The 113,979-nt window shown below is 59.0% G+C and carries 105 protein-coding genes and 1 other RNA gene (2 of these 106 cut by a window edge); 25 read left to right on the top strand and 81 right to left on the bottom strand.

Annotated features, from left to right (window positions below; all coding sequences use genetic code 11):
- On the bottom strand, window positions 1–215 hold the start of the coding sequence (locus AC22G1_RS17410) for a transporter substrate-binding domain-containing protein (RefSeq protein WP_487314484.1). It extends 604 nt beyond the left edge of the window; the window shows 215 of its 819 coding nt (coding positions 1–215); its start codon is at window positions 213–215; its stop codon lies off the left edge, out of view.
- A 69-nt stretch (window positions 216–284) separates the two neighbouring features.
- On the opposite strand from AC22G1_RS17410, the gene argR reads away from it, so the two are divergent.
- Complete coding sequence (argR, locus tag AC22G1_RS17415; protein WP_050659181.1) at window positions 285–743, top strand: transcriptional regulator ArgR; 459 nt, start codon at window positions 285–287, stop codon at window positions 741–743.
- Window positions 744–787: 44 nt separating this feature from the next.
- Here the strand turns inward: argR and amtB are convergent, their stop codons facing one another.
- From amtB to AC22G1_RS17465, 10 genes are all read right to left on the bottom strand, one after another.
- Window positions 788–2,041 (bottom strand): ammonium transporter AmtB, encoded by a 1,254-nt coding sequence (amtB, locus tag AC22G1_RS17420; RefSeq protein WP_487314485.1) that lies wholly within the window; start codon window positions 2,039–2,041, stop codon window positions 788–790.
- Window positions 2,042–2,080: 39 nt separating this feature from the next.
- On the bottom strand, window positions 2,081–2,419 hold the full coding sequence (locus AC22G1_RS17425) for a P-II family nitrogen regulator (RefSeq protein WP_050659136.1): 339 nt from the start codon (window positions 2,417–2,419) through the stop codon (window positions 2,081–2,083).
- Window positions 2,420–2,555: 136 nt separating this feature from the next.
- Window positions 2,556–2,909: a YacL family protein gene (locus AC22G1_RS17430; protein ID WP_487314486.1), complete on the bottom strand. Its 354-nt coding sequence runs from the start codon at window positions 2,907–2,909 to the stop codon at window positions 2,556–2,558.
- 32 nt (window positions 2,910–2,941) lie between these two features.
- Window positions 2,942–3,244 carry a PepSY-associated transmembrane domain-containing protein gene (locus AC22G1_RS17435; protein ID WP_050659134.1) on the bottom strand — a complete coding sequence of 101 codons (303 nt, stop codon included), beginning with the start codon at window positions 3,242–3,244 and terminating at the stop codon, window positions 2,942–2,944.
- Window positions 3,245–3,401: 157 nt separating this feature from the next.
- Window positions 3,402–5,999 (bottom strand): bifunctional aconitate hydratase 2/2-methylisocitrate dehydratase, encoded by a 2,598-nt coding sequence (gene acnB / locus AC22G1_RS17440; RefSeq protein WP_487314487.1) that lies wholly within the window; start codon window positions 5,997–5,999, stop codon window positions 3,402–3,404.
- 166 nt (window positions 6,000–6,165) lie between these two features.
- A complete protein-coding gene (locus AC22G1_RS17445) occupies window positions 6,166–8,607 on the bottom strand; it encodes a S9 family peptidase (protein WP_487314488.1) in 2,442 nt (813 codons plus the stop codon).
- A gap of 84 nt (window positions 8,608–8,691) precedes the next feature.
- A complete protein-coding gene (locus AC22G1_RS17450) occupies window positions 8,692–10,764 on the bottom strand; it encodes a M13 family metallopeptidase (protein WP_487314489.1) in 2,073 nt (690 codons plus the stop codon).
- 87 nt (window positions 10,765–10,851) lie between these two features.
- The gene (locus tag AC22G1_RS17455) at window positions 10,852–15,195 is read right to left on the bottom strand and encodes an EAL domain-containing protein (RefSeq protein ID WP_487314490.1); all 4,344 of its coding nucleotides are present in this window, start codon (window positions 15,193–15,195) and stop codon (window positions 10,852–10,854) included.
- A 106-nt stretch (window positions 15,196–15,301) separates the two neighbouring features.
- Complete coding sequence (locus tag AC22G1_RS17460; RefSeq protein WP_487314491.1) at window positions 15,302–17,545, bottom strand: patatin-like phospholipase family protein; 2,244 nt, start codon at window positions 17,543–17,545, stop codon at window positions 15,302–15,304.
- A 31-nt stretch (window positions 17,546–17,576) separates the two neighbouring features.
- The gene (locus tag AC22G1_RS17465) at window positions 17,577–18,521 is read right to left on the bottom strand and encodes a VirK/YbjX family protein (protein ID WP_487314492.1); all 945 of its coding nucleotides are present in this window, start codon (window positions 18,519–18,521) and stop codon (window positions 17,577–17,579) included.
- Window positions 18,522–18,663: 142 nt separating this feature from the next.
- On the opposite strand from AC22G1_RS17465, the gene purE reads away from it, so the two are divergent.
- Window positions 18,664–19,200 carry a 5-(carboxyamino)imidazole ribonucleotide mutase gene (gene purE / locus AC22G1_RS17470; RefSeq protein WP_487314493.1) on the top strand — a complete coding sequence of 179 codons (537 nt, stop codon included), beginning with the start codon at window positions 18,664–18,666 and terminating at the stop codon, window positions 19,198–19,200.
- Window positions 19,197–20,159, top strand: a complete 963-nt coding sequence (locus AC22G1_RS17475; protein ID WP_487314494.1) for an ATP-grasp domain-containing protein — start codon at window positions 19,197–19,199, stop codon at window positions 20,157–20,159. The genes purE and AC22G1_RS17475 overlap by 4 nt, the downstream gene beginning before the upstream one ends.
- A gap of 152 nt (window positions 20,160–20,311) precedes the next feature.
- On the opposite strand, the gene lpdA is transcribed toward AC22G1_RS17475, so the two are convergent.
- From lpdA to AC22G1_RS17540, 13 genes are all read right to left on the bottom strand, one after another.
- A complete protein-coding gene (lpdA, locus tag AC22G1_RS17480) occupies window positions 20,312–21,736 on the bottom strand; it encodes a dihydrolipoyl dehydrogenase (RefSeq protein ID WP_008485190.1) in 1,425 nt (474 codons plus the stop codon).
- A 92-nt stretch (window positions 21,737–21,828) separates the two neighbouring features.
- A complete protein-coding gene (gene aceF / locus AC22G1_RS17485) occupies window positions 21,829–23,778 on the bottom strand; it encodes a pyruvate dehydrogenase complex dihydrolipoyllysine-residue acetyltransferase (RefSeq protein WP_487314495.1) in 1,950 nt (649 codons plus the stop codon).
- An 11-nt stretch (window positions 23,779–23,789) separates the two neighbouring features.
- Complete coding sequence (gene aceE / locus AC22G1_RS17490) at window positions 23,790–26,456, bottom strand: pyruvate dehydrogenase (acetyl-transferring), homodimeric type (protein WP_487314496.1); 2,667 nt, start codon at window positions 26,454–26,456, stop codon at window positions 23,790–23,792.
- Between the two features lie 61 nt (window positions 26,457–26,517).
- The gene (pdhR, locus tag AC22G1_RS17495; RefSeq protein WP_487314497.1) at window positions 26,518–27,297 is read right to left on the bottom strand and encodes a pyruvate dehydrogenase complex transcriptional repressor PdhR; all 780 of its coding nucleotides are present in this window, start codon (window positions 27,295–27,297) and stop codon (window positions 26,518–26,520) included.
- Window positions 27,298–27,427: 130 nt separating this feature from the next.
- Window positions 27,428–28,228: a regulatory signaling modulator protein AmpE gene (ampE, locus tag AC22G1_RS17500; RefSeq protein WP_487314498.1), complete on the bottom strand. Its 801-nt coding sequence runs from the start codon at window positions 28,226–28,228 to the stop codon at window positions 27,428–27,430.
- The gene (ampD, locus tag AC22G1_RS17505) at window positions 28,225–28,779 is read right to left on the bottom strand and encodes a 1,6-anhydro-N-acetylmuramyl-L-alanine amidase AmpD (protein ID WP_487314499.1); all 555 of its coding nucleotides are present in this window, start codon (window positions 28,777–28,779) and stop codon (window positions 28,225–28,227) included. The genes ampE and ampD overlap by 4 nt, the downstream gene beginning before the upstream one ends.
- A gap of 53 nt (window positions 28,780–28,832) precedes the next feature.
- On the bottom strand, window positions 28,833–29,006 hold the full coding sequence (yacG, locus tag AC22G1_RS17510; protein WP_123420589.1) for a DNA gyrase inhibitor YacG: 174 nt from the start codon (window positions 29,004–29,006) through the stop codon (window positions 28,833–28,835).
- A gap of 10 nt (window positions 29,007–29,016) precedes the next feature.
- Window positions 29,017–29,754, bottom strand: a complete 738-nt coding sequence (gene zapD / locus AC22G1_RS17515; protein ID WP_123420512.1) for a cell division protein ZapD — start codon at window positions 29,752–29,754, stop codon at window positions 29,017–29,019.
- A gap of 31 nt (window positions 29,755–29,785) precedes the next feature.
- Window positions 29,786–30,388, bottom strand: a complete 603-nt coding sequence (gene coaE, locus AC22G1_RS17520) for a dephospho-CoA kinase (protein WP_487316747.1) — start codon at window positions 30,386–30,388, stop codon at window positions 29,786–29,788.
- Window positions 30,385–31,248, bottom strand: a complete 864-nt coding sequence (locus AC22G1_RS17525) for a prepilin peptidase (RefSeq protein WP_487314500.1) — start codon at window positions 31,246–31,248, stop codon at window positions 30,385–30,387. Before AC22G1_RS17525 ends, coaE begins: the two co-directional genes overlap by 4 nt.
- 6 nt (window positions 31,249–31,254) lie before the next feature.
- Complete coding sequence (locus tag AC22G1_RS17530; RefSeq protein WP_487314501.1) at window positions 31,255–32,499, bottom strand: type II secretion system F family protein; 1,245 nt, start codon at window positions 32,497–32,499, stop codon at window positions 31,255–31,257.
- A 9-nt stretch (window positions 32,500–32,508) separates the two neighbouring features.
- Window positions 32,509–34,218, bottom strand: a complete 1,710-nt coding sequence (gene pilB / locus AC22G1_RS17535) for a type IV-A pilus assembly ATPase PilB (protein WP_487314502.1) — start codon at window positions 34,216–34,218, stop codon at window positions 32,509–32,511.
- A gap of 66 nt (window positions 34,219–34,284) precedes the next feature.
- Window positions 34,285–34,692, bottom strand: a complete 408-nt coding sequence (locus AC22G1_RS17540) for a pilin (protein ID WP_487314503.1) — start codon at window positions 34,690–34,692, stop codon at window positions 34,285–34,287.
- Between the two features lie 330 nt (window positions 34,693–35,022).
- On the opposite strand from AC22G1_RS17540, the gene nadC reads away from it, so the two are divergent.
- Entirely contained in the window at window positions 35,023–35,874 is an 852-nt protein-coding gene (gene nadC / locus AC22G1_RS17545; protein WP_487314504.1) for a carboxylating nicotinate-nucleotide diphosphorylase, read from the top strand.
- 45 nt (window positions 35,875–35,919) lie between these two features.
- Here nadC and AC22G1_RS17550 read toward each other — a convergent pair whose 3' ends face one another.
- The 5 genes from AC22G1_RS17550 to secA all read right to left on the bottom strand — a co-directional run bounded on the left by AC22G1_RS17550 (window position 35,920) and on the right by secA (window position 41,931).
- Entirely contained in the window at window positions 35,920–36,771 is an 852-nt protein-coding gene (locus AC22G1_RS17550) for a universal stress protein (RefSeq protein WP_487314505.1), read from the bottom strand.
- Between the two features lie 11 nt (window positions 36,772–36,782).
- Window positions 36,783–38,249, bottom strand: a complete 1,467-nt coding sequence (locus AC22G1_RS17555) for a SulP family inorganic anion transporter (RefSeq protein WP_487314506.1) — start codon at window positions 38,247–38,249, stop codon at window positions 36,783–36,785.
- Between the two features lie 87 nt (window positions 38,250–38,336).
- On the bottom strand, window positions 38,337–38,762 hold the full coding sequence (gene trxC / locus AC22G1_RS17560) for a thioredoxin TrxC (protein WP_487314507.1): 426 nt from the start codon (window positions 38,760–38,762) through the stop codon (window positions 38,337–38,339).
- A 15-nt stretch (window positions 38,763–38,777) separates the two neighbouring features.
- Complete coding sequence (gene mutT, locus AC22G1_RS17565) at window positions 38,778–39,173, bottom strand: 8-oxo-dGTP diphosphatase MutT (RefSeq protein WP_050659112.1); 396 nt, start codon at window positions 39,171–39,173, stop codon at window positions 38,778–38,780.
- A 46-nt stretch (window positions 39,174–39,219) separates the two neighbouring features.
- Window positions 39,220–41,931: a preprotein translocase subunit SecA gene (secA, locus tag AC22G1_RS17570; RefSeq protein ID WP_487314508.1), complete on the bottom strand. Its 2,712-nt coding sequence runs from the start codon at window positions 41,929–41,931 to the stop codon at window positions 39,220–39,222.
- 322 nt (window positions 41,932–42,253) lie between these two features.
- Between secA and AC22G1_RS17575 the strand changes: the two genes are divergently transcribed.
- The gene (locus AC22G1_RS17575; RefSeq protein ID WP_487314509.1) at window positions 42,254–42,718 is read left to right on the top strand and encodes a DUF721 domain-containing protein; all 465 of its coding nucleotides are present in this window, start codon (window positions 42,254–42,256) and stop codon (window positions 42,716–42,718) included.
- Between the two features lie 12 nt (window positions 42,719–42,730).
- Here AC22G1_RS17575 and lpxC read toward each other — a convergent pair whose 3' ends face one another.
- From lpxC to rsmI, 18 genes are all read right to left on the bottom strand, one after another.
- The gene (gene lpxC / locus AC22G1_RS17580) at window positions 42,731–43,651 is read right to left on the bottom strand and encodes a UDP-3-O-acyl-N-acetylglucosamine deacetylase (protein WP_487314510.1); all 921 of its coding nucleotides are present in this window, start codon (window positions 43,649–43,651) and stop codon (window positions 42,731–42,733) included.
- A 175-nt stretch (window positions 43,652–43,826) separates the two neighbouring features.
- Entirely contained in the window at window positions 43,827–45,023 is a 1,197-nt protein-coding gene (gene ftsZ / locus AC22G1_RS17585) for a cell division protein FtsZ (RefSeq protein WP_487314511.1), read from the bottom strand.
- Window positions 45,024–45,055: 32 nt separating this feature from the next.
- Window positions 45,056–46,294, bottom strand: a complete 1,239-nt coding sequence (ftsA, locus tag AC22G1_RS17590) for a cell division protein FtsA (protein WP_487314512.1) — start codon at window positions 46,292–46,294, stop codon at window positions 45,056–45,058.
- Window positions 46,291–47,016, bottom strand: coding sequence for a cell division protein FtsQ/DivIB (locus AC22G1_RS17595; RefSeq protein ID WP_487314513.1), 726 nt, complete (start codon window positions 47,014–47,016; stop codon window positions 46,291–46,293). Before AC22G1_RS17595 ends, ftsA begins: the two co-directional genes overlap by 4 nt.
- A 9-nt stretch (window positions 47,017–47,025) precedes the next feature.
- The gene (locus AC22G1_RS17600; protein WP_487314514.1) at window positions 47,026–47,925 is read right to left on the bottom strand and encodes a D-alanine--D-alanine ligase; all 900 of its coding nucleotides are present in this window, start codon (window positions 47,923–47,925) and stop codon (window positions 47,026–47,028) included.
- Window positions 47,922–49,319 (bottom strand): UDP-N-acetylmuramate--L-alanine ligase, encoded by a 1,398-nt coding sequence (gene murC, locus AC22G1_RS17605; RefSeq protein WP_487314515.1) that lies wholly within the window; start codon window positions 49,317–49,319, stop codon window positions 47,922–47,924. The genes AC22G1_RS17600 and murC overlap by 4 nt, the downstream gene beginning before the upstream one ends.
- Before the next feature lie 14 nt (window positions 49,320–49,333).
- A complete protein-coding gene (murG, locus tag AC22G1_RS17610) occupies window positions 49,334–50,398 on the bottom strand; it encodes an undecaprenyldiphospho-muramoylpentapeptide beta-N-acetylglucosaminyltransferase (protein ID WP_487314516.1) in 1,065 nt (354 codons plus the stop codon).
- Window positions 50,395–51,567, bottom strand: coding sequence for a cell division protein FtsW (gene ftsW, locus AC22G1_RS17615; RefSeq protein WP_487314517.1), 1,173 nt, complete (start codon window positions 51,565–51,567; stop codon window positions 50,395–50,397). Before ftsW ends, murG begins: the two co-directional genes overlap by 4 nt.
- Entirely contained in the window at window positions 51,564–52,811 is a 1,248-nt protein-coding gene (gene murD / locus AC22G1_RS17620) for a UDP-N-acetylmuramoyl-L-alanine--D-glutamate ligase (RefSeq protein ID WP_487314518.1), read from the bottom strand. The genes ftsW and murD overlap by 4 nt, the downstream gene beginning before the upstream one ends.
- Window positions 52,811–53,890 (bottom strand): phospho-N-acetylmuramoyl-pentapeptide-transferase, encoded by a 1,080-nt coding sequence (mraY, locus tag AC22G1_RS17625; protein ID WP_123420526.1) that lies wholly within the window; start codon window positions 53,888–53,890, stop codon window positions 52,811–52,813. Before mraY ends, murD begins: the two co-directional genes overlap by 1 nt.
- The gene (locus AC22G1_RS17630) at window positions 53,884–55,263 is read right to left on the bottom strand and encodes a UDP-N-acetylmuramoyl-tripeptide--D-alanyl-D-alanine ligase (RefSeq protein WP_487314519.1); all 1,380 of its coding nucleotides are present in this window, start codon (window positions 55,261–55,263) and stop codon (window positions 53,884–53,886) included. Before AC22G1_RS17630 ends, mraY begins: the two co-directional genes overlap by 7 nt.
- Entirely contained in the window at window positions 55,257–56,738 is a 1,482-nt protein-coding gene (gene murE, locus AC22G1_RS17635; protein WP_487314520.1) for a UDP-N-acetylmuramoyl-L-alanyl-D-glutamate--2,6-diaminopimelate ligase, read from the bottom strand. Before murE ends, AC22G1_RS17630 begins: the two co-directional genes overlap by 7 nt.
- Window positions 56,731–58,476 carry a penicillin-binding transpeptidase domain-containing protein gene (locus AC22G1_RS17640; RefSeq protein WP_487314521.1) on the bottom strand — a complete coding sequence of 582 codons (1,746 nt, stop codon included), beginning with the start codon at window positions 58,474–58,476 and terminating at the stop codon, window positions 56,731–56,733. The genes murE and AC22G1_RS17640 overlap by 8 nt, the downstream gene beginning before the upstream one ends.
- A complete protein-coding gene (gene ftsL / locus AC22G1_RS17645; protein WP_487314522.1) occupies window positions 58,473–58,787 on the bottom strand; it encodes a cell division protein FtsL in 315 nt (104 codons plus the stop codon). The genes AC22G1_RS17640 and ftsL overlap by 4 nt, the downstream gene beginning before the upstream one ends.
- Window positions 58,780–59,718, bottom strand: a complete 939-nt coding sequence (gene rsmH / locus AC22G1_RS17650; protein ID WP_487314523.1) for a 16S rRNA (cytosine(1402)-N(4))-methyltransferase RsmH — start codon at window positions 59,716–59,718, stop codon at window positions 58,780–58,782. Before rsmH ends, ftsL begins: the two co-directional genes overlap by 8 nt.
- Complete coding sequence (gene mraZ, locus AC22G1_RS17655; protein ID WP_050659095.1) at window positions 59,715–60,170, bottom strand: division/cell wall cluster transcriptional repressor MraZ; 456 nt, start codon at window positions 60,168–60,170, stop codon at window positions 59,715–59,717. The genes rsmH and mraZ overlap by 4 nt, the downstream gene beginning before the upstream one ends.
- An 825-nt stretch (window positions 60,171–60,995) precedes the next feature.
- Window positions 60,996–61,345, bottom strand: an RNA gene (rnpB, locus tag AC22G1_RS17660) — RNase P RNA component class A.
- A gap of 28 nt (window positions 61,346–61,373) precedes the next feature.
- On the bottom strand, window positions 61,374–62,207 hold the full coding sequence (gene rsmI / locus AC22G1_RS17665) for a 16S rRNA (cytidine(1402)-2'-O)-methyltransferase (protein ID WP_487314524.1): 834 nt from the start codon (window positions 62,205–62,207) through the stop codon (window positions 61,374–61,376).
- A 128-nt stretch (window positions 62,208–62,335) separates the two neighbouring features.
- On the opposite strand from rsmI, the gene AC22G1_RS17670 reads away from it, so the two are divergent.
- The 4 genes from AC22G1_RS17670 to dolP are packed head-to-tail and all read left to right on the top strand — an operon-like array spanning window position 62,336 to window position 65,597.
- Window positions 62,336–64,105 (top strand): penicillin-binding protein activator, encoded by a 1,770-nt coding sequence (locus AC22G1_RS17670; protein WP_487314525.1) that lies wholly within the window; start codon window positions 62,336–62,338, stop codon window positions 64,103–64,105.
- On the top strand, window positions 64,056–64,427 hold the full coding sequence (locus AC22G1_RS17675; RefSeq protein WP_487314526.1) for a YraN family protein: 372 nt from the start codon (window positions 64,056–64,058) through the stop codon (window positions 64,425–64,427). The genes AC22G1_RS17670 and AC22G1_RS17675 overlap by 50 nt, the downstream gene beginning before the upstream one ends.
- A 10-nt stretch (window positions 64,428–64,437) precedes the next feature.
- Window positions 64,438–65,025 carry a D-sedoheptulose-7-phosphate isomerase gene (locus AC22G1_RS17680; RefSeq protein WP_487314527.1) on the top strand — a complete coding sequence of 196 codons (588 nt, stop codon included), beginning with the start codon at window positions 64,438–64,440 and terminating at the stop codon, window positions 65,023–65,025.
- Window positions 65,026–65,027: 2 nt separating this feature from the next.
- Window positions 65,028–65,597 carry a division/outer membrane stress-associated lipid-binding lipoprotein gene (gene dolP / locus AC22G1_RS17685; protein ID WP_050659090.1) on the top strand — a complete coding sequence of 190 codons (570 nt, stop codon included), beginning with the start codon at window positions 65,028–65,030 and terminating at the stop codon, window positions 65,595–65,597.
- A gap of 42 nt (window positions 65,598–65,639) precedes the next feature.
- Here dolP and AC22G1_RS17690 read toward each other — a convergent pair whose 3' ends face one another.
- The 8 genes from AC22G1_RS17690 to zapE all read right to left on the bottom strand — a co-directional run bounded on the left by AC22G1_RS17690 (window position 65,640) and on the right by zapE (window position 71,693).
- Entirely contained in the window at window positions 65,640–66,080 is a 441-nt protein-coding gene (locus AC22G1_RS17690; protein ID WP_050659089.1) for a ClpXP protease specificity-enhancing factor, read from the bottom strand.
- Window positions 66,070–66,699, bottom strand: a complete 630-nt coding sequence (gene sspA / locus AC22G1_RS17695; protein ID WP_487314528.1) for a stringent starvation protein SspA — start codon at window positions 66,697–66,699, stop codon at window positions 66,070–66,072. Before sspA ends, AC22G1_RS17690 begins: the two co-directional genes overlap by 11 nt.
- Before the next feature lie 69 nt (window positions 66,700–66,768).
- Entirely contained in the window at window positions 66,769–67,509 is a 741-nt protein-coding gene (locus AC22G1_RS17700) for a cytochrome c1 (RefSeq protein WP_487314529.1), read from the bottom strand.
- The gene (locus AC22G1_RS17705; protein WP_487314530.1) at window positions 67,506–68,717 is read right to left on the bottom strand and encodes a cytochrome b; all 1,212 of its coding nucleotides are present in this window, start codon (window positions 68,715–68,717) and stop codon (window positions 67,506–67,508) included. The genes AC22G1_RS17700 and AC22G1_RS17705 overlap by 4 nt, the downstream gene beginning before the upstream one ends.
- Window positions 68,714–69,343 (bottom strand): ubiquinol-cytochrome c reductase iron-sulfur subunit, encoded by a 630-nt coding sequence (gene petA, locus AC22G1_RS17710; protein WP_487314531.1) that lies wholly within the window; start codon window positions 69,341–69,343, stop codon window positions 68,714–68,716. Before petA ends, AC22G1_RS17705 begins: the two co-directional genes overlap by 4 nt.
- A gap of 215 nt (window positions 69,344–69,558) precedes the next feature.
- Complete coding sequence (gene rpsI, locus AC22G1_RS17715; RefSeq protein ID WP_050659085.1) at window positions 69,559–69,951, bottom strand: 30S ribosomal protein S9; 393 nt, start codon at window positions 69,949–69,951, stop codon at window positions 69,559–69,561.
- Between the two features lie 15 nt (window positions 69,952–69,966).
- Complete coding sequence (gene rplM, locus AC22G1_RS17720) at window positions 69,967–70,395, bottom strand: 50S ribosomal protein L13 (protein ID WP_050659176.1); 429 nt, start codon at window positions 70,393–70,395, stop codon at window positions 69,967–69,969.
- Window positions 70,396–70,592: 197 nt separating this feature from the next.
- Entirely contained in the window at window positions 70,593–71,693 is a 1,101-nt protein-coding gene (zapE, locus tag AC22G1_RS17725; RefSeq protein WP_487314532.1) for a cell division protein ZapE, read from the bottom strand.
- A 107-nt stretch (window positions 71,694–71,800) separates the two neighbouring features.
- Here zapE and AC22G1_RS17730 point away from each other — a divergent pair, with 107 nt between their 5' ends.
- The 3 genes from AC22G1_RS17730 (at window position 71,801) to degS (ending at window position 74,788) form a co-directional block, all read left to right on the top strand.
- Complete coding sequence (locus tag AC22G1_RS17730; protein WP_487314533.1) at window positions 71,801–72,181, top strand: Z-ring associated ZapG family protein; 381 nt, start codon at window positions 71,801–71,803, stop codon at window positions 72,179–72,181.
- Window positions 72,182–72,265: 84 nt separating this feature from the next.
- Window positions 72,266–73,618, top strand: coding sequence for a Do family serine endopeptidase (locus tag AC22G1_RS17735; RefSeq protein ID WP_487314534.1), 1,353 nt, complete (start codon window positions 72,266–72,268; stop codon window positions 73,616–73,618).
- Between the two features lie 102 nt (window positions 73,619–73,720).
- Complete coding sequence (gene degS / locus AC22G1_RS17740; protein WP_487314535.1) at window positions 73,721–74,788, top strand: outer membrane-stress sensor serine endopeptidase DegS; 1,068 nt, start codon at window positions 73,721–73,723, stop codon at window positions 74,786–74,788.
- 70 nt (window positions 74,789–74,858) lie between these two features.
- Here degS and murA read toward each other — a convergent pair whose 3' ends face one another.
- Genes murA through mlaF form a run of 7 tightly spaced genes read right to left on the bottom strand, consistent with a single transcriptional unit; the run spans window position 74,859 to window position 79,388 of the window.
- Window positions 74,859–76,121 carry a UDP-N-acetylglucosamine 1-carboxyvinyltransferase gene (gene murA, locus AC22G1_RS17745; protein ID WP_050659080.1) on the bottom strand — a complete coding sequence of 421 codons (1,263 nt, stop codon included), beginning with the start codon at window positions 76,119–76,121 and terminating at the stop codon, window positions 74,859–74,861.
- A 10-nt stretch (window positions 76,122–76,131) separates the two neighbouring features.
- Window positions 76,132–76,392: a BolA family protein gene (locus tag AC22G1_RS17750; protein WP_050659079.1), complete on the bottom strand. Its 261-nt coding sequence runs from the start codon at window positions 76,390–76,392 to the stop codon at window positions 76,132–76,134.
- Window positions 76,389–76,667 (bottom strand): STAS domain-containing protein, encoded by a 279-nt coding sequence (locus AC22G1_RS17755; protein ID WP_050659078.1) that lies wholly within the window; start codon window positions 76,665–76,667, stop codon window positions 76,389–76,391. The genes AC22G1_RS17750 and AC22G1_RS17755 overlap by 4 nt, the downstream gene beginning before the upstream one ends.
- Complete coding sequence (locus AC22G1_RS17760) at window positions 76,664–77,314, bottom strand: MlaC/ttg2D family ABC transporter substrate-binding protein (protein ID WP_487314536.1); 651 nt, start codon at window positions 77,312–77,314, stop codon at window positions 76,664–76,666. The genes AC22G1_RS17755 and AC22G1_RS17760 overlap by 4 nt, the downstream gene beginning before the upstream one ends.
- 10 nt (window positions 77,315–77,324) lie before the next feature.
- Complete coding sequence (gene mlaD / locus AC22G1_RS17765; RefSeq protein ID WP_050659076.1) at window positions 77,325–77,801, bottom strand: outer membrane lipid asymmetry maintenance protein MlaD; 477 nt, start codon at window positions 77,799–77,801, stop codon at window positions 77,325–77,327.
- A 2-nt stretch (window positions 77,802–77,803) separates the two neighbouring features.
- A complete protein-coding gene (mlaE, locus tag AC22G1_RS17770) occupies window positions 77,804–78,580 on the bottom strand; it encodes a lipid asymmetry maintenance ABC transporter permease subunit MlaE (RefSeq protein ID WP_487314537.1) in 777 nt (258 codons plus the stop codon).
- Window positions 78,573–79,388: a phospholipid ABC transporter ATP-binding protein MlaF gene (mlaF, locus tag AC22G1_RS17775; RefSeq protein WP_050659074.1), complete on the bottom strand. Its 816-nt coding sequence runs from the start codon at window positions 79,386–79,388 to the stop codon at window positions 78,573–78,575. The genes mlaE and mlaF overlap by 8 nt, the downstream gene beginning before the upstream one ends.
- Window positions 79,389–79,691: 303 nt before the next feature.
- Here mlaF and AC22G1_RS17780 point away from each other — a divergent pair, with 303 nt between their 5' ends.
- The 11 genes from AC22G1_RS17780 to mgtE all read left to right on the top strand — a co-directional run bounded on the left by AC22G1_RS17780 (window position 79,692) and on the right by mgtE (window position 87,928).
- Window positions 79,692–80,660 (top strand): KpsF/GutQ family sugar-phosphate isomerase, encoded by a 969-nt coding sequence (locus AC22G1_RS17780; protein WP_487314538.1) that lies wholly within the window; start codon window positions 79,692–79,694, stop codon window positions 80,658–80,660.
- A gap of 3 nt (window positions 80,661–80,663) precedes the next feature.
- Window positions 80,664–81,212 (top strand): 3-deoxy-manno-octulosonate-8-phosphatase KdsC, encoded by a 549-nt coding sequence (gene kdsC, locus AC22G1_RS17785; RefSeq protein ID WP_487314539.1) that lies wholly within the window; start codon window positions 80,664–80,666, stop codon window positions 81,210–81,212.
- Complete coding sequence (lptC, locus tag AC22G1_RS17790) at window positions 81,209–81,778, top strand: LPS export ABC transporter periplasmic protein LptC (RefSeq protein ID WP_487314540.1); 570 nt, start codon at window positions 81,209–81,211, stop codon at window positions 81,776–81,778. Before kdsC ends, lptC begins: the two co-directional genes overlap by 4 nt.
- Window positions 81,753–82,340, top strand: coding sequence for a lipopolysaccharide transport periplasmic protein LptA (gene lptA / locus AC22G1_RS17795; RefSeq protein WP_487314541.1), 588 nt, complete (start codon window positions 81,753–81,755; stop codon window positions 82,338–82,340). Before lptC ends, lptA begins: the two co-directional genes overlap by 26 nt.
- Window positions 82,340–83,065 carry an LPS export ABC transporter ATP-binding protein gene (gene lptB, locus AC22G1_RS17800; RefSeq protein ID WP_487314542.1) on the top strand — a complete coding sequence of 242 codons (726 nt, stop codon included), beginning with the start codon at window positions 82,340–82,342 and terminating at the stop codon, window positions 83,063–83,065. The genes lptA and lptB overlap by 1 nt, the downstream gene beginning before the upstream one ends.
- 52 nt (window positions 83,066–83,117) lie before the next feature.
- Window positions 83,118–84,602, top strand: coding sequence for an RNA polymerase factor sigma-54 (locus AC22G1_RS17805; RefSeq protein ID WP_487316748.1), 1,485 nt, complete (start codon window positions 83,118–83,120; stop codon window positions 84,600–84,602).
- A gap of 23 nt (window positions 84,603–84,625) precedes the next feature.
- Window positions 84,626–84,913 carry a ribosome hibernation promoting factor gene (gene hpf, locus AC22G1_RS17810; protein ID WP_050659068.1) on the top strand — a complete coding sequence of 96 codons (288 nt, stop codon included), beginning with the start codon at window positions 84,626–84,628 and terminating at the stop codon, window positions 84,911–84,913.
- Window positions 84,914–85,378, top strand: coding sequence for a PTS IIA-like nitrogen regulatory protein PtsN (ptsN, locus tag AC22G1_RS17815; protein ID WP_050659067.1), 465 nt, complete (start codon window positions 84,914–84,916; stop codon window positions 85,376–85,378).
- Window positions 85,375–86,223: an RNase adapter RapZ gene (gene rapZ / locus AC22G1_RS17820; protein ID WP_487314543.1), complete on the top strand. Its 849-nt coding sequence runs from the start codon at window positions 85,375–85,377 to the stop codon at window positions 86,221–86,223. The genes ptsN and rapZ overlap by 4 nt, the downstream gene beginning before the upstream one ends.
- The gene (locus AC22G1_RS17825; RefSeq protein ID WP_050659065.1) at window positions 86,223–86,498 is read left to right on the top strand and encodes an HPr family phosphocarrier protein; all 276 of its coding nucleotides are present in this window, start codon (window positions 86,223–86,225) and stop codon (window positions 86,496–86,498) included. Before rapZ ends, AC22G1_RS17825 begins: the two co-directional genes overlap by 1 nt.
- An 83-nt stretch (window positions 86,499–86,581) precedes the next feature.
- Complete coding sequence (gene mgtE, locus AC22G1_RS17830) at window positions 86,582–87,928, top strand: magnesium transporter (protein ID WP_487314544.1); 1,347 nt, start codon at window positions 86,582–86,584, stop codon at window positions 87,926–87,928.
- Window positions 87,929–87,955: 27 nt separating this feature from the next.
- Here the strand turns inward: mgtE and pmbA are convergent, their stop codons facing one another.
- Window positions 87,956–89,269 carry a metalloprotease PmbA gene (gene pmbA / locus AC22G1_RS17835; protein ID WP_487316749.1) on the bottom strand — a complete coding sequence of 438 codons (1,314 nt, stop codon included), beginning with the start codon at window positions 89,267–89,269 and terminating at the stop codon, window positions 87,956–87,958.
- Between the two features lie 132 nt (window positions 89,270–89,401).
- Here pmbA and yjgA point away from each other — a divergent pair, with 132 nt between their 5' ends.
- Complete coding sequence (gene yjgA / locus AC22G1_RS17840) at window positions 89,402–89,914, top strand: ribosome biogenesis factor YjgA (protein WP_487314545.1); 513 nt, start codon at window positions 89,402–89,404, stop codon at window positions 89,912–89,914.
- 20 nt (window positions 89,915–89,934) lie between these two features.
- On the opposite strand, the gene AC22G1_RS17845 is transcribed toward yjgA, so the two are convergent.
- Entirely contained in the window at window positions 89,935–90,318 is a 384-nt protein-coding gene (locus AC22G1_RS17845; RefSeq protein WP_487314546.1) for a VOC family protein, read from the bottom strand.
- Between the two features lie 184 nt (window positions 90,319–90,502).
- Between AC22G1_RS17845 and AC22G1_RS17850 the strand changes: the two genes are divergently transcribed.
- Entirely contained in the window at window positions 90,503–91,504 is a 1,002-nt protein-coding gene (locus tag AC22G1_RS17850) for a right-handed parallel beta-helix repeat-containing protein (RefSeq protein WP_487314547.1), read from the top strand.
- A 34-nt stretch (window positions 91,505–91,538) separates the two neighbouring features.
- Here AC22G1_RS17850 and AC22G1_RS17855 read toward each other — a convergent pair whose 3' ends face one another.
- From AC22G1_RS17855 to AC22G1_RS17935, 17 genes are all read right to left on the bottom strand, one after another.
- Window positions 91,539–93,938, bottom strand: coding sequence for an ABC transporter permease (locus AC22G1_RS17855; protein WP_487314548.1), 2,400 nt, complete (start codon window positions 93,936–93,938; stop codon window positions 91,539–91,541).
- Between the two features lie 10 nt (window positions 93,939–93,948).
- Complete coding sequence (locus tag AC22G1_RS17860; RefSeq protein WP_487314549.1) at window positions 93,949–94,632, bottom strand: ABC transporter ATP-binding protein; 684 nt, start codon at window positions 94,630–94,632, stop codon at window positions 93,949–93,951.
- Between the two features lie 9 nt (window positions 94,633–94,641).
- Window positions 94,642–95,874, bottom strand: coding sequence for an efflux RND transporter periplasmic adaptor subunit (locus tag AC22G1_RS17865; RefSeq protein WP_487314550.1), 1,233 nt, complete (start codon window positions 95,872–95,874; stop codon window positions 94,642–94,644).
- Window positions 95,875–96,090: 216 nt separating this feature from the next.
- Window positions 96,091–96,258, bottom strand: coding sequence for a hypothetical protein (locus AC22G1_RS17870; protein ID WP_487314551.1), 168 nt, complete (start codon window positions 96,256–96,258; stop codon window positions 96,091–96,093).
- 180 nt (window positions 96,259–96,438) lie between these two features.
- On the bottom strand, window positions 96,439–96,627 hold the full coding sequence (locus AC22G1_RS17875) for a hypothetical protein (protein ID WP_487314552.1): 189 nt from the start codon (window positions 96,625–96,627) through the stop codon (window positions 96,439–96,441).
- Window positions 96,628–97,386: 759 nt separating this feature from the next.
- The gene (gene tldD, locus AC22G1_RS17880) at window positions 97,387–98,835 is read right to left on the bottom strand and encodes a metalloprotease TldD (protein WP_487314553.1); all 1,449 of its coding nucleotides are present in this window, start codon (window positions 98,833–98,835) and stop codon (window positions 97,387–97,389) included.
- Window positions 98,835–99,665 carry a carbon-nitrogen hydrolase family protein gene (locus AC22G1_RS17885; protein ID WP_487314554.1) on the bottom strand — a complete coding sequence of 277 codons (831 nt, stop codon included), beginning with the start codon at window positions 99,663–99,665 and terminating at the stop codon, window positions 98,835–98,837. Before AC22G1_RS17885 ends, tldD begins: the two co-directional genes overlap by 1 nt.
- Window positions 99,662–103,522, bottom strand: a complete 3,861-nt coding sequence (locus AC22G1_RS17890) for a YhdP family protein (protein ID WP_487314555.1) — start codon at window positions 103,520–103,522, stop codon at window positions 99,662–99,664. Before AC22G1_RS17890 ends, AC22G1_RS17885 begins: the two co-directional genes overlap by 4 nt.
- Window positions 103,522–104,991 (bottom strand): ribonuclease G, encoded by a 1,470-nt coding sequence (gene rng, locus AC22G1_RS17895; RefSeq protein ID WP_487314556.1) that lies wholly within the window; start codon window positions 104,989–104,991, stop codon window positions 103,522–103,524. Before rng ends, AC22G1_RS17890 begins: the two co-directional genes overlap by 1 nt.
- Window positions 104,988–105,569, bottom strand: a complete 582-nt coding sequence (locus AC22G1_RS17900; RefSeq protein WP_487314557.1) for a Maf family protein — start codon at window positions 105,567–105,569, stop codon at window positions 104,988–104,990. The genes rng and AC22G1_RS17900 overlap by 4 nt, the downstream gene beginning before the upstream one ends.
- Window positions 105,570–105,571: 2 nt before the next feature.
- A complete protein-coding gene (gene mreD / locus AC22G1_RS17905) occupies window positions 105,572–106,042 on the bottom strand; it encodes a rod shape-determining protein MreD (RefSeq protein ID WP_050659051.1) in 471 nt (156 codons plus the stop codon).
- Complete coding sequence (mreC, locus tag AC22G1_RS17910; protein WP_487314558.1) at window positions 106,039–106,935, bottom strand: rod shape-determining protein MreC; 897 nt, start codon at window positions 106,933–106,935, stop codon at window positions 106,039–106,041. Before mreC ends, mreD begins: the two co-directional genes overlap by 4 nt.
- A gap of 36 nt (window positions 106,936–106,971) precedes the next feature.
- Window positions 106,972–108,015 (bottom strand): rod shape-determining protein, encoded by a 1,044-nt coding sequence (locus AC22G1_RS17915; RefSeq protein WP_050659049.1) that lies wholly within the window; start codon window positions 108,013–108,015, stop codon window positions 106,972–106,974.
- 153 nt (window positions 108,016–108,168) lie between these two features.
- Window positions 108,169–112,680, bottom strand: a complete 4,512-nt coding sequence (locus tag AC22G1_RS17920; protein ID WP_487314559.1) for a DUF6701 domain-containing protein — start codon at window positions 112,678–112,680, stop codon at window positions 108,169–108,171.
- The gene (locus AC22G1_RS17925) at window positions 112,677–113,087 is read right to left on the bottom strand and encodes a pilus assembly PilX N-terminal domain-containing protein (protein WP_464949576.1); all 411 of its coding nucleotides are present in this window, start codon (window positions 113,085–113,087) and stop codon (window positions 112,677–112,679) included. The genes AC22G1_RS17920 and AC22G1_RS17925 overlap by 4 nt, the downstream gene beginning before the upstream one ends.
- Window positions 113,077–113,907 carry a prepilin-type N-terminal cleavage/methylation domain-containing protein gene (locus AC22G1_RS17930; RefSeq protein WP_487314560.1) on the bottom strand — a complete coding sequence of 277 codons (831 nt, stop codon included), beginning with the start codon at window positions 113,905–113,907 and terminating at the stop codon, window positions 113,077–113,079. Before AC22G1_RS17930 ends, AC22G1_RS17925 begins: the two co-directional genes overlap by 11 nt.
- Window positions 113,907–113,979: the end of a type IV pilus modification PilV family protein gene (locus tag AC22G1_RS17935; RefSeq protein WP_487314561.1), read on the bottom strand. The gene runs 428 nt beyond the window's last position; 73 of the gene's 501 nt are visible here — the last part of the coding sequence; the start codon falls outside the window, past its right edge — the gene reads right to left on this strand; its stop codon occupies window positions 113,907–113,909. Before AC22G1_RS17935 ends, AC22G1_RS17930 begins: the two co-directional genes overlap by 1 nt.

Genomic DNA, 113,979 nt, shown 5'->3' on the forward strand with positions numbered 1-113,979 from the left:
CCTACCAACTGGCCGGCATCGTCCCTGTATTCGAAGGGTGGATAGGTTGCCTCGGTACCGAATACCAGTGGTCTGCCAGCGCCGGAAACCTCATCGGCTGCGGCCAGGCCCCAGGTGCAGCAGTACAACAGGCCAAGCCAAACCGCCTTGCACATCACCTTAAACAACCGCTCCCTACCTAAATATTGCCACCAAGACTGACAGCGAACGCCCATGGATGCAAGCTGCCAAAGCAGGCGTCCCATGCTACCATGTCGTTTGTGCATGATTATGCAGACAAGACAATGACACAAAGCAACCAAGAAGCGCTGGTCAAATCCTTTAAACAACTTCTCAAGGAAGAACGTTGCGGCTCTCAAAGCGAGATAGTCTCTGCTTTGCAAGCCCAGGGATTCGACAACATCAGCCAATCCAAAGTATCCCGCATGTTGACCAAATTCGGCGCAGTGCGTACCCGCAATGCCCGCCAGGAAATGGTCTATTGCCTGCCCGCCGAATTGGGGGTCCCCACCGCCAGCAGCCAGCTGAAAAACCTGGTTGTCGACATCGACCACAACGAGTCGATGATCGTCATCCAAACCAGCCCCGGCTCGGCCCAGCTGATAGCCAGGTTGTTGGATTCATTTACCAAGGCCGACGGCATCATGGGCACCATAGCGGGTGATGACACCATCATGGTGATCCCCACCCGTATCAGCCACATTCGGGATACCCTGAAAATGATCAACGACCTGTTCAGGTAACCCTGACAGGTCGTAAGGAAAGGGCGCTCAGGCGCCCTTTTTGCTTATTTACTGATCTTGAACTCGGGGTAGGCTTCCATACCGCATTCGGCCATATCCACACCCTCGTATTCTTCCTCTTCGCTGACCCGCAGGCCAATGATTTTCTTGAGGACGAACCAGACGATAAAGGACGTGACGAATACCCACAGGAAGATGCTCACCGCACCGATCAGCTGCACCTTGAAGGTGGCTTCGGCGTTGCTCAGCGGCACCGCCAGCACACCCCAAATACCCACGGTACCGTGCACGGAGATTGCACCCACCGGGTCGTCGACGCGCAGCTTGTCCAGGCCGATAACAGAGAACACCACCAGCACACCGCCAATCACACCGATAATGGTGGCCAGCAGCGGGCTCGGGGCCAGAGGCTCGGCAGTAATGGCAACCAGGCCGGCCAGGGCGCCGTTGATGGCCATGGTCAGATCCGCTTTACCGAACAGCAGCTTGGCAGTGATAAGCGCGGCCAGAAGGCCACCGGCAGCCGCCATGTTGGTGTTCACGAATACCTTGGCCACGGCGTTGGCTTCTTCGATGTTGGAGACTTTCAGCTCCGAGCCACCGTTAAAGCCGAACCAGCCCAGCCATAGGATAAACATACCCAGGGTGGCCAGCGGCAGGTTGGAACCGGGAATGGCGTTGATCTCGCCGTTCTTGCCGTATTTGCCTTTGCGGGCACCCAGCAGCAGCACACCAGCCAGGGCCGCAGAAGCGCCGGTCAAGTGCACCACGCCGGAACCGGCGAAGTCGGCAAAGCCCATGGCATCGAGGAAGCCGCCGCCCCATTTCCAGAAACCTTCAATGGGGTAGATAAAGCCGGTCAGCACCACGGAAAAAGCCAGGAACACCCACAGCTTCATCCGTTCGGCCACGGCGCCGGACACCACCGACATGGCGGTAGCCACAAACACCACCTGGAAGAAGAAGTCGGCCATGTGGGAGTAAACCGGGGCATCGTCGCCGCCCTTGAGTACCAGCTCCGCACTGTGGTCGCCACCGATAAGGAAGCTGATACCAGGCCAGAAGCTGTTAACCGCTTCGCCCGGATACATGATGTTGTAACCGCAGATCATGTACATCACGCAGGCAACAGCAAACAGCACGGCGTTTTTGGTCAGGATCTCGGTGGTATTTTTGGCGCGCACCAGCCCCGCTTCGAGCATGGCGAAACCGGCTGCCATCCACATCACGAAAGCGCCCGATACCAACAGGTAAAAGGTGTCGAGCGCGTAGGCTATTTGTACTGATGGTTGATCCATTATCCTCTCCTAAAAATTATTCTCGTTTGGGGGACGAGCTTAGATGGCGTCTTCGTCACGCTCTTCTGTGCGGATACGAACCACGGTTTCCAGGTCTTGCACCCAGATCTTACCGTCGCCCACCTTGCCGGTTTGGGCCGCCTTGAGGATGGCATCAATCACCAGATCGACCTGACTGGCCGTCACTAGGATGTCCAACTGCACCTTAGGCAGGAAATCAATACGGTATTCGGCACCCCGGTACAGCTCGGTATGGCCGCGTTGGCGGCCGAAGCCGCGCACTTCGCTCACGGTGAGACCATGAACCCCGGCTTCAGTCAGGGCTTCACGGACGTCATCGAGTTTGAAGGGCTTGATAATGGCGGTGACCTTTTTCATCGCCTTTCCTCCTTGTTGACTTTGCTGGACTATTTCAAAGCCCGTGCCAACAGGAAAAGCGATTCAAGATCAATTAATTAGGAAAAAACGTACGGTGAGGGAGGAAATTAACGCACCAGCAGGGAACGCTAATGCACTAAAGTGGTGCAACAAAATCCAACCAAGCCTGTAACAACAGTAGGCCATCTTCGAGGCCACAATGGCTGCTGGCATCGGCGTCATCCAGGGTCAGGTCGGGGTCTAGGTCCACTTCGTTGTGGTCCAGGCGGTGATGCAGCACGCTCAGCTCGCCCTGCTCGACAACCAACGCCCACTCATGCCCTTCAAAACGCAGATCCCGGCCTTGCTGAAGGCGGGCGATAAGAGCGCTGATCTTGCTTTTGTCGGTACCCAGCTCGTCTTCAATAAAGCGGCCCATGGCCTCGAAGCCGTATTCCATTTGAATTTGATGGCGGCCATCAAAAGGGTTGAGTCTGAACTGGTATTCCATGGCGGCTCCCCGAATAAAGGAGGCACATTGTATTAGGCGCTCTGGCAGGCGCCAAGAATAATGCCGCTGGCGGCGTCCATCAGTACTTGATGGGTCTGCTCGGCATGGTCGCGAATATGCAGCCGATAATGGTAGTCATCTTCTACCTGCAGCAATTCTGCCGCTTTGATGCGGGCACCGGGAAAGGCGGCCAGCAGGTTGTCGTGCAATTCATCGAAGGGTTTGATGGTGCCGCTCGCCATAACGTCGAGTACATCTTCCGGTTGCATCTCGCGGGCAAAGAGGCTGGCCGAGGCCAAAATAAAGAGGGCGGGTAAGCTTTTGTACAGCTTCATTCAATCTCCTTTTTCTTACTAACGCTGCGCATTTTATCGTATTTCCCTATAAAAGTCCCGCCCGGCTCCTGAAACGGCCCGTTTCCGTTAAGCAAACAGTGGCGCCTGGCCATAAAAAAAGCCCCGCTTGAGCGGGGCTTTTTATCATCATCGGCGCTTAGACAGCGGCTTGGATGATCACTTCGTCAGCCTTCTTGGTGTACTGCGGCAGCTGGTCGAAGTTCAGGTAGCGGTAAGTGTCAGCCGCGGTGGCGTCCAGCTCACGGGCATACTGCAGGTACTCGGCCGGCGTCGGCAGTTTACCCAGGATGGCGGCAACAGCAGCCAGCTCGGCAGAGGCCAGGAACACGTTGGCCCCTTTACCCAGACGGTTCGGGAAGTTCCGGGTAGAGGTGGACACCACAGTGGTGTTGTCGCCTACCCGGGCCTGGTTACCCATACACAGGGAGCAACCGGGGATCTCGATGCGGGCACCGGAGCGGCCGAAGATACTGTAGTAGCCTTCTTCGGTCAGCTGGTCGCGGTCCATTTTAGTGGGCGGCGCGATCCACAGGCGAGTTTCCAGCTGGCCGCTGAAGTTGTTCAGCAGTTTACCGGCGGCGCGGAAGTGGCCGATGTTGGTCATACAGGAACCGATGAACACCTCGTCGATGCTCTCACCGGCAACGGTAGACAACAGACGGGCATCGTCCGGGTCGTTCGGCGCGCAGAGGATAGGCTCTTTGATGTCGGCCAGATCGATTTCGATGATCTCGGCGTATTCGGCGTCGGCATCGGCTTCCATCAGCTCAGGGTTGGCGATCCACTCTTCCATGGCGGTGATGCGGCGCTCGATGGTGCGGCGGTCGCCGTAACCTTCGCTGATCATCCACTTGAGCATGATGATGTTGGAGTTCAGGTACTCGATGATCGGCTCTTTATCCAGCTTGATGGTACAGCCAGCAGCGGAACGCTCGGCGGTGGCATCAGCCAGTTCGAAGGCTTGTTCAACCTTCAGAGTCGGCAGACCTTCGATCTCCAGAACGCGGCCGGAGAAGGCGTTTTTCTTGCCTTGCTTCTCAACGGTCAGCAGGCCTTTCTGGATGGCGGCGTAAGGGATGGCATGGACCAGGTCACGCAGGGTGATGCCGGGCTGCATTTCGCCTTTGAAGCGCACCAGCACAGACTCGGGCATATCCAGGGGCATAACGCCGGTAGCCGCGGCAAAGGCCACCAGGCCAGAGCCGGCCGGGAAGGAAATGCCGATGGGGAAACGGGTGTGGGAGTCACCGCCGGTGCCGACGGTGTCGGGCAGCAGCATGCGGTTCAGCCAGGAGTGGATAACACCGTCACCGGGGCGCAGGGACACGCCGCCACGGTTCATGATGAAGTCGGGCAGAGTGTGGTGAGTCTCAACGTCAACCGGCTTGGGATAAGCAGCGGTGTGGCAGAAGGACTGCATGGTGAGATCGGCACTAAAGCCCAGGCAAGCCAGGTCTTTGAGTTCATCACGGGTCATGGGACCAGTGGTGTCCTGGGAGCCAACGGTGGTCATCTTCGGCTCGCAGTACTGACCAGGGCGCACGCCCTTAACGCCACAGGCTTTACCGACCATTTTCTGAGCCAGGGTGTAACCCTTGTTGGACTCTTGCACGGCGGCAGCGCGGCGGAATTCGCTGGAGTGACCCAGACCCAGGGCTTCGCGGGCCTTGTCGGTCAGGCCACGGCCGATGATCAGCGGAATGCGGCCACCGGCGCGCACTTCGTCCAGCAGCACGTCGGTCTTCAGTTCGAACTGGGCCAGCACTTCGCCGCTGTCGTGGCGAACGATTTTGCCTTCATAGGGCAGGATGTCGATGACATCGCCCATCTCCAGTTTGGAGACGTCCACTTCGATGGGCAGAGCGCCGGCATCTTCCATGGTGTTGAAGAAAATCGGGGCAATTTTGCCGCCCAGGCAGACACCACCAGCGCGCTTGTTGGGCACGTTGGGGATGTCGTCGCCCATGAACCACAGCACGGAGTTGGTGGCAGACTTACGGGAAGAACCGGTACCCACAACGTCGCCCACGTAGGCCAGAGGGAAGCCTTTTTCTTTGAGCTTGTCGATGGTGGTGATGGGGCCGATTTCGCCGTCTTTATCCGGGTCGATGCCGGGGCGCGCCATTTTCAGCATGGCCAGGGCGTGCAGCGGGATATCAGGGCGTGACCAGGCGTCCTGGGCAGGAGACAGGTCGTCGGTGTTGGTTTCGCCAGGTACCTTGAATACGGTAACGGTGATCTTCTCGGCAACACCGTTGCGGGCTTTGAACCACTCGGCTTCAGCCCAGGACTCAACCACTTTTTTGGCAACGGCGTTGCCGGCTTTCATTTTCTCAACCACATCGTGGAAGGCGTCGAACATCAGCAGGGTGTGGGACAGGGCCTCACCGGCGATGGCAGCCAGGGCGCTGTCATCCAACAGGGCGATCAGCGGCTCGATGTTGTAGCCGCCCTGCATGGTGCCCAGCAGTTGGGTGGCTTTTTCTTTGGAGACAATAGGAGACTGAGCCTGGCCCTGAGCCACGGCAGCCAGGAAACCGGCTTTAACATAGGCGGCTTCGTCAACGCCCGGGGGAATGCGGTTTTCCAGCAGGTCCAGCAGGAAGGCTTCTTCGCCAGCCGGGGGATTTTTCAGGAGATCAACCAGTTGCGCGGTTTGCTCGGCGGAAAGGGGCTTGGGTACAACGCCTTGGGCGGCGCGTTCTTCAACATGCTTACGATAGGCTTCTAGCACGACTCGATCCTCTTGTGTAGCAGGCCAGACGAGGCCTACCGGTTTGTCTTTCGGGCCAGGCCCGTGGAGGTGCGGCGATTATAGCGATTTTGTGACCAGAATTGAATTTGCGAAAAATAAAAAACGCTGCCATTTGGCAGCGTTTTTCCACAACAAACTGTTGTGATCACTTCAAGTTCTGCTGCATCAGATTGTAGATGCGCTGGTACTCGTCCAGCCAGCTGGAGGGCTGACGGAAGCCGTGGTGCTCCACCGGATAGGGCGCCACGCTGAAATGATTGGTCTTATGCAGCTCAATCAGATGCTGAACCATGCGTACCGAATCCTGGAAGAACACGTTGTCATCAAGGATGCCGGACATGATCAGCAGTTGGCTCTGAAGGTTTTGGGCAAAATAGATGGGCGAGCTGCGGTGATAGGCAATGGGGTCATTGCCGGGCAGGTTGAGGATATTGGAGGTGTAGGGCGCATTGTAGTTGGCCCAATCCGCCACCGGGCGCAGCGCCGCACCGGCCTTGAACAAATCAGGCGCGGTATAGAGGCTCATGAAGGTCAAGAAGCCGCCATAAGAGCCGCCGTAGGTGCCTACCCGGCTCTTGTCCACGCCGTACTTGCTGGCCATGTAGTTGACGCCGTCCTTGAGATCCTGCACCTCGGGGGTACCCATCTGGCGATAGATGGCGGTACGCCAGTCGCGACCGTAGCCCTCGGAGGCGCGGTAATCCATGTCCATCACCACATAGCCCTGGCTGGCCAGCATGCTGTTGAACATAAACTCGCGGAAGTAATCGCTCCAGCCCATGTCCACTTCTTGCAGGTAGCCGGCACCGTGGTTAAACACTACCGCCGGGTAATGCTTGGCCGGGTCGAAGTTCTTGGGCAGGTAAATCTTGGCGTAGATAGGCTGCTGAGTGTGGCTGGAAGGAATGGCCACAATCTTGGGCGCAATCCAGGGGCTGTCCTCAAAGGCCTTGCTGACGGTGTGGGTCAGCTGCTTGGGAGTACCGCCGCTGGTATTGAGGCTGTATAGCTCCGGCGGGCTCAGCACCTTGGAGTGGGTCAGCACCAGCTCTTTGTTGTCCGGGCTCAGCACGAAGTCGGTCATGCCGTTAAGATCGGTCAGCGCGGTCTGGGTGTCGCTGGCCAAATCCAGTTTATACACCTCGTAGATGCCGGGATGCTTGACGTTAGCCTTGAAGTAGATGCTTTGCTCATCGTCACTCAGCACCGGGTCGTTCACTTCCCAGGCGCCGTGGGTCAGCTGCTTGGCCTTACCGCCCCAGGGTTTGAGGTAGAGGTGGCTGTAGCCGGACTCTTCAGACTGATACCAGAGGCTGTCGTTTTTCAGCCAGCCAAAATCGTTGAACTGGTAGTTGACCCAGGCATCGTCGTGCAGGTGGTGCTGGGTGGTAAGGCCGCCGGTTTTCAGGTCGGCAGTGACCAGCCAGCGGTCTTTGTTGTCTTCGGCTTCCAGCATCAGCGCCAGCTTGCCGTCGTCGCTCCACTGGATGGGCAGTTGGTGGCCGCTCCAGTCTTCAATCAGGTGTACGGCGCGGGGGCCCTTGAAGGGCTCGACCTGGTAACCGGCCTTGCGGTTTTCTTCACGCACCTTGGCCAGGGGATCTTTGTCGATGCCGGGCAGATCGCTCAGAGCCAGGTCTTTTTTGGCGCGGGTTTTGAGGTCGATAACGGTGAATACCTGCGGGTTCGGCTTCCACTCGGCCACCCGCTGGCGCACCTGGCGCACTTCGATTTCGCCGCTGCGGCCCAGGTAGTTGGGCATGATGTCTTTGTCGGCGCGCTCCGGGGTGTCGTTCTCGGTCACCACCACCAGTTTGCTGCCGTCCTTGGACAGGCTCAGCTCCACCAGGCGGCGGCCTTCACCCAGGTAAAAGGGCTCTGGGTTGGCGGTGGGGTCGGCGGCTTGCAGCTTGTCATCTTCCGCCAGCTGCGCTTTGGGATCCTGGTAGTACTTCTTGTCTACCCATTGCAGCAGTTTCTTCTGCTCGGTCTCCAGGTAGCCTTTGGCTTCCTTGAGTTTTTCCGGTTGTTTTTTCAGCTCGACGCTGGCCAGCATCCGCACCAGGCCGGAGGCCGGGTCGACGGTGTAGATGGCATTGCCGCGCTGAAAAGCGATGCGCCCATCACTCAAGAACTGGGGATCGCTGTCGCTGTCACTGGTGCCGGTCAGCTGGCGTACCTGGCCCTGCTGCTGCAGGTAAAGGTTGCCCTGGTAGCTGTAGGCATGGCGGCCGTTTTGCCAGACGCCACCATCGACGTGCTGGTAGCGGTCCTGGTCGGCAACCTTTGCCACCTTGCCGGCTTTGACCGTCATCAGGTCATAAAGCTCGCTGTTTTCACGCTGTTGCCAGAAATACACCTGGCCATCGGCGCCGATAAAGGGCTGCTGAGGGCTGCGGGCGATCCACTGGGGGTCGCTCATGATCTGTTCCAGGGTCGGGTGGCCGCTGGCATCACGCATGGTGGCCGGCGTCTGTACCTGGTAATCGGGCTTGGCCGCCGCGGCGGGGGTCTGGGTGCTGCTTTGGGTCGTGGCGCAGGCGCTCAGCACCACGGATAGCGCCAGGGGGATCAGGGCTTTTTTCATTTTTTACTCCCGGGAATGACAAGCAAACAGCCTCCCGAGGGAGGCTGTTTAACTTCAGCTGAAGGTACTTTGTACCACTTCTGCTTACCAGATCTTCACACGTTTATCGGGTGCGATGTACATCTTGTCGCCTTCTTTGACGTCAAACGCCTGGTAGAAGGCCGGCAGGTTAGCCACGATACCGTTGGCGCGGTACTGGCTCGGGCTGTGAGGGTCGGTGTTCAGACGCTTGCGCAGCTCCGCTTCGCGGTAGTTGCGGCGCCATACCTGGGCCCAACCGATAAAGAAGCGTTGGTCGCCGGTGAAGCCGTCCATGACAGGAGCTTCTTTGCCGTCCAGGCTCATGTGGTAAGCCTTGTAGGCCATGGTCAGGCCGCCCAGGTCACCGATGTTTTCACCCAGGGTGAAGCTGCCGTTAACGTGGGCATCGGGGTACGGGTAGTAGCTGGAGTACTGCGCCGCCAGCTGGCCGGTACGCTCTTTGAACTGCTTGAGATCTTCGGCAGTCCACCAGTTGCGCAGGTTGCCGTCGCCATCGAAGTTGGCACCGGAGTCGTCGAAGCCGTGGCCGATTTCATGGCCGATAACGGCACCGATACCACCGTAGTTAACGGCGTCGTCGGCGTTCATGTCGAAGAACGGCGGTTGCAGGATGGCGGCCGGGAACACGATTTCGTTGGCAACCGGGTTGTAGTAGGCGTTAACGGTTTGCGGGGTCATGCCCCACTCGCTGCGGTCAACCGGCTTGCTGAGCTTATCCAGCATGTCTTTGTATTCAAAGGCAGCATAACGGCGGTAGTTGCCGATCAGCTCGTCAGCCTTAATTTCCAGACCGTTGTAGGACTTCCACTTGTCGGGGTAGCCGATTTTGGGCGTGAACTTGGACAGTTTGACCAGGGCGGCCTTTTTGGTGTCTTCGCTCATCCAGTCCAGGTGCTTGATGGAGTCGCCATAGGCGGCCAGGATGTTGTTGACCAGCTTCTCCATGCGCACTTTGGCTTCGGGCTTGAAGTTGCGAGCCACGTATTCCTTGCCCACCATCATACCCAGCACGTTGTCGGTGGCGTCTACCGCTTGCTTCCAGCGGGGGGACTGCTCTTCGGTTCCGGACAGCAGTTTGCCGTGGAAATCGAAGTGGCGGTCGGCAATTTTCTTGGGCAGCAGGTTGCCGTAGTTGTCGACCAGGTGGAAGGCCATGTAGGACTTCCAGGTATCAACCGGTACCTTGCCAAACAGCTTGCCGAAATCTTCAAAGTAGGAAGGCTGGCCAACGATGAGGTCGTGGGCGGCATCTAGGCCGGAGGCCTCGGCATACTGGTCGAAGTAGAAGGTTTTCAAGGTCTTGGCCAGGGTAGCGGCCGCTTCCTTGTTGTAGGTGGCGTTCGGATCGCGGTTTTTCACCTTGTCCCACTGGGCCTTGGCCAGTTGGGTTTCCAGGGCCAGTACCGCCTTGGCACGCTTCTCGGTGTTGTCAAAACCGGCGTTGGCCAGTTGATCAGACACGTACTGCACGTAGGCGTCACGGATCTTCTGGTACTTGTCGGATTTATCCAGGTAGTAGTCGCGGTTGGGCAAGCCCAGGCCGGATTGGTCGACGTACGCGGCGTTTTTCAACGAATCCTTGGCGTCGGCATAGACATAAAAGCCAAATGGCAAGGTCACACCTTGCAGGGCAAGAGTACCCATTTCCTTGGACACGCCGGCGTGGCTGTCGAGATCGCGAATGGTGTTGAGGTCGCCCTGGATGGGGCTAAGGCCCAGCTGCTCAATCAGATCGGTATTCATGTAGGACTTGTAGAAGTCGCCGATCTTCTGGTCGTTGGAGTCTTTGGCCGCGTTGGTTTTGGCCGACGCTTCCTCGATGATGGTTTTCAGCGCCTGCTGGCTGTCGTCGTACAGCTTGGAGAAGGCGCCGTAGTTGGACTTGTCGGCAGGGATGGGGGTGTTTTTCAGCCAGGTGCCGTCGACGTAGTGGTAGAAGTCATCCTTAGGGGAAACACTTTTGTCGAAGTTGGCCAGCTCAATACCGGAGCTCAGGGCTTTTTGTTCTTTTACGGCAGGTGCCGGGGTAGCTGCAGTGTCGGTGGTCTGCTGGGCACAGGCAACCAGGCCCATGCCGAGGGCCACGGCCAGGGCCAGATGGCTCAGTTTGGTCATGTTCTAGTCCTTGTTTATTTTATTGACAACGGGCCATGTTACAAAGTGAAGACAGGTCCGCAAAGCCTCTCTTCTTTAGCAAATGTTTCAGCCCGCTTGCCGCTTGTTCCAGTCCAATAGCCAACGCTTCAGGTCAGACAGCTCCATGGGCTTGGCGTAGTAATAACCCTGTACCCGATAACAGCCCAGGGCCAGGCACAGATCCAACTGCTCTTCGGTTTCCACCCCCTCGGCCACCACTTTAAGGCCAAGGTTGCGGGCCAAATCCACCACCGAGCGGACAATGGCGGCGTCGGCTTCGCTTTCGGTAAGGTCGCGCACAAAGGACTTGTCCACTTTGAGCTCGTTCACCGCAAACTGCTTGAGATAAGCCAGGGAAGAATAGCCAGTACCGAAGTCGTCCACCGCCACCGACACCCCCAGCGCCCGCAAGGCCGACAGGTGCTCCTTGGCGGTGCCCACTTCGCGCATCAGGGTAGACTCGGTGATCTCAAGGCACAGAAGATGCGGAGCCAGGCCAGTTTCGGCCAGCATCAGCCGCACCTGGCTGACAAAATCGGGCTGGCGAAAATGCGCCGCCGAGATATTGGTATTGAGGGTCAGCGGTTTTTTCAGGCTGGCGTTGAGCTGGCTTATCCCCTGTAAGGATTTTCTCAGCACCTGCTCGTCCAGCGCGGCAATCAAGCCGCAGCTTTCAGCCACCTTGATGAAGGTGTCGGGGTTGACCAGCCCTTCCCGGGGGTGGTGCCAGCGCACCAGGGCTTCCACCGCCACCACCAGCTCTCCTTCCAGCACGTCCACCTGGGGCTGGTAAACCACAAAGAACTCGTCCCGCTCCAGGGCCAGGCGCAAATCGGACTCAAGCTGGATAAGCCGCATCGCCTCGATGTTACGGGCGTGGCTGTAGAACTGCATGTTGTTCCGGCCTTCGTCCTTGGCGTGGTACATGGCCATGTCGGCGTTACGCAGCAGCGCTTCGGGCTGGTTACCGTCATCGGGGAACAGGCTGACCCCAATACTGGTGGATAGGAAGAACTGGCGACCATAGATATTAAACGGCATGGCCAGGGCTTCGAGCAGCGATTCGCACAGCGGCACTATCTGCTCTGGGCCGCGGATGTCCTGGATGATCACCACGAACTCATCACCGCCCAGGCGCGCCACCGTGTCCTTCTCGCCTACCACTTCTTGCAGGCGGCTGGCCGCTTCGATAAGCAGGCCATCCCCTACCCTGTGGCCGTAGGTGTCGTTGACCATTTTGAAGCGGTCAAGATCCATAAACAGCAGCGCCAGGCTGGACTCATTGCCCTGGGCCTTTTCCAAGGCCTGGGTCAGGCGCTTCATAAAGAGGCCCCGGTTGGGAAGGCCGGTCAGCACGTCATAATTGGCCAGGCGCCGCAGCTCGAACTCGGCGGCCTTGCGCTCGGTCATGTCCGAGAACACCAACACGAAGTGGCTACGCGCCGAGGCGCTGTCATCCATGTGGGAGATGTTCAGCCACAGGGCGCAGAGGCTGCCGTCACGGCGGCGCAGGCTGCACTCGCCGGTCCAGGCGCCTTTTGCCAGCACCGCCTGCCACAGGTCAGTGTCTAAAAACTCCTCGGACAGCAGCACCCCCAGATCCTTGTCTTGCAGCTGTGCTCGGTCAAAGCCGGAGATGCGCTCCACCGCCGGGTTCACCGACAGAATGGCCTTGTCGCTGCTGAGAATAAGCACCCCTTCGGCGGTGTTCTCAAAAGCCTTGGCGTAGAGGTTTATCTCCCCTTCCAGTTGCTTGCGCTCGGTAATGTCCTGGTAGATACCGGACACCCTTAGCGCCCTGCCGCGACTGTCGATGTCCACCACCCGGCCAACGGCGTGGATCCAGCGCCAGTGCTCGCTCAGCTTCAGCCGGTGCTCCACGTCGTAACGCAGGGTTTTGCCCTCAAGGTGTTCTTGCCAGAGTTTGGTCACCCGTTCCCTGTCGTCGGTGTGGATGGGCATGTTGTCGAAGGGCACCACCAGCACGCCGGTTTCCGTTTCCGGCCGGGAGACCGAGAAAGCGTCCGCCGCTGCATCCCAGGTCCAGGTATTGACGTTGGCCCCCAGCATCGCCAGGCGCAGCTGATGTTCGGACTCAGCCACCAGGTTGTAGGCTTTTTGCAGGTGCAAGCGCTGGCGCCGACGTTGCTGGCCAAAGGCCAGGGCCAGCAGCATAACCAGCGCCGCCAACAGGGCAAAAAAGCCGTAGCTGCGATACCAGGGCGTGGCCACTTCCAGGGTCAGCACTTCCGGGTCGTCACGCCAGCGCCCTTGCTCGGCATGCCAGATGCTGAGCTGATGCAGGCCAAATTCGAGGTTGCCAAGCACGATGGGTGACTCGGAGGTGAGGTCGATGGCCCGGCTTTGCCCGGAGATTTGGTAGCGAAAACGCGGTAGCCGTTTAGAGGCATAGTTTTGCGAGCCCAGCTGAATGCTGAGCAAGCTTAAATCCGCCGGTAATTGCAGGGTCTTGGCGGTATTCCACAGCAAGGTGGAATTGCCACCTACTGTGCTGGCTTCCATGTACACCACACCGCTGCGCTCATCATTTTGCCGGTGCTTGAGGCTGTCCTTGGCAAAAGCGGCCACCCCAGAGGCGGTGCCTATCCATAAGGTGCCGTCTTCACTGATAAAACCGGCGCCTTCATTGAGCTCATCGTCAGGCAGACCGTCCTCTTCAAAAAAGGCATCCACCTGCTGTGGCTGGGTGTCGAGCTTAATCCTGGCCACCATATCCTGCAGCCCCACATAGAGGCGGTTTTTGTAGTGCAGCAAGAAGTACACCGCTTGGTTCGGCAACTCCCAAAGAGTGTTCATTTGGGTCCATTTAGGGGTGGCCTGCTGCCAGTCGTAACGCCAGATACCTTCCTTGCCGAACCCCACCAGCAAGGCGCCGTCATCCATGGCGTCAAGGGCGTTGACCCGCCGCCCGGGCAGGTCGTCCACCGGCTGCCATTGGCCATCTTTTTCATATAACAAGCCAGCGGCACCACCGGCCCAAGTCCGGGGACCTTGGTGCACGAAGACCTTTACCGAATCCAGGGGTTTGCCTTCAGCGTTGCGGTTCCAGCCCTGTACCTTGCCGTCTTGAACACTGAGCAGGCTGTCGGCGCCGCCGATCAGCAAACGGTTATCGGTAGCATCCATCCCCAGGCAGGTTCTGCCGTCCCAAGGCGTGCCTTGCAACGGTGAAGTGAACTGCTCGGTAGCCGGCTCAAACAAAAAAGTGCCGCCGAGGCCGCACACGGCTATCTGGCCTTGGTAGGAAGTGACATCGTAAAAGCCGTCGTTTACCCCCAGGCTTTGGGGGCGAAACGCCTGATGCAGCTGCCCATCAATACGTTCAAGGCCAGCATCGGTGGCCAGCCAAATGATGCCACCTGCTTGTCGATAGATACTCCAGACGATGTCAGAAGCCAGTGCAGGCTGTGTATAGCGGCTATAAAGCGCTAACGGCTTGGTGGCCTTGGGAATAAGCGCAATTATCCCTTCACCTAAAGCGCCAGCCCACACCAAGCCGTTGCGGTCGATAAGAATTTGGTCCAGCCCTTCAACGGCGGTCTGGTTACGAATGAGCTCACCAAAATCCTCCAGCTGTTCACCCTTACCTGACCAATGCTGAATGCCATAACGGCCAGTGAGGTAGTAACCGCCCTGGCCATCTTCAATCATTTTGCGCACAAAGCGCCCGCTAAGCCTTGGCTGCAACTGCCAGCCGTTATCCCCCAAGGCGGCGGTAAACAGGCCTTTATCCGAGCTCAGCCACAATTGTCCTTGGCGATCCACATAAAGCGCTTTGGGGGTGCCGTAGCTGCTTTTTGCCAGTGAAATGGCGTTGGTTGCCCCGCTTTGCGGGTCAAAGGCCACCAGTTGGCGCACTGATAGCAGGTAAATAAAGCGGCTATCGCTGGCCAAAGAGCGCCAGCGATCATGGAGAGTAAAGCGGGATTCAAGGGCAACATGGCCTTGCTGCAAATAGGCCAGTTTCTCAGAGCCCAGTTGCATCCAAAGGCGCCCTTGGCTGCGGGTGAAGGCATTAATGCCACCGGGATTAAGAAGCGGCTCGTCCTTGATGCGGGCAAGGGTAGTCAGGCCCTCTGTGTCGGACCAATGCACCAGGGCATTGCTGGTGCCGATATAGAAGCCATTTTCATCCGCTATCAGGCCATTGACCACCTGATCGACCCCATCGGGCATGGGGATCAGCAGGGCCTTGGTTTGGGTAAGCCGGAACAGGCCGTCCGAGGTGCCAGCCCACATGTCGCCCTGGGCATCTTCCAGCAACCCGTTAACCCAGGCGTTGGGTAACCCTTCCTGAGCCGTCCATTGGCGGATCAATACATCGTTGGTCGCGGCGGCAGCAAAACCATAGCTGCATGCCAACAGCAATCCGAACAGCCATCGCCACATATCAAGGCCTGTTGAGGGCAAAAACACGCCGCAAGTTTAACACTTATTGTTAATGTACAGCAGTGAGCAGTTAACACCACGGCGCCGCCAAGCTCACAAAAAAACATCAAAAATCGGTGCCTAGAGAAAGGTAAAAACTGGACTCGTCCTCGGAGTTTTGCCCATAGGCCAAAAACAGCGGCCCCAGTGGGCTGTCTACCCCGGCATAAATACTGCCCGCTTTGATAAGCGCGTTGCCGCGAAAACTTACCTCCTGCTTTTGCTCCCAGACATTCCCGGCTTCCAAGGTCATACCCAGGTACACCGGGCTTTTGAAAAAGCCGAAGTTGTTCTCAAAGAGGCGGTAGCTGTAATCCACCGAGGCAAAGCGCAGGTATTTGCCCGACACCGCCAGCCGCCCAAAGCCCGAGAGGTTACGAAAGCCCCCCAGCTCAAAGGTGGTGATGGGCTGGGCTTTGTCATTGAAATAAGAGCCGGTGCGAAGGTCAAAGGCCAGCGCGTGATTGCCGCTGGAAAAGGCCGGGTGCCAGCGCACCAGATAGTAGGAGTTGGTGCTGCCCTCCCCTAGCACATTGTCTTCGGTGCGGCGCAGCTCCACCTTCCAGCGCTGGCCGTGCCTTGGAAAAGTGCGGCTGTCGAGGGTGTCGTGCTCCCACAGCAAAAAAGGCCCCTGCTGCTGAAAGTGCAGGTGGTTGGCCCCCAGCAGCGGTTGTAAATACAGGCCCAGACTGTCCTCGATACTGCCATCCACATAGCGCCAGCCCAATTGCAGGCGAGACCAGCGGCTGAAGTTGCTGCCAAGGGCCGCCTTGTAGGTAGTGGTGGTACGGTCAAATTCCAGCAGGTAGTTGATGGCCCCGTCGCTCAGGTATTCCCGAAGGGGCATGCGCTGGTATTCGATATCGCCTTGGGCAAAGAAATGCTGCTCGGCGTCAAAAGGCCAATAGAGCTCGGTCAGGGCGCGCTGGGACTGGCCGATTTCCAACTCGTTATGCCACTCGGCGCCAAAACGCGACAACTTGGTGCGGGTATAAGACACCCCCAGTTGGTAGTCGGAGGCGTCGGTGAAGTTATCTTCCAGGGCCAGCCTGAAGTTCAGGTAGCCCGGGCCCCAGGAGCGCTCATGGGTGCGTACGTGCAGCACCCTTTTGCCCGCCTCGTCGGCCAGCTCAAAATCGATGCGCTCAAAAAGCTCGGTGGCATACAGGCGGTTGATGCCCTTTTCGATACGCTGCTCGTCGTAGCGCTGGCCGGCGCCAATGCCGAGCTGTTCGAGCAGCCAGCGCGAGTCCAGATCGCTGGCCCCCTCAATCACCACCGCATCAATCATCGGGCTTGGTGGCCCTTTTTTCAGGCCTTGCCGCCATTGGCCGTAAGCTGTTGGGGTAACGGCGTAGGCAGAAAGATGGTCCAAGGCGCTAGCCGCCGCTTTTTCCCCTTGTTCCATCGCCTTGCCTACCCCTTGAAAATCGAGCATGGCGATGGCGTCAAGATCGGGTTTTATCAGCAGATCCCGGCCGCTTAGCAGCGCTTTTTGCCGGTCCATGTTGTCGCGCACCAAAAACCGCGACAGCTGGTCGAGAATGGCCAGGGCGGAATTGAGCTCGCCCCGGCCATGAAAGGGGGAGTTCACATCCACGGCGATAACGATATCGGCGCCCATGGCCTTGGCCACATCCACGGGCATGTTGTTGACCACGCCGCCGTCCACCAGCAGCAGGCCGTCAATTTCCACCGGCTGCACTATGCCGGGCACCGCCATCGACGCTTGCATGGCCTGCGCCAGGTTGCCGCGTTCAAGGACCACCACGTCTTTGGTCTCGATATTGGTGGCCACGCAGCGAAAGGGAATGGGCAAGGCGTCAAAGCTCGGCAAATCGGGCATGCTGCCAAGGCTCTGGCGGATAAGCCCCATCATGCCCTGGCCCTGCAAGAATCCCTTGGGCACCTTTATCTGACCACTGTCGCTAAGCCCCAGGTTCAGCCCGAGCTGAAAGCGGTCGCGCTGCTCTTTTTTACGAAGGCTCTGGGCACTGCGAGGTGGGTCTTCCTGGTAGCCCTGGTTCCAATCGAGCTTTTGCAGCAGCGCCGCGATTTCATCGGCACTTTTGCCCGAGGCATAAAGGCCACCGACAAAAGCGCCCATGGAGGTGCCGGTAATGATATCCACCGGAATATGACGCTCCTCCAGGGCTTTTAGCACCCCCACATGGGCCGCGCCCCTGGCGCCGCCGCCCGCCAACACAAGGGCGATGCGTGGCCGCTTTGCGGGCGGCTCAGGGTCATCATCCGGCAGGTCTGCGGTGGCAAAAAGCGGCACTAAGGCGAGGAGGAAACAGAGGCGCTGCATTAAAAAATCCTTTTATTACCAGCGCCTAAGATTAGTCCTCGCGATATAAAGTGCCAAGTCGCACTATGTCATCCAGCCCATGATTGAGCTCTGCGGTGACCTCATCGAGCCACTGGTAGCGCTGGCGATATTGGCTGCGCTTCTTACTGGCCACTTCTTCCAAGGGTTTGCGGGGCAAAGACACCGGCAAGGCCCAGAGGTTTGCGTCTATCACCTCGCCGCCACACTCGGCCCACAGCGCGTCGTAGTCGGTCTTGACCTTGCTTTTACGCTGGTAACGGCGGCTGGAAAAAATATGCCCCTGGTTCGACACTGCCTGGATAAAACGGCAGTGCCAATTGCCGGCAACGACCCCCAGCAGCGCCAGCATCAGCGCCTTGGGACGTAGCCCAAAGCAGTGGCGGGTTAGAGCGCGAATATCATCTTCGCTAAAAGGGCTGTCTTTACCCGGCCCTTGCAGGCAGCCGATAAAAAGCCCGGCTTGGCCTTGCTCGTTCTGGGTGAGGGAGAAGGTCACCGAGTAAAAACGCTCGCCGTCCATGCGCATGACCAGGGTCAACTCCCCTTCGCGCTGGAATTGGGGAATGTACTCAAGGCGCACTTCCACGCACCGCCCATCGGCACCGTCAAAGCGGCACAAGGTCAGACCCCGCTCCAGATACAGTGCCAAGGCGGGCCGCGACCAGAGTTGCATCAACAACCAATAGTGGCGGGCCAGCATGGTATGGCGCTGCTGGGGGCTGAACTCGGCCATTAGGTAGGGCTTGAAGATCTTCTCCACCGCCCGAGCGTGGCGATGTAGCACCAATTGCAGCCCAGGAGGGCTGAACAGCGCCAGGGTGCGCTGATACAAAGTGCCATAGAACAAACTGCGGCCCAGGAACAGCAGGCGCTTTTTGAATTGATGAGCCGTGCGGCCAGGGTAGATCTGCGCCGCCATGGCCTGGCGGCTGGGGAAATAGGGTGTGTACTGCATCACTCACACTCGCACATAACTACGATTTTATCGTAATTTTAATTCGCCATAGATTTACCTTGGCTAAACGAATACACCGCTGATCGGATGATCCCGAGCCGGGCCCATCTCGGGGGAGCACTCTTGGCCTTCTGCGGGTATAATGCCGGCCCGCAACCGTTTTCCATGGCTAAAAACTGCTGGAGATCCTATGAAAGTCGCTATCGTGATGGGCTCACGCTCTGATTGGGAAACCATGAAAGGCGCCTCAGAAATGCTGGAGCGCCTGGGTGTGCCCCACCATGTTGAAGTGGTATCCGCCCACCGCACCCCGGAAAAACTGGTGGATTTCGCGAAAGGCGCTCAAGACAAAGGCTTTCATGTGATCATCGGTGGCGCCGGTGGCGCCGCCCACCTGCCGGGTATGATTGCCTCCATGACCCCGCTGCCAGTACTGGGCGTGCCGGTGCAAAGCAAGGCCCTGTCAGGCCTCGATAGCCTGTTGTCCATCGTACAGATGCCCAAAGGCATTGCCGTGGGCACCCTCGCCATCGGCACCGCTGGCGCGGCCAACGCCGGGCTCTTGGCAGCGCAAATCGTTGCCCTGCACGACGCCAAAGTGGCAGCGCACTTGGATGATTTTCGTAAAGAACAAACCGATGCGGTACTGGCCAATCCTGACCCGAGGCTGCCGGCATGAAGGGCCTGGTGATCGGCGCCGGCCAGCTTGGCGCCATGATGGGCGAAGTGGCCTGGCGCCTGGGTATTGAGCTGTGGCGCTACTGCCCCGATACCCACCGCTATTTCTTCGGCACCGAGATGGACGCCCGTGGCGACACCGGCCCCGTTGAGTTTGACTGGGTGACCGCCGAGCGCGAGCTGTTGCCCCAGACCCCTTTTCACGGCGTGCTGCTTAACCTCTCCACCTACCAATTGGTGAGTGACCGCCTGCCTCAGAAAAAGCTCTACGATGAGCTAGGCTTGCCCACCGCCCCTTGGGGCGAGCTCAACACCGGCGAGTCTGCCGACCCGCTGCTGCGCGATATCGGCGGTAAACTGGTGGTCAAAGCCCGCCAGGGCGGTTACGACGGCAAAGGCCAGTGGCGGGTCAGCGAGCCGGGCTTTGTCTCTGAAACCGACTGCATTGCCGAAGCCATGATCCCCTTTAGCCGGGAAGTGTCCATCGTCGGTGTGCGGGGCGCGGATGGCCGCAAACTGTTCTACCCGGTGGTAGAAAACGTCCACCAGGACGGCATCCTGGTTGAGACCCTGGCCCCGGCCCCCGAGGCTGGCAAATGGCAAGCAGAGGCCGAAGATATTCTCGGCACCTTGATGGACCACCTGGGTTACGTGGGGGTGATGGCGGTTGAACTCTTTGATTGTGGTGACAAGCTGCTTATCAACGAGATGGCGCCGCGGGTGCACAACTCCGGCCATTGGAGCCAGGACGGGGCCAATGTCTGCCAGTTCGAGCTGCACCTGCGTGCCGTTGCCAAGCTTCCGCTGCCTGAAAAACTGAGCTGGGTGCCTACTCGCATGGACAACCTGATCGGCGTCGAGCTGGACTACCAATGGCTGGCCAGCAACGGCAAGGTCCATTGGTACAACAAGGAACCAAGGCCGGGCCGTAAGGTAGGCCATATCAACACCTTGCTTTGATAAAACGCACCTCTTTGAGGCGCAAAAAAGCCCCGGTAAGGTTCGCCTGCCGGGGCTTTTTGTTAGGCGCGCCCCGGCCAGCGATTAGCTGCCCCAGGCGCTACCAATAAAAAAGCCGCCCATCGGGCGGCTTTTTCGCATCAACAAGAGGCTTATTTCTTCTTCTTGGCCTTGGGGTTCGGCAGGTCGGTGATGGACCCTTCGTAAACCTCGGCAGCCAGACCTACGGACTCGTGCAGAGTCGGGTGAGCGTGGATGGTCAGCGCGATGTCTTCGGCGTCGCAGCCCATCTCGATGGCCAGGCCAATTTCGCCCAGCAGTTCGCCAGCGTTGCTACCCACAGTAGCGCCGCCGATGATGCGGTGGGTGTTCTTGTCGAAAATCAGCTTGGTCATGCCGTCAGAAGTATCAGAGGCGATGGCACGGCCGCTGGCGGCCCAGGGGAAGTTGGACACTTCGTACTGGATGCCTTTCTCTTTGGCTTCTTTTTCGGTCAGGCCAACCCAGGCCAGTTCCGGATCGGTATAAGCGATGGACGGAATGACTTTCGGGTCGAAGTAGTGCTTGAGGCCGGAGGCCACTTCGGCGGCCACGTGACCTTCGTGCACGGCTTTGTGGGCCAGCATCGGCTGACCAACGATATCGCCGATGGCGAAGATGTTGGACACGTTGGTGCGCATTTGTTTGTCGACCGCGATAAAGCCACGCTCGTCAACGTTGACGCCGGCTTTGTCGGCATCAATCAGCTTGCCGTTAGGAGTACGGCCGATAGCCACCAGCACAGCGTCGTAACGCACGGGCTCAGCCGGGGCGTTCTTGCCTTCCATGGTGACGTAGATGCCGTCTTCTTTGGCTTCTACGGCAGTCACCTTGGTTTCCAGCATCAGGTTCATTTTCTTGCTGATGCGCTTGGTGAAGATCTTGATGACGTCTTTGTCGGCAGCCGGTACCAGTTGGTCGAACATTTCAACTACGTCGATTTCACTGCCCAGGGCTTTGTAGACGGTGCCCATTTCCAGGCCGATGATACCGCCGCCCATCACCAGCATTTTCTTGGGGATGAAGCGCAGTTCGAGGGCGCCGGTGCTGTCCCAAATCCGCTCGTCCTGCGGAATGAACGGCAGGTTGATGGGACGGGAGCCAGCAGCAATGATGGCCTGCTCGAAGTTGATGGTGGTCTTGCCGCCTTCACCTTCGACTTCCAGGGTGTTGGCACCGGTGAATTTACCGAAGCCCTGCACCACTTTGACCTTACGCATTTTGGCCATACCGGCCAGGCCGCCGGTCAGCTGACCCAGCACCTTGTTCTTGTGCTCACGCAGCTTGTCCAGATCGACTTCAGGCTTGCCAAAGGTGACACCGTGGCTTTCCATGGTGTTGGCTTCGTCGATGACCTTGGCAACGTGCAGCAGGGCTTTGGAAGGAATACAGCCCACATTCAGACAGACACCGCCCAGGGTGCTGTAACGCTCAACGATGACGGTGTCCAGACCGAGATCGGCGGCACGGAAGGCCGCGGAGTAACCCCCCGGACCAGAACCCAGCACAACGACTTGTGCTTTGATTTCGTTGCTCATTGTATACCTCGTTATTCTTTGCGCGGTGCCACTCCTGTAGGGCATCGCAAGTGTAACGCTATAAAAACGAGGGGGCAAAGCCCCCTCGTTGTTTACAGAATGATTTGACGCAGATCGCCAAGCAGACCAGACAGAGTGGTAATGAAGCGCGCACCGTCGGCGCCATCGATCACCCTGTGGTCATAAGACATGGCCAGCGGCGTCATCAGGCGAGGTTCGAATTCCTTACCGTTCCACTTAGGTTTGAAGTCGGCTTTGGACACACCCAGGATGGCCACATCCGGCGCGTTGACGATAGGCGTGAACTGGGTTCCGCCGATACCGCCGAGGCTGGAGATGGTGAAGCTGGAGCCCTGCATGTCGGCCGCGGTCAGTTTACCGGCGCGGGCCTTGGCAGAGATCTCACCCAGCTCCTTGGCCAGGTCGTAGATGCCCTTCTTGTTGACATCACGGACCACAGGCACAACCAGGCCATTGGGGGTGTCGACAGCGATACCGATGTGGACGAATTTCTTCATCACCAGGGTTTCGCCATCATCACCGATGGAGCAGTTGAACTTGGGATGCAGCTCCAGGGCCTTGGCCACCGCTTTCATGATGAAAATAAGCGGCGAGATCTTGAAGCTTTCCTTCTGCTTGACCAGCAGATCGTTCTGGCTCTTGCGGAAGGCTTCCAGTTCGGTGGTGTCGGCTTCGTCAAACTGGGTAACGTGGGGAATTTGTACCCAGTTACGGTGCAGGTTGGGGCCAGAGATCTTTTGGATGCGGCTCATCTTGACCACTTCCACTTCCCCGAACTTGCTCCAATCGACTTTCGGCCAATCGATCACCGACACATTACCGCCACCGCTGCTGGCAGAGCCGCTAGCCTTGGGACGGGCCAGCTCCGCTTTCACGAAGTTCTGCACGTCTTCTTTGAGAATACGGCTCTTGCGACCCGTGCCCTTCACCAGGGTCAGGTCCACACCGAATTCACGGGCCAGGCGACGCACCGACGGGCTGGCATGCACCAGGCCGGAGGGCTCTTTGGCACCCGCAGAAGGGTGATGTGGTACCGGCGGCGGCTTGGCGGCCTGAGCCGGGGCAGCGCTCGGCGCCGAGGCCGCTGGGGCCGCAGCAGCAGGAGCGGCAGCCGGGGCAGCGCCCTGGGTTTCAACGCGGACAATCAAGGTGCCTTCGTTGATGGCGTCGCCGGTTTTCACCAGAATTTCTTTAACCACACCGGCAAAGGGCGCCGGGACTTCCATGGCGGCTTTGTCGCCTTCCACGGAAATCAGGCCTTGCTCGGCGTCGACGCTGTCGCCAACCGCTACCAGCACTTCAACGACCTGCACTTCACCGCCGGCATCCGGCAGGGCAACGTCTTTGACTTCCTTGGCAGCAGGTGCCGCCGCCGGAGCGGGGGCCGCAGTCTGCTCGGCAGCAGGAGCTGCACTGGCGGCTGGTGCCGCAGCGCCGGTTTCAATGATGGCCACCAGAGCGCCTTCGGAAATCTTGTCGCCGGTTTTCACCTTCACTTCGACAATCTTGCCAGCCAGCGGGCTGGGCACTTCCATGGCGGCTTTGTCGCCTTCCACAGAGGCCAGGCCCTGGTCTACTTCCACCACGTCGCCCACAGCAACCAGCACTTCCACCACTTCCACTTCACCGCCGGCATCGGGCAGGTGAATTTCCTGGCGCTCGGTGGCGCCAGTGGCGGCCGCAGGCGCGGCAGCCGGAGCAGGCGTTGCAGCCGGCGCTTCGGCCTTGGGCGCTTCTTGGGCGGCAGGAGCGGCTTCTTCTTTGGCAGGCGCAGCAGCGGCGGCGCCTACTTCGATGGTGCCGATTTTGTCACCGGTAGAAACCTTGTCGCCTTCTTTGACGGTCAGGCTCTTGATAGTGCCGGCAAAAGGCGCCGGCACTTCCATGGCGGCCTTGTCCCCTTCGACGGAGATAAGACCTTGTTCTTCTTCAACGCTGTCGCCCACGCTCACCAGGAGCTCGGTGACGTCCACCGCGTCGCTGCCGATGTCGGGCACGATCAGATCACGAGTCTCTGCCATTGCTCTTTTCCTTATGCGTACAGCGGGTTGACTTTGTCGGCATCGATACCGAAGCGCTTGATGGCCTCTGCCACCACTTTCTTCTCGACCTTACCGGCTTTGGCCAGTTCGTACAGGGCAGCAACCACCACGTAGTGGGCGTTGACCTCGAAATGGCGGCGCAGGTTGTCGCGGCTGTCGGAGCGGCCGAAACCGTCGGTGCCCAGCACCCGGTATGCACCGGGGACAAAACCACGGATCTGGTCGGCGTACAGCTTGACGTAGTCAGTGGCGGCAACAACCGGCACGTCCTTGGTCAGTACCGAGGTCACAAAAGGCACCTGCTCAGTGGCATCGGGATGCAGCATGTTGTGGCGCTCGGCGGCCAGGCCGTCACGGGCCAGCTCGTTGAAGCTGGTGACGGAGAACACGTCGGCGTCTACACCGTAGTCATTGGCGAGAATCTGAGCCGCTTCGCGCACTTGCAGCAGGATGGTGCCGGAGCCCATCAGCTGGATTTGCGTTTTGCCGCTGCCTTTGACGGTTTCGAGCTTGTAGATACCCTTGCGGATACCTTCCTCGGCACCTTCTGGCATGGCCGGCTGGTGATAGTTCTCGTTCATCACCGTCAGGTAGTAGAAGACGTTTTCCTGGTCGTTACCGTACATGCGGCGAATACCGTCTTGCACGATCACCGCCACTTCGTAGCCGTAGGTCGGGTCGTAAGTCACGCAGTTAGGAATAACGCCAGCCTGGATGTGGCTGTGGCCGTCTTCGTGCTGCAGGCCTTCACCGTTAAGGGTGGTACGGCCGGCGGTGCCGCCAATCAGGAAGCCACGGGCTTGCTGGTCGCCAGCGGCCCAGGCCATGTCGCCCACGCGCTGGAAGCCGAACATGGAGTAGTAGACGTAGAACGGGATCATCGGCTCGCCGTTGGTGCTGTAGCTGGTGGCAGCAGCAACCCAGTCGGACATGGCGCCCAGTTCGTTGATCCCTTCCTGCAGTACCTGGCCTTTTTTGTCTTCTTTGTAGAAGGCAACCTGGTCGGCGTCCTGCGGGGTGTATTTCTGGCCTTCACGGCTGTAGATACCCACCTGGCGGAACAAGCCTTCCATACCGAAGGTACGGGCCTCGTCAGGAATAATGGGCACCACACGGCCACCAATCTGCTTGTCTTTGAGCAGGGCAGTCAGCACGCGGACAAAAGCCATGGTGGTGGAGATCTCGCGATCGCCACTGCCTTTGGTCACGGACTCAAAGGCGTCGAGGCTGGGCACATCCAGCTCGCCGTTGAAACGCACCTGGCGCTTGGGCATGAAGCCGTGCAGCTTGGCGCGACGTTCCTTGAGGTATTTGACCTCGTCGGAGTCTTCGCCCGGGTGGTAGTAAGGCAGCTCGGCCAGCTTTTCGTCGCTGATCGGAATGTTGAAACGGTCACGGAAGTACTTGATGGCTTCCATGTCCATTTTCTTGACCTGGTGGGCAATGTTTTTGCCTTCACCGGCGTCACCCATGCCGTAACCTTTAACGGTTTTGGCGAGGATAACAGTGGGGCGGCCCTTAGTGTTCACGGCGCGATGATAAGCGGCGTACACCTTGTATGGGTCGTGGCCACCACGGTTGAGGCGCCAGATGTCGTCGTCGGACATGTTGGACACCATTTCTTTGGTCTCTTCGTACTTGCCAAAGAAATTGTCGCGGGTGTACTTGCCACCTTTAGCCTTGCAGTTCTGGTATTCGCCGTCGACGGTTTCTTCCATCAGCTGCAGCAGCTTGCCGGAGGTGTCGCGGGCCAACAAAGGATCCCAGTAACGGCCCCAGATCACCTTCAACACTTCCCAGCCGGCGCCACGGAAGGTGCCTTCCAGTTCCTGAATGATCTTGGAGTTACCGCGAACCGGGCCGTCCAAACGTTGCAGGTTACAGTTGATGATGAAGGTCAGGTTGTCCAGCTTCTCGCGGGCGGCCATGCCGATAGCGCCCAGGGCTTCTGGCTCGTCACACTCGCCGTCACCCAGGAAGCAGTAAACCCGCTGCTCGGAGCAATCTTTGATGCCACGGTCGGTCAGGTACTTGAGGAAACGTGCCTGATAAATGGCGGCGATGGGGCCCAGACCCATGGAAACGGTGGGGAACTGCCAGTAGTCCGGCATCAGTTTCGGGTGCGGGTAGGACGGCAGGCCCTTGCCTTCTACTTCCTGGCGGAAGTTGTCCAGCTGCTCTTCGGTCAGGCGCCCTTCCAGGAAGGAACGGGAATAGATACCGGGAGAGATGTGGCCCTGGAAGTAAATCAGGTCGCCGCCGTCTTTGTCATTGGGCGCACGGAAGAAGTGGTTGAAACCCACATCGTACAAGGTGGCGCTGGAGGCGAAGGAGGAAATGTGGCCGCCCAGTTCCAGGTTTTTCTTGGAGCCGCGCAGCACCATGGCCAGGGCGTTCCAGCGGATGATGGAGCGGATACGGCGTTCCATGCCCTGGTCGCCCGGCATTTCCGGTTCCTGGCCAGCAGGAATGGTGTTGACGTAAGCGGTGGTGGCTTCGAAAGGCAGATGCGCGCCATTACGACGAGCCTGATCGGTCAGGGATTCCAGCAGGTAATGGGCGCGTTCAGCACCTTCTTCATCCATGACTGCCTGGAGCGCGTCCAGCCATTCACGGGTTTCCTGCGGGTCCACGTCATGCATAACCTTCTCTGACATGGCTTATTCCTTATCTTGCTCTGATTGTGATTAGAAAGTCGTCTGCGCTTAAAAACATAGACTAGGTTTTGCTGCGCGACGGTTTGCTTTGTAGTCGCCGAAGAGAGCGCTGCAAACGGCTCTGCTCCCGGCGGATGTCCAACAGGGTTTCTTCCAGGTAAGCCAGGTGTTGCTCACAGGCAACCCTGGCGTCCTGGGGTTTGCCGGAGACAATGCACTCCAGCAAATGCTTGCGATGCTGCCCTACCCGCTCCGGAGCGCTGGAACGCTGATACAGCATTTCCAGGTTCAGTTGCACGTTTTGAATCAGCAGCGGCTTCATGACGCGGAACAGGTGCAGGATCACCACGTTGTGGCTGGCCTGGGCTACCAGTTCGTGAAATCGGGTAATGGCTTTGGCTTCCAAGGGCACGTCGTCAGTGGCGTGGGCCTTTTCCACGTCGACGTAAGCGGCGCTTATCTCGGCAAAGTCGGTATCGGTACCACGCAGCGCCGCGTAATAGGCTGCCATGGCTTCCAAGGCGTAGCGGAACTCCAACAGATCCAGTTGCCCTTCGGGGTGGTGGGTCAGCATGTCAAACAGCGGATTGGCCATCTCGCCGTAAATGTCCTGGCTGACATAGGTACCGCCACCCTGGCGACGCAACAGCAGGCCTTTGACTTCCAGTTTCTGGATAGCCTCACGCACCGAAGGACGGGATACATCGAACTGCACCGCCAACTCACGCTCAGGCGGCAGCTTCTGCCCCGGCGCCAGGGTGCCCTCGAGGATCAAGGTCTCCAGTTGTTCCTGTATGACGTCCGCAATGCGCGGTTGTCTAATCCGTTGGTAACCAGCCATGGTGTAAATTGGTATTACCAATAGCGCAATAAGTGCCCACACCTTAGCAGATGGGAATAACCCTGTCTATTAGACCGCAGTCGAAGCCAGCTCGGCAGAGTTGTTCAGTAAAGATGCCGGCTTAAATTGGTCAGACCAAAAATCCCAACAGGATAAGGGCCGCCACCAGGCACAGGAAGAACAGCAGGTTACGCTTGGCCAGGGCCACCATGTTCAGCACCGGCTTGTCGCTGCAAGGCTCGGAGCAATCGACCTCTTCGGCAGCCAGGGCGACCTGGCCGAGGTAGTCTTCGTTGTCGTTGGGATGCTTGAGCAGCCCTTCTAGCCAGCGGGGCATGGCCCGGGAGTAATGGCCGACAAAGGCAAATCCCAGAGCGGTAAAGCGTACCGGTAGCCAATCCACTAATTTGATCAGGCGGCGCGCCTCGGGTTGCTCCTGGTTATGCCAGTAACGCAACAAACCGTAAGCGAGCACGGCGCCGGTACCGGCCAGCACATAAAAGAACAACACGGCGCAATAATGGCGATAGTTGGCCCACAGCAGCGCCATCAAGGTGCGCTCCCGGCCGCTGTAGGTGGCTGAGGTCAGGGGCTGCTCGATGCCTTGAGAGTAAAGGTCGGCCGCTTGCAGGTCGCCCCGGGAAAAGGCGTTGAGCATTTGCCGGTATTGCTGGCGAAGCTGGGTGCTGTTAAGCGCCGCCCACAGCAGCAATACCGTTATCGGCCAAGAGAGCACCCAGGGCAGCAGGTACAACGCAGCGTCCACCGCTATCGTGGCCAGCACCAACCCCACCAGCAGCACTGGCCATGGCACAGAGGGCGCCCTGGCGGCGGCCGGCAGCCTTGCCAGCCAGGTATCGAGTTGCCAGGCAGCGGGTAGCATCACCACCCTGTCCAGGGCCAGGATCAGCAACAGGGTTATCAGCATCATGCCGTCAGCTCCATCAAACGGTAATAAGTCAGCCAATCGAACAGCGGACCCGGATCGGTTTTTCTAATAGGGGCTATGGTTTCATGGCCGGTGACCCGGTGAGGTCCGATGTCGGTATGGGTAAACAGCCAGGCACTAAGGTGCGCCAGGGCCTGGTATTGGGCTGGGGTAAAAGGTAGATGGTCAGCCCCTTCAAGCTCCACACCGACGCTGCTGTCGTTAAGGCGTTCACGGCCGGCAAACTGCGAAAGGCCGGCATGCCAGGCGCGCTGGCTTATAGCCACCAGTTGCCAGACCCTGCCATCTCGCTCGATAAAAAAGTGCGCCGATACTCTCACCCCCTGCAGCCGTGCCAGCCAGGGGTGAGCGCTGCAATCGAGGCTACCGTCAAAAAACGCTGGCACTAGGCCTTGGCCAAAGTGCTGGGGCGGCAGGCTGATATTGTGGATCACCAGCAGATCAGGCCGAAGGCTTGCAGGCCTGTCATCGCAATGGGGGCTGGGGTGGCGCTTGGCGCCGGGGTACCAATCGGTCACGAACAGCGGCTCCATAAGAGTGTTGAAGCCACTGTAGCACAAGGATTTAACCGTTTGAAAAACAGGCTTTATTCGTAGTCGTCAGACTCGGAGGGAGCATCTTCTTCGGCAGGAATGGCACGCTCGCCGGAGGCCCACTCGCCCAAGTCAATCAACTGACAACGTTTGGAGCAGAAAGGGCGAAAAGGGCTTTGCTCGGACCACTCGACATCTTTATTACAAATAGGACAACTGACAACCAACACTTATCTCCTACTGCCAGCTGCAATGACATAGCGTCATGGGCACATCTTCTGCAACCGGCGTTGCTTCACCATCATTACCCAGGCTCATCAGCCGCACCGTGTAGCGGCCTCGGTGCCCGGACACACTAGGGTAAAGATCCGCTGGCAGATCGGCAAGGTGCAGCAGCACCAGGTTTTCACAGCTCGCCTGGAAAAAGCCGTTACGGGCCACTACCGGCTCGGGCCGCCCCCCTTCCCTGACCAATTTCAGCAATAAAGAAAGGCCCCTGGCAAAAGGCTCAACCTTGTCGAGCCAGGCGGCCACATCGGCCTGGCGCACCACGGCGCTGCGTTGCTGCCAGCAGGCAAGTTGCGGTAAATCAAAGGGGGCGTCGCCGCCGGCTACGGTGAACCGGGCACGAAGGGCCATCAGCAGAGGGTCGTCCCGCCAGCCGGGCGGCAGGCGCTGCTGGGTTAGCAGCCATTGCCTGTGGGTTTGCAGCTCACGGCCCAGTTCGTTGAGCTGCTGGGCATCCACGCCGGGCATCTGCTCCCAACGCTGCAGTTGCTCGATGGCCCGTTCCAGATCCTTGATGAGCTCGGCCTTCACGTCCCCTCTGTCCATTACGTCTAACAAGTCGAACAGGGCGGTGAAAAACGGCCAATCGGCATTGTCCGCCGATTTGAACAATCGGCGAAGCAAATAATCGAGCCTCAGGTAGGCGCGGAATTTTTCTGAGAGGGGAAATTCGAACTGACAGTCCATGGCCCAGGCGTTGTTGATTTGTCCGCCTCAATCATAGCCTTTTTTGCGCCGCCTCCGACAGGTAGCGGCGATGTAAAAGCTGAACCTGGGCTTTCACTTGCTCAAGATCGCCGCTGTTGTCGACAATATGGTCGGCATATTTCAGCCGTTCCTCGCGGGGCATTTGCCGGGCCATGATGGCGTCGGCATCGGCGCGGCTGTCCCTGGCCAGCACCCGGCTGCGCTGCTGATGCTCATGGGCATCCACCACCAGCACCCGGTCGCACTGGCGGTAGAGGTCGTTTTCAATCAGCAGCGGCACTACCCAGAGCACATAAGGGCTTTGAGCTGCAGCCAACTGCTGCGTCATTTCAGTGCGAATGAGCGGATGAAGGAGATCGTTTACCCATTGGCGGGCCTGCTCATCGTTAAAGATATGGCCACGAAGGGCTGCTCTGTCGAGGCTGCCGTCAGCACCCAGAATATCGGCGCCAAAATGCGCTGTAAGAGCTGTTAGGCCGGGAGTGCCGGGCTCTACCACTTGGCGGGCGACAATATCGGCATCTACCAGCGTTATGCCCTGCTCGGCAAAAAGGTTGGCAACCGTGCTTTTGCCTGAGCCGATACCGCCGGTAAGCCCAACCACGAACATCAGCTTAAATACCCCAGATACCAGCGATTAATGGCAGGCCCCCACATCAGGGCCACCCAGCCGGCTGCCGCCAAAAAGGGGCCAAAAGGCATGGGCTGGCTGCCCTTGTTGCTGCGAAGGGCGCCATAAATGCCCCAAAGCAGGCCAAAGACCGAAGATAGCAAAATGATTTGCGGCAGCATCCAGGGGCCAAGCCAGGCGCCAAGAGCGGCGAGCAGTTTGAAGTCGCCATAGCCCATGCCTTCCTTGCCGGTCAGCAACTTAAATACCCAATACACTGACCAAAGCGACAAATAACCCAAAGCAGCGCCGATGATGGCTTGCTCTGGGCTCACCAAGCCACCCAAAAGGCTCACCAACAAACCGCCCCACATCAGCGGCAGGGTCAGGTTGTCAGGCAGTAACATGGTGTCGGCGTCAATAAAGGTGAGGGTGAGCAGTATCCAGGTGAAAAGCAGCGCCGCCAGCATCAACCAGGTGGCCCCAAAGTGCCAGGCAACAGCGGCCGACATCAGCCCGGCAACCAACTCCACCAAAGGGTAACGCGCCGCAATGCTCACCTTACAGTGACGGCAGCGGCCCTGGAGCAGCAGCCAGCTAAAGAGCGGGATATTGTCGTACCAAGCGACAGGGGAGTGGCATTTGGGGCAGTGGCTGCGGGGTACCATCAGGTTGAACGGCTGGCTATCATGGCTGTGGTCCAGGCCAAGCAATTCGCGGCTTTCTTTTTTCCAGCGCCGCTCCAGCATTACCGGCAGCCGGTAAATCACCACATTGAGGAAGCTGCCAACCAGCAGCCCGAAGATAAAAACAAAGACCGCCAGCCATAACGGCTCGCGGCCTAACACATCAATCAACTGCATCAGGGATCAACCCACTACTTGTCCCAACTGGAAGATAGGCAGGTACATTGCCACGACCAGGCCGCCGATAATAGGGCCAAGGACGATCATAATGGCAGGTTCCAACAGGCTCATCAGGCCATCCACGGCGTCGTCCACTTCCCGCTCATATACCTGAGCAACTTTAGACATCATCTCGTCGATGGAGCCGGACTCTTCGCCGATCAGCACCATCTGGATGATCATCTCTGGAAACACCTGGGTGGTACGCATGGCCACGTTCATCTGCATGCCAGTTTCTACCTCGCGGCGCACCTTAAGCACTGCGTCACGGTAGAGGGCGTTGCCCGAGGCGCCAGCGCTGGAGGCCAGACCATCAATCAGCGGTACACCGGCCGAAAAGGTAGTGGCCAAGGTACGGGCAAAGCGAGCCAAGGCAGCTTTGTGCAAAATAGAGCCAACGATAGGCAGGCGCAGGATAAACCTGTCAGTCTTATCCCTGACGCTCTGAGATTTACGGTGGGCGCTTCGAAAGCTGAATCCGGCAATAATCAACACGCCGAGAATGATGTACCAAGAACTCTGCAAAGCATGAGAGATGGAGATCCAAAGCCGGGTAAAGGCAGGCAGTTCAGCGCCAAAAGAATGGAAGATATCTTCAAATTGTGGCACCACAAAAATCAGCAATATCGCTGTAACCACAATAGCCACAAAAACGATGGCTGAAGGATAGAACAGCGCCTTTTTGATTTTGGCTTTCAGCTCTTCCTGTTTCTCTTTGTAGGTAGCAATACGGTCAAACATGGTCTCCATAGCACCGGAATGCTCACCGGCAGCCACCAAGTCGCGATATAGTGAATCAAAGAGGGTTGGATACTTACCCAGCGCCTCAGAGAGCAGCGTCCCGCCTTGCACATCGCCGGAGATCTTCACCATCATCTCCCGCACCGCGTCTTTCTTGTAGCCTTTGGCAATGATGTCCAGGGACTGCACCAAGGGTACGCCTGAGGCCAGCATGGTGGCCAGCTGACGGGTCACCGCCGCGATGTCGGCAGCCTCAATTTTCTGGCCAAAAGAGAATAGGGATTTGGGTTTACGCTTAACTTCTTTGGGGGTAATACCCTGAGCCCGCAGCTGGGCTTTGATTTCGTTAATCCGGGCCCCGGTCATCTCCCCTTGGACTTTCTCGCCACGGCGATTAAGGCCCTTCCAGGAAAAAATCTCCAGCTTCTGGGTTTCTACTTTTCTTTTGGTTGCCGTTGCGGTTGCCATGGCGACTCCTTAGTAGCTGGTAACCCGGTTGACTTCGGCCAGGGAGGTGACTCCCTGCCTGGCTTTTTCCAGCCCGGATTGGCGCAAGTTTTTTATCCCCTCTCGCTGAGCCTGGGCAGCAATATCCAGCGAGTTCCCACCTTCCATAATGATTTTAGCCAGTGCCTCTGTCATGGGCATGGTCTCATACACCCCTACTCGCCCCTTGTAGCCTCCGGTGCATTCACTGCACCCAACCGGACGGTATAAGGTAAAGCCTTCTTCTATTTGTCTCGGTGAAAAGCCCTGGCGCAGCAATTCGTCTTTGGGTAGGTGCTCGGGCTGCTTACATACCGAACACAGCCGCCGGCCCAGGCGCTGGGCAATAACCAAGGTGACACTGGAGGCGATGTTATAAGGCGGCACCCCCATATTGACCAGACGGGTCAGGGTTTCCGATGCCGAGTTGGTATGCAGGGTAGAAAGCACCAAGTGGCCGGTCTGGGCCGCTTTGATGGAGATCTCTGCCGTTTCCAGGTCACGGATCTCCCCTACCATGATGATATCCGGGTCCTGGCGCAAAAAGGCCCGCAGCGCCGAGGCAAAGGTCATACCGGCTTTGGTATGGATTTGCACCTGGTTAACTCCGGGCAGGTTGATTTCCACCGGGTCTTCAGCCGTCGAGATATTGCGCTCTTCGGTATTAAGGATATTAAGGCCGGTATAAAGCGACACGGTTTTACCCGAACCTGTCGGCCCGGTAACCAAAATCATGCCCTGGGGTTTATGCAATGCCTCAAGGTACAGACGTTTTTGCTCAGGCTCGTATCCCAGCATATCGATACCGAGCTGCGTCGAGCTGGAATCGAGGATACGCATTACGATTTTCTCGCCCCACAGGGTCGGCAAGGTCGAGACCCGAAAATCGATGGCCTTTTTACGGGAAAGGCGCAGCTTAATACGGCCATCTTGGGGAATGCGGCGTTCGGCAATATCCAGCTTGGACATCACCTTAATACGAGCCGCCAGCCGGTTGGCGACCGATACCGGCGGCGCTGCCACTTCATGCAGAATACCGTCTATGCGAAACCGCACCCGGTAGCTTTTCTCGTAAGGCTCAAAGTGCAGGTCTGACGCGCCTTTACGAATAGCATCCATCAACAACTTATTGATGTAGATAACGATAGGGGCGTCGTCTTCCTTGCCGGTGCCAATATCCTGGTCCCGGTCGCTTTCGTCATCTACTGCAAGCTCTGCAAGCTCGGCATCGTTAACATCACCGATATCCAGGGCCGAGCCGGTCTTCTCCAGCAGTTTGTCGATGGCCTTGGCCAGCTCATCGGCATTAACCAGCACCGGCTCGGTGGGTAGGCGCAAGTTAAAACGAAAATCTTCCAGGGCCGATTGATTACTGGGGTCGGCGGTGGCAATAAAGATACGGTTCTGGCGCTTAAAGAGCGGCAGCACAGCATGCTTTTGAATAAGCTGCTCATTCAAAAGGGTGCTGGGAATGGTGTCGAGGTCAAACTTGGTGAGGTCGAAAATCGGCAGGCCAAACTGCTCAGATAGAAACTTGGCAAAAGCCTCAGCCGTTAACTCAGATTTTTTTAAAACATCAAATAGCGGTATCAGCCCAGAATGGTTCTCTTTGAGAAGTTCTTCGACTGTGGATTGGGTTATTTTGCCTCGTCTAAGTAGAAGAGCGAGGGTGCCTTTGGCAACAGGAAGGAATCCGGACATTTAGAAGCTATTGGCAATCGTCATTTAGAGGAGATCGCTAAATCTCCCCTAAATCGACGCGCTATATTAGCAAATGCCTGCTGCTTTACATGTGCCACCAGCAGTCCAAGTCACTTGGCTGCTGCTTGCATTTACAGCGGCTGTCAGAGTGTAGGTTTTACTGTCTACGACAGAAGTGCCTGTAGCAACAATACCTGTCCCATCGGTCCAAGTTACAGAAGTAACATAACCACTTGCACCAACAGCTTGAAAACCGCAGTTGGCAGTAGTCAAGCTAGATGCCGCTGTATAACCGTTTGTCTGAGCACAAACTTCAGCCTGAGTCTTCATAGACCCAGTCGCAGCCATAACCTCAGAGAACTTGGCTTTTTTGGTATAGGTCTGATAAGCAGGCAGGGCGATAGCGGCCAGGATACCTACGATCGCCACCACGATCATCAGTTCGATCAAGGTAAAACCTTGTTGTTTCTTCATGGTAAATCCCCTCTTTTACATCTGTAATCTGTCGGAAGCCCGCAAGCTGGGCTGAATCCATTATTAACGCGAGCCGGTCAAAACGCCAAGACGCATGTCAAAAAAATGTTGCGTCAAAGTGGCCGAAAGCACCGCGATTTCGGCACTTTTGTACAGCCGTCAGTATATTAGCAGCCAGGGCATTAGGTAAATATGAAAGCAACAAAATGCTAAAGAGCCTTAACCAAGTATGACATCGCGTTGCCCTTTGGTTTGTCCGGCGGCTTTTGCCAGCGGGCAGCTAAGGGTAGAATGCATACCCATCTGCCGCATTCAGCCAACGCTTTTAACATGACATTTGAACAGGATATCGCCCGCCAAGTACAAGCTGCTCTGGCTGAAGATTTAGGAGGCGAGGTTATCGCCTCTGGAGACATCACCGCCATGCTGGTGCCGGCCAGTGAGCACAAGACAGCCCGGGTGATCACCCGCGAGGGCATGGTGTTTTGCGGCAAAGCCTGGGTACTGGAGACCTTCAAGGCACTGGGTAGTGACGTCACCGTGACCTTTGCAGTGGAAGATGGCCAACAAGTAAGCGCCGGCAGCACCCTATTCACCCTGCAAGGCCCGGCCAGAGCGCTGTTGACCGGCGAGCGCACCGCCCTTAACTTTGTGCAGCTGCTCTCGGCAACCGCCACTACCACCCATTTTTATGCCCAGAAACTGGCTGGCAGCCATACCCAGTTGCTAGATACCCGCAAGACCATTCCCGGGCTGCGGCTGGCACAAAAATACGCGGTGAAATGTGGCGGCGGGCAAAACCATCGCATCGGCCTTTTTGATGCCTTCCTTATCAAGGAAAACCATATCCTGGCGGCAGGCTCCATCGCCAACGCCATCAGCCAGGCCCACCAGATAGCCCCAGGCAAACCGGTGGAAGTGGAAGTGGAAAGTCTGACCGAGTTGGACGAGGCGCTGGCGGCTGGGGCCGATATCGTGATGCTGGATAACTTCAGCTTTGAGCAGATGGCGGCAGCCGTCGCCAAGCGCAATAGCGAGCGCCCCGCCACCAAGCTGGAAGTGTCCGGTAACGTTACCGACGAGGCGCTAAGCCAAATCGCCGCCACCGGGGTGGATTTTGTTTCCAGCGGCGCTCTGACCAAACACATACAGGCCATCGACCTGTCGATGCGCTTTATCTAACGCGATTTAAAAGGCAGTAAAAAGGCGGCCAATCGGCCGCCTTTTTCATCGCAGGATAAGCACCGGCACCTGGCAGCTTTGCAGCATGGTGGTGGTGGTTGAGCCCAGCAAAAACTGGCGAATGCGGCTGTGGCCATAGGCCCCCATCACCAACAAGCCAATGCCGTGCTGCTGCTGATAGGCGCAAAGCGCCTTATCTACCTCGCCTTGCAGGATTTGCCCCTGGCACTGGTGGCCGGTTGCCTGCAGCTGCGCGCTGGCCCAGGTCAACTGACTGCGGTTTGGCTCGTTGTCCTCGGTCACCATTACCAGGTGGCAAGGCAAACCAGCAAAGATGGGGCTTTGGGCTATCACTTCCACCATCTTGCGGCCGGTTGCCGAACCGTCAAAAGCAATGAGCACAGCCTGGGGCGCGGTGAATTGCTCAGCCACTAAAAGCACCGGCTGGTGCAGCGCCCGCACCATGGCTTCAACATGAGCGCCCAGCAGGTGCTCGCCCTTATCCTTGCCACCTTTTTTGCCCAGCACCCAAACCCGGGTTTGAGCTTCCAGCTCTTTGAGGCTTTGCACCACTTCACCGTGGCGCTGGCGGCTTTGGGCGCCGTCAAAGCCTTGTTCGGCTAGGCGCGCCACTTGCGCTTCGAGCATCAAGGCGCCCTGCTCCATGGCAAGCTTTGAGCGCTGCTCGTCGAGTTTGGCCATTTCGGTTATCAGCGCCTCCTGGGCGCCAAGGCCGATGGCACCGCTGAAATCGCCACTGTGCAGGCCGTGGTGATGGTCAAGCACATGCAGCAGGGTCAGCGGTGCATCGAGGCGGTTTGCCAGCCAGGCGCCGCAATCAGCAACGGTAGTGGCATGTTGGGCGCCGTCAATACAGGCCATGATAGTGTTGGTCATGCTCGTCATCCTTAGTGCCCCATCAGCTGTTCTACATCCTCAGCTTTATCATGTACGCCGAATTTGTCTACCAAAGTGGCACTGGCCTGGTTAAGGCCCACCACTTCGACACTGGCGCCGTCGCGGCGCAGCTTAAGCACCACTTTGTCGAGGGCGCCAACGGCGGTTTGATCCCAAAAATGGGCGCGGCTGACATCGATACGCACCTTGGCCACCGCTTCTTTAAAGTCAAAACAGCCGACAAAGCGATTAGCGGAAGCAAAAAACACCTGCCCTGTCACTTGATACTCGGTAACGCCGTCTTCGGTGCGCACACCCACATGCAGCACCCTGGCCACCTTGTTGGCAAAGAACAGGGCCGACAACAACACGCCCAGCAGCACCCCAACAGACAAGTTGTGGGTGAGTACCACCGCCGCCACGGTGGCGATCATCACGATATTGGTAGTAAGCGGGGTTTTACGCATATCGCGGATAGAGCCCCAGCTAAAGGTGCCGATGGAGACCATGATCATCACCGCCACCAAGGCCGCCATGGGGATCTGGGCCACCCATTTATTGAGAAACACCACCAGGATCAGCAAAAACACGCCAGCTACCAGGGTGGAGAGGCGGTTGCGGCCACCGGATTTCACGTTGATCACCGACTGGCCAATCATGGCGCAGCCCGCCATGCCGCCAAAAAAGCCCGCCACGATATTGGCGATGCCCTGGCCACGGCACTCCATGTTCTTGTTGGAGTCGGTGTCGGTGAAATCATCCACTATGGTGGCGGTCATCATCGATTCCAGCAGGCCAACCACCGCCAGGCCCAGGGAATAAGGCGCGATAATGGCAAGGGTGTCGAGATTAAAGGGAATGTCCGGCAACATGAATACCGGCAGGCTGTCGGGCAATTCGCCCATGTCGCCCACGGTATGGATATCGAGCCCCAGGTACATCGACACAGCGGTGAGCACCAGAATGCACACCAGCGGCGATGGAATGGCCTTGGTGACATAAGGGAACAGATAAATGATGCCAAGGCCGGCGGCGGTCATCACATACACCGGCCAGGTAACGTGGGTCAGCTCCGGCAGCTGGGCCATGAAGATAAGAATGGCCAGCGCGTTGACAAAGCCGGTCACCACCGCCCGTGACACAAAGCGCATCAGCTCCCCTAAGCGCAGCCAACCGGCAATAATTTGAAAGACGCCGGTCAGTAAGGTGGCCGCCAGCAGGTATTGCAGGCCGTGGTCTTTTACCAGATCGGTCATCAGCAGCGCCATGGCGCCGGTAGCCGCCGAGATCATGGCAGGCCGACCACCTAAAAAGGCAATGACGGTGGCGATACAAAAAGACGCGTACAGGCCGACCTTAGGGTCGACGCCGGCGATGATGGAAAAGGCAATGGCCTCGGGAATGAGGGCCAAAGCCACCACCGAGCCGGAAAGAATGTCTTTGACGGGTTGCGAGAACCACTGCTGGCGCCAGCTCATGAGCAAGCTTCCTCTACTAAAACGGGAAGCGCGGCATTGTACAGATTTTGTCAGGCGGCGCCCACCGCCGCATGCCCCACTGGCGCCTTAAGCGAGCTGCTGCGCCAGCCAGGCTTTCAGTTGCCCCGCCGGTAGGGCGCCGCTGATACGCCCCTTCTCCTGGCCACCAACGAACAGGATAAGGGTAGGAATGGAGCGGATGGCAAAGCTGCCGCTAGCAGCGGGCGCTTGCATGGTATCAACCTTGGCAAAGCTCACCTTGCCGGCCAGCTCACGGGCGGTATCGGCAAACACCGGCGCCATCATCTTGCAGGGGCCGCACCAGTCTGCCCAAAAATCCACCAGCAGCGGCAGGCCATGACGGGCAATACTTTGGCGCAGGTTGCCATCGTCCAGAGTCAGCAGGCTGCCATCAAGCAAAGCGCCCTTGCAGGCGCCGCATTTTGGGCCGTCTTGCAGGCGCGCATCATCAACACGGTTAAGGCGCAGGCAATGGGAGCAGACCAGTTCCATCACTACTCTCCAGAGTTATTGCAGGGCTTTCACGGCCTCGACTATGGGGCCGTTGGCATCAGGGAACTCCAGGGTGTCTAAATCTTTGATGGCCACCCACTGCCCTTCCTGGCCTTCAAGGCCACGGGGTTGGCCCACAAAGCCCCGCACCAGCCACACATCCAGCTTCACTGCTTTGTCGCCGTAGTCGTGCTCTACCAGCAGCAGCGGCTCGGCAGCCACCACGTTAATGCCAATCTCTTCGCTAAGCTCCCGATCCAGGGCGTGCAGCAGGGTCTCACCCTCTTCCACCTTGCCACCGGGGAACTCCCACTTGCCGCCCTGGTGCTGGTGGCCCAGGCGTTTGGTCACAAAGATCTCGCCACGGCCGTTTTCAATGACGCCAACGGCAACATGTACCTGTTTTTTCATCATATTGTCCTTAAAACCAAAGTGGCCCCGAAGGGCCACTTTTCAATTACACCAGCTTGCCGTGGCATTGCTTGAATTTTTTACCCGAGCCGCAGGGGCAAGGGTCGTTGCGGCCAACCTTGGGGCCGTCGCGCAGCACGGTGCTTGGCTCGCTGCTTTCGTCAGCCTCCTCAACCAGGGCGCCGCTTTCGGCGTGCTGGTACTGGTGCGGTACGGCTTCGGCGCGGCGGCGTTGTTCTTCAACCGCTTCCACGTCTTCTTCGGCCTGCACCCGAACCTTGCAAAGAATGCTCACCACGTCGTGCTTGAGGCTTTCCAGCATCTCGGTGAACAGCTCAAAGGCTTCGCGCTTGTATTCCTGCTTGGGGTTTTTCTGGGCGTAGCCGCGCAGATGAATGCCCTGGCGCAGGTGGTCCATGGCGGCCAGATGTTCTTTCCACAGGCCGTCCAGGGTTTGCAGCATCACCGCCTTTTCAAAGTGGCGGATCACTTCCGGGCCAACGGCTTCTTCCTTGGCCTGGTAGGTGGCTTCTACCGCTTCGTGGATGCGCTGGGTCAGGCCCTCTTCATCCAGTTTGTCGTCTTCGTCCAGCCACTGTTGCAGCGGCAGGGCAACCAGGAAGTCGCCACGCAGGCGCTCTTCGAGGCCGGAGACATCCCACATTTCCTCAAGGGATTGGGGCGGAATGTAGCTGCTGATGGTCTTGTCGATAACATCGCTGCGGATGGCGTCGATGGTGTCTTTGATGGAGTCGCTGTCCATGATCTCGTTGCGCTGCTCGTAGATCACGCGGCGCTGGTCGTTGGCAACGTCATCGTATTCCAGCAATTGCTTCCGGATATCGAAGTTGCGGCCTTCCACCTTGCGCTGGGCGTTCTCGATAGCGCGGTTGACCCAAGGGTGCTCGATGGCTTCGCCATGTTGCATGCCCAGGCGTTTCATCATGTTGGTGACCCGGTCAGAGGCGAAGATGCGCATCAGGGCATCTTCCATGGACAGGTAGAAACGGCTGGAGCCCGGGTCGCCCTGGCGGCCGGAACGGCCACGGAGCTGGTTGTCGATACGGCGTGACTCGTGGCGCTCGGTACCGATGATGTGCAGGCCGCCGGCGTCCAGCACTTCCTGGTGGCGCAGCTTCCATTGGGCCTTGATGTCGTCAATCTGGGCCTGGGTCGGCTCTTCGAGTTTGTCGATTTCAGACTGCCAGTTACCACCCAGGATGATGTCGGTACCACGGCCGGCCATGTTGGTGGCGATGGTCACGGCGCCTGGCTGGCCGGCTTGCGCGACGATATCCGCTTCCATGGCGTGGAACTTGGCGTTCAGCACCTGGTGGGCGATACCGTCTTTTTTCAACAGACGGGACAGCAGCTCAGACGATTCGATGGAGATGGTACCCACCAAAGTGGGGCGGCCCTTCTCACGCTGGCCTTTGATGTCGTTGATGATGGCTTCGTATTTCTCTTCGGCAGACAGATACACCTGGTCGGGCATATCGGCACGCACCATCGGCCTGTTGGTGGGGATAACCACGGTTTCCAGGCGGTAGATATGGTTGAATTCGAAGGCTTCGGTGTCGGCGGTACCGGTCATGCCGGACAGCTTGTCATAGAGGCGGAAGTAATTCTGGAAGGTGATTGAAGCCAGGGTCTGGTTTTCGTTCTGGATCTTCACCCCTTCTTTGGCTTCCATGGCCTGGTGCAGGCCTTCAGACCAGCGGCGGCCCGGCATGGTACGGCCGGTATGCTCGTCAACGATGACAATCTCGCCGTCGGCCACGATGTAGTCCACGTCTTTATGGAACAGGTGATGGGCACGCAGGGCGGCGTTGACGTGGTGCAGCAGGCTGATGGAGCCCGCGCCGAACAGGCTTTCGTCTTCGGCCAGCAGGCCCTTTTCCTTGAGGATATCTTCGATGTGCACCTGGCCGTGTTCGGTCAGATACAGCTGCTTGGCTTTTTCGTCGATGGTGAAGTCGCCGTCACCCATCTCGCCTTCTTTGTCTTCCTCGGCTTGGCGCTCAAGCTGCGGCACGATGGCGTTGATTTGGCGATACAGCTCGGAAGAGTCTTCGGCAGGGCCGGAGATGATAAGCGGGGTACGGGCTTCGTCGATAAGGATGGAGTCAACCTCATCCACCACCGCAAAATACAGCTTGCGCTGCACCCGCTCGGCCGGGCTAAAGGCCATGTTGTCGCGCAGGTAGTCAAAGCCGAATTCGTTGTTGGTGCCGTAGAGAATGTCCGCTTCATAGGCGGTCTTCTTCTCCATGGCGCCAAGGCCGGGCACGTTGACACCCACGGTCAGGCCCAAAAATTCAAACAGCGGGGCGTTGGTGGCGGCGTCACGCTTGGCCAGATAATCGTTGACGGTCACCACGTGTACGGGGCCAGCCAAGGCATTGAGATAGGCTGGCAGGGTGGCGGTCAGGGTTTTACCTTCACCGGTACGCATCTCGGCAATCTTGCCGCTGTGCAGCACCATGCCGCCAATCATCTGCACGTCGAAATGGCGCATGCCAAACACCCGCTTGGAGGCTTCGCGCACGGTGGCAAAGGCTTCGGGCAGGATATCGTCCAGGGTGTCGCCTTTTTCCAGGCGGCCGCGGAATTCTGCGGTCTTGGCGCCGAGAGCGGCGTCGTCCAAGGCCTCGAACTGAGGTTCCAAGGCATTGATTTGGGCCACGATCTTGCTGAGGCGTTTGATAGTGCGATCGTTGCGACTACCGATAATCTTGGTGAGCAGTTGTGTGAACATAATCCTGTCTTTTCTTGTACGTGGCCCGGTTAGGGTGCCGGCTATTATTCCTCAAAGCCCGTCCGGGCGATACACAAAATGCGCAGGGCAAAAAACGCGCAAGTGCCTCAATTTCATGAGGCTGCCCAGAGCAAGCCGCATCCAGCCGGGGCACGCAGGGGATCCATAACAAGGTCGCCCCCAATGAACATGCTTATCTGCTCATATGGTGACAACAACCGGGACTTTCAAGGTGCATTGCGAAACCCTGGGGCACGGCCATTGCCGTTAGTACCCCCAGGCACCGATAATGAAGGTCAACGTCCAGGTGAAGGCCTTAGTTATGTCCGACCACCCAAGCTCTCTTGAAAACCTGCTAAGCCAGAGCCTGTCAGGCCTTGCCGAGCTGTCGAGAAAGGCATCCAGGCTCAGTGCGCTGCAGCACAGCTATCAGCAGCAGGTACCGCCTCACCTGGCCAGTCACAGCCGGGTGGCCAACCTGCGCCAAGGTGTCTTGGTGATCGAAGTTGCCAGCGCGGCCTGGCTGAGCCAGCTGCGCATGCAAAGGTCTGCCTTATTAAGCCAGATGCGGCAAATTGACCCCAGCCTAACCAGCCTTGATCTGCGGATCAACCCAGGACTGGTGAAAGCTGCGGTAAATCCGCTGGTTCAAAGACCCAACAAGCGGGAGATCAGTTCCCACACCGCCGAACAATTACGGGCTTTGGCGGAAACCACAGACGGGAAATTAAGTGAAAGCCTGAAAAAACTAGCGGCGCTCAGTGAGCGCCGCCAGAACAACAAATAAAGACTGGAATCATCAGGCCAGGCTGAGGCCTGGCGACAGGTAGGAGATGGGAGAAGCGTCGCCTTCGTCTTCGAAGGTCACCATGTCCCATGCCTGTTGATGGGCCAGGATCTCCCGCACCATCATATTGTTAAGGGCATGACCGGACTTATAGGAACGGAACTCGCCAATGATGGAATGACCCGCCAGGTACAAATCCCCCACCGCATCCAGCAGCTTGTGCTTCACGAATTCGTCTTCGTAGCGCAGGCCTTCGGAGTTGAGGATTTTGTACTCGTCCAGTACCACGGCGTTTTCCATGGAGCCGCCCAGTGCCAGGTTGTTGGCACGCAGGGTCTCGATGTCTTTCATAAAGCCGAAGGTACGGGCGCGGCTGACTTCCTTGACGAAAGAGGTGCTGGAAAAATCCATCACCAGGCGCTGGTTGCGCCCTTCCATCGCCGGATGGTTGAAGTCGATGGCCACATCCATCTTGAATCCCTGATAGGGACGGAACTCGGCCCACTTGTCGCCCATTTCTACCCGGATCACGTCCTTGATACGGATGAATTTCTTGGCGGCAGTCTGCTCCTCCACACCGGCAGATTGCAGGAGGAACACGAATGGACTGGAGCTACCGTCCATGATCGGGATCTCAGGGGCATCGATTTCCACATAAAGGTTATCGATACCCAGTCCCGCCAGGGCGGCGCACAGATGCTCGATGGTCGCTACCTTGACGCCTTCTTCACCGTGCAAACAGGTGCAGAGCATGGTGTCTTGAACCAAACGGCCATCGGCCGGGATCTCCACCACCGGGTCAAGGTCGACACGGCGAAAGACGATACCCGTATTGACCGGCGCAGGCCGCAAGCATAGCGATACTTTATTACCGCTATGCAAGCCAACACCGGTGGCGCGAATCGCGCTTTTCAAGGTACGTTGCCGAATCATCTGTGGCTAACCTCGCAAAATCGGGCAGTCCCCCAAAGGGCCTACCTGGGTCAAAAGGGCCAATAATATACCACTATAACGCCCCTACTATCAAAAACTGAACACCTAAAGCCCGGTAAACCATGTAAAAAACATGGAATTTACCCTGGCTTTACAAACGCTTGGTGTCAGCGTCTTAGTCAGCCTGGCGGCGCAGGAAAGCCGGGATATCCAGATAATCCAGATCCGCCTGGCTCTTACGCTTGGGCTGGGCTACCGCCGGCTCCTCGGCCTTGCGCAGCTCCGGCTGGGGCGCTACGGCAGGCTGGGCAGCCGGCATGCGGCCATGGGTACCGTCGCCACTGGGCTGCTGGTAAGTCGGGCGCGGCGGCTCAACCTGGGTTTTCTGCACCAGGGTGATCTCCGGCTTGCGCTCGGTGCCGCCGATACCGGTTGCCACCACGGTAACCCGGATATCGTCTTCCATCTCGGGGTCGATAGTGGTACCCACCACCACAGTGGCGTGCTCGGAAGCAAAGCCCTGTACGGCGTTACCCACCGTCTCGAACTCTTCGATGGTCAGGTTCATGCCGGCAGTGATGTTAACCAGGATGCCGCGGGCACCGGCCAAGTCCACGTCTTCCAGAAGCGGGCTGGAAATCGCCAGTTCGGCCGCTTCCTGGGCACGGTCTTCGCCGCTGGCGATACCACTGCCCATCATGGCTTTACCCATTTCGCTCATCACGGTGCGCACGTCAGCGAAGTCGACGTTGATCATGCCGGGATGAGTAATGAGTTCGGCGATGCCTTTTACAGCGCCCAGCAGCACGTCGTTGGCGGATTTAAACGCCGCCAGCAGGCTGGTGGACTTGCCCAGCACTTTGAGCAGCTTCTCGTTGGGGATGGTGATCAACGAGTCAACGTGCTGCTCCAGCTGGTTGATGCCTTCTTGGGCAAACGCCATGCGTTTTTTACCTTCGAAGGGGAACGGCTTGGTGACCACGGCCACGGTCAGGATACCCAGCTCCTTGGCCACTTCCGCCACCACAGGAGCGGCGCCGGTACCAGTACCACCACCCATGCCGGCGGCGATAAAGACCATATCGGCCCCTTCCAGCACTTCGCGGATCTGCTCGCGGTCTTCTTCAGCGCTCTGGCGGCCCACCTGGGGGTTGGCACCGGCACCCAGGCCCTTGGTCACGTTGGCACCCAATTGGATGGTGACGTGGGCGTTGGAGTTTTTCAGCGCCTGGGCGTCAGTGTTGGCGGCGATGAACTCGACGCCTTCAATGGTTTGCTCGACCATGTGCTGCACGGCGTTACCGCCGCCACCGCCCACGCCAATGACTTTAATTACGGCCTCGTCACTATGGCCATCGACAAATTCAAACATGATTCAGTCTCCAGTCTTCTGCCTGTATGTCCTTAAAAATGTCCCTTGAACCAGCTTTGCAGCTTGCTCCAAAGGCTACTGACCCCTTCCCCGACGGAAATCCGCTCTACCCGGCGCCCGGCACTGTCATCCTTGCCGTAGTGCAACAGGCCCATGGCGGTGGCGAAACGGGGATCGGCCACGTAGTCGTTTAGCCCCTTGACCGGCAGCGGCACACCGAGCCGCACCGGCATCTGGAAGATCTCTTCAGCAAACTGAATGGCGCCTTCCATCTGGGCCGTACCACCGGTCAACACGATACCGGCGGCAATTTGTTCTTCCAGGCCGCTCTTTCTGAGTTCTTCTTGAACCAGTTCAAAGAGCTCCTGATAACGGGGTTCCACCACTTCCGCCAGGGTATGGCGGCTCATGGTGCGTGAAGGCCGGCCACCTACGGACGGCACTTCGATGTTCTCTTCTTTGCTCACCAGGTTTTTGATGGCGCAGGCATACCGGGTTTTGATCTCCTCCGCATGGCTGAGCGGGGTGCGGAAGATCTTGGCGATATCCGAAGTCACCTGGTTGCCGGCCGCCGGAATAACGGCGGTGTGGCGAATGGCGCCGTTGGTATAGACCGCCATGTCCATGGTGCCGGCGCCCATGTCCACCACGCAGACCCCCAGCTCTTTTTCGTCGTCGGTGAGTACCGCGAAGCTGGACGCCAGGGCCGAGAAGATCAATTGGTCGGCGCGCAGGTCGCAACGCTCGACGCACTTGATGATGTTGCGGGCCATGTCGTTGGCGCAGGTCACCAGGTGCACGCTGGAGGTCAGCCGTACACCGCTCATGCCGATGGGGCTCTTGATGCCCTCTTGGTAGTCGATGCCAAACTCCTGGGGCAGCACATGGAGGATGCGGCGCCCTTCGGGGATCTGTACCGACTTGGCGGTGTGGATAACGGCGTCTACGTCGTCCTGAGACACTTCGGCGTCGTTGATGGGCACCATGCCCGACTCGTTCTGGCAACGCACGTGGCGCCCGGAAATAGCCAGGTAGACGGCGCTGACCTGGCAATCGGCCATGACTTCGGCTTCGTCAACGGCGCGCTGCACCGACTGGGCCACGGAATCGAGATCGTTGACGCCACCCTTGTCCATGCCGCGAGAAGCGTGGTTACCCACACCCAGCACGTTGATGTCGCCGTCGGGCAATACTTCCCCAACCACGGCCACTATCTTGGAGGTGCCGATATCGAGCCCAACGATGAGTTTTCTGTCCAGTGCCTTGGTCATGGCGTCTCTTTCTTTTCCTCTTCCTTCCAGCCCACGGCAAAGCCGATGTCGTACCGCATGTCCAGGTAGGCTGGCTGCTTGTCGCTTCCCTGCAAGTAGGGGAAGCAATCGATAAAGCGTTGCACCCTTCGAAGGGTGTCTTCTCGGCCCAGGATGATCTTCAATCCACCCTTGAGCTGTAATTCCCAGCTGTTGCGGTCTGAAAGCCAGGCCGCCGTCAGCTGATAACCGTTGCCGCTGAGCAGGGTTTCCAGGCCTTTAAAGCCTTCCAGCTCGTCGACGCTGTTGCCGTCCTCGCCGTACAGCCGAGGCAGGCCGTTTTCCTTGTCGGTGGGCGCGGCGTTAAACACCTCGCCCTGGTCGTTCAGCAGGCTTTTGTCGTTCCATACCGCCACCGGCTTTTGCTCGACCAGGTACACCTGCAATTTGCGAGGCCAGGCCTTGCGCACCGCGGCCTGGTAGACCCAGGGCATGGCTTCGAGGCGCTTCTGTACATCGTTGACATCAACGGTAAAGAAGCTGCCCAGGGGCCGGGCCTTGAGCACCGCTCTGATGTCGTCGGCCGGGATGTGGGGATGCGCCCCTTTCACCTCGATCTCTTCGACCGGCAGTTGCCCCTCGTCTTTCATGGTTCCCCACAGGGCAAAACCGGCCCAGGTGAAACCCGCCATTACCAGGGCGAAAAACACCACCCCCAGCCAAAAACCCCAACCTCGCACCACCGGCCCTCGTTACCGGGCCGATGCCAGGATGCGGCACACCAGGGTGGAAAAATCCATACCGGTGGCCTTGGCTGCCTTGGGTACCAGGCTCTTTTCGGTCATGCCCGGCACCGTGTTCACTTCCAGCAATTGAAAATGGCCATGTTCGTCGAGCATGGCGTCCACCCGCCCCCAGCCCTCGGCGCCCACGGCGTGGAAGGCTTTCATGGACAAAACCTTAAGCGCATCCTCCTGCTCGGCCGGCAGGCCACAGGGGATGAGGTACTGGGTGGTGTTGGACTGGTATTTGGCTTGGTAGTCGTAAAAGCCATTGGGCGTTTTCATCTGAATAACCGGCAACGGCTGGTTATCCAGAATGCCCACGGTGAATTCGGGACCGTTGATCCAGCGCTCGACCAATACCACGTCGTCCAGCGCAACAGCCTCTGCGACAGCGTCCTTCAACTCGGCCACGGTGCTGGCTTTTTTCATGCCAAGACTGGAGCCTTCCCGAGACGGCTTGACCATCACCGGGCCGGTCATAATATCAGCGGCCAGGGTGTCATCCAACAGGCCTTTTTCAAGGATCCAAAAGTCGGCGGTAGGCAGTCCCAGGCTTTGCCAGATTTGCTTGGTACGCACCTTGTCCATGGCCAGGGCCGAGCCCAGCACCCGGCTGCCGGTGTAGGGGATACCCAGCCATTCCAGGGCCCCTTGCACTGTGCCGTCTTCGCCGCCACGGCCATGCAGGGCGATAAAGACCTTGGCAAAGCCTTCGCGGTGCAAATCTTCCAGAGGGCGCTCGGCCGGGTCAAAAGCATGGGCGTCGATGCCACCGGCAATCAAACCGCGCAGCACCGCTTCACCAGACAACAACGAAATGGGGCGCTCGGCGGAGTTGCCGCCCAGCAGTACGGCGACCTTGCTCATGGCTGCACCTCCAGGCCAGCCTGGGCCAGGCCTCGGGCCAAAGAGCCGACGTTGCCGGCGCCTTGGGTGATCACCAAATCCCCTTCGTTCATCAGCTCATAAAGGGCTTTGGGTACATCGTCGAGGCTGGACACAAACACCGGTTCGAGCTGCGAGCGCGAGCGGATGGTGCGGCACAAGGAGCGGCTGTCAGCGCCAGCGATAGGGGTTTCCCCGGCGCTGTAAACATCCAGCATCACCAGCACGTCTACCTGGCTCAGCACTTCGGCAAAGTCTTCGTACAAATCGCGGGTGCGGGTGTAACGGTGCGGCTGGAACACCATCACCAGGCGCTTATCGGGCCAACCGGCACGGGCAGCCTTGATGGTGACATCCACTTCCGAGGGGTGGTGGCCGTAATCGTCCACCAGCATCACCTTGCCCTTGCTGGTGGCAAACTCGCCGTAATGCTGGAAGCGCCGGCCGATACCCTGGAATTTCGCGAGGGCAGCCTGGATGGCGGCGTCGCTGATGCCAAGGTCGGTGGCGATGGCAATGGCAGCCAGGGCGTTTTGGGCATTGTGGCGTCCAGGCAGGTTAAGGGTAACCTGCAGCGGCGCGTGGCCTTTGCGTTCGGCCACAAAGCGGCTTTGGTTGGCGCTTTGGGAAAAGTCGTGGCCGCGCACGTCGGCGTCGTCACTGAAACCGTACGTGAGGTACTGGCGGCCAAGCTCAGGGGCGGCCAGTTCCCGCACTACCGGGTCGTCGATGCAGAGCACCGCCAAGCCGTAGAACGGCAGGTTGTGCAGGAAGTCGACAAAGGTGGCCTTGAGCTTTTCAAAGTCGCCACCGTAGGTGTCCATGTGGTCTGGCTCGATGTTGGTCACCACCGACATCAAAGGCTGCAGGTGCAAAAACGAGGCGTCGGACTCGTCTGCTTCTGCCACCAAGTAGGAGCCGGTGCCGAGCTTGGCATTGGTGCCGTGGGAGTTGAGCAGGCCGCCAATCACGAAGGTCGGGTCCAGGCCGCCTTCAAACAGCAGGCTGGACACCAGGCTGGTGGTGGTGGTTTTACCGTGGGTACCGGCCACGGCAATGCCCTGGCGAAAACGCATCAGCTCGGCCAGCATTTCGGCGCGGCGCACCACCGGGATACGGCGGGCACGGGCTTCCAGCACTTCCGGGTTGTCGCCCTTGATGGCGGTCGACACCACCACCACCGAGGCGCCGTCCACGTTACCGGCCTGGTGCTCGGTCCAGATGGTGGCGCCCAGGCTCGCCAGGCGCTCGGTCACGGCGTTGCGGCTCAAGTCCGAGCCGGTGATTTGATACCCTTCGCCCAGCAGGACTTCGGCGATACCGCCCATGCCGGCACCACCGATGCCGACAAAGTGGATTCGCTCAACGCGGCGCATAGGGCCAGTTCTGGTCATAATCTGTCACTCTTTTCTAGGCCGGCCAGCTGCCGGCACACCGAAGCCACGGCTTCAGTTGCATCAGGTTTTGCCTGGCGATGGGCAGCAGCGCCCATCTCCAGCAGTTGTTCTTGGTCGTGGTGCCATTCCTTGAGCAAGGAGCCAATGCGCTCGGCATTGAACTCGCTTTGTGCCAATAAGATGGCGCCATGGTGTTCGGTCAGAAAACGGGCGTTCTGGGTCTGGTGGTCGTCCACCGCGCTTGGCAGCGGCACCAGAATGGACGGCAGGCCAACGGCAGCCAGCTCCGAGACCGTCAGAGCGCCGGCCCGGCACACCATCACATCGGCCCAGCCATAGGCAGAGGCCATGTCGTCGACAAAATCGGCCACCTGGGCCTCAAAACCCAGTTGGTCATAACGGGCCTGCACCTCGGTGCTGCGGCCTTTGCCGGTCTGGTGGAAGACATCCAGCGGCACACCGGCCTTGGCAAAGGCTTCGGGCAACACCTCGTTAAAGACCTGCGCCCCCAGGCTGCCGCCAATTACCAACACCCGCATCGGCCCCTGGTGGGCTTCGCGTTTGATATGAAAGAGCCGCTCGCGAATGGGGTTACCCACCACCTCGGCACCGGCAAAGGCGCCGGGGAAGGCCTGCATCACCTTGCTGGCCACCTTGGCCAGATACCGGTTGGTGACACCGCTCACCGCGTTTTGTTCATGGAGCACCAGCGGAATGCCGCGCAGCTTGGCGGCAATGCCGCCGGGGCCGGAGGCAAAGCCGCCCATGCCCAGCACCACATCGGGTTTTAAGCGGCCGAACAGCCGCCAGGCGTCAAACACTGCCTTGACCAGCTTGAAGGGGGTGACCAACAGCCGTTTCAGGCCATTGCCCCGCACCCCTTGGATATTCACGAAATGCAGCGGAATGTCGTACTTGGGCACGATATCCGCTTCCATCCGGGTGGGGGTGCCCAGCCAGTCGATCAGCCAGCCTTCCTTTTGCAGGTGCTGGGCAACCGCCAGGGCCGGGAAGATATGGCCGCCGGTACCGCCAGCCATCACCATCAAACGTTTCATGAGCGGCCTCCCCTGGCGTGGGTTTGGGCCAGCCGGCTTTCGTGGTCGATACGCACCAGCACCATCAGCGCGATGGTCATGATCCAAAGGCTGGAGCCGCCATAGGAAATAAGCGGCATGGTCAGGCCCTTGGTGGGGAAGGCGCCAGCCGCCACCCCGAGGTTAACGGCGGTTTGAAAGGCCACCCAGATGGCAATCGAATAGGCGAAAAAGCCCTCGAAGAAACGCTCGTTGGCCATGGCGTGGCGGCCAATTTTAAGGGCCCGCAGCACTATCCAGAAAATCACCGCCATCACCGCCAGCACCGCCACAAAGCCCAGCTCCTCGGCGACAATGGCCATGATGAAGTCGGTATGGGCTTCGGGCAGGTATTCCATCTTGAGGATGGAATTGCCCAGGCCCTGGCCGGTGAGGCCGCCACGGCCAAAGGCCATCAGCGATTGGGTTAATTGGTAGCCGGTGCCGAAGGGGTCGGCCCAGGGGTCGAGGAAGCCGGTGACCCGCTTCATCCGGTAAGGCTCGGTGATAACCAGCAGCACCAGCGCCGCCACCCCCATGACGATCATGGCGATAAACTGCCAGACCCGGGCGCCGGCCAAAAACAGCAGGCCAAGGGTGGTTACCAGCATCACCACCACGGTGCCAAGGTCAGGCTGGGCCAGCAGCATCAGCGCCATCAAGAAGAACACGCCCAGCGGCTTGATAAAGCCGACAAAGTTCTCCCGCACTTCCTGGTGGCGACGCACCAGATAGCCGGAGAGATAAGCAAAGAGGAACAGTTTGGCCGGCTCTGCCGCCTGCACGTTGATGGGGCCAAGGCGGAACCAGCGGGTGGCGCCGTTCACGTTGTGGCCCACCACCAGCACCGCCAGCAGCAGGAACAAGGCCGCCAGCAGCAGGTAGCCATTAAAGCGGGCCCACACCGCAATCGGGGTCTGCAAGGTAATGATGGCAAGGATAACGGCCCCCACCACGAAGGTGCTTTCCTTGTAGATGATGTAGAACGGGTCGCCGGTGAGGCGGCTCGCTTCCGGCATGGAAGCAGAGGCAATCATCACCCAACCGAAGGCCAGCAAGCCGAGGATCACCGCGATCAGGGGACGATCGTAGAGGGCAGTATCGGCCTCTTTGGTGAAGAAACGCTCACGCAGGCTGGCAAGGGCGATCATAAGGCCTCCACCAGTTCGCGAAAGCGCGCGCCCCGCGCTTCAAAGTTGGTAAATTGGTCGAGGCTGGCGCAGGCCGGCGACAGCAATACCAGGTCGCCGGGCTTGGCGAGGCTCGCAGCCAGCGGCAGGGCCTCATCCAGGGTTTCAACCCGGTGCGCGCCGGCTTTAAGGGCGGCGACCTTGTCGCCGTCCTGGCCAAAGCAGATGAGGGCGCTCACCTTGCCCATCCGCGCCGTGAGGGGGCTGAGATCGGCGCCTTTGGCGTCGCCACCGGCCAGCAGGATGATGTTGCCGTCGATATCGGCAAAACCGTCCAGGGCCGCTTCAAGGGAGCCAAGGTTGGTGGCTTTGGAGTCGTTGACGAACAGCACCCCGTCCTTCTCGGCCACCACCTCGCAGCGATGGGGCAGGCCCCGAAAGCTCTTGAGGCTTTTGATCATGGCGCCAAGGGGAATGCCGGCCGCTTCACCCAGGGCCAGGGCCGCCAGGGCGTTCATATGGTTGTGGCGGCCGATGATGCGCACCTCGGCGGCGGCCATCAGCGGCTCTTCGCCGCGCATCAGCATGCCGCCCGCCAAGTGATAAAGCCCCTGGCTGCCAAAGCTCACCCCGCCTTGGGGCGGTGTGGTGGCGGTATCGTCGCTGTTGTAAATGCAGTGGCTGGCGCCCCGGTAGATGCGCTGCTTGGCGGCGCCATACTCGGCCATGGTGCGGTAGCGGTCGAGGTGGTCCGGGCTGAGATTCAGAATGGTAGCGGCCACCGGCTTGAGGCTGGTGGTGGTTTCCAACTGAAAGCTCGAGAGCTCCAGCACATAAAGCCGGGCGTCCACCGGCAGCGCCAGCACCGGCACGCCGATGTTGCCGCCCACCGCCACCCGCATACCGGCCTTATTGGCCATGTCGCCGACCAGGCTGGTGACGGTGCTCTTGCCGTTGGAGCCGGTAATGGCCACCACCGGCGCTTTGCAGTTGCGGGCAAAAAGCTCCACATCGCCGATGATCTCAAGGCCGCTTTTCACCAGCGCCGGGTGATCCTTGGCAATGCCGGGGCTTACCACCAGATATAGGCACTGAGCCAGCACCATCGGATCCAGCGGCCCCAGGTGCACTTCCACTTCTTCGGGCAGCTCGGCCAAAATTGGCGGCGCCGGGCGGGTGTCAAAGGCGCGCACGGCCACGCCACGCTCCATCAACCAGTTGATGGTAGCCAGACCGCTGATGCCAAGACCGACGACGCCAATCATTACCGCACCTTCAGGGTTGCAAGGCCGATGAGGACCAGAATGAGGGAGATGATCCAGAAGCGGACAATCACCCTCGGCTCAGGCCAGCCTTTGAGTTCGTAGTGGTGGTGAATGGGCGCCATACGGAAGATGCGCCGGCCCCGCAGCTTGTAAGAGCCCACCTGCAAAATCACCGACAGCGTCTCCATCACGAACACGCCGCCCATGATCACCAGCAAAATTTCCTGGCGTACCAGCACCGCGATGATGCCAAGGGTGCCGCCCAACGCCAGGGAACCCACATCACCCATGAATACCTGGGCCGGGTAGGTGTTAAACCACAGGAAGCCAAGGCCCGCGCCCACCAGGGCGGTGCAGAGGATCACCAGCTCCGAGGCGTGGCGTACATAGGGAATGTGCAGGTACTCGGCAAATTTCACGTTACCGGTGAGATAAGCAATGAGCGCAAAGGCCGCTGCCACCATCACGGTGGGCATGATGGCCAGGCCATCGAGGCCGTCGGTGAGGTTGACCGCGTTGGAGGTACCCACCATCACGAAGTAGGTCAGGATGATGTAAAAGAGCCCCAGCTGCGGCATCACATCCTTAAGGAAGGGCAGCACCAGTTGGGTTTCTTCGGGCTTGGCCTGCCAGTACAGGAACACTGCCACGCCGATGGCAACCACCGATTGCCAGAAGTACTTCCAGCGGGCGATAAGGCCCTTGGGATCTTTACGCACCACCTTGCGGTAATCGTCCACAAAGCCGATGGCGCCGTAGGACAGCAGCACAAACAGCACTACCCACACGTAGGGGTTGGCGAGGTTTGCCCACAGCAGCCCGGATACCGACACCGACAGCAAAATCATCAGGCCGCCCATGGTGGGGGTACCGGATTTGGACAGGTGGCTTTGCGGGCCGTCGTCACGCACGGTTTGGCCCACTTGCAGCCGTACCAGCGCTTTGATCATCCGAGGGCCTATGTAGACCGATAGAATCAGGGCGGTCAGGGCGCTTAAGATGGCCCTGAAGGTCAGGTATGAGAAAACGTTGAACCCGTTGATGTACTGGGTCAGGTACTCGGCCAGCCAGACTAGCATGCGGCCCCCTGTGGGGCAGCCAGTGGGCTTGCCGCAATCAATTGCACTACCAATTCCATACGCGAGCTACGCGCTCCCTTCACCAGAATGCTGACCTCGGCCGATTCGTCGGCCAATGCCAGAACGAGGCTGTTTACCAGCCCTTCTTTGTTATCAAAATGCCGGGCACCGAGGCCGAAGGCGTCGGTGGCGGCCTGGCTGAGCACACCCAGGGTAAAGAGGTTGTCCACCCCGGCGGCCTTGGCATAACGGCCAAGCTCGGCGTGGTAGTAACCGGCCTTTTCCCCCAGTTCGCCCAGATCCCCCAGCACCAGCACCCGGCGGCCATCAAAGCCCACCAGGGTGTCGATGGCCGCCTTCACGGCGCCCACCGAGGCGTTGTAGGTGTCGTCAATCAACCGGCCACGCTGGCCGAGGGACTTGAAGATAAGGCGACCCGGTACCGGCTGGACCTGAGCCAGACCGTCAGCAATCACCTCAAGCTCCACTCCCAGCGCCAGGGCGCAGGCGGCGGCGGCCATGGCATTGGCCACGTTGTGGCGGCCAGGCAGCGGCATGGTAACGCTCAGGCGCTTTGGCCCCACACAAAGGGTGAAGCGGCTGCCAGCCTCAAGCTGGTCGTGAATGTCGGTGGCGGTAATGTCGGCGCCCTCGCCATAACCGAAGGTCAGCACCTTTTGGTCTTTGAGCTGGGCCAGCCATTGGGGGGCAAAATCATCGTCGAGGTTCACCACCGCCGTGCCGCCGGCCTTGATGCCGCCGTAAATCTCGCCCTTGGCCTGGGCAATGCCTTCGAGGGTGCCAAAACCGGCCAGGTGGGTCGGCGCCACGTTGTTAATTAGGGCCACGTCCGGCTCCACCAGGGAGACGGTGTAGGCAATTTCGCCCTGGTGGTTGGCGCCCAGCTCGAAGACGCCATAGTCTTCGTCGCCGCGAAGGCGCAGCAGGGTCAGGGGCACACCGATGTCGTTGTTAAAATTGCCTTGGGTCGCCAGCACCCGGCCTTTATGGGCCAGGATGGCGGCCAGCATTTCCTTGACGGTGGTTTTACCGCAAGAGCCGGTCAGGGCCGCCGACAGTGGCGCCACCTTGGCTTTGAGGTAATGGCCCAGCTGGCCAAGAGCCAGGCGGGTGTCTTTAACCAGCAGCTGCGGCTGGTCACTCTCGACCTGGCGGCTTACCAGCAGTGCCGCCGCCTTGCTGGCGTCGGCAATAAAATCATGGGCATCAAAACGTTCGCCGATAAGGGCCACAAACAGCTCGCCGCCCTGCAACTGGCGGGTATCGGTACTGACCGCCTCAACGCTGATATCCTCGCCAAGCAATTGGGCATCAATGGCCTTGGCAATGTCGGATAACGTCATTTTCAGCATGAAGGCTCCTCGTCCAGCGCTCGCTGGACCTCTTCAATGTCGCTAAAGTGCAGGCGCTCACCGTTGATCTCCTGGTAATCCTCATGGCCTTTGCCGGCGATGAGCACCACATCCAGGGGCGAGGCCTGAAAGATGGCATGGCGAATGGCTTCCCGACGGTCAGCCACCACCTGCATGGCGTCACCATAAGAGTTGCCCGCCAACATCTGCTGAATAATGTCCATTACCTTTTCACTGCGGGGGTTATCCGCCGTGATAACGCCAATATCGGCGCATTTTTCTACCGCTTGGGTCATCAAGGGGCGCTTGCCAGGGTCGCGGTCGCCGCCGCACCCAAAGACGCACCAAAGCTTGCCCTTGGTGTGGGGGCGAAGGGCGCTGAGCGCCGCTTCCAGGGCGTCGGGGGTGTGGGCGTAATCCACCACCACCTGGGGCCGGCCAGAGCGCTCGAAGGCCTGCATCCTGCCCAGCACCGGTTGAACGCTGGTGGCCGCCGCGCACAGGGCTTTTAGGTCAAAACCCAGGGCCAGGCCGCCGGCAATGGCGGCCAGCAGGTTGGAGAGGTTGAAGATCCCCAGCAGCGGCGACGCCAGCTCCGCTTCACCAAAGCTGCCTTTGACCTTGGCCCTGACGCCGCCAAGGTGCGGGCGCACGTCGGTGACAAAGAGCACCTGGCTGGCCATGGCAGGGTCGATGGGCTCAAGGCTGTAAGCGATGGTGTGCTGGCGCCCCTTGCGCTCACGCAGCCAAGACTCGCCGATGGGGTCGTCGGCGTTGATCACCGCAGCGGTTAAAGTCGGCCAGTCAAAAAGCTGAGCCTTGGCGGCGGCGTAGGCCCCCAAGGTGCCGTGATAATCGAGGTGATCGCGGCTCAAATTGGTAAAGATGGCCACTTTGTATGGCACAGCGCTGACCCGCCCCTGGCTCAGGGCGTGGCTGGACACCTCCATGGCCGCCAGCTCACAGCCACTGGCTTTGAGCCCGGCCAAGGTGCGGGCCACAGCGATGGCATCCGGGGTGGTGTTAAGGGCCGGAACCAGCTCGCCAAAACGCCCGGCGCCCAGGGTGCCGACAATACCGGCGTTGCTGCCCAGTTTGTCGCAAAGCTGCGCCAAGAGTTGGGAGGTGGTGGTTTTGCCGTTGGTGCCGGTAATGCCCACCGGCACGATTTGCGGCTCACCGTAAAAGCGCCAAGCCAGGGCCGACAGGCTGCGCCTCAAGGCCGGGAAGGACACCACCGGCACGGCGCCGCGCATCTCGACGGCAAAGTCGTCCGCCTCTTGCAGCACGGCGCTGGCGCCCTGCTCCAGGGCGTCGTCGATAAAATCGCGGCCATCGACTTTATGGCCGGGAATGGCCACAAACAGGGTGCCGACGCGCACCGCGCGTGAATCCAGGCACAGGGTATCGACGGCGGCGTCAACAGGGGTATCAAACCAGGGCGCCAACAGGGCTTTTAGCTGCCAGTTAACCACGAGGCACCTCCTTGTCTACGGCTGCCACGCGCATATCGGGGGTGATGGCGTCGGGCATGACATTGAGCAGCGACAGGGCGCCGCCCATCACCGCCGAAAACACCGGCGCGGCCACGTCGCCGCCGTAATATTGGTCACCCTGGGGCTCGTTGATCATCACCACCACCGCCAGGCGCGGGTGGCTGGCCGGGGCAACCCCGGCAAAACTGGCCACATATTCGTTGCCGTAACCACCCGCCACCGCCTTACGGGCGGTACCGGTTTTACCGGCCACCTTGTAACCGGGCACTTGTGCTTTGGTGGCGGTGCCGCCGGGCTCCACCACCGACTCGAGCATGTGCAGCACGGCGCGGGCGTTCTGGGGTTTCACTATTTGCTCGGGCGGCAGGTGCGGCAGGCCCTTGATGATGGTCAGCGGGTTACGCAGGCCGTAATTGCCCAAGGTGGCGTAAGCCCGGGCCAACTGGGCCGGGGTGACACTGATGGAATAACCAAAAGCGAGGGTGGCCAGCTCAAACTCGGACCAACGGGGCCGGTCGTACTGGAAAAGGCCGCTGGACTCGCCCACCAAATCGATACCGGTTTGCGAGCCGAAGCCAAATTTGGTGTAGGTACCCAGCAACTGCTCTTTGGAAATAGACAGCGCCAGCTTGGCGATGCCCATATTTGAGGATTTTTGCAAGATGGTGTCGAGGCTGATTACCCCGAGATTGCTGTGGTCCTGCACCCGCCGTCCCCCCAGGCGCATCCAGCCGGGGTTGGTGTCCACCTTGTCGTTGGGTTTGACGATACCGGCTTCCAGCGCCGCCATCATCGCTATGGGTTTGGCGGTAGAACCCGGCTCAAAGACATCGGTGATGGACCTGTTGCGCAGCTGATAGGGTTTGACGTTGCTGCGGTTGTTGGGGTTGTAGGACGGTGCGTTAGCCATGGCCAGCACTTCGCCGGTGGCCACATCCACCACCACCACCGAGCCGCTGGTGGCGTCGAAATAGTTAACCGCCTTTTTCAGCTCACGATAAGCCAGCGACTGGATGCGCTGGTCTATGGTCAGCTGAATATTCTGGGGCTTCTCCGCCACCTGCAAGGTGCCGAGGGATTCCACCACCCGGCCCAGGCCGTCTTTACGCACCTTGCGCTTGCCGGGCTGGCCGGTCAGCAGGTCATCATAGGTGCGTTCGATACCCTCGAGGCCGTGGTCGTCGATATTGGTAAAGCCGATGATGTGAGCGTCCACTTCCCCGGTGGGGTAGTAACGTTTTGACTCACGCTTCAGGCCGATTCCGGGGATCTTCAGTTCTTTAACGTAGTGGGCCATGGCCGGGGTTACCTGGCGCTGCAGGTAGACAAAGCGGCGCTGGGGGTCGGAGCTTATCTTATCCATCAGCTCTTTGGCGTCGCTGCCCAGCACTTCGGCCAGGGCCTGCCAGCGGCGTTTGTCCTGCAGGCCGCCCTTTTCCAGCACCACTTTGGGGTCGGCGTAGATGGCGTCCACCGGCACCGACACCGCCAGCTCTTCGCCGTTACGGTCGGTGATAAGGCCACGAGGCACCTGGGTGGAGGTCACCCGCAGGGAGCGCATGTCGCCCTGCTGGCGCAGGCGGTCAGGGGAGATCACCTGGATATAGGCAGCACGCACCACCAACGCCGCGAAAACGGCGCCCATCAGGCCGATGGCAAACAAGTGGCGCCAGTTAATGACGCCAGGCTTGATGCGGTTGCGAGCGTGTCTGCTCATTTGAGTTCAATCACCTTCTCGTCTTCACGGGAAACCCGCTTCATGTTCAGGTCTTTTCGGGCAATGCGGTCAACCCGGCTGTCTTCGCCGAGGGTGCCTTCTTCCAGGTTGAGGTGGCGCCACTCCACGTCGAGGTTCTCGCGCTCCACCATCAGCTTTTCCTTGTTGGCGGTCAGCAGGCGGTTGCTCTGGGCCAGATAAACCACGGCAAAAGCCGAACCTATGACCAACAAAAAGAGCAAAAGCAGCCACTTGGACTGCCACAGTTCAGCGCCGATGATCCCAGCCAGCCTGGGCTGCCGCTCAGCCATAACTGGCCTCGGTACGTTCGGCTATGCGCAGCACCGAGCTGCGCGCCCTGGGGTTGTGCTCGGTCTCGGCGTCGCTCGGGAAGACCGGCTTGCCAAGGGCCTTGAGCTTCATATGGTGTTTGAGCTGGTCCTGGGTAACCGGCAGGCCGGGGGGCAGCTCCGGGCCCTTCTCCTGGGCGCGGATGAATTGCTTGACCAGCCGGTCTTCGAGGCTGTGAAAACTGATCACCGCCAGCCGGCCTTTGGGCGCCAGCACCTTGATGGCACCGTCCAGGGCCTGTTTGACTTCATCCAGCTCGCTGTTGATGTAAATGCGAATGGCCTGGAAGGAACGAGTGGCCGGATGCTTGTGTTTCTCTTTAACGGGGGCGGCCTTGGCGATAAGGTCGGCCAGCTCGCTGGTGCGGCTAAGTGGCGCCACAGCGCGGCGCTCGACGATGGCGCGGGCGATGCGCTTGGCAAAGCGTTCCTCACCGAAGGTCTTGAGCACAAAGGCAATGTCGTCGGCGTCGGCGCGGTTTAGCCAATCGGCGGCGCTTTCGCCTGAAGTGGGATCCATGCGCATGTCCAGCGGGCCGTCACGCATAAAGCTAAAACCGCGCTCGGCATCGTCCAGCTGCGGGGAGGAGACCCCTAAATCCAGCAGCAGACCGTCCACCTTGCCGCTCAGGCCCAGCTCGTCCAGGTAAGAGGCCAAGCCGGAGAAGGGCCCCTGCACTATGGTAAAGCGCGGATCGGCGATGGTTTTGGCTTCGGCGATGGCGGCCGGGTCGCGGTCGATAGACACCAGGCGGCCGTTGGCCCCCAATTTTTTCAAAATGGCGCGCGAGTGGCCACCACGGCCAAAGGTACCGTCCACGTACAGGCCATCCGGCTTGATGGCCAGGGCCTCGATACTTTCGTTTAGCAGTACGCTGACGTGTTCGGTCACAGCGAAAAATCCTTCAAGGCGTCAGTCAGTTCCAATTCCTGGCTTACCGTCTCCATGTCGACGGCGATTTGGGTTTGCCAGGCGATATCCGACCAGATTTCAAACTTATTGAACTGCCCAACCAGCATGATCTTGCCTTCAAGACCGGCATGGTTGCGCAATGGCCCGGTGAGCAGCACCCGGCCCTGGTTATCCAGTTCCAATTCGGTAGCGTGGCCCAGCAACATCCGCTGGATACGACGCTCGGCAGGCTTCATAGAGGACAGGCGGCTGAGCTTGCGCTCAATCACTTCCCATTCGGCCAGGGGGTAGAGCAAGAGGCAGGGTTGGTGAATATCGATGGTGCAAACCAGCTGGCCATCACAGTCAGCAATAAGCTGGTCGCGATACCGCTTAGGTATCGCGAGCCGCCCCTTGCTGTCTAGGCTGACTTCGCTTGCGCCACGAAACATCGTTCTTATTCCCTTGGGTTAGCAAATTAACCACAAATTCCCACAAATCCCCACGATGCCAAGTCTAGGGGCTCCCGTTCAAGGTTGTCAAGGAAGCTAAAAGCCAGTTGTGACGCGGCCTGCAGCCAAATGAAAACAGCCCCCATGGCAGGGATTTAAAGGGCTGGAAAGGAATGCTCTACCTGCCTGAAAAGACAGGGGAAAATGAACAAATCTCCAACATGGTGGCAAAAAGTGGGGCTCAGCCCGAAACCAAAGCGCTGCTTTGGTGCGGCTAAGCGCAAGCCCCCAGGATGGGCGCGCCGGACAGAGCGCCAAGGATGGCAATCACACCAAGACCAATGGCAACCCCGTTCAACAACCAAAGCGCTGCTTTGGTGCGGCTGAGCGCGAGCCCCTGGATGGGCGAAGCCCGAAGTCCAAGCACCGCTTGGACGCGGCTGAGCGCCGGTACACAGGATGTACCGGCCGGGTGCCTCGCCAGGGATGGCTTCTCTCACCACACTAAAACAAAAAACCCACCAAGAGCAGATTTGAACATCCAAGCCTGGCGACGACGGCCCCTACGGCGGGTACCAGGAAAGCCCAATTAAGCCAAAGCTCTGGTTTAACGTAGTCGAGCGCTGGTACACAGGATGTACCCGCCGGGTGCCTCGCCAGGGATGACTTCCAACGATGGTTAAAGCCGATGACACTCCCAACAAGCAACAGCGAAATAAAGAAGACGTGCCCCAATACTCAAACCCGAAAACCGAGCACGGCTGCACTCGCCGCACCAAAACAAAAAAGCCGCCTAAAGGCGGCTTTTTTGTTCAAGAATCAAATCCGCAGAGCCGGCCTGTAAGCCGGGTTCTGTCTTGAACGGTCATTCGTCTAGGCCAGCAATCGCTCACTGGCTCAAGCAACCTACCCGCCCCCTGCGCGGGCCACACTTAACGGGGGCCTATTTGGTCTTGCTCCGGGTGGAGTTTACCGTGCCACGAACTGTTACCAGACGCGCGGTGCGCTCTTACCGCACCCTTTCACCCTTACCTGTGCCCGAAGGCCATCGGCGGTTTACTCTCTGCTGCACTTGTCGTCGGCTTGCGCCGCCCAGGCGTTACCTGGCACCCTGCCCTATGGAGCCCGGACTTTCCTCCCCCCACGATGTGGGCAGCAACCGTCCGGCCGACTCTGCGGACGCGCAGTATACCTGCGCCGGGCTCAGCCCTCCAGCCCTAGGTTGTAAAGGGCGTTCTTCTTTAGCTCAAATGCCTCGGCCACCAGGCTGGCCGCTTTCTTACGGGGCAGCTCTTCGGCCAGGGCCATAAAGAGTTTTACCGCCGCCTTGGGCAGCTCTTCCTGCTTGGGGGCCGGCGCCACCATCAACACCATTTCGCCTTTTTGGCGGTCGCTGTCTTCCTTGAGCCAGGCTTGCAGCTCGGCAACGGCGGCGCCATGAATGGTTTCAAAGGTTTTGGTCAGCTCCTTGGCCAGTACCACCTGGCGCTCGGGGCCGAATACCGTTTCCATGTCGGCCAGGGTATCGAGGATGCGACGCGGCGCCTCGTAAAACACCAGGGTGCGGGGCTCGTCGCTCAGCGCTTCGAGCTGGGTAAGCCGCGCACTTTGCTTGGCCGGCAAGAAACCTTCAAATGCAAACCTGTCGGTGGGCAGGCCGGAGGCCGATAACGCAGCAATAGCGGCGCAGGGGCCCGGCAGCGGCACCACCTTGATGCCGGCCTGGCGGCAAAGGCTGACCAGGGTGTAACCCGGGTCGGAGATAAGAGGCGTACCGGCGTCGGACACCAAGGCAATGTCACTGCCCGCTTCCAGTTTGCCGAGGATAAAGGCCGCTTTTTGCTTTTCGTTATGGTCGTGCAACGACTGGCTGGGGGTGCGAATGGAAAAGTGATGCAGCAGCTGGCCGGTGTGGCGGGTATCCTCAGCGCAAATCAATGAAACATCAGCCAAAACGTTCAGTGCACGTTGGCTGATATCCCCCAGATTACCCAAAGGGGTCGGAACGATATACAAGGTGCCTTTGGCTTCATTCATGGGAGTGGGCCCTCTGTTTGTGTCGCTATGGCCCCTCGCATACACTAGGCACAGTTTCAGCGAGGACTTGACGGTAAATGACCAGGATTCTAACACGGAGCGCAGGACTGCTGTGTCTGGCGTTGCTCATGACCAGCTGCGCCACCACGTCGCAGCAGGATAATTGGACACAACGCCTGAGCGGCCCGGTTTACCTCAAGGCCAGCGATTATCTCGACAAAGCCCGCCAGGCCGATGGCGATGCCAAGCTGCTGTGGCAGCTGCAAGCTGGCCGCGCCTACGCCCAAGCCACCGACTGGGCCCGCACCGACGATGTGCTAAAAGCCCTGCGCGGCCGTTTGGTCTCTCCTGAAGGCCAGGCCGCCTACCAGTTGCTGGCCGCCGAATCGGCCATGGCCCAGGAAAGCTACGATCAGGCCGGTGCCTTGCTAAAAGCGCCGCTGCCCGGTGACTTTGAAATTCAAAGGCTGCGCCTGTCCTCCAAGCTCGCCGAGCTGACCGGCGACACCACCGCCCAGCTCCAGGCCCTGGCCAAACTAGCTGCCACCACCAACGACACAGTGCTCAAAGCCCGCAGCGCCGACCGCATCTGGACGCTGCTGCCCCAAGCCGACACCAATAAACTGGGCGCCGACTGGGCCCCTTGGCTGACCCTGCAGGAATTGGCCCGCGACAAACGCGGCCCGGCCCTGCAAAGTGCACTGAATGACTGGCGCCAGCTCTACGCCGGCTCCCTGCCCGCCCAGTACCTGCCAAAATCCATCGAGCAGTTGACTCAGGTGACCGATTACCAGCCCACCAAGGTGGCGCTGCTACTGCCCCTTACCGGCAACTTTGCCGCCCAGGGCCAGGCCATTCGTGATGGTTTTGTCTCGGCCTGGGTAGAGAGCGGCCAAAGCGCCGAGCTGGTGGTGGTTGATAGCGCCCAAGACGCCGTGGCCGCCTGGCAACAAGCCCAGGCCCAGGGCGCTGACATGCTGGTGGGCCCGCTGCTGCGCCCGCAGGTTGAAGCGTTGCAGCAATCTGGCACCGTCAAAGTGCCGTGGTTGGCGCTGAATCGGGTGTATCGCCCCGGCTTTGCCGATGATTACTATTTTGCCCTCGCCCCCGAGGACGAAGCGGCCCAAGCCGCCGAAGAAGCGGTGGACAGAAACGCCCGCCACCCGATGCTGCTGGGGCTCGACACCAGCACCAACAGCCGCCAGGCCCAGGCCTTTATCGACCGCTGGCGCCAGTACGGCCATAACGAGCCGGTGGACATGCGGCTCTTCTCCAATCGCCAGCAGCTGGAAGCGGGGATCCGCGACATGCTGCAAATAGACGACTCCAAGGCACGCATTCGCCAGGTGGAGTCGGTACTGGGCCGCAGTGTGGTGGCCGAAGCCCGCTCCCGCCGCGACGTAGACTTCCTTTACCTTTTGGGTGACCGCGAAGAAGTGGGCCTGATGAAGGCCTTTATCGATGTCACCATCAGCCCCTTTGCCGACCCCATCGCCGCCTATACCTCTTCACGGGGCCACCCCGACCTGGAGAGCCCGGCCGGCCTTCGCGACTTTAACGGCCTGAGCTTTACTGAGATGCCCTACTTCGTGGCCCAGCAGGGCCCGGCCCTTGCTATGCGCGATCTGCTTGGGCAACTGCGCCCGCAGTGGCCTTCAGCCTTGGAACGGCTGTTTGCCATGGGCTATGATGCCGCCCGGCTGCTGCCGCGTATGGCGGTGCTGCGGGTCGCAGGCACCGAGCCAGTGCAAGGCATTTCCGGCAGCATCGGTATCGACAGCAATGGCGTGATTTACCGCCGCCTCAAGTGGGTCAATATTAAAAACGGCACCACCCAGGTACAGGATCATGTTATTCCGCCTCTTCCCGAGCAAGACAGCCAAGGGCAGACATTTTGAGCAGGACGCCGAACGCTGGCTGATAAAACAAGGTCTTAGCGCCGTCGCCCGTAACGTGCGTTACCGCGGCGGCGAGCTGGATTTAGTGATGCGCGACGGCCCGCTCTGGGTGTTCGTGGAAGTAAAATACCGACAACAACAAGGGTTTGGCGGGGCACACCATGCCATCAGCCAAGCCCAGCAACAGCGTCTTTGGCAAAGCGCCCGGCGCTACCTGGCACAGCAGGGCCTCAATGAATGGGACTGCCAGTGCCGTTTTGACGTAATGATTTATCAAGGCGACCAGGCCCCGCTATGGATCAAAGGGGCCTTTGACGCCTAGCGGAGTCGTAATGCTGGACAGGATCAAAGACAGCTTCACCGAAAGCATCCAAACCAAAATCGTGGCCAGCGAGGCCCTGCCCGAGACCCTGGCACAAGGCGCCATGATGCTGGTCAACTGCCTGTTGGCCGGCAACAAGATCCTCGCCTGCGGCAACGGCGGCAGCGCCCTGCAGGCCCAGCACTTCGTCAACCTGCTTATTCACCGCTTCGAAACCGAGCGCCCCAGCCTGCCGGCGCTGGCCCTGGGCGCCGGCGCCGGCATGCTCACCGCCATCAGCAACGACGACAGCTTCGGCGAGGTGTTCAGCAAAGAAGTACGGGCCCTCGGCCAACCGGGGGATGTACTGCTGGTCATCTCTACGTCAGGCAATTCCCGTAATCTCATAAAGACCATGGAAGCGGCCTTGTCCCGCGACATGACCATTCTCGCCCTGACCGGCATGGACGGCGGCGAGATGGCTGGATTGCTGGGGCCGGGTGACGTGGAAGTGCGGGTGCCCGGCTACCGCCCGGCCCGTACTCACGAGGTGCATCTGCTGGTGCTGCATGCCCTTTGTGACGCTATAGACTCCACCCTTTTTAGCCAGGAAGACTGAGCATGAAACCGACATTCGCAATCGCCAGCCTGATGGCCACCGTTCTGCTGCTGCAAGGCTGCGCCGCCGTCGTGGTGGCCGGTGCCGCCGGCACGGCTTCCGTTGCCAACGACAGACGCACCGTTGGCGCCTATATCGATGATGAAAGCATCGAGCTGAAGATAAGCGGCATCATCAGTACCGATGAAGAGCTTCGTAACCAGACTCACGTTAGCGCCGTGTCCATCAACGGCGACGTGCTGCTGGTTGGCCAGGTGCCTGGGGAAGCCATGCGCTCGCGCCTTATCGACGAAGTGCAGAAGATCCCCGGAGTGCGTAAGGTCAATAACCAACTGCGGTTGATGACCCCAACCCGCCTCTCCACCCGCACCCACGACACTTGGCTGACCTCGGTGGTCAAAGGCAAGCTGATTGCCTCCGACGTTGACGCCTCGGCCATCAAGGTGATCACCGAGAACTCCGAAGTGTTCCTGATGGGCCTCGTTAGCCACCAAGAAGGCGATACCGCCGCCGGTGTTGCCAGCAACGTCTCCGGGGTGACCCGGGTGGTCAAGGTGTTCCAATACCGCTGATGCGAACACCCCATAAAAAAACCGGCCCAAGGGCCGGTTTTTTTATTTCACCACTTTCAAGAACGGGGCCTTGCGGCCCGGCTTGGGTGGCTCGGGGTCGTCCTCCGGGCCACTTTCTTCCAGGGCGATTTTGCCTTCACGAAGAGCTTCGTAATAAGGCTCGTCCTCAAAGACAGTGCCGGCGCCGTTTTCACGGGCATAGATGGCCACCAAGGCGGCCATGGGCGCAACGATGCGGCGTGGCACGCCGCCAAAGCGGGCGCTAAACACCACATCGTCCTTGCCCAGGTTCAGGTTGCCGACGGCGCTGGGGCCGATGTTCAGCACAATTTGGCCATCACGGACATGCTCCTGGGGCACTTCCACGCCGTCCTGGGTGGCATCTACCACCAAGTGTGGGGTGAGGTCGTTTTCCAGCAACCACTCATAAAAGGCCCGCAACAGGTGGGGCCGGTGAGGGGTCAGCAGGCGCTCAGGCGCCATGGCTGTATTCCCGCTCAGCGTCGGACAGAGACGCCTGGAAGGATTCACGCTCGAAAATACGCGCCATGTAGGTGCGGATCTCTTTGGCGCCGCGGCCGGTCAGCTCGATACCCAGATGGTTAAGGCGCCACAGCAGTGGGGCCAGTACGCAATCCACCAGGCCGAACTCTTCACTCAGGAAGTAAGGGGTGTCAGCAAAGAGCGGCGCCAGGGCCAGCAGGCCTTCGCGCAGTTCCTGGCGGGCTTCCGCGACCTTTTCACCTTTTTCGATACGGTCAGCCAGCACATACCAGTCACGCTGAATGCGGTACATGGTTTGGCGGGCGTTGCCACGCATCACAGGATAAACAGGCATCAGCGGCGGATGCGGGAAACGCTCGTCCAGATACTCGTTGATGATGTCGGCACGGTACAGGGTGACTTCACGGTCAACCAGCGTCGGCACGCTCACGTAGGGATTGAGCTCGACCAGATCTTCGGGTGGGTTGCTCAGGTCCACTTCAACGATGTCGTAAGTCACGCCTTTCTCGGCCAGTACAATACGGACCTGGTGGCTGTACATGTCAGAACCGCCACCGAAAAGAGTCATCACAGAGCGTTTGTTGGCTGCCAAAGCCATCTTAAGCCTCCAGAAAAAAACGCAAAAACAACAATGGAGGCCCCGGCCCCCATTGCTGTGGGAAAGTCCTTAGTGGACGTCACGCCAATACTCTTTCTTCAAGAGGTACGCGAGCACGAAGAAGATGGCCAGGAACACCAACACCTTCCAGCCAAGCTGTTCGGCCTGAGGTCGCATCGGTTCCCCGGTGTAAACGAGGAAGTTCACCAGGTCCAGCACGGCCTTGTCGTACGCTTCTTCGCTCAATTCACCGGTACCGTCGGCCTTGATGCCGACGTATACCTGCTTTTCTTCACCGTCCACCAGACGGGTTTCGTAGGTCTTGCGTGGCACGCCCTGCAAGGGTTGCAGGACATGTGGCATACCTACATCTTTAAACACCTCGTTGTTGACCCCAAAGGGACGGCTCTCGTCCTCATAGAAGGAGCGCAGGTAGGTGTAGATCCAATCTGCACCGCGCACCCGGGCTTCCAGGGTCAAATCGGGGGGTATTTTACCAAACCAGGCCGCCGCTTGCTCGGCTGGCATCGCATTGCGTATATGATCGCCGATCTTGGCCCCGGTGAAAACGAGATTTTTCTCCATGAGGTCGTGGGGAATGCCTAAGTCGTCGGCGGTGCGCAGGTAACGCTGATACTGCATCTGGTGGCACCCCAGGCAGTAATTCATGTAAAGCCGGGCGCCCCGTTGCAAGGACGCCTTGTCGCTCAAATCATACCTGGCCTTGTCTAAATGAACGCTGTGGCCGTCGGCGGCATGGCTTAGGCCAGGTAAGGTCCAGGCCAGTATCAGCAGCAATGTCCTTATCATGATGTGACCCTCTCGGGTACCGGCTTGGTTCGCTCGCTGCCGCTGTACAGCAGCAGTGCCAGGAAATAACCGAAGTACATCAGGCCGCACAGGCGGGCAAGGTAGGTGTAGAGGTCCGTTGCCGGCTGGGTGCCCAAGAACAGCAAGACACAGAAGGCCAGGGCGAACTGGCCCAGATTCCATTTGTGCAGGGTGCTGCGGTAACGCACCGAGCGCACCTTGCAGCGGTCAAGCCAGGGCAGTAAGAACAGGCAGGCGATGGCGCTGAACATGGCCAGCACCCCGAAGAGCTTACTTGGGACAGCCCGCAAGATGGCGTAGAAAGGCGCGAAATACCACACCGGCGCGATGTGCTCGGGGGTTTGCAGCGGGTCAGCCGGCTGGAAGTTGGGAGGCTCTAGGAAGAAACCGCCCCCTTCAGGCATGAAGAACACCACGTAGGCAAAGATAAACAGGAACGCTGCCGCTCCCATCAGATCCTTGACGGTGTAGTAAGGATGAAAAGGGATGGCGTCCTTGGGCCAGCCGTTCTCGTCCTTGTGCTTTTTAATCTCGATGCCGTCAGGGTTGTTGGAGCCCACTTCATGGAGGGCAACGATGTGCAGGAACACCAGCACCACCAGCACCAGCGGCAAGGCGATGACATGCAGCGCAAAAAAGCGGTTCAAGGTGGCGCCGCTTACCACGTAGTCGCCACGCAGCCACAGGGTGATGTCGTCTCCGACAAAGGGGATGGCCCCGAACAGCGAGATGATCACCTGTGCGCCCCAGTAGGACATCTGCCCCCAGGGCAGCAGGTAGCCCATGAAGGCTTCGGCCATCAGCACCAGGAAAATAAGCATGCCAAACAGCCAGACCAGCTCCCGAGGCTTTTGGTAGGAGCCGTACAAGAGCCCCCGGAACATGTGCAGGTAAATGACGATAAAAAAGGCCGAGGCGCCGGTGGAGTGCATGTATTGCAGCAGCCAGCCGTAATCCACATCGCGGCGAATGTATTCCAGGGAGGCAAAGGCGCCTTCGGCGCTGGGGTTGTAATGCATGGTCAGCCAGATGCCGGTCAGCAACTGATTAACCAGCACCAGCAGGGCCAAAGAGCCGAAGAAGTACCAGATATTGAAGTTTTTCGGGGCGGGATACCTGCCGACGTGTTTGTCCCAGGTCTTACTCAGGGGGATGCGTTCATCAAACCAGGCCAGTAGTCGGTTCATGCCTCGGCCTCCCCTTGGTTGAGCCCCACCAGGATGGTGCTGTCGTCCACGTAATAATGAGGGGGCACCACCAGGTTCAGCGGCGCCGGGACGTTTTTAAAGACCCGCCCCGCCATGTCGTATTTGGAGCCGTGGCAGGGGCAGAAGAAGCCGTAATCGACGCCGGGCGCATGCTCGGCAAAATTGCCTTTGAGGTAGGTTGGCGAGCAGCCAAGGTGGGTGCAGATCCCCACCGTAACCAGCACTTGCGGCTTGATGGAGCGGTTGATGTTCTTGGCGTAACCGGGTTGCTGAGGCTCATTAGAGTCAGGGTCTTGCAGCTCGTCGTTAAGACTTGGTAGCTGCGCTAGTACCGCGTCGCTGCGCTTGACCACCCAGACCGGCTTGCCCCGCCATTTCACCAGCAGTAGCTGCCCGGTCTCGAGCTTGCCGATATCCACCGTGACCGGCGCCCCGGCGATGCGGGCTTTGGCACTGGGATTCCACGATGCCACGAAAGGGACGGCGGTAAACCCGGCCCCGACAGCACCCACCACAGCCGTGGTCCATGTCAGGAACCGCCGACGCCCTGTATCAACAGGTGCATTGCTCATCCATTCTTCTCCCCGTTCTGGAACCGGCCGCATTTTTTGTCATGGCTGCGGCTTATCTTGGCTCACAGATCCCCTGGCAGAAGCTACAGCATTTCTTGGCTCGGGTGACCTGGAAAAACGTTCAAGGTGCCCCAAAGCATAAAAAGAACCCCTAGAAAAAACAAGGACAAGGGTCGCAAGCCACTGGCGGCTGGGCATAAAAAAGCCCGGCATAAGCCGGGCTTTTGCATCTTGCCGATGAGGCCAGATTAACGCTTGGAGAACTGAGGACGACGGCGTGCTTTACGCAGACCGACTTTCTTACGTTCAACCTGACGAGCGTCACGGGTCACGAAGCCAGCTTTACGCAGGTTCGGACGCAGGGACTCATCGTACTCCATCAGAGCGCGGGTGATACCGTGGCGGATGGCGCCAGCTTGACCGGAGATACCACCGCCAGAAACGGTGATGTACAGGTCCAGCTTCTCGGACATCTCAACCAGCTCCAGCGGCTGACGAACTACCATGCGGGCAGTTTCGCGGCCGAAGTACTCTTCCAGAGTGCGCTTGTTGATGGTGATGGTGCCAGTGCCTTGCTTGATGAAGACACGAGCAGTGGAGCTTTTGCGACGGCCAGTGCCGTAGTATTGATTGTCTGCCATTTCTTCAATTCCGTATTAGATGTCGAGGACCTGAGGCTGTTGTGCAGTGTGCTTGTGTTCAGCACCGGCATAAACCTTCAGCTTACGGAACATGGCGCGACCAAGGGGACCACGCGGAAGCATGCCTTTAACAGCAGCTTCAATGATCATTTCCGGCTTCTTGGCTTGCAGCTTTTCGAAGCTGATGGACTTCAGACCACCCGGAAAACCGGAGTGAGCGTGATACATCTTGTCCTTAGATTTGGCACCAGTCACAACCACTTTCTCAGCGTTGATAACAACGATGTAATCACCGGTGTCAACGTGAGGAGTGTATTCAGGCTTGTGCTTGCCGCGCAGACGCGTGGCGATTTCAGTGGCGATGCGGCCCAAGGTTTTGCCTTCGGCGTCAACCACGTACCAGTCACGTTTTACGGTTTCTGGCTTAGCTACGAAAGTTTTCATCAAATCAACCCAAAATCGAATTGTTACATACCCGTGCGGGCTTTGTTGCCCGCACAATGTGCAAAAACCGGCCACGGTATCCCTTCGAATACTGGCTGGTGACATATGCGCTGCCCCTGTTGGGCAGGTTGTAACGTGGGGCTGCGCGGATTATACGCATGTCGCCCCACAAGGTCACGCCCAATTTTCGCCCATTTTTACGGTTTATGTGGCCGGGCGAGGTATTCCTTGGATTGCATTTCCTGCAGGCGAGACAGGCAACGCTGGAATTCAAAGGTCAGCCGCTCACCGGCGTAGAGGCTGAACATGTCTACTTCCGCCAGGATGATGAGCTTGACGCCGCGCTCGTAGAACTCGTCCACCATGGCGATAAAGCGCCGCGCCACGTCTTCCTGGTTGGCACTCATCTGAAACACGTCGCTCACCAGCACCGAGTGATAAAGGCGCGCCAGCTCCATGTAATCGGCCTGGCTGCGGGGGCCATCACAAAGGGCTTTGAAATCAATCAGCAACACCCCTTCAGCCTCAGCTAGCACGCTGATGGCCCGCCCTTCGATGGTGAGCTCGCGGGTTTGCTCATGGGGCTCGGTGGCCAGTTGCTTGAAATACTCACGAAGTTGGCTTCGCCCGGCATCGTCAGCTGGGTAATGGAATAGCCTGGCTTGCTCCAAGGTGCGAAGGCGGTAGTCGATACCAGAGTCGACGTTGACCACTTCGCAGTTTTCCTTGATGTGGGCAATGGCGGGCAAAAAGCGCGCCCGCTGTAGGCCGTTACGGTACAGCTCGTCGGGCACGATATTGGAGGTGGCCACCAGTACGATGCCGCGCTTGAACAGGGCATCGAACAAGGTGCCCAGCAGCATGGCGTCGGTGATATCGGAGACAAAAAACTCGTCAAAACAGATGATGTCGGTTTCGCCGGCGATCTTATCGGCCACCTTTTCTAAGGGGTCGCTGACGCCCTTAAAGAGTTTTAGCTCCTGATGAACCCGGTGCATAAAGCGGTGAAAGTGCGCCCGCATCTTGCGCTCGGTGGGCAGGCATTCAAAAAAGGTATCCACCAGGTAGGTTTTACCGCGGCCCACCCCACCCCAGAAATACAGGCCTTTCACCGCCGCCTTGGCGCTGGCACCGCTCAATTTCTGGAAAAACTTTTTCAACCCTTTGACCTGATCTTTGTCCCGGGCGCAGAAATCGTCATACAGGCGCTGCAGGTGCCGAACGGCATTTTCCTGCGCCTTGTCATGCATGAATTCAGGGCGGGCCAAATCCGCCTGATAACGCTGCCAGGGAGTCATCGGATCAGGGTCTCATCAGGGTAAATTGAAGGCGGGCATGGTACCACGGACCCCAGCGAGCAGGTATATTGATCGCCAACAACATAAGGACAGGAGTGGCAGCGTCCATGATCATTAGTATCGCAATTGGTTTGGTTGTAGGCATCGTGATTGGCTTGATTATTGGCAGGCTGCGCGGCACTACCCCGGTAGGCGAAGACAAACTGCGCCAGCAACTGGAGCAAGCCCAGCTCGAACTGGAGCAGTACAAGGAAGAAGTGAAGGATTACTTCGAGGAAAGTGCCGAGATGATGAAACAGCTGGCCAAGGACTACGATCGCCTGGCCCGCCATGTCAGCAGTGGCGCCAGCAATCTGCTGAGCCTAGATGCCGACGTGATCTCCCTCAAATACACCGACGACGAAGAGGCCGAGCCGGTCCAGCCCGAGCTTTTTGCCGAGCCGCCACGGGACTACTCCCATGAGCGCCATGGCCTCATCAAAAAATAATTCTGGAACTTTTTAACATTTCCCCGGGTCAGTGATTGAGCCAAGACTGAAACAGCCTTTGTATTTTTAGGAGATTCAGTACCAATGAAGTCACTCTCAATCCTTGTATCTGCTGCCCTGCTGGGTTCAGCAAGCCTTGTCAGTCTTCCTGCCAGCGCCGCGCTGCCCAGCAGCGTCGCTGGAGAGGAAATGCCCAGCCTGGCTCCCATGCTGGAAAAGGTGACCCCTGCTGTGGTCAGCATCAACGTTGCCGGTACCCATATTTCCCGGCAGCGCATTCCCGATGCCTTCCGCTTTTTCTTCGGGCCCAATGCACCTCAGGAACAGACCCGCGAGCAGCCCTTTGAAGGGTTGGGCTCCGGGGTCATCATCGATGCCAAAAAAGGCTATGTGGTTACCAACAACCATGTTGTCGATGAGGCAGACAAGATTGAAGTTACCCTGACCGACGGGCGTACCTTCAAGGCCAAGAAAATTGGTGTCGACAAAGACGTAGACATCGCGCTGCTGCAAATCGATGCCAAGAACCTGACCCAAATCCAACTGGCCGACTCCGACAACCTGCGGGTGGGCGACTTCGCCGTTGCCATCGGTAACCCCCTGGGCCTGGGCCAAACCGTGACCTCCGGTATTGTCTCGGCCCTTGGCCGCAGCGACCTGCAAGTGGAGAAGCTGGAAAACTTCATCCAGACCGACGCCGCCATTAACCGCGGTAACTCCGGTGGCGCCCTGGTTAACCTCAAAGGCCAGCTGATCGGTATCAACACTGCCATCATTGGCCCCAACGGCGGCAACATCGGCATCGGCTTTGCCATTCCGGTGAACATGATGAAAAACCTGGTCAACCAAATCATTGACCACGGTGAAGTGCGCCGCGGCTACCTGGGCATCATGGGTGGCGAGCTGACCAGCGAGCTGGCCCAAGCCATGGGTTACCACTCCGGCCAGGGCGCATTTGTGTCGCAGGTGCTGGAGAAATCCGCAGCCGATAAAGCCGGCATCAAGGCCGGTGACATCGTCACCAGCCTCAACGGTAAACCGGTTAAGAGCTTCGGTGAACTGCGCGCCAAGGTCGGCACCTTGGGCCAAGGCACCAAGATCACCCTGGGTATCATTCGCGACGGTAAAGAGAAAACCGTGACCGTGACCCTGCAGGGTCAAAGCGAAGCCAAGGAAACCAGTGGTGAAGCACTGATGCCACGCCTGGAAGGTGCTGATTTTGAAAACAGCAGCGACGGCGTCAAAGTCAGCAAGGTGGCAGACCGCTCACCGGCAGCCTACACCGGCCTGCAGGAAGGCGACATCATCGTTGGTGTGAACCGCCAACAGGTGAAAACCGTCAAAGACCTTAAAAAGATTGTCGAGGACAACAAAGACGGCGTGCTGGCGATCAACATCGTCCGCGGCCATTCCAGCTTGTTCCTGGTGATCCGCTGATAACCGCGTATAGCAGTGTAAAGGGGCCCGAGGGCCCCTTTTTGCTGTCTTTGAAAACCTGTTATGCTCAACCCTTTATTAACCATCTTCAAGGCAGCGGCAATGGCACGCCTTTTCAAAGATTTGGCTAGAGCCATCGTCCTGGGCCTGGTGTTGGCCTCAGTGGTACTGACCTTTTTCCCGCAGTTGCGAAAGGGCACAGAAGAAAACCAGAGCCTGTTCCGCAAGGAAGACAACCTTCCCCCTATCTTGTCCTTCTCCACAGCCGTGCGCCGCGCCGCGCCGGCGGTCGTGAATATCTATTCGGTCAGTAACGTCGGCACCAACCTCGATGAGCAACGCGGCACCGTCAAGGGGCTGGGCTCGGGGGTGATCATGAGCTCCAAGGGCTACATCCTCACCAACGTGCACGTTATTGATAACGCCGACCAAATCGTGGTGGCTTTGCAGGATGGGCGTATCTCCTACGCCGAGTTGGTGGGCACAGACCCATTGACCGACCTTGCCGTATTGCAGGTCGATTTGGACAACCTGCCGGTCATTCCCCAAGACACCCACAACCAAGCGCAGGTGGGCGACGTGGTGCTGGCCATCGGCAACCCCTACAACATCGGCCAGACCATCACCCAGGGCATCATCTCCGCTACCGGCCGCTCCGGCATGAGCTCCACCGGCTACCAGGACTTTTTGCAAACCGATGCCGCCATCAATGCCGGTAACTCTGGCGGCGCCTTGGTCAACAGCAACGGCGTGTTGGTGGGCATCAACACCGCCCTGTTCCACCTGTCTCAGCGCATGGACGTACCCGGTATCAGCTTTGCCATTCCCTACACCCTGGCGGCTAAGATAATGAAGGAGCTGGTGGAAAGTGGCCGGGTGATCCGCGGCTATTTTGGGGTTGTCTATCAGCAACCGAGAGTGCCCATCATGTCCCAGCCGCCACTGATCACCGCCGTCGATAAAGACTCACCGGCCGATAAAGGCGGGATCCGCGCTGGCGACCTGATTGTCGGCATTAACGGCAAACCGGTTCGCAACGGCCTGGAAGCCAAAGACGTAGTGGCAGAAACCAAGCCCGGCACCGAGATTGAAGTGACCGTGATGCGCCAGCAAAAGCAGCTCAAGCTCAAGGTGACCGTTGGCGAGCGCCCTCCCGAGTCATCCTACTAAGGCAATAAAAAACCACCTCATATGAGGTGGTTTTAGGCACAAAAAAAGGCACCTTACGGTGCCTTTTTTGTTATTTGACGCGGCGGATATTGGCGCCCAGCATCGAGAACTTGTCTTCGATACATTCATAGCCACGGTCAATGTGGTAAATGCGGTCCACCAAGGTTTCGCCCCCGGCCACCAGGCCGGCGATCACCAAGCTGGCAGATGCGCGCAGATCCGTTGCCATAACCTCGGCGCCAGACAGGGTCTCTACGCCCCGCACCAAGGCGTTATTGCCGTCCAGGCTGATATCGGCGCCCATGCGGCTCAGTTCCGGCACATGCATAAAGCGGTTTTCAAAGATGGTTTCTTTGATCCGCGCGGCGCCCTGGGCCACGGCGTTAAGCACCGTAAACTGGGCCTGCATGTCGGTGGGGAACGCCGGGTAAGGCGCGGTGGTTACATCCACAGCTTTGGGGCGGCGGCCCTGCATATCGAGCTTGATCCAGTCCTCACCGGTTTCAACAACGGCGCCAGCTTCTTCCAATTTGACCAACACCGCTTCCAGAAGCGAAGGGTCGGTATGAGTGCAGGTCACGCTGCCACGGGTCACGGCAGCCGCTACCAGGAAGGTACCGGTTTCGATACGGTCCGGCTGCACCCGATAATTAACGCCGCTCAGGCGCTCGACGCCGTCAATCACCAGCTTGGAGGTACCCACGCCCTGGATCTTGGCGCCCATGGCGATAAGGCAGTTGGCCAAGTCCACCACTTCCGGTTCCCGGGCCGCGTTCTCAATCACGGTGCGCCCATCTGCCAGGGTAGCGGCCATCAGCAGGTTCTCGGTGCCGGTCACCGACACGGTATCCATCAGGATATGGGCGCCTTTGAGGCGGCCACCAGGCACGTCGGCTTTGATGTAACCGTGCTCGACCACGATGTCAGCGCCCATCAGCTCCAGGCCGTGGATATGCAGGTTGACCGGGCGCGCACCAATGGCGCAGCCGCCGGGCAGCGACACCTGCCCCTTGCCATGTTTGGCCACCAGTGGCCCCAGGGCCAGGATGGAGGCGCGCATGGTGCGCACCAGCTCATAAGGCGCCACATGCTCGTTTACCGAGCGCGGGTCAACCTCAACGGTCATGTTGTCACCCAGGGTGATATCGGCACCCAGGCGCCCCAGCAGGGCGATAGTGGTAGTGACGTCATTGAGGTGGGGAATATTGGTCAGGGTGACGATATCGTCGGCCAGCAGGGTAGAGAACAGAATTGGCAAAGCCGCGTTCTTGGCGCCACTGATGGCAACGTTACCGGACAGCGCCTGGCCGCCGGTAATAAGCAGTTTATCCATGGGTAGCTTCTTACTGGCCCAGCATGAGCAGCTTTTTGTCGCGTGCCCAGTCGGCTGGTGTGTAGGTTTTAATGGAAACGGCGTGAACCACGTTGCTGGCGATGGCCTCGGTCAGGGGCCCGTAAACCAGCTGTTGGCGCTTTACCGGCCGCAGGCCTTCAAAGCAACTGCCTACGGCGATGATGTTGAAATGACTGCCTTCGCTTTTGACGATCACTTCGTCAAGGGACAGGCTGTCACGGAGTAATTGTTCGATCTCTTGATTGGTCATGCTTGCTCAATAGGCAGTATGGCGTCCAGATCGCCCAATTCTGCCAGCTTTTTGAGCCTTTCAGAAGCCCCACGGACCTGGGCAGCAGGATAACGTTCAGTTAGGGCCAGCAAAATGGCCAGCCCGGCGGTATCAACCTTATCCAGCGCTTCAACGCTGATGGTCTTAAGGCCGTCCCAGCTGCCCCGGCGCTTCCAAAGCGCCGGCACCGTGTTGCGATCCAAGGTGCCGGCCAGGGTCAGCACCGGCTGTTGCCATTGGATATCCAGGCTCATGCTGCCTTGTTCTCTTTCTTGGTCGTAATGTCGAGGCTGGACTTTTCCTTGAGTTCATCGGTTACGTAATCGATGCCCTTTTGGCGGATAAGCCCTTCCAGCTCGGCTTGTTTGGAGGCCAGCAGGCTGATGCCTTCTGCCACCATGTCGTAAACACCCCATTCGCCGGTTTTGTTGTTAAAACGCACTTTGAAGGTGATGTTGATATCGGGGCGACCCGGCGCATAGATGCGGGCTTTCACCGAGGCGATTTTGGAGCTATGGCTGTCGCCACCGTCACGCAAAAACTCTACCTGCTGGTTGTCGTACTGGGTAAAGGCCTGGGCGTAAGTTGTCACCAGATAGTTTTTGAACGCCGACACGAAACGGTCACGTTGATCCGAAGAGGTCTTGGGCAGGTTACGGCCAATCACCTTGTAGGAGGCATAGCGGTAATCCACGTAGGGCAGCAGATCTTCGCGAACAATATCCTTGAGCAGGTTCGGATTCTTTTGGATCTGCGCCTGCTGGGCCTTGAAATGGTTAAAGGCGATGGTCGCAGCCTGCTCGACCATGTTGTAGGGGTCCTTGCGGTCCACCTCCTGTGCCTGGGCAACGTTGGTAAGGCCCAGTATTACCACGGCTGCGGCAATGAAACGTTTAAACATGGAGGTCTCCTTAATCTTCATGGGACTTGCCAAACAGGAACTGGCCAATCAGTTCTTCAAGCACCAGGGCAGACTTGGTGTCTTCGATATAATCGCCGTTCTTCATCATCTCGACGCTATCGTCCTTAAACCCAGGATGCAGGCCAATGTATTGCTCCCCCAATAAACCGGAGGTGAGGATGGCAGCAGAACTGGTTTCGGGAAATTTGTCGGTATATTCGCTGTCGATAGCCATGGTCACTACCGGAGTGAAGTCAGAGGCATCGAGCTTGATACCCTCGACCCGCCCCACCACAACGCCACCGACCTTGACCGGCGAGCGCGGCTTGAGGCCACCGACGTTGTCAAATTTGGCGTACAGAGTGTAAGTCTTGCCGTTACCGGCCACGCCGCCATTAGCGACCTTCAGGGCCAGCACCAGCACGGCGGCGATGCCCAGCAGGATAAAAAAGCCAACCAACAATTCAATTTTGCGATTGTTCTGCATAATTAGTTTCCAAACATCAATGCCGTCAAAATAAAGTCCAGCCCCAGCACCGCCAGCGATGAGTGCACCACGGTTTGGGTGGTGGCCTTGCTGATCCCTTCCGAGTTGGGGGTCGCGTCATAACCGTTGAACACGGCGATCCAGGTCACCACCAGGGCAAACACCAGACTCTTGATAAAGCCGTTGAGGATGTCATCAGAGATATCCACCGCCGACTGCATCACCGACCAGTAGGTCCCGGCGTCCAGCCCCAGCCAGTTCACTCCAACAAGCTTGCCGCCCCAGATACCGACGGTGCAGAAGATCGCCGAAAGCAGCGGCATGGCGATAACCCCGGCCCAAAAACGTGGCGCTATCACCCGCTTGAGCGGGTCAACGGCCATCATCTCCAGGCTTGAGAGCTGTTCGGTTGCCTTCATCAGGCCAATTTCGGCGGTCAGCGCCGAACCGGCGCGGCCGGCAAACAGCAGCGCGGTTACCACCGGGCCCAGCTCTCTAAGAATACTCAGCGCCACCATGGGCCCAAGGGAGGCCTCGGCGCCGTAATCCACCAGGATGGTGTAGCCCTGCAGGCCAAGCACCATACCGATAAAAAGACCGGAAACAATGATAATGAGCAGGGATTGCACCCCCACCACGTAAAGCTGTTTGACCAACAGGCCAATGCTTTTCAGCCGTGGCAAGCAGGCCACGGCCGAGAGGATCATCAGCAGGGCGCGGCCCATGCCGGAGGTAAACGCCAGCCCGATACGGCCCAGGTTGGCAATGGCATCAAACATCGACAGCCTCTCCTTTCAAATCCTGCTGATAGTCAGGCGCCGGATAATGAAAACGCACCGGGCCGTCGGGCTCGCCGCGCAAAAATTGTTTGAGCTGGGGCGAATCGCTTTGGCGAAGCTGCTCGGGGGTGCCCTGGCCAATCACCTTGCGGTCTGCCACCACGTAAACGTAATCGGCGATGGACAACACCTCGTCCACATCGTGGGACACCACCACCGAGGTCAGCCCCAGGGCGTCATTGAGGCGGCGGATAAGGTTCACGATAACCCCCATGGAGATAGGGTCTTGGCCGGCAAAGGGCTCGTCGTACATGATCATGTCCGGGTCCAGGGCAATAGCCCGGGCCAGGGCGGCGCGGCGCGCCATACCGCCAGAAAGCTCCCCCGGCATCAAGCTGTGCGCACCACGCAGCCCCACCGCTTCGAGCTTCATCAGCACCACTTTGCGGATCAGCGATTCGGGCAGCTCGGTGTGCTCGCGCAGCGGAAACGCCACGTTGTCGAACACCGTCATGTCGGTAAAAAGGGCGCCGCTCTGAAACAGCATGCTCATGCGTTTACGCAAATGAAACAGCTGGTTACGTGACAGGCTATGCACGTTCTGGCTGTCAAAGAGGATTTGCCCCTGGTCAGGGCGCAGTTGCCCACCAATCAAGCGCAGTAGAGTGGTTTTACCGATACCGCTGGGCCCCATGATGGCCGTGACCTTGCCCACCGGAATGGTCAGGCTGATATCGTCGTAGATGACCCTGTCACCACGACGAAAGGTCATGTTTTTGATGTCCACAAGGGGGCGGTTGACGCTCATCAATGATGTCCTGAAATCCGTAGCGTGGGCATTTTAACAAGGGGTGAGGACGGCAAAGCAATGCCAATAAATGCAACAAAACGTTCTAAAAGGATAATGAGCAACAACTGAATTGCCAGTGAACCTCCCGTGGGATAAGGGCTAGGGGCCATTTACACAGCACTGAATGCACGTTCATTTTTTTCTTGTGCCCTTAATCATGATGCCATTTGTTTGTCACAATCAGCCCCGGAAGGTTGCTTTTATCGCTATCGGCGGCCGCCTTTTTTATAATCGCGCCACCCAGCATCAAGGAGTGCCCCTGTGAAACCCGAATTTTCCCGCTTTGGCCGCCATGTTCTCGAAATCGAAAAAGAGGCGATCGAAGGGCTCTACCAGCACTTGGGCGACGATTTTGACCGCGCATGCCAGCAATTATTCGACTGCAAAGGCAAGGTAATAGTGACAGGAATGGGGAAATCCGGTCACATCGGCAAAAAAATGGCCGCCACCCTGGCATCCACCGGCACCCCGGCCTTTTTTGTTCATCCCGGCGAGGCTTCCCATGGCGACTTGGGCATGATCACCGAGCAAGACGTGGTGGTGGCGCTGTCCAATTCCGGGGAAACCCAAGAGGTCACCACCTTGCTGCCGGTATTCAAACGCATGGGCGTGCCGCTGATTGCCATGACCGGCAAACCCGGCTCCACCCTGGCGCGCCTGGCGGATGTACACCTGAACGTGGCGGTGGAAAAAGAAGCCTGCCCCTTGAATCTGGCCCCTACCGCCTCCACCACAGCGGCCTTGGCCATGGGCGATGCGGTGGCGGTAGCGCTCCTTAACGCCCGCGGCTTTACCGCCGACGATTTTGCCCTGTCCCACCCTGGCGGCAGCCTGGGTAAACGCCTGTTGCTGCGCATCGAAGATGTGATGCACAGCGGCGACGGGGTGCCGGTGGTTACCGAAGACATTCTGCTCAAGGACGCCTTGCTGGAGATGACCCAAAAGGGCCTGGGCATGACTGCCGTGGTGGACAAAGATGGCAAGTTGGCCGGGCTCTTTACCGACGGCGACCTGCGCCGGGTGCTGGATGCCGGCAAGGACGTTCGCACCGCCGTTATCAGCGAGGTGATGACCCGCGGCGGCATTACCGTCAACCCGCAGATGCTGGCCGCCGAGGCGCTGCACCTGATGGAAGAGCGTAAAATCAACGGCCTGTTCGTGGTGGACGGGAACCACAAGCCGGTAGGCGCACTCAATACTCAAGATCTCATGCGCGCAGGGGTACTCTGACCGATGCACAATACGCTTTACGGGCCCATCGCCCCCGACACCTGGGCCAGATTTGCGGCCGTTAAACTGCTGGTCTGCGATATTGACGGTGTTTTTTCCGACGGGCGCATCTACATGGGCAACAATGGAGAGGAACTGAAAACCTTTCACACCCGTGACGGCTTCGGGGTCAAGGCCCTGCGCAGCGCTGGCGTCGAAGTGGCGGTCATTACCGGCCGCAATAGCCGCATCGTCGAGAACAGGTTCAAGGCCCTTGGCGTACCGCACATCTACCAGGGGCAGGAGGATAAACGCATCGCCTTTAATGAACTGCTGCAACAGCTGGCTTTAACCCCCGCCGAAGTCGCCTACATCGGTGACGACATTCCCGATTTGGCCCTTATCGAAGCCTGCGGCCTTGGCGTTGCCGTGGCCGATGCCCACCCCTTGGTGGCCGAAGCGGCAAATTATGTAACCCGCATCAAGGGTGGCGAAGGCGCGGTCCGTGAGCTTTGCGACCTGCTGCTGCAAAGCCAAGGCCACAGCTTGACGCCCAAGGGGGCCAGCCTGTGAGCCGCGCCTTTGTGTTTATCCTGCTGCTGTTTGCCGCCACCCTGGCGCTGGTGTTCTGGCCCGACGGCAAAGTGGAACAGACCACAGATAATCAAGCACTTAGAGCTGACCAGCCCGACGGCATCGCCGAAGATCTGCAGGTGCGCCAATTTGATGAAAAGGGCCAGCTCAGCATGCAGGTCAACGCCCAATCCATGGCCCACTACGGCCTTCGCCAGGAGACCTGGCTGACCGAGCCGAAGTTCGAACTTTACGACCAGGACAAGCGCAGTCCCTGGCGGATCACTGCCGATAAGGCAAAAGTGACCGCTCAGCGGCTGGTTGACCTGCAAAACAATGTTATTATCCAGAGCCTTATCAAAGATGCGCCGATAACGCGGGTAGATACGGATAATCTGGAACTGGACCTTGATTCCAAAACCATGAATACCGATGCCCCGGTGGTCATTGTCGGACCGGGATACACAACCAAAGGTGTGGGTCTGGATGCCATGCTGGACGGGCAGCAAGTCCGCCTCAAAAGTCAGGTTAGTACCGAATATGAACAGCTCAAAGATCATCAGTAGCGTCCTGCTCGCCCTGCTTCTGCCGTTGCAGGCCATGGCCTCGGACGGCGATTTCGGTGAGAAAATCGCTATTAGTTCCAGTAAGAACTATGCCGACGGCCTGAAGAAAATCATCGTCTATGAGCACGATGTAAAGATCACCCAAGGCTCCCTGACCATCACAGCCGATCGCTTAGAGGTAAACGCCTCCGGGCCTGAGCGCATCTTTACCGCCACCGGCAACCCGGTCACCTTCCGCCAGAAGCTCAACGATGGCACCTGGGTCAAGGCCCAGGCCAAAGAGATCCGTTATTACGACAACAAGCGGCTGGTGGTTATGACCGGCGCTGCGCAAATCGAGCAGAACGGCAGCTTGGCCAAGGGCGACACCATCAAGTACGACCTGGCCAACCAACGCCTGATGGCCACCGCCGACGATGAGCAAGGCAGGGTCACCACCATTTTCGAGCCAAGTAAAAACGCGGCGACTAACAACGAGCCTGATGCTATCCCGGCGATCCCCACCGAGCCTGAGCAGCCAGAAGACCCCAGCGAGCACAATAATGCCCAGGAGGGTCATTAATGGCGTTATTGAAGGCCGAGCATCTCGCCAAGAGTTATAAACGCCGCCAGGTGGTCAAGGACGTCAGCCTGACCGTCAGCACCGGTCAAATCGTCGGCCTGTTGGGCCCTAACGGCGCCGGCAAGACCACCACCTTCTACATGGTGGTGGGCCTGGTGCTGGCCGATAAGGGCCGCATTACCATCGACGAGCGCGATTTGTCCCTCGAGCCCATGCATGTAAGGGCTCGCGCCGGTATCGGCTACCTGCCCCAGGAAGCCAGTATCTTCAGAAAGCTAAGCGTCCACGACAACATCATGGCGGTGCTGGAGCGGCGCAAGGATCTCAACAAGATTGGCCGCGAAGACGCCCTGGAAGCGCTGCTGGACGAGTTTCACATCAGCCACCTGCGCGACAGCCTGGGTGCCAGCCTCTCCGGCGGCGAGCGGCGCCGGGTGGAAATAGCCCGCGCCCTGGCGGCCGACCCGGCCTTTATCCTGCTGGACGAGCCCTTTGCCGGGGTAGACCCCATTTCCGTTATCGACATCAAAAAGATCATCGAGCACCTGCGAGACCGTGGCCTCGGGGTGCTGATCACCGACCACAACGTGCGGGAAACCTTGTCGGTTTGTGAACATGCCTATATCGTCAGCCATGGAGAGCTGATCGCCAGCGGGTCCCCCAAGGAGATCCTGGCCAACAAGCAGGTCCGGGACGTCTATCTGGGCGAGCAGTTCCAACTATAGTGACTAAAGAGGTGACGCCAGGTACGTCACCCGGAGGGATATCGCACCCGTGTTGAAGCCGAGCCTGCAATTACGCATAGGACAGCAACTGACCATGACGCCGCAGTTGCAACAGGCCATCCGCCTGCTGCAATTGTCGTCTTTGGAACTCCAGCAGGAAATTCAGGCCGCTCTGGATGCCAACCCTTTGCTCGAAGAAGGCCTCGATGAGGATTTCGACGAGACCTCCAGCCAATCGTCCGACGAACCGGCCGAAGAGCACGAAGCCGCCAGCCAAGACGATTTCGACGACCCCCAGGGCGAACCCGATACCTCCGATGTCATGGAAGAGCGTAAGCTCGACGAAGACTTGCCTATGGACGCCAGCTGGGATGAGGTCTATTCCGCCAGCACCGGCGCCAGCAGCGGCGCGGTCAGCGTGGACGACGACAGCCTCTATCAGGGCGAAACCGTTGACGATATTCAGCAGCACCTGCTGTGGCAGATGCGCCTGACCCCATTTAGCGATACCGACCAGGCCATTGCTGTTGCCATCATCGATGCCATCGACCCTGACGGCTATCTGCGCCAAAGCTGCGAGGAGATCCTTGAGAGCCTCGCCATTGACGATCTGGAACTGGACGAAGTGCAGGCGGTGCTAAAACGCATCCAGCATTTTGACCCCATCGGCGTTGCCGCCCGCGACCTCAAAGAGTGCCTGCTTATCCAGTTGGCCCAGTTTGCCGCCCAGACTCCCTGGCTGGCCGAGGCGCGCATTCTTATCACCGAACACATCGATTTGCTTGGCAACCGCGATTACCGCACCCTGATGCGGGTTACCAAGCTCAAGGAAGACGAGCTGCGCGAAGCGCTGCGCCTTATTCAGGGATTGAACCCAAGGCCGGGCTCGGTGGTCTCAAGTGAAGAGCCCCAGTACGTGATACCGGATCTGTCGGTGAGCAAGAAAAGTGGGCGCTGGGTGGTGGAGCTGAACCCCGACGCCATGCCGAGGGTGAAGATAAACCAGCAATACGCGGCCATGAGCCGCCATGCCCGCAACCCGTCGGACAGCCAGTTTATTCGCTCCCACCTCCAGGAAGCCAAATGGTTCCTTAAGAGCCTGGAGTCACGGAACGAGACCTTGTTGAAAGTGGCCCGCTGCATAGTACAGTTTCAACAAGGGTTCTTTGAATATGGCGAAGAGTACATGAAACCCATGGTGCTCAATGACATCGCCGAAGCCGTGGATATGCACGAGTCCACCATATCCCGGGTCACCACCCAGAAGTACTTGCACACGCCAAGAGGGATTTTCGAGCTCAAGTATTTCTTCTCCAGCCACGTCGCTACCGACGATGGCGGGGAATGTTCTTCCACCGCGATCCGCGCCTTTATCAAGAAGCTGGTTGCAGAGGAAAGCACCGCGAAGCCATTGAGCGACAGCAAAATGGTGGAGCTGTTGGCCGAGCAGGGCATACAGGTTGCCAGACGCACCATCGCCAAATACCGCGAAGCGCTGAACATACCGCCCTCGAATCAACGTAAGAGCCTGTTATAGGGCTGGCATATAAGGATGAGACTATGCAAATCAATCTCACTGGCCACCATATCGAGATCACCGAACCGCTGCGCAACTATGTCTCCGACAAGTTCGCCAAGCTGGAAAGGCACTTTGACCACATCAGCAATGTCCACGTGGTGCTGAATGTGGAGAAAATTCGGCAGATAGCCGAAGCCAAATTACACGTCAGTGGTGGCGAGGTTCACGCCTCCAGCGAGCATGAAAACATGTATGCCGCCATTGATGGCTTGATCGACAAGCTCGATCGGCAGATCATTAAGCACAAAGAAAAGCTCAACCAACACTAAATGGATCTGAATAATCTGCTTCGCCCGGACGCCGTGGTCACCCTGGCTCCGGGCTTGTCTAAAAAAAGGGTACTGGAAGTGATTGGCGAAATCGCTGCTCGCCAGTGCCCCCAGATCAACGCCCATGCGGCCTTTGATGCCATGTTGGCCCGGGAACGCCTGGGCTCAACCGGCATTGGCAATGGTATTGCCCTGCCCCATGGCCGCATGCAGGACACCGACACCGTCGTGGCAGTGGTGGCCAGGCTCAGCCAGCCCATCGACTTTGACGCCATCGACAACCAGCCGGTCGACCTGCTGTTTGCGCTGTTGGTGCCGAGCGACCAATGCCAGGCCCACCTGTCGACCCTGGCTGCCATCGCCAAGAGGCTCTCCGACAAGGACACCCTCAAACGGCTGCGCACCGCCAGCGACGACAGCGAGGTGTACCACATCCTTACCGGCACCGACGGCGCGGCCGCATGAACCTGGTTATCGTCAGCGGCACCTCGGGTGCAGGCAAGTCCGTGGCCCTCAAGGTACTTGAGGACTTGGGCTATTACTGCGTCGACAACCTGCCGCTGAACCTGCTGCCGGCCTTGCTGGAAACATTGAAAGAAGATGTGCGCAAGGTGGCGGTGAGCATTGATATCCGCAACCTGCCCGAGGCTGAAGAGGCCCTGGCCCAGGAGCTGGACTGGCTGCCGGACAACATCAACCGCACCGTGCTCTATCTCGATGCCGACCAGCAAGTGCTGCTGCGCCGCTTCTCCGAGACCCGCCGCCTGCATCCGTTGTCTCGCCACCAGAACCGCAGCCTGGAAGACGCCCTGGAGTTGGAACGCCGCCGCCTGATGCCGCTGGCAGACATTGCCGACCTTCGCATCGACACCTCGGATATCTCCATCCACCAGTTGGCCGACCTGGTGCGCGAGCGCATTTTGGGTAAAAAAGAAGGCCCCTTGATGCTGGTGTTCGAGTCCTTCGGCTTCAAACACGGCCTGCCCAAGGATGCCGACTACGTCTTTGACGTGCGCTTTTTACCCAATCCCCATTGGATCCCCGAGCTCAAGCCCCTGACCGGCAAAGACCAACCGGTGAAGGACTTCTTTGCCAGCGAAGCAGAAGTGGCGCGGGTGGTGATGCAGCTGGATAACCTCCTCGAGAGCTGGCTGCCGCAGCTGGAGCGCAACAACCGCGCTTATGTGACAGTGGCGGTGGGCTGCACCGGTGGCCAGCACCGCTCGGTATTTATCGCCGAGCAACTGGCCGAGCGCTTTGAAAGCCGGGGCCGGGACGTACAGCGCAAGCACCGGGACATGAAAGGCTGATGAGCCGCTTAAGCCGCACCCTTATCCTTAAAAACAAGCTGGGGCTTCATGCCCGGGCTGCCACCCAGTTGGTGAAACTCAGCCAGCAATTTGATGCCAGTATCCTCTTGGAAGCCAAGGGCCGCGAAGCCAACGCCGATTCGGTGCTGGGCCTGCTGCTGTTGGAAGGCCACCAGGGCCAACCCGTGACCCTGCACTGTGAAGGCCCCGATGCCGAGGCCGCCCTCAATGCCGCCAGCGCCCTTATCGACGCCGGTTTCGATGAAGAGCAGTAACAGCTAAGCACTTCATTCTCATAAATAATTCACTTCAACTGGGTTACACTGTTTAGCAAGTCCCGCCTGGCAGATGGAACCCTATGGCCGAAGACAAGTCCCCGCCCGCCTTTGAACAGATCAGTACCCTGCTGGCCAGGGGAAAGTTCGTGCGCGCCCGGGAACTGCTTCACGCCATGGACCCGGCCGACGTCGCCCACCTTCTGGAATCCAGCCCCTCCAAGGCCCGTTTGTCGCTGTGGCAGCTGGTAGACCCGGATCAGGAAGGGGACATCCTCGACGAGCTGTCTGAAGACGTGCAGCGCGGCATCCTCAAGTTGATGGATGCCGACAAGGTGGCCGCCGCCACCGAGGGCATGGAAACCGACGATCTCGCCTACGTGCTGCGCGGCCTGCCCGACGAGGTGTACCGCAAGGTGCTCAAGGCCATGGACGCCCAGGACCGCTCCCGCCTGGAGCAGGTGCTGTCCTACGCCGACGACACCGCCGGCGCCATCATGAACACCGATACCATCACCCTGCGCCCTGATGTCACGGTCGACGTGGTGATGCGTTACCTGCGCCGCAAGGGCGAGCTGCCCAAGGGCACCGACAGCCTTTATGTGGTGAACAAGGCCGACAAACTGGTGGGCGAAGTGCCGCTGTCGGTGCTGGTTACCGCCAGCCCCACCGACAAGGTCAAGGAAGTGATGGACCACGAGCCGGAGCCGGTGCATTACAACATGCCCGAGACCGAGGTGGCCCAGCTCTTTGCCCGTTACGACTGGTACTCGGCGCCGGTGGTGGACGACGACGGCCATCTTTTGGGCCGGATCACCGTCGATGACGTGGTAGACATCATCCGCGAAGACGCCAGCCACTCGATGATGAGCATGGCCGGTCTCGATGACGAAGAAGACACCTTCGCGCCGGTACTCAAATCCACCCAAAAGCGCACCATCTGGCTGGGCATCAACCTGCTGACCGCCCTCGCCGCGGCGGCGGTATCCAACCTCTTTGAAGACACCCTGGCCAAGCTCGCCACCCTGGCGGTGCTGATGACCATAGTGCCGTCCATGGGCGGCATTGCCGGCTCGCAAACCCTGACCTTGGTTATTCGCGGCATGGCCCTTGGCCATATCGGCACCCAGAACTCGCGGTTCCTGTTTACCAAGGAGATGGCCATCGGGCTTTTGAACGGATTGATCTGGGCCGGCCTGATTGCCCTTATTGTCGGTATTTGGAAGCAGGACTGGGAGCTGTCGGGGATCATCGCCTTTGCCATGGGCATCAACCTCATTGCCGCTGCCGCGGCCGGGGTTACGGTGCCCCTGGTGATGAAGAAATTCAGTATCGACCCGGCTCTTGCCGGTGGCGTGGTGCTGACCACCGTCACCGATGTGGTGGGGCTCTTTGCCTTTCTGGGCTCGGCGACCCTGCTGATGACATAAAAAAGCCCGGCAATCGCCGGGCTTTTTTTAATCGCCTGCCACCGTCATCCGGTCAATCAGCACCGATCCGGTGTAAATGCCGCCCCGGCGTTCGGTGTCCGAGCCGATGGCCTGCATCCCCATGAACATGTCCTTGAGGTTGCCGGCGATGGTTATTTCGGAGACGGGATACTGAATCTCGCCGTTCTCCACCCAAAAGCCACCGGCGCCACGGGAATAATCGCCGGTCACCATGTTGATGCCCTGGCCCATCAGCTCGGTGACGATAAGGCCGCGGCCCAAGCGTTTGACCATGGCGTCAAAATCGTCGCCGTTGCCTTTGACATACCAGTTGTGGATGCCGCCGGCGTGGCCGGTGGTCTGCATGCCAAGGCGCCGGCCTGAGTAACTGGTCAGCAGGTAGGTTTGCAAGACCCCGCTTTCGATGATGTTGCGCTTGACGGTACGCACCCCTTCGCTGTCAAAGGGGGTGGAGGCCAGCGCCCCTTTGACGTGGGGATCTTCAAGGATTTCAACAAAATCGGGCAGAATTTGGTTGCCAAGGCTATCGAGCAAGAAGCTTGAGCGCCGATACAGGCTGCCGCCGCTGATGGCAGACACCAGGTGCCCCCACAGGCCGGTGGCTACATCGGCCTGGAACAGCACCGGCACCTGCATGGTGCCAAGCTTCTTGGCACCAAGGCGCGCCAGGGTGTTTTTGGCGGCGTTGCGGCCCACCAGGGCGGCGTCGTCCAGCTCGCCCAGGCGGCGGGCGATGGCGTAGTCGTAGTCGCGCTCCATCTGCTCGCCGTCTTTGGCGATCACCACGCAAGAAAGGCTATGGCGGCTGGACGGGTAGCTGCCAATCATGCCGTGGGTGTTGCCGTACACCTTAAAACCGGCGTGGCTGGCAAAGCTGGCGCCATCGGAATTGACGATGCGCGGGTCACTGTCCAGGGCCGCTCTTTCGCAGCACTGGGCCAAGGCAATGGCCTGCTCGGGGTCGATATCTTGTGGGTGGTAGAGGTCGAGGTCGGGGTAGTCAAAGGCCAGGGTGTCAGCATCGGCCATGCCGTTGGCGTCATCCTCGGAGGTGAGCTTGGCGATACGGTCGGCCGCTTCCACTGCTTCGCGGATGGCTTCCACCCGCAGGTCGGAGGTAGAGGCAGAGCCTTTGGCCTTGCCACGATACACCGTAACCCCCAGCGCGCCGTCCTTGTTGAACTCGATGTTCTCCACTTCCCCAAGGCGGGTAGAGACACTGAGCCCGGCCTGGCGGCTGATGGCCATTTCGGCGCCGCTGACGCCGATTTTCCTGGCATGTTCCAGGCCCTGGGCCACCAGGGCCTCGACCGCTTTCATATCCTGGATAATGTTGCTCACCGCAACCTCAACTGTTCTCGGCTAATGCTGCCGAGCATAACACAGACAGGCAGCTACGGAGGCGCCGAGCAAACTGCTATCATAGGGGAAATTTGCCAACGCGCCTTATTCATGCAACCCAAAGACGACGACGAAGAAATCATTTACATCAGTAAGTCCGAGCTCAAACGCGAAGCCAACGAGGCCGCGGATCTGGGCAAGGAGCTGATGGAGCTCGCCCCCGCCCAGCTGGACAAAATCCCCCTGGACGACGACCTGCGCGCCGCCATTACCCTGGCCAACAAAATACGCAACAAGCACGAAGGCTTTCGTCGCCAACGCCAGTTTGTGGCCAAGCTGGTGCGCCAGGCAGAGCAGGAGCCTATTATCGAGGCTTTGAATAAAATCAAGAACCTGCATGCCAAGGAGACGGTAAAGCTGCATGTGGCCGAGCAATGGCGCGACCGCTTTATGAGCCAGGGCAATGACGCGGTGCAGGCCTTTATCGACGAATACCCCGGGGTGGACATCCAGCGTCTTCGCCAGACCCTACGGCTGGCATTAAAAGAAAAGGCCGCCAACAAGCCGCCCAAGTACTTCCGGGAACTGTTCCAGCTCGTAAAAGAACAACTCTCCGACCAATAAGCCCCGCCAGCGGGGCTTTTTTATGGGGCCAGGTTGGCTATCTCGATGAGGTTGTGGTCCGGGTCGCGGATATAAACCGAGAGAATGGGGCCGGCGGCGCCGGTGCGGGGCACCGGGCCTTCTGCAATGGCAACACCCTTGGCATTAAGCTCAGCCACCACCTCGGTAAGCGCAGTGGTGGCGATAAAACACAGATCGCCAGCACCGGCGGTGGGGTTAAGGGCCTTGGGCTCGAACTCGCGGCCCACCTGGTGCAGGTTTATCTTCTGGTTGCCAAAAGCCAGCGCCTTTCGCCCCTGACCAAAGGTCACCACCTCAAAGCCCAGAATGTCCTGATAAAAGGCGCAGCTGGCGTCGATGTCGGCCACGGTCAGTACCAGGTGGTCAAGATGGTCTATGTTCATGGCGTTGTCCTTACCATGTTGTGTCAATGGCGCCGCCATTTCGCCGCAAGGGCGGCGCGCCGGCAAAGCGATACTCTGTTACGCCGCGCCTGCTGTGCCCGCCGGGCGCAGTAAGATATAACAACAGGTTACCAAGACAGGCCCCAAGCGGGGCCTTTTATCGGCCGCTTTCCAAGGAGGCAGTATGCGAAAAGCCGTTTTTTTATGGGCCAGTTTGGCCCTTGCCGCGCCGCTGGCCCAAGCCTGCAACCAAAACGTGGCGCCCGGCCAATCCATCCAGGCCGCCATTGATGCCCTGCCTAAGGACAACTCCCCCCAGACCCTGTGCTTGCAAGCCGGCACCTACCACATCGACGGCCTGCTGCACATCAGCCGCAGCAATGTCACTTTGAGCGGCGCCGGCGATGCCAGCCACATATTGATGCGCGATGACGTAGAGCAGCCGGTACTGGTTATTGGCGATTACCAACACCCCGAGCCCCAGGCCGCCATCCGCAATGTGGTGATTGAGAACCTCAAGCTGACCGGCAACCACAGCGCCAAGGAATTCATGCCGGCCCTGCCCTATTTGAGCAACAGCGTGGTGATTGTGCGCCGCGGCGAGCAAATCGTGTTTCGAAACCTCACCCTCGACCGTTGCCGCAGCGCCTGTTTGCTGACCGAGCGCCAAAGCAGCAATGTGCGCATCGAGCAAAACCGCATCACCGGCGCGATGTGGGACGGGGTATCCTTTAACAGTACCCGTTTTGTGGTGATGCGTGGCAATAGCGTCAGCCACAACGTGGCCGCCGCCATCACCGCCGAGAACTTAGAAGACAGCTACATCAGCAACAACCAGCTGGTGGATAACGGCTCCCACGGCGCCTACCTGTCCAACTCCTATCGCAATGTCTTTGAAGACAACACCATCAACAACAACAAGCAGGCCGGCATTTACCTGACCTGCGCCATCCGCACCCGCAACCCACTGATCTGCTGGGACAACTCCATGAGCGCGGACAACACCTTCCAAGACAACACCCTAAACGACAATACCTTCGGCTACGCCGTGGGGGTGGACAGCGCCGCCAATTGCGCCAAACCGGGCTTTAAAATCAACGTTTGGAAAGACAACCACAGCAATGTCCCCAACCAGCAATACCCGGCCCTTTTTGGCCGCTGCACCACCGCCGACCCAGAAAGTTAGCCCCATAAAAAAGCCCGGCATCAGCCGGGCTTTTTTACAGCAGTTCCCTTATCGGCCTTTTTAATGAGCGCCGCAGCGCCCAAAGGCTACAAAAGGCCAGCACCGCCAGCAATAGCACCAAGGTCAGCGCTACCACATCCAGGCTGGCAAGGTCGGCATTAAGGCTCAGGGCCAAACGATCATTGAGGCGCCACACCAGGGCCGCCACCACCACAAAGGCCGCCATCGCTACCGCCAGCAACTCCAGGCTTAACAGCCCCAGCAAGTGGTGGAACCGGGCACCAACCGCCAACATCACCCCAAACTTGCGTTTACGCATCCGAAGCTGCGCTTCAAGCTGGTTATAGAGGCTTGAAATGCTCAGCAGGCTCACCAGGCCACCTAGCACCATGGCCAGCAGCACCATGTTATCCATGGCGACGTTGAGTTTGGCGAGCGCCTCTTTGACGCTGCCGGTGGGGGTCAGGGTCCACAGCTCACCATTGTCCTGATTAAAGCGCTTGAGCTGCTGCACCAGAGCCGGCTCAGCCTCCCGCTGCACGATAAAGCTCAGCGCGTCGGCCTTGTCGAGGTTATCGAGCAGGCCGTAGATCATCGGTTGGTGCTTATTGAGCACACCCAGATGCGGCAGGTCATCGATGATGCCATCAACATGAATCGCCTGGTTTTTCTCAAAGCCGAGGGTGTCGCCCTTTTCCATGAACAGGGTCTGGCCGATGCTGCTTTCATCCAAGGGCAGGCCCAGGATCTGCGCCGCCGAGGCGTTCAGCACCACGCCCTGACGATTAGGCTGGCCACCGGCCAGCATCTTGGCCTTGATAACGGAAAAGAAGCTGCCCGACACCGCCAGGGTGTTGATGTTGGGGCTGTCCTTTTTAAAATCCGCTGCCGCGACAGCGGTTTTGGACGGAAAACTGATGGGCGACACAAAGCCGCCTTTGGTGATGGCAACGTCACCGCGCTCGGCCATCACCAGCAGTGATGGCACATTCAAGGGGTGAGCGGCATCATTGTCGTCACTGGCGTGGAGCTTAAAGGTATCGAGCCCCACCCCGAACTGTTCTTGCCGATGTACTTGCCATTGGGTATGGAGCATGGCAAAGGCCAGCAGCAGAGACAGCCCGGCAAAGCACAGCTGCGCCCCCAGGTTAAGGCGGCTCAGCTGGCGCTGGGCCGGGCTGGCATCCTGACTTTTACTGCGGCTGAACTGGCTTTTTCGCAGCAACGCCAGTAGCGGCAGGCTGGTACTGATGGCAACGGCCATGGCCGCCACCAAGGTGGCAACCACCAGCGCCAGCACCGTGGCACCAAAGCTCACCGGCAGCGGCCACAGTGCATGGGCATGGCTATAAAGCGCCAGGCCCGCCGCCGCTAGCCAGCCCAGCAGCAAGGCCGGCACCAAGAGCGGTAACTGCTCTAAAAACACTTGCCGAGCCAGTTGCTGGGCGTTGGCGCCCACCGCTATGCGGGTAGCAAACTCCCCTTGGCGCCGCAAAAACTGGTTAATGCCGTGGCTTAACAGGTTCAGCACGTTGATAAGGCCGAACATCAGGCTCAGTACCAGGATCACCCACCACTGCTTGCGCATCTGGCTTTGCTCGCTGGGTGCAAAGTTCACCCCGGGCAGCACGTATTTCTTCATGTTGTCGAGGTTGGAGGAGAGGCTGACACCTCCTTCCTGCTTCTGCTCGTCTTCCTCGTTAAGAAGACGCTGCAAATCGGCCGGCTCAAAACCCTCTTTGACCACCGCCACCCCGTAGTAGAAGGGTACCTTGGCAACCAGCTGCTTTTTAATCAAAGCGATTTGCTCGGCCGACATGGTTGGAGGCAAACCTATCTCGAAAAACGCGGCCAGGTTATTGGCCGACACCCAGAGCGCGCCGCCGATTTTTTTATCAGCGGCGATGGCATCAGGAAGGTAACCGGCAATATGCAGCCCCTTGCCCGACGCTTTAGCGATAAGGGTTTTGCCCAGCAGACTGCCCTGGCCCCACTGGCGCTCAAAGGCGCGGCTGACATAGGCCTGATTATCAAAGTCCGCCGCTTTCGCATCAATGCCCTTGATGCCAAGGGTGCTAAAGAAATCGGCGTCAACAAAGCCGATATCTTCTTTAAAACTCTTATCGTCGATGCGAAAAGCACCGGGGGTCTGCCCGACTTTGACCATTTTGAGGATCCCCGGCGCCTTGGCTGCCTGGTCCAGCACCTCACTACCCACCCCAAGCAGGGTGTCCTTGGGGCTGCGAAGGCCGATGGTCACGTACTGCGAACTGGTATTGCTCACCCACTGAGGCACGGCGCTAAACAGCGAAGGCGCGGTAGCCAGGTTGATACTGAGCAGCATGGCAAAAAGGGTAAAACCCACTAAGAGCAGCAGGTACTGGGCAAGGTGGGCCTTCCACTGGCGAAAGCCATAAGCGATTGCAAAAAACATGGCCGCTCCCTCAGTGCTCGGTGACTAATTCGCCGTCCTGGATGTGCAGGACCCGGGCGCATTTGTCCGCCAGCTTCTGGGAGTGGGTGACCAACAGGATGGTGACGCCTTCGCCGTTGAGCTGCTCAAAGAGGTTGAAGATGGCTTCTTCCGAGGCAGAATCCAGGTTGCCGGTGGGCTCGTCGGCCAGCAGGATATCGGGCTTGGTGACCAGAGCTCTGGCAATGGCCACCCGTTGTTGCTGGCCACCGGAGAGCTGCTCGGGGTAACTGTCGATTTTGTCGCTTAGGCCAACCTGCTCAAGCACCTGTTGGGCCAGCGTACGGTATTGGGATTTGGCCACCGCCTTGTTGTAACGCAGCGGCAGCACGATGTTCTCCATCACGGTCATATCATTGACCAAGTTGAAGTTTTGAAACACCCAACCGATATTGCGGTTACGAAGGGCGGCCTTTTGAAAGGCAGAGAGCTGGCGAATTGGCTGACCACAGAGGTGGTAGTCGCCATCGCTGGCTTCATCAAGAAGCCCCAAAATAGAAAGTAAGGTCGATTTACCACAGCCGGACTTACCGGTAATGGCCACAAACTCCCCTTCGTTGATGGCAAACGACAGCCCCTTGAGGGCTTGCACCGGCACCTTGTCGGCGTTGAATACCTTGCTAAGTCCCTTTACCGCCAGTAATGCTTCACTCATTTTTTGTCCTTAAGGTTGCCAGTCTTTGGGGTTGTTCATGACGACCTTGTCACCCACTGCAAACCCCTTGCTCACACTCAAAAAATCTCGCGATGCCCGGTTTACCGGCACTCTCGCCAATACCCACTCTCCCGAGGGCTTTTGTTTGTAGATGGCCAGCTCGTCGCCGTCCCGATAATAAGGCGGGCGCGGCACCAGCAACTGGTCCTGCATCTTGTAAGTGGTAATGGTGCCGCGCACGTCCATATCGGAGCGGGCGCCACCAGGCAGCGGCGCGTCAAAGCGCACATCCACCTGTACCTGGCCATTGCTGGCATTGGGGGCAACCCTAGTCACCAAAGCGCTCACCTGGCTGCCGTTAATATTGATAAGGGCGCTGTCGCCGGCCTTAACCTTGGCAGCGTCGCTGGTGCTGACCTGTAACTGGGCGATAAGGCTGTCCGGGTCGGCGACGATGCCAAGGCTGGTGCCCTGCTCAATCCAGGTGCCCAGCTCCACATTGGTGGCTAGGCTCTGAATGCGGCCGTTAAGGCCGGGGCGAATGGCAAGGTAGGATTCGTTGAGTTTGGCGTTATCCAGCGCCTGCTGGGCCGATTGAGCCTTGATAGCGGCTGAGGCCAGCTTGGCTTGCTCAGCAGAAGCGGCAGCATCGAGGCGCTTTTTGGCCAGCTTCTCGGCCAGCACGGCTTTGTCGTAGGTGGCCTGGTATTGCATCAACTCCAGCTTGGAGATGATGTTGAGCTTGGCCAGTTTTTCCCTGGCCGTCAGCTGAGCCAACTGCGCCTTGGCATCGGACTGGTTAATCACATAAGTGTTTTGCAGCTCGAGGTGATTGTCGGCAATTTCCGCCTTGGTTTGTTGCAAGGCCGCCTCGGCATCTTTGAGGCTCAGCTCGGCTTTGCGCACTTCTTGATTGAGCTGCGGATTGGTAAGCACGACGATGACGTCGTCTTTTTTGACCGGCTCACCAGCCAACTTGATGATCTGGGTGACGGTGCCGGACACCTTGCTGACCACACTGCGGCGCACATCGGATTTTAAGGTGCCATAAGCCGGGACTTGTTCGACAAAGTCCCCCCGCACCACGGTTTTGAAAACCAGGGCATCGTTTTTCTCGTGGAAGATGGCTCCGAAAGACGAGCGCAGGGATACAACGATAACGACAGCCAGCACCAATACGGCACCAATACCGCCAAGCAAAGTCCATTTTCTAAGAGAGGGGGCATCCTTGGGTATTTCCACAACCAGCACCTTTCATACAACTTCACAACAAAAGTACAATATACGAAACACCGCATTTATCAACAAAAAATCACGAATCAGCGATAGTTTTAAAATAGTGCATGAGAGCTTAAAATTCATGCATAAAAAGGCCACATGCACTTAAAAACCACCAGCATAGCTATCAATCCATAAAAGGCACTAATAGCAGCCAGCTACCAAATCCCAGCTTAATCTTCATTTTTCTATTACAATACGACACCCTTTGCCTACCATATCACAGATTATTCTAATTTCCTTGGCATTCACAACAGGCGATTTATCGGCAGCAATCGCAATATTATTACATCCCAAAAAAAGCACTACAACTAAAGGACTGAGCGTAAACCTTTTCAATGTAGACATTTTCAATACCTTACTTTGAAGTGAGTAAAGAACCAGTTAATCAATGAATTAAGAAAGCATGCATGGTTTGGCAGCATTGTACGTGAAAATACCATAGCTAAGATTTAATTTATCCGTAAGCTGCCAAGCTAAAATCTTATAATATTTTAAGTTGGTGCCAAGATGGCACCAACTTATAGCTTAGAAGTGAATAACGATCTCACAACCATAGCTATCATTATTGATGTGGCACTTGAGTTCGCCTTGAGCTGTCGGGTTATCAGCTTCCGGGGTAGCGTTTTTTTCAGCAGCAACGGCAGCGTTAGCCGACCCAAAAAGAAAAACACAAGCAGTCAGAGAGCTCAGCATAATTTTTTTAAAGAGTTTCATTTTCGTATCCTTACTTTAAAAGTTAAATTTTATTTGCTCTGAAGCGAGCAAGAAAACATTTAACATCTACGAAAAAAAAAGGAAACAAACACTCTGTTCCAAAAAATTGGCCCGCTTATAAAGCCTGTAAAATTATGCAGGTTGAATTTATATAAAACACAAACCAAACCCTTTCTAAAAGTAACAAGCTTGCCTTTTAAAAGCATCGCTATTAGCGGCTGGACTGACAAACAAGTGGACCAAAAGTCAGTTAGTTCCTCATCACCTTTCCCACTGTCAGGACTTCAGAAAACTGACCGTTGTCACTTCGTAGGCTCACCGTCTGACTAATCAATTGTTGGCAACGGAACATCGAAATCTCCGCATTTTTGAATCATCGGATCACATTTCAGGCTCACTTGGGCACTTATCATGCCATAGGCCTTTATCCTAAAATAAGTTCAGCTAGCGCTGCTATTCACCGTAATTGCCTGATGCTACTCGCCCTTACAAATTCCAATCAACATGCAGTTGCCAGAAGTGAACCCAAATGAAGGGGAATAAGTTTCATAAAAAAATAGAACGACATTGCTCATTTGGCTGAATGTCCTTGATGAGAACGGATGATTGATGAGTGGAGGTAGCACGATAATATGGCGATATTTGCGTTTCACGACAGCTATGTTCAAGCGGGTGACCCCGGTTCTCCCATGCTCATGGTACAAATGGAAAACAAAAGCCGGCACAAGGCCGGCTTTATCTCTATCGAGAGAAAGTCTCTTATTCGGTGCCGCCGACGGTGATGCCGTCGATCTTCAGGGTTGGCTGGCCAACCCCTACCGGCACTGACTGGCCGTCCTTGCCGCAGACGCCGACGCCGGGGTCGAGTTTGGCGTCGTTACCGATCATGGAGATCTTCTGCATCACGTCCGGGCCCATACCAATCAGGGTGGCGCCGCGGATGGGGCGGGTGACCTTGCCGTTCTCAATCAGATACGCCTCGGAGGCGGAGAACACGAACTTGCCGGAGGTGATGTCCACCTGGCCGCCACCGAAGTTGGGGGCGTAGATACCCTTCTCTACCGAGGCTATGATCTCGCCCGGCTCATGCTGGCCGCCCAGCATGTAGGTGTTGGTCATGCGCGGCATCGGCAGGTGGGCAAAGGACTCACGGCGGCCGTTGCCAGTGGGGGCAACCCCCATCAGGCGGGCGTTGTGCTTGTCTTGCATGTAGCCTTTGAGGATACCGTCCTCGATAAGGATGTTTTCCTGGGTCGGGGTGCCTTCGTCGTCGATGGTCAGGGAGCCGCGGCGGTCCTTGATGGCACCGTTGTCCACCACGGTCACGCCCTTGGCCGCCACCTGCTGGCCGATTCGGCCACTAAAAGCGGAGCTGCCCTTGCGGTTAAAGTCCCCTTCCAGGCCGTGGCCAACCGCTTCGTGCAGCAGTACGCCGGGCCAGCCATTACCCAACACCACCGTCATCTGGCCGGCTGGCGCCGGGGTGGCGTCGAGGTTGGTGAGCGCCATGCGCACCGCTTCGCGGGCATAACCCAGGGCGCGTTTTTCGCCGCCGTCGTTTTGCAGGAAGTAGTCGTAACCGAAGCGGCCACCACCGCCACTGCCACCCCGTTCGCGGCGGCCATCTTTTTCCACCAGCACCGACACGTTAAAACGCACCAACGGGCGGATATCGGCGGCCAGGGTGCCGTCGGAGCCGGCAACCAGAATTTCTTCATAAACCCCGGCCATGGACACGATCACCTGGGTGACGTGGCTGTCGAGCTTGCGGGCGAACTGATCCACTTCCCGCAACAGGGCCAGCTTGTCCAACTGGCTGATGCTGTCCAGCGGGTTAAAGGCGCCGTACAGGCCCTTGGCCTGCACCGGGGTGGCAATCTTGATTTGCTGGTTGCCACCACTGGCGGCAATGGAGCGGGCGGCGGTAGCGGCGTCTTTAAGGGAGCCCAGCTCGATATCTTCGGCGTAAGCAAAGCCGGTTTTTTCGCCGCTGATGGCCCGCACCCCGACACCGCGCTCGATGTTGAAGCTGCCGTCTTTGACGATGCCGTCTTCCAGCACCCAGGACTCGTGGGCCGAGCCTTGGAAGTACAAGTCGGCATAATCCACCTGATGCTGGTGAATAAGCCCCAGGGTTTGTTCAAGGCGGGCCTGGTCGAGGCCGGCCGGCTCCAGCAGGCTGCCGGCAACAGTAGAGAAAAGGCTCATCACGACTCCTTGGGCGGTACGATGGCAAAGCGGCGATGCGTATCCAATGGCATCCGCTCCCGTACCGCCTCGGTTAATTTGTGGTCAAGGCTGGCACTGATGCTGCCTTCCCCGAGTCCCAGCTCTTCCAGTACCTGACCCCAGGGGTCGACGATCATCGAGTGGCCCCAGGTCTCGCGGCCATTGGCATGGACGCCGCCCTGGTTGGCGGCCACCAAATAGCACTGGCCCTCGATGGCGCGGGCCCGGCACAGCACTTCCCAGTGGGCTTCTCCGGTGCGGGCGGTAAAGGCGGCCGGCAGCACCAGTACATTCACTTGCTGCTGGCGATACCAGGCAAAGAGTTCGGCAAAGCGCACATCATAACAGACCGCCACTCCAACCCGGCCAAAGGGGGTGTCAATAACGGCAGGGCCGGGGCCTCCAACGGTGGTGGCCGACTCCAGATAGGTGCCAGTGGCGTCGGCCACCTGCACGTCAAACATGTGCATCTTGTCGTAACGGGCCCGGACCTGGCCTTGGTCGTCAATCACCAGGCAGGCGGCGCCAAAACGCTCCGGGTTACCGCTTAAGATGGGGAAGGTGCCGGTCACCATCCATACCCCGTATTTTTTACACAAATCCTTGAGGGCATCCTGGATGGGGCCGCTGCCAAAGGTCTCGGCTACTCCCAGTTGCTCCCGGTCCTTGCCGCCGAAATAGGCAAAGCATTCTGGCAACACCACCAGCCGGGTGGTGCGGGCCAGGTCGGCCAACTGGCGCTCAACCATGGCCAGGTTGTCGGCGACATTGGGCACAGACACCATCTGCAGGGCGGTAACAATACTCATGAATGGGGCTCCTGGGGAGGATTGGGATTGCTCTTGACGAGGGTAGCAGGCTTTTCGCCGCTGCCGGCAGCGGCGCTACCTGCCGCCGGCGGCTGGCCGCCTTCGGGCTCGCCATTGTTGCCATCGTCCGGGGGTTTGGGCAAGGGGACAGAGCCTTTGGAGCGAGACACCTCTTCGAGATGGGGGTTGTCGATGGTGCCGGTCAGGTTAAAGCGAATTTCGGTGACCACGTCGATCACCGGGCCAAAAATTTTGGTCAGGGCATACACCGCCACCCCGGTTACCGGGGTGACCGCAAAGGCGGCCAGCACCGGCAGGTTGCCGGTAACATTGGGCTTGAAGCTGATGTCGTAGGCGAGGTTGCGGTTAACCAAATCGGTCCAGCCGGTGGCGTTCATGTCCCCCACTACGCCGTCCATCTTGATCTGGTTGGAACGCAGCACCCCTTTTTTCAGCTCGCCGGAGGCGGTGATGTTGTCAAAATAGAGGCCCTTGTCAAAGAGATCCCGAAAATCCAGGGCCAGCTTTCGGCGCAGAGAATCAAAGCTAAACACGGTGAGCAACCGAGCGCCTTTGTCGGATACGTCGGCCACGTAGCCCTGGCCCAGCTTGGCGCTGACCTTGCCATCGACATTACCCAGCTCAAAATCCTGGGGGCCGCCCGGCCAGCTCATCTGCACCTCCCCTTTAGCCGGGGCGTCACGCAGGCTCGATGCCATGCCCATGCCGTCGAGGTACTTGCCGATATCGTCCACATCCAGTTGCAGATCCAAGTCGGTGTAATTGCCCTTGGCCAGCCATGTGCCGGAGCCGGAAATACCGCCGCCCGCGCTTTGCTGCTTGATAACGGGCAGCAGCAGGTCGTCGCCCTGGCCGCGCCCTTCTGCCGTCAGCTCGCCCAGTTTCACCCCTTGGATGGTGCAGCTGGTGCAATGGAACTTAAAGGGCGGAATGTCGGCAGGGCTCAGGCTACTTGGCGCCTTTTGCTCTTGCCCGGCTTCCGGGGCAAGGGAAGCAAGGTCGACCCGGTCGAGGTTAATCAGCAGCGGGTCGATGCCCCAGCGGCTGGGTAGCCACAACGAACCGTCCAGCTCCTTACTGTTGATGCTGAGCTTCCAGGCATCGGTTTGGCGCTGGGCCAGGGCCGAGACGCTGTTCAAGGTATGGCCGTAACTCAGCACCTTCTGGGCGTTGAGCTGTACCTGGGTCAGCGGCGGCAGCAGGCCCTCGCCTTCACCGCCTTGAATGCGGGTCAGCACATTCATCCAGTCCTGCTGGTCGATAGCCGAAACCCCAACGCCAATGCGACCCTGGCCGGGCGCCGGGTCCGGCAGCGGCGCGTAGCCCACGCCCAGTTCCCAGTTCTGCACCTTGCCGTGGGCAAAGAGGCTGCGGGCGATGGCCCTTTTACCCAACGCCAGGTTGATCACCACACCGCTGTCGCCGCCGCTGGCATTGACCGTCAGCGGCCAGGCCTCGTCGGCGGATTTATTGGCCGGGAAGGGATAAGGGCTGGCAATGCCTTTGAGATCGCTCTTGGCATTGATTTTTAAGTCAAAATCATTGGCTTTTATGAGTAAATCAAGGCGCCCGGCCCAGCTGCTTTGGCCGGTCAGTTGCCACCAGGGCGCGGCGATCTTGGTGGTGTCAAAGCGGCCACCCAGATCCAGCCCTACCTTGTAGCCAAGCTTGTCGTCGCCCCCCTTGAGGGTGAGGCTCAGCGGCTGCTCATAAAGCTTGGCCTGCAGGCCGGTGGCGGCAATCTTGTCGTTGTCAAAACTGAGCTGGCCCTTCACGCCGGTGAGGTTGAAGGCGTCCAGCACCCGCACTGTGTTGTCGGCAAAGTTCACCTGGCCCTTGGCTTCTACCTGCTCGGCGTTATCCAGGGGAATGGCAAGGCTCAGGTTGCCGTCCAAGGCGCCACTGACCTCAAGCTTGCCAAGAGCAGCGCCCACCGAGTCAGCCAGTGGCGAGGCGTTCATCAAGGCCGCCACATCGGGGCCCTGGGTGTGGGTGTCGGCGTGAATGCCAAGCAGCGGCTGATGGCCGAGGTTGGGGATGTCGGCGCTGAGGTTAGTTACCGGCACCGCCAGCAGCTGGCCTTTGTCGGCATAGATGTTCATGGCGGCATCGTTAAAACGGGCCGTGATATCGGGGCTATAGAGGGCCGGCCAATGGCTGTCGAACAGAAAGTCGAGGTCGTGGATGCGGGCTTCGGCCAGGAAGGTGCCGCTGTTGTCAGCGTAGGGGAAATGGCCAAAGGCCCCTTGCCACAGCACCACACCCTGGGCCTTGCCGCCTTTAAGGGCGCCATTTAAGTAGTCGGCAACCTGATGCGGCATGGCGGTGAGCGGCAGGTAATCTCCCACCTTGGCCACGGTGAGCTTGCTGACCTCGGCGGCCAGGGCCATGCCGGGCTCGGCTCCCAAATCCACTTTGCCCCGGGCAGTGACCGCCAGGTCTTCGGTGCCCAGCGCCAGGGCGCCGGTGCGAAGCTGCCAGCCGCCCTCGCCGTTAAGGAGCCACAAATCGCCCTTTAACTCACTCAAGGCAAAGGGCGCACGAAAATGCGGGCCTGGGTCAATCTCGACCTGGCTGTCGTTAAAACGGGCCAGGCCCTTATCACCCGCCCAGGACAGCTTGAGCTTGAGGTCTTTCACCCCGGGCAGCTCGTCCTTGGCGTCCCAGTTTAAATCGACGCTGGCATCGCCAGAGAGCACGTAATCCTGGTTAGCCGCCAGATAGAGGTCACGAATATTGCCATTGGGTTTGGCCACCGCCAGCCAGTGCTTGAGCGGCGGCGGCAGACCGCGCCAGAGGTTCAGTAGCGGCGTCAGCGGCGCCAGGTTCAACTGCTGGGCGTAGAGGAGATGGTCGTGGCCCTGCTGGCGAAACTGCATGGGGCCTAAATCCCAGGGTTTGCCGTCGGTGCTGACATCAGCCTGGCGGCTGTCCAGTTGCCAGCCGCCCTGGGTGGCGTTGAAGGTCAGCACCCAGCTATCGACTTTGATGTCGTGGCGGTCAAAGCGCAGGCTGCTGTCGCGCAGCAGCATCTGGCCACCCACCACCCGGCCTTTTTCGAAATCCAGCCACAGCCGGGAGTTGACGGTGCCCCGCTGCACGGTGAGGTAATCGCCAAGGAAGGTGTTAACCCAAGGGTCTAGGTGCAGGTCCTGAGCGTCCACAAAGAGGCGGGCGTCGAGGTCTTCCATCCGCGACTCAAGGCCGTAAAGGTCGAGGATAAAGCGCACCTGCTGCTCGCCGTATTCGCGGATGCTGGCATAGCCCACCGCCTGGTGGCGATACCGCCCCCCGAACCACGACACCTTGCTTATCTCAACAGTCCTTGGGCCATAGCGCGACGGCAGCTCCAGTTGCGAGTGGGTGAGACTGGCCTGGGTCAGTTGTTTGAGAAACAGGGCTTCGAGCTGGTGGCGGTTGATGGCGCTCTGGCTGGCGTCGTCGTTCTTGGGCCAGCGCTTAAGTTTGAGGTTCAGGCCGTCGGCGTTCAAAAACGCCAGTTTTGGCTCCATGGTAAAGAGGCTTGCCCAAAAGCGCAGCCCCACCGACAGGGTCTTCACCTTGAGGTTAAGATCGCCGCTGTCGTCGGTCAGGGTCAGGTCATTGAAGGTAAAGCTGGGGCCCAGCCCCTGCCAGTCGCCTTTGGCTTCGCCAATGGCCAGATGCAGGCCCATGCGGCTGTTGGCTTGTTCCACCAGCCAGGGGCGCACGTCGTCCAGGCGGTGCACCAGCAGCCGGGCGCCGGATACAAGCAGAGCCGCCACCAGCAACAATATTGCCAGCAACAACCACAACTTGCGGGCCAGCCAGCCCAACACCGCCTGCACTGCGGCCACTACATCATCACCACGTCGAACTGATCCTGGTTATACAAAGGCTCGCCTTGGATTTTCACCTGCTTGCCCATAAAGACTTCCAGTTCGGCAAGGGCGTGGGATTCGTCGTCGGTGAGGGCTTCGGCCACCTGGGGCGAGGCATAAACCACGAACTTGTCGGCATCATAAGCCCGGTGTACCCGCAGGATCTCCCGAAGGATCTCGAAACAGACCGTCTCCACCGTCTTCACCCGGCCGCGGCCATGGCAGGCCGGGCACTCGCCGCAAAGGATGTGTTCGAGGCTCTCGCGGGTGCGCTTGCGGGTCATCTCCACCAAGCCCAGGGCCGAAAAACCGTTGACCGAGGTCTTGGCGCGGTCTTTGAGCAGGGCGTGCTCCAGGCTTTGCAGCACTCGGCGGCGGTGGTCTTCATCGAGCATGTCGATAAAATCGATGATGATGATGCCGCCGAGGTTACGCAGCCGCAGCTGGCGGGCGATGGCCTGGGTTGCCTCAACGTTGGTGTTGAAGATGGTCTCTTCCAGGTTGCGCCGGCCCACAAAGGCACCGGTGTTGATGTCGATGGTGGTCATGGCCTCGGTCTGGTCGATGATGAGGTAGCCACCGGATTTCAGCTCTACCTTGCGGTCCAGCGCCCGCTGCACTTCGTTTTCCACATCGAACAAATCGAAGATGGGCCGCTCCCCAGAGTAATACTCCAAAACTTTGCAAAGTTCGGGGACAAATTCCTCGCAGAAGGTCATCAGGCTTTCGAAGGTGAGCTTGGAGTCAACCCGGATGCGGTCCAAATCGGTACCGACAAAGTCGCGCAATATGCGGTGGGCCAGGCTCAGCTCTTCATAGAGCATGCTGCGGGTGGTGTGGCGGGCGCGGCGTTCCTCGATTTTCTTCCAGAGGCGGCGCAAAAAGGCGGCGTCTTCTTTAAATTCCCGCTCCCCTACCCCTTCGGCGGCGGTGCGGACAATAAAGCCGCCAGCGCCGTCGCAAAAAGGCTCCACCAGATCTTTAAGGCGGGCCCGCTCTTCTTCGTTTTCGATGCGCTGGGACACCCCCACATGGGTGGCGCCGGGCATAAACACCAGATAGCGAGACGGTAAGGTGATGTCGGTGGTAAGGCGCGCCCCTTTGGTGCCAAGGGGGTCTTTGACCACCTGCACCACAATATCCTGGCCTTCGTGAACCAGCCGGGCGATATCGCCGGTCTGGAAGGGGCGCAGGTCTTCTTCGTCCAGGCCGCTGCCGGGAGGGATGATGTCGGAGGCGTGCAGGAAGGCGGCTTTATCCAGGCCAATGTCTACAAAGGCGGCCTGCATGCCCGGCAATACCCGGCTAACCCGGCCCTTGTAGATGTTGCCCACCAGGCCGCGCTTGGCCGCCCGTTCGATATGCAGTTCCTGCAAAATGCCCGTTTCCACCAGGGCCACCCGGGTTTCGGAGGGCGTGGTGTTGATCAGCAGCTCGGCACTCATTTGGTCTCCTTGCCCAGAAACTGGTTGAGCAGTCGCTCTGTCTCCATCAGAGGTAAGCCTACCACGGCAAAATAACTGCCAGACAAATGGCTGACAAAACGCCCGCCTCGACCCTGGATGCCGTAGCCACCGGCCTTGTCGGCCGGCTCGCCGCTTTGCCAGTAAGCGGCAATTTGTGGGTCGCTAAGGGGCTTGAAGGTCACGGTGCTGGTCACCACCTGGGAGAGGGTGCGGCGGCCGTCAGAAAAGGCGATGGCGGTGTGGATAAAATGGCTGCGCCCCGACATGGCCCGCATCATGCGCGCCGCGTCTTGCTCGTCTACAGGCTTGACCAGCAATTGGCCGTCCAGTTCCCCGAGGGTGTCGGAGCCCAGCACCGGCAAAGGCTGAGGCGCCAGCGCCGCGCCGGCTTCGGCCTTGGCCCGGGCCAGCCGCTCCACCAGTGCCAGGGGCGACTCGCCGGGTAGCGCCGACTCGTCCACATCCACCGCCAGCACCTCGAAGGGGAGGTCCAGCAAAGCCAGCAACTGGCGCCGCCGCGGTGACGACGAGGCCAGGTAGAGCGCCGGGGCCGCCATGGTCAGCGGATCCTGAAGCGGCGACGCAGACGGCGCAGCAGCGGGAACAACCAGAACCACATGGCGGCGCTGGTCAGGGCCGGCCAGAAGTAGCGGCCGGTGATCACCACGTCGTTGGTGAGGTGCTCAACCCAGAACACCAGCAGCAGCTTGGCCGCCACCAGAATCACCACCACCCCGGCCTGTTGCCAGACCGGAAAATTGCGCACCCGCTGAAAATTCATGGTGGCCACGTAGGTCACCAGGGTCAGGGCCAGGGCATGCACCCCGAGGGTGGAGCCGAGCATGATGTCGATCATCATGCCGCACAGCCAGGCGATACCCACGCTCACCCGGTGGGGCAGCGCCAGGGTCCAGTAAAAAATCACCAGCAGCACCCAGTCGGGGCGGAAGGCGTCGATACCCAGCGGCAGCGGCAAGATGGCCATCACCATGGCCACCAGCAACGACAGGGCAATCACCAGGCTGCTCATGGTTTGTCTCCCTCGGGCTTGGCGGCATCGGCAACCGGAGCGCTTTTAGGCGCCGCAACCGGCGCCGGCTCAGCCTGGCCTGGCCAAATCAGCAGCAGGTAGCGAATGCGGTCAAGCTGGGCCAGGGGCTGGGCCAGCACCCGGGCAAAGGGTTTGCCTTCATCCGAGAACACCGAGGTGACCTTGGCCACCGGGTAGCCTTCGGGGAAGCGGCCGCCAAGGCCGGAAGAGAGCAGCAAGTCGCCCACTTTGATGTCGGAGCGGTGCGGCACGTGGCTCAGACTCAGCTCGTCCAGCTGGCCGGTACCGGCAGCGATGGCGCGAATACCGTTGCGGGCTACCCGCACCGGCACCGCGTGGGTGGCGTCGGTAATGAGCAGCACCCGCGCCGAGCTTGGCCCGACACTCACCACCTGGCCAATCAGGCCCTGGGCGTCCAACACCGGCTGGCCTTCATAGACGCCGTCGCTGCGGCCACGGTTGATCATGATCTGCAGGCTGAAGGGGTCCGAGTCCACCGTCATTACCTCGGCCACCAGTTTGCGGGCGTCGGTACGGGGCTGGGAGCCCAGCAAGGAGCGCAATTGGTTGTTCTCCTGCTCCAAAAAGGCCAGATGCTGCAGGCGCTCGGAGGTTTCCAGCAACTGTTCCTTGAGGGCGGCGTTTTCTTCCTTGAGGTGGCTGCGGCTGGTCAGCTCTTCAGAGCCCCAACGCAGCAGCCGCGAGGGGCCGTCCGCCAGGTACTGAACGGGGGTCACTAGCGAATTCAAGTAGAAACGGGCCGCATCGAAACGATGTTGCCAGTGGTCGAGAAAAATAATCACAAAGGACACCACCACCAACAGCAGCAACCGCCACTGCAGCGAAGGGCCTCTCGAAAAAATTGGCTTCATAAGGCAAGAAGGGGCGCCCTTGGGCGCCCTGGTTCATTATTCTTCGCTGAAGATATCGCCGCCGTGGAGATCGATCATCTCCAAGGCCTTACCGCCACCGCGGGCCACACAGGTGAGCGGGTCGTCCGCAACCACCACCGGAATGCCGGTTTCTTCCATCAGCAGGCGATCCAAGTCTTTCAACAGTGCGCCACCGCCGGTGAGCACCATACCGCGCTCGGAAATGTCAGAGGCCAGCTCCGGCGGGCACTGCTCCAGCGCCACCATCACCGCGCTGACAATACCGGTCAGCGGCTCTTGCAGGGCTTCGAGGATCTCGTTGGTGTTGAGGGTAAAGCTGCGCGGAACCCCTTCGGCCAGGTTACGGCCACGCACTTCGATTTCCACCATTTCGTCGCCCGGATAGGCCGCGCCAATCTCGTGCTTGATGCGCTCGGCGGTGGCTTCACCAATCAGTGAGCCGTAGTTGCGGCGCACGTAGTTGATGATGGCTTCGTCGAAACGGTCACCACCGATACGCACAGAAGAGCTGTACACCACGCCGTTCAGGGAGATAACCGCCACTTCGGTGGTACCACCACCGATGTCCACCACCATGGAGCCGGTGGCTTCACTGACCGGCAGGCCGGCGCCGATGGCGGCGGCCATGGGCTCTTCAATCAAAAAGACTTCGCGGGCACCGGCGCTCATGGCCGATTCGCGGATGGCACGGCGTTCCACCTGGGTGGCCCCTACCGGCACACAGACCAGCACCCGAGGGCTGGGCTTTAAGAAATTGTTCTCGTGCACCTGTTTGATGAAGTGCTGCAGCATCTTCTCGGTGACGTAGAAGTCGGCGATCACGCCGTCTTTCATGGGGCGGATAGCCTTGATGTTACCCGGTGTACGGCCCAGCATTTGCTTGGCGGCATGACCCACTGCGGCAACAGACTTGGGACCACCGGCGCGCTCCTGGCGAATGGCGACCACGGAGGGCTCGTTGAGGACAATGCCTTTGTCACGAACGTAAATCAGAGTGTTGGCGGTACCGAGATCGATGGAAAGATCGTTGGAAAAGAGACCACGGAGTTTTTTGAACATGAGGAAGGCCGATCCTGTCTTTGCGCAAACGGATGCTTTGTTAATCGGCTAACTTTACCAACCGCCTTGTTTATCCACAAGCAAGGCGGCGCCACCGTCAGCCGGTGATTCAGTTTTATTTGTTTTATTCAGATATCCAGGGGTTACTGCCTGTTATTCAGGCGGATTATTGCCCCAGATCTCCTGCCAGTAAATTTGCCGGTCATTGCCATGGAAACGGCCAAAATAGGCCGTTGCCTGAGGATTGCCGTTGCTGCTGCCATCCCAGGTGAATTTAAGCCAGTCGGCAACCGCCGCTTCAATGCTGACCTGGCCAGCACTGCCAGGGGCGCTAAGCGCCAGCACCCCATAGGGACTGGTGCCCGCAGCTAAAGTTCCGCTACTGCCCATGGCGCTGGTCCCAAGGCCATTGGTGCCGGTGGGAAAACGCAGGTCGCCATACGCGGCGGCGGTGCAGCTGTCGTCACTGTTGGCCACAAAATAGTTGCCGTTCCAGTACTGGGTGTGCAGCGAAATGGGCAGGTTTTCGTTCTCGGGACCACTGGCATCGTCCAGAACCGCCCGGCCATAACGCAGGGAGGCAATAGTACCCCACAGCGTGCCGCCGGTCAGGGCCATGTTTTGTGACGCCATTCGTGTTTGTCGGCCCCCGATGCGGTTAGCGGCGCTTTCACCGTCGTTAAAGACCGCTCCCACCTGCACATTGGCAAAGGGGCCTTCGGGGGCGTTGCGGGCAAACAGGATGTCACTGTTACTGAAATTCGCAGCCTGGCCCAGGTTCCAAAGGGGCGCCGGGCCGTTATCCACCAGCCTTGCCGATTGGTCGGCGCCGGCAAACTCGCTCACATACCCCAGGCGGCCCAAGGCAAAAGCGCCGGTGTAGTTGTATGTGCGCTGGCCCTGCACGTTTTGGGCGGTCAAGGTGCCACTTAAGGTGAAAGGCTGGCCGATATAGGTGTAAGGATTGGCCGCGTCGCAGCTGCCGGTAAGCACCTGGCCGCTGAGCAGCACGGTGGCTGGCACAAACTTGCCGATGGGCTGGCTGCGAGAGCTATTGATGCTGGTGCCAAAATAGCTGGGCGGCGCCGCGCTAAAAGAAAACACCCCCACTTCGCTGACCGACTGGCTGACCTCGGCCAGGGCATCGGTTGCCAGGCCATGGTCGTAACTGCTGGTGCCAACAGTGCCGCTTTGGCCGCCCGCAGGGGCCAAAAGCGCGGCTCCGAGGCTGATACCGCTTTGGCGATAACTGGGGGTATTGATGGGGTTGGCGCAGTAATAGCCGCCCTCGCCGGTGGCGCTGTCCCAGGCTTTGGCAATGAGTTGCAGCGGGAAGGCTTCACCGGCGTAGCGGTACAGGTGGCAGCTGGCGTCGCTGGCGCTGCACTCCCCGGCGCTGCTTTGGCTTTGGATACAAAAGCCCACCGGGCGGCTGACAAAACTGTCTGAGCCGCTCATCACCAGGCCGTTTTCCTGCGCGGTGCCGGTGTAGCGGGCGTTAAGCTGCATGCGCCCGGCGTCCTGGTAATTCACATTAAGGGTGGCTTCGCCCTGGCTGTTAAAGGTGAGCTGCTGGCTGGTGGCCTCGCTTTGCTGGGTGCCAATAGCCACGCCATTGACCGACACCGCCCTGAATACCTGTTTGTCGGCCCGGATTGGGTCTTCATAGTTGGACCACAGCGCCAGGGTTTTGGTGGTGCTGGCAAAGGCCGGCACGCAGCGCTGGCTGGTGTCGCTTTTCTTCACGGCCTTAAGCACCGCGCTGGCGCCCTGGTTGGCGATAAAATCCGGCACATCAAACACAAAGCCGCTGTCGGCAAAGGTGAGATTGCAGTTGCTACTGGGAGCGCCGCCGTCGATGGAGCACAGGGTCTGGCTGAAGGCTTCGGTAGCCGGGGTGGAGGACGGCACGTCCAGGGTCAGGGAAGCGGCCGTGCCCTGATGCAGGCTGACAGTGGTGCTGCCACCGCTAAAGACCACCGGGTTGGCAGGCCAGCCACTGGCGGGGCTTAAGGTGGCGCTGACTTCATCGGTGTAAAGCTGGCTGCAATCGGCGTTGAGGCAAGCCTTGATGGTGACATCATGGCCGGTGCAGGTCAGAGCATTAGAACTGTAATCGAGCTCGAAATGATGAATTTGCTGGCCCAAGTCGCCAAGCTGCGCGGCGCAGACCTGCAGGTTGTCTATTTCGTGGTAGTTGGAGTTGGCCCCGGTGGAGCCGGTAAAAGACAGGAAGAAATTTTGCGGCAAATTGCTTTGGGTCAGCTGGCCCAAGGCATTGTAGTTGTCGATAAGGGTGACAAAACCGTTGCCGTTATCCCGCTCCACCTTGACCACAGCGCTGCTGGGGCCGCCGCTGGAATCGAGGGTAACCCGGTAGCGATGCCCCGGCGCCGCCACGTTGGAAGACCGGGCGTCGATGGCCGGGCTCAGGTTGGCGCTGGTGCCGGTGAGGTAGCGATAGCCACTGGTGCCACTGCCGGAGCCGCGTAGCGCCACGGCGTTGGTGCGAAAACCGGGGCCCCCTTCTCGGCCCTCTGAGGCGGCCGAATAGTTGCCGAACTCGTCCAGCCCCACCCCCAGCCAGCCACCGGCAAAACCGTTAATACCGGTTTTCTGGGCATAGCCCAGGGAGCCGCCGTAAGCACCGGCCCTGGGGGTAACGCTGGCATCGGAGAAAATAGCCGCCATGCCGTCGGCGCCGCTACCGCTGTTTGGCGACCAGCCGTAATAGTCGAACTGCACTATCACCAGGTTGTCGCTGGCCGGCAGCAATTTACGCAAGGATACCGCTGTGGCTTCTTCGGTCTGGTCCTGGGTCAGGCGCAGCCGGCCATTGACGATAGAGGGCGCAAAACTGCCCCTCGAAGACGACACCGCCCAGTCATTTCCCAGGCTGGCGCGGTTAAAGTCGTCGGTAAAGCACTGCAATGACTGGCTGCAAGCGGTGCGCTCGGTCATCAACAGCGCCACCTGGCTGTCGGTCAGGGCCGTGGCGAAAATACGCAACTCATCAAGGGCACCGTTGAAGTAGTAGCTGGCATTGCCGTAATAGCCCCCCACTTGCAGGCTTGAACTGTTGCCGCCGCGCAGATTCTCGCTGTTGGTACTGAAGGCGTTTTCCACCCCATTGATAAAGATGCTCTGACGCCCATAGCGATAACGGATGGTGACATGACTCCAGCTGTTGGTGGGCAGGGCCAGATTGCTAGTCAGGCTGCGGCTGTAGGGGCTCCACTGCCACCACCAGTAATCGGCCCCTTCCCACTCCCAGACCAGGCGGCCATCGGAGCGCAGGTACAAGGTGTAGTTGGCGGCCTTGGTCACCAGCACCATGGTATTGCCGCTGCTGGCCGGCTTGACCCACAGGCTTAAGGTCATGGCGCTGGTCATGTCCAGCAGGTTGTTGTCAGCCGCTTCCAGGTATTGCCCCTGGCCACGGTTGAACACCCCGTAACGGCAGGTTCCTTGGCCATCAACCGTTGGCAGCGCCGGGGCGATAAGCTCAGTGCTGGCGCCATTTCGCGCCGTGCCGTTAAGGCCATTGCCGGAGCTGTCTACCACCTCACCGGCATTGGCGCTGTAACTGTTTTCACTCAGGTGCCAACTCAGCACCGGGGCACTGCCATTGCAGGCATTGGCCGGGGTGGAGCCTGGCAGGCAGGTACCGTAGACAGTACTGCCACTGTTGACGTTGACTGTGGAGTAATTAGGCGCCGTGAGGTGGCCATAGACCGTGGTGTTGCCATTAAGGCTGATGGCGCCGGAGACCGAGTCGATGGTGACGTTGGTGTTGGCAGAACCCAGGGTGCTGTTGGTGATATCCACGCTGCTGGCGCCGCTGATGCTGCCACCGGTCAGAGTGACATTGGTAAAGCTGGCCGGGTTATTGTCGGCCACAAAATCACCGCTGAGGGTTCCGCCGGTAATGTTCAAACCGGAATGCGCGGTGGCGCCGCTTTGCAGGTTGGTGTTCTGGGTGGTGAGAGTACAACAGCTAGTGGTTACAGCCCCCGAAATGGTACCGCCGGTCAAGCTGATGCTGCCGCTGTTGGCAGTGATGCTGCCCTGCACAAAGGTATTGTTGGTGGTGATGCTGTTGCCACCAGTGACGTTGCCACTGATGGTGCCGCCGGTGAGATTGATGGCGCCGTTACTGGCGGTAACACTGCCGCCAATATCGGCGTTATTGGTGGTAATGCCGTTGTGGGCGCTGATGCTGCCGGTGACGGTGCTGGTAGTGAGGCTCAGGGTGCCGTTGGTGGTAATGCCGCCGGTGACAGAGGTGCCGGTAAGGTTGATGGCGCCGCTGGAGCTGCTGACATTACCGTAGATACGGGTGGTGGCACTGCTGGTGATGGCGCCGTAAGTCGATTGCAGGCTGATACCGTAATAGCTACTGCCGATGGTGTTGTTGCTCAAGTTAAAACCGGCGTTGGCAACGATAGTGCTATTGGCAAGCGCCGAGATAGTGTCGCCAGAGGCCAGGGTAATGCTGCCACTACAGGTATAAACGCTGCCGCTGCGCGACCAGCCGCCGGTGCCGGCGCTGCAGGGAATGCTTTTATAGGTGTTGGCGTTAAGCGGCGTGCTGAGGTTATAGGCGGTCGCCCGCGCCAGCAAAGGCGTCAGCAGCAATAGGCCCAGCAATAACATCCTTTTCATTGGCTTACCTCCACAGACAAGGTGCGGCTGGTGGTCAGGCGCCCGCCCTGGCAACTGGCGCGGCTGGTGACCCTGGCCACAGCCGGCATATCGTCTGAGCTGGGCACATACTGGCATTGCACCTCGGCCTGACACCCCGCCAACCCTTCTGCGTTGAAGTGTTGCTGAAAGTCCGTAAAACAACCAGCCAAGCCACTGTTATTCATAGGGTAAAGCTTTACCAAGCCCCCTTGCAGGCCGCTTTCGGCGGCCAGATAAGCGCGGGTGCCCCACACCTCATAAACCACGGTACCCGACTGGCGCGCCAGCATCGCCGCCAGCCCCGCTACCAGCAGGCTCATCACCACGATAATAAACACCGCCATCATCAGGGCACTGCCCTGCTGGCGCTTAGCGTCAGGGCACATTGGGCTGATGGACCTCGAGGTTGAAAAAGAGATCGTCCTGGCTGAGGGCTTCAAAGCGCAGCAGGATATGCACCACGGCGTTGCGGGTCAGCGTGGCGCTGTCATAACGAAACAGCGGCTCGCTGCTATCGGCCAATTGCTCGGCGATGAGCTGGCCGCCAGCAAGGCCGGCCCCCGGCGTCGGCTGGGTGGCACTCAGCCCGTAGAATTGATAGCGATAAAGGCCACTGCCCTGGCGGCAAAAACTCACCGGCGAGGCCCCCAGGTAAAGGCGGTGGCTGGGGGAATCCTTGGCGTAACGGCTAGCCTCGGAAAGGGTCAGCAGGTAGAACCCCTGGCTGTCGTAAGCCGAGCCGGTCAGTTGTTGGCTGCGCCGGTCAGTGTCGCTGGGGGCGTAGAGCTGGCCGGGCTGGGTGGGGTTGATGATGGCCCAAAGCTGGTTGCCGAAAAAATCGCTGTTCCAGCTGATGCTGTCGCCACTGGCCGGGGTTGAGCCGTCCGGCGGTAACCAGCGGGCCTTGATGGTGCTGGCGCTCTCTGGCGCTAGTGGCGCCTGCAAATAACGCATGGCCGCCACGATAGGCACAAATTCCACGCAATTGCCGCCGCTCGATACCCGCACCGAGTTGGGCACGGCGTTACGCAGCTCGCGGGTGAGGCGCTCTACCGCAAAGCGGCCCTGGCTCAGGGTTTGGGCGCGCCCGGCGGTGTCGGTATAAAGCTGGGTGCCAAAGCGCAGGTAGCCGTAACCGCCAAGGCCAATCACCCCCAGCAGCACGATCACCGCAATCAGCTCAATCAGGGTAAAGCCCCGGCTCATCACCAGTTCCCCCTGTAAGCGCTAAAGACAATATCGGTGCCTTCCGGGGTGGTCACCGCCACGTCCACCCGT

This window comes from Gallaecimonas zhanjiangensis, from assembly GCF_057624825.1.

Excerpts from the sequence above, each read along its gene's own strand:
- argR (WP_050659181.1), top strand. The coding sequence starts at position 285 with ATGACACAAAGCAACCAAGAAGCGCTGGTCAAATCCTTTAAACAACTT.
- amtB (WP_487314485.1), bottom strand. The coding sequence starts at position 2,041 with ATGGATCAACCATCAGTACAAATAGCCTACGCGCTCGACACCTTTTAC.
- AC22G1_RS17425 (WP_050659136.1), bottom strand. The coding sequence starts at position 2,419 with ATGAAAAAGGTCACCGCCATTATCAAGCCCTTCAAACTCGATGACGTC.
- AC22G1_RS17430 (WP_487314486.1), bottom strand. The coding sequence starts at position 2,909 with ATGGAATACCAGTTCAGACTCAACCCTTTTGATGGCCGCCATCAAATT.
- AC22G1_RS17435 (WP_050659134.1), bottom strand. The coding sequence starts at position 3,244 with ATGAAGCTGTACAAAAGCTTACCCGCCCTCTTTATTTTGGCCTCGGCC.
- AC22G1_RS17445 (WP_487314488.1), bottom strand. The coding sequence starts at position 8,607 with ATGAAAAAAGCCCTGATCCCCCTGGCGCTATCCGTGGTGCTGAGCGCC.
- AC22G1_RS17450 (WP_487314489.1), bottom strand. The coding sequence starts at position 10,764 with ATGACCAAACTGAGCCATCTGGCCCTGGCCGTGGCCCTCGGCATGGGC.
- AC22G1_RS17455 (WP_487314490.1), bottom strand. The coding sequence starts at position 15,195 with ATGTGGCGATGGCTGTTCGGATTGCTGTTGGCATGCAGCTATGGTTTT.
- AC22G1_RS17460 (WP_487314491.1), bottom strand. The coding sequence starts at position 17,545 with ATGCAGCGCCTCTGTTTCCTCCTCGCCTTAGTGCCGCTTTTTGCCACC.
- AC22G1_RS17465 (WP_487314492.1), bottom strand. The coding sequence starts at position 18,521 with ATGCAGTACACACCCTATTTCCCCAGCCGCCAGGCCATGGCGGCGCAG.
- purE (WP_487314493.1), top strand. The coding sequence starts at position 18,664 with ATGCCGGCCCGCAACCGTTTTCCATGGCTAAAAACTGCTGGAGATCCT.
- AC22G1_RS17475 (WP_487314494.1), top strand. The coding sequence starts at position 19,197 with ATGAAGGGCCTGGTGATCGGCGCCGGCCAGCTTGGCGCCATGATGGGC.
- lpdA (WP_008485190.1), bottom strand. The coding sequence starts at position 21,736 with ATGAGCAACGAAATCAAAGCACAAGTCGTTGTGCTGGGTTCTGGTCCG.
- aceF (WP_487314495.1), bottom strand. The coding sequence starts at position 23,778 with ATGGCAGAGACTCGTGATCTGATCGTGCCCGACATCGGCAGCGACGCG.
- aceE (WP_487314496.1), bottom strand. The coding sequence starts at position 26,456 with ATGTCAGAGAAGGTTATGCATGACGTGGACCCGCAGGAAACCCGTGAA.
- pdhR (WP_487314497.1), bottom strand. The coding sequence starts at position 27,297 with ATGGCTGGTTACCAACGGATTAGACAACCGCGCATTGCGGACGTCATA.
- ampE (WP_487314498.1), bottom strand. The coding sequence starts at position 28,228 with ATGATGCTGATAACCCTGTTGCTGATCCTGGCCCTGGACAGGGTGGTG.
- ampD (WP_487314499.1), bottom strand. The coding sequence starts at position 28,779 with ATGGAGCCGCTGTTCGTGACCGATTGGTACCCCGGCGCCAAGCGCCAC.
- zapD (WP_123420512.1), bottom strand. The coding sequence starts at position 29,754 with ATGGACTGTCAGTTCGAATTTCCCCTCTCAGAAAAATTCCGCGCCTAC.
- AC22G1_RS17525 (WP_487314500.1), bottom strand. The coding sequence starts at position 31,248 with ATGCAGTTGATTGATGTGTTAGGCCGCGAGCCGTTATGGCTGGCGGTC.
- AC22G1_RS17530 (WP_487314501.1), bottom strand. The coding sequence starts at position 32,499 with ATGGCAACCGCAACGGCAACCAAAAGAAAAGTAGAAACCCAGAAGCTG.
- pilB (WP_487314502.1), bottom strand. The coding sequence starts at position 34,218 with ATGTCCGGATTCCTTCCTGTTGCCAAAGGCACCCTCGCTCTTCTACTT.
- AC22G1_RS17540 (WP_487314503.1), bottom strand. The coding sequence starts at position 34,692 with ATGAAGAAACAACAAGGTTTTACCTTGATCGAACTGATGATCGTGGTG.
- nadC (WP_487314504.1), top strand. The coding sequence starts at position 35,023 with ATGACATTTGAACAGGATATCGCCCGCCAAGTACAAGCTGCTCTGGCT.
- AC22G1_RS17550 (WP_487314505.1), bottom strand. The coding sequence starts at position 36,771 with ATGACCAACACTATCATGGCCTGTATTGACGGCGCCCAACATGCCACT.
- AC22G1_RS17555 (WP_487314506.1), bottom strand. The coding sequence starts at position 38,249 with ATGAGCTGGCGCCAGCAGTGGTTCTCGCAACCCGTCAAAGACATTCTT.
- trxC (WP_487314507.1), bottom strand. The coding sequence starts at position 38,762 with ATGGAACTGGTCTGCTCCCATTGCCTGCGCCTTAACCGTGTTGATGAT.
- mutT (WP_050659112.1), bottom strand. The coding sequence starts at position 39,173 with ATGAAAAAACAGGTACATGTTGCCGTTGGCGTCATTGAAAACGGCCGT.
- secA (WP_487314508.1), bottom strand. The coding sequence starts at position 41,931 with ATGTTCACACAACTGCTCACCAAGATTATCGGTAGTCGCAACGATCGC.
- AC22G1_RS17575 (WP_487314509.1), top strand. The coding sequence starts at position 42,254 with ATGTCCGACCACCCAAGCTCTCTTGAAAACCTGCTAAGCCAGAGCCTG.
- lpxC (WP_487314510.1), bottom strand. The coding sequence starts at position 43,651 with ATGATTCGGCAACGTACCTTGAAAAGCGCGATTCGCGCCACCGGTGTT.
- ftsZ (WP_487314511.1), bottom strand. The coding sequence starts at position 45,023 with ATGTTTGAATTTGTCGATGGCCATAGTGACGAGGCCGTAATTAAAGTC.
- ftsA (WP_487314512.1), bottom strand. The coding sequence starts at position 46,294 with ATGACCAAGGCACTGGACAGAAAACTCATCGTTGGGCTCGATATCGGC.
- AC22G1_RS17600 (WP_487314514.1), bottom strand. The coding sequence starts at position 47,925 with ATGAGCAAGGTCGCCGTACTGCTGGGCGGCAACTCCGCCGAGCGCCCC.
- murC (WP_487314515.1), bottom strand. The coding sequence starts at position 49,319 with ATGCGCCGCGTTGAGCGAATCCACTTTGTCGGCATCGGTGGTGCCGGC.
- murG (WP_487314516.1), bottom strand. The coding sequence starts at position 50,398 with ATGAAACGTTTGATGGTGATGGCTGGCGGTACCGGCGGCCATATCTTC.
- ftsW (WP_487314517.1), bottom strand. The coding sequence starts at position 51,567 with ATGATCGCCCTTGCCAGCCTGCGTGAGCGTTTCTTCACCAAAGAGGCC.
- murD (WP_487314518.1), bottom strand. The coding sequence starts at position 52,811 with ATGATTGGCGTCGTCGGTCTTGGCATCAGCGGTCTGGCTACCATCAAC.
- mraY (WP_123420526.1), bottom strand. The coding sequence starts at position 53,890 with ATGCTAGTCTGGCTGGCCGAGTACCTGACCCAGTACATCAACGGGTTC.
- AC22G1_RS17630 (WP_487314519.1), bottom strand. The coding sequence starts at position 55,263 with ATGCTGAAAATGACGTTATCCGACATTGCCAAGGCCATTGATGCCCAA.
- AC22G1_RS17640 (WP_487314521.1), bottom strand. The coding sequence starts at position 58,476 with ATGAGCAGACACGCTCGCAACCGCATCAAGCCTGGCGTCATTAACTGG.
- ftsL (WP_487314522.1), bottom strand. The coding sequence starts at position 58,787 with ATGGCTGAGCGGCAGCCCAGGCTGGCTGGGATCATCGGCGCTGAACTG.
- mraZ (WP_050659095.1), bottom strand. The coding sequence starts at position 60,170 with ATGTTTCGTGGCGCAAGCGAAGTCAGCCTAGACAGCAAGGGGCGGCTC.
- rsmI (WP_487314524.1), bottom strand. The coding sequence starts at position 62,207 with ATGAATGAAGCCAAAGGCACCTTGTATATCGTTCCGACCCCTTTGGGT.
- AC22G1_RS17670 (WP_487314525.1), top strand. The coding sequence starts at position 62,336 with ATGACCAGCTGCGCCACCACGTCGCAGCAGGATAATTGGACACAACGC.
- AC22G1_RS17675 (WP_487314526.1), top strand. The coding sequence starts at position 64,056 with ATGTTATTCCGCCTCTTCCCGAGCAAGACAGCCAAGGGCAGACATTTT.
- AC22G1_RS17680 (WP_487314527.1), top strand. The coding sequence starts at position 64,438 with ATGCTGGACAGGATCAAAGACAGCTTCACCGAAAGCATCCAAACCAAA.
- dolP (WP_050659090.1), top strand. The coding sequence starts at position 65,028 with ATGAAACCGACATTCGCAATCGCCAGCCTGATGGCCACCGTTCTGCTG.
- AC22G1_RS17690 (WP_050659089.1), bottom strand. The coding sequence starts at position 66,080 with ATGGCGCCTGAGCGCCTGCTGACCCCTCACCGGCCCCACCTGTTGCGG.
- sspA (WP_487314528.1), bottom strand. The coding sequence starts at position 66,699 with ATGGCTTTGGCAGCCAACAAACGCTCTGTGATGACTCTTTTCGGTGGC.
- AC22G1_RS17700 (WP_487314529.1), bottom strand. The coding sequence starts at position 67,509 with ATGATAAGGACATTGCTGCTGATACTGGCCTGGACCTTACCTGGCCTA.
- AC22G1_RS17705 (WP_487314530.1), bottom strand. The coding sequence starts at position 68,717 with ATGAACCGACTACTGGCCTGGTTTGATGAACGCATCCCCCTGAGTAAG.
- petA (WP_487314531.1), bottom strand. The coding sequence starts at position 69,343 with ATGCGGCCGGTTCCAGAACGGGGAGAAGAATGGATGAGCAATGCACCT.
- rpsI (WP_050659085.1), bottom strand. The coding sequence starts at position 69,951 with ATGGCAGACAATCAATACTACGGCACTGGCCGTCGCAAAAGCTCCACT.
- rplM (WP_050659176.1), bottom strand. The coding sequence starts at position 70,395 with ATGAAAACTTTCGTAGCTAAGCCAGAAACCGTAAAACGTGACTGGTAC.
- zapE (WP_487314532.1), bottom strand. The coding sequence starts at position 71,693 with ATGACTCCCTGGCAGCGTTATCAGGCGGATTTGGCCCGCCCTGAATTC.
- AC22G1_RS17730 (WP_487314533.1), top strand. The coding sequence starts at position 71,801 with ATGATCATTAGTATCGCAATTGGTTTGGTTGTAGGCATCGTGATTGGC.
- AC22G1_RS17735 (WP_487314534.1), top strand. The coding sequence starts at position 72,266 with ATGAAGTCACTCTCAATCCTTGTATCTGCTGCCCTGCTGGGTTCAGCA.
- degS (WP_487314535.1), top strand. The coding sequence starts at position 73,721 with ATGGCACGCCTTTTCAAAGATTTGGCTAGAGCCATCGTCCTGGGCCTG.
- murA (WP_050659080.1), bottom strand. The coding sequence starts at position 76,121 with ATGGATAAACTGCTTATTACCGGCGGCCAGGCGCTGTCCGGTAACGTT.
- AC22G1_RS17750 (WP_050659079.1), bottom strand. The coding sequence starts at position 76,392 with ATGACCAATCAAGAGATCGAACAATTACTCCGTGACAGCCTGTCCCTT.
- AC22G1_RS17755 (WP_050659078.1), bottom strand. The coding sequence starts at position 76,667 with ATGAGCCTGGATATCCAATGGCAACAGCCGGTGCTGACCCTGGCCGGC.
- AC22G1_RS17760 (WP_487314536.1), bottom strand. The coding sequence starts at position 77,314 with ATGTTTAAACGTTTCATTGCCGCAGCCGTGGTAATACTGGGCCTTACC.
- mlaD (WP_050659076.1), bottom strand. The coding sequence starts at position 77,801 with ATGCAGAACAATCGCAAAATTGAATTGTTGGTTGGCTTTTTTATCCTG.
- mlaE (WP_487314537.1), bottom strand. The coding sequence starts at position 78,580 with ATGTTTGATGCCATTGCCAACCTGGGCCGTATCGGGCTGGCGTTTACC.
- mlaF (WP_050659074.1), bottom strand. The coding sequence starts at position 79,388 with ATGAGCGTCAACCGCCCCCTTGTGGACATCAAAAACATGACCTTTCGT.
- kdsC (WP_487314539.1), top strand. The coding sequence starts at position 80,664 with ATGCACAATACGCTTTACGGGCCCATCGCCCCCGACACCTGGGCCAGA.
- lptA (WP_487314541.1), top strand. The coding sequence starts at position 81,753 with ATGAACAGCTCAAAGATCATCAGTAGCGTCCTGCTCGCCCTGCTTCTG.
- lptB (WP_487314542.1), top strand. The coding sequence starts at position 82,340 with ATGGCGTTATTGAAGGCCGAGCATCTCGCCAAGAGTTATAAACGCCGC.
- hpf (WP_050659068.1), top strand. The coding sequence starts at position 84,626 with ATGCAAATCAATCTCACTGGCCACCATATCGAGATCACCGAACCGCTG.
- ptsN (WP_050659067.1), top strand. The coding sequence starts at position 84,914 with ATGGATCTGAATAATCTGCTTCGCCCGGACGCCGTGGTCACCCTGGCT.
- rapZ (WP_487314543.1), top strand. The coding sequence starts at position 85,375 with ATGAACCTGGTTATCGTCAGCGGCACCTCGGGTGCAGGCAAGTCCGTG.
- AC22G1_RS17825 (WP_050659065.1), top strand. The coding sequence starts at position 86,223 with ATGAGCCGCTTAAGCCGCACCCTTATCCTTAAAAACAAGCTGGGGCTT.
- mgtE (WP_487314544.1), top strand. The coding sequence starts at position 86,582 with ATGGCCGAAGACAAGTCCCCGCCCGCCTTTGAACAGATCAGTACCCTG.
- pmbA (WP_487316749.1), bottom strand. The coding sequence starts at position 89,269 with ATGAAAGCGGTCGAGGCCCTGGTGGCCCAGGGCCTGGAACATGCCAGG.
- yjgA (WP_487314545.1), top strand. The coding sequence starts at position 89,402 with ATGCAACCCAAAGACGACGACGAAGAAATCATTTACATCAGTAAGTCC.
- AC22G1_RS17845 (WP_487314546.1), bottom strand. The coding sequence starts at position 90,318 with ATGAACATAGACCATCTTGACCACCTGGTACTGACCGTGGCCGACATC.
- AC22G1_RS17850 (WP_487314547.1), top strand. The coding sequence starts at position 90,503 with ATGCGAAAAGCCGTTTTTTTATGGGCCAGTTTGGCCCTTGCCGCGCCG.
- AC22G1_RS17855 (WP_487314548.1), bottom strand. The coding sequence starts at position 93,938 with ATGTTTTTTGCAATCGCTTATGGCTTTCGCCAGTGGAAGGCCCACCTT.
- AC22G1_RS17860 (WP_487314549.1), bottom strand. The coding sequence starts at position 94,632 with ATGAGTGAAGCATTACTGGCGGTAAAGGGACTTAGCAAGGTATTCAAC.
- AC22G1_RS17870 (WP_487314551.1), bottom strand. The coding sequence starts at position 96,258 with ATGTCTACATTGAAAAGGTTTACGCTCAGTCCTTTAGTTGTAGTGCTT.
- AC22G1_RS17875 (WP_487314552.1), bottom strand. The coding sequence starts at position 96,627 with ATGAAACTCTTTAAAAAAATTATGCTGAGCTCTCTGACTGCTTGTGTT.
- tldD (WP_487314553.1), bottom strand. The coding sequence starts at position 98,835 with ATGAGCCTTTTCTCTACTGTTGCCGGCAGCCTGCTGGAGCCGGCCGGC.
- AC22G1_RS17885 (WP_487314554.1), bottom strand. The coding sequence starts at position 99,665 with ATGAGTATTGTTACCGCCCTGCAGATGGTGTCTGTGCCCAATGTCGCC.
- rng (WP_487314556.1), bottom strand. The coding sequence starts at position 104,991 with ATGAGTGCCGAGCTGCTGATCAACACCACGCCCTCCGAAACCCGGGTG.
- AC22G1_RS17900 (WP_487314557.1), bottom strand. The coding sequence starts at position 105,569 with ATGGCGGCCCCGGCGCTCTACCTGGCCTCGTCGTCACCGCGGCGGCGC.
- mreD (WP_050659051.1), bottom strand. The coding sequence starts at position 106,042 with ATGAGCAGCCTGGTGATTGCCCTGTCGTTGCTGGTGGCCATGGTGATG.
- mreC (WP_487314558.1), bottom strand. The coding sequence starts at position 106,935 with ATGAAGCCAATTTTTTCGAGAGGCCCTTCGCTGCAGTGGCGGTTGCTG.
- AC22G1_RS17915 (WP_050659049.1), bottom strand. The coding sequence starts at position 108,015 with ATGTTCAAAAAACTCCGTGGTCTCTTTTCCAACGATCTTTCCATCGAT.
- AC22G1_RS17920 (WP_487314559.1), bottom strand. The coding sequence starts at position 112,680 with ATGAAAAGGATGTTATTGCTGGGCCTATTGCTGCTGACGCCTTTGCTG.
- AC22G1_RS17925 (WP_464949576.1), bottom strand. The coding sequence starts at position 113,087 with ATGTGCCCTGACGCTAAGCGCCAGCAGGGCAGTGCCCTGATGATGGCG.
- AC22G1_RS17930 (WP_487314560.1), bottom strand. The coding sequence starts at position 113,907 with ATGAGCCGGGGCTTTACCCTGATTGAGCTGATTGCGGTGATCGTGCTG.